We start from the raw sequence: 99963 nt of genomic DNA on the forward strand, positions 1-99963 counted from the left end.
CATCATTTTAGAAATGACTAAAGCCCAAAGCAGATATCTTATATTCGATCCTTTTCTGTTTTAATTTATAACCAAAGATAAAAACGTTTTAACACATTATTGTTACAACTACTTTTCCAATGAATGGAGTAAATCAGTTGAAAATCAAAGTATTGCTGTTAGATGATCATATGATGATGGTACAAGGTATTAAACAATTGCTAGAACACGACAGAGTCGTTGAAGTAGTTAGCACTTTATCAAATCCTGCAGAGATATATGATGAAATCGACTACCATTGTCCCAATATTCTAATTATTGATATTAGGATGAAATCTTTTAATGGAATCTCCTTGACAAGAAACATTAAGAAAACATTTCCGGAGTTAAAAATTGTAATATTATCCGGTTATGAGTATGATGAATATATATATGCAGCATACAATGCTGGAGCTGCTGCTTATGTAAGGAAAGAAAATTCAATTAATGAACTAATAACTGCAGTCAAACAAACTTTTGCAGGAAACCATGTATTTCCTCAACATGCTGTAAACCTTTCTGTTGATCGCCTTACTCATAAGGAACTGGAGGTACTGAAGTTGATAGCAGAGGATAAAACAAATATGGAAATCAGTTCTGCATTAAAGTTAAGTAAAAGAACTGTAGAACGTCATATTTCTTCTATTATTCAAAAAATGGACGCCAACTCAAGAGTTGGAGCAGTTGTGAACGGAATTAAACGAGGGCTGCTACATGTATAACTTAAGGATTAAAAAATAGCAACTTTCTTAAATGAGAGGAGTAAAGATATTTATTATCTTTACTCCTTCTTCTTAGTAACAGTTAATGAACTGCATCCTTAGAATAAAGCACTGCCACACACTCCACATGATTCGTATGGGGAAACATATCCACAGGCTGCACTTCGAGCATCTGATACCCGCCATCCTCAAGCACCCGCAGGTCTCTTGCAAGCGTACCTGGGTTGCAGGACACGTACACCACCCGCTTCGGTTTCATGTCGATGATTGTGCGCAACAGCGCTTCGTCACAGCCTTTTCTTGGCGGATCGACGACTAGTGTATCTGCCGTGATGCCTTCTTCGTACCACTTTGGAATGACGGTTTCTGCTTCTCCGACTGCGAATTCTGCGTTTTTGATGCCATTCAGCTCAGCATTGCGTTTCGCATCCTCGATGGCTTCCGGCACGATTTCGACGCCGTACACTTTTTTCGCCTGCTTCGCCAAGAAGAGAGAAATTGTTCCGATGCCGCAGTAGGCGTCGATGACGGTTTCTTCCCCTTGCAGCTCCGCGTACTCAAGCGCTTTGTCGTAGAGTACTTTTGTCTGTTCCGGGTTAACCTGATAGAACGATCTGGCGGAGATGGCGAATTTGACGTCTCCGATGAGGTCGTAGATGTATTCTTCGCCCCAGATGACGTTGGTTTCGTCCCCAAAGATCACGTTTGTTTTATTTGGGTTGATGTTTTGCACGATTGATTTGACGTGCGGGAATTGCGCCGTAATGTCTTCGATGATCTTCGCTTTGTGCGGGAAGTCGTTTGTTCTTGTGATGAAGACGATCATCATTTCGCCCGTAACGACGCCGTATCTGACCATGATATGGCGGAGCCAGCCTTTGTGGCGTTCTTCGTTGTAGGCTTTGACACCGTAGTTTGCGCAGATATCTTTGACGGCTTGGACGGCTTCGTCATTTTTGGATTGCTGAATCAGGCAGGCGCTCATGTCGATGATGTCATGGCTTCTTTGCTGATAAAATCCGGCGACGAGTCCGCCTTCTCTTTCTCCTACCGGCACCTGCGCTTTGTTTCTGTAGTTCCACGGGTCTTCCATGCCGAGCGTCGGGTGCACGGTGACTTTAGAGAGATCCAGCTTGCCGATCCGTTCTAAGACGTCTTTGACTTGTTTCTGTTTAAACAAGAGCTGGCCTTCTTCATAGGTCATGTGCTGGAGCTGGCAGCCGCCGCATTGCTTGTAGATCGGGCACGGGGCATCCGTTCTGTGCGGGCTTTCTTCCTTCAGCTCGATTAAGCGGCCGAAAGCGAAGCCTTTTTTGACGCGTGTCACTTTGATTTGCGCTTTTTCCTCAGGCAGGGCGTTCGGCACGAAGATCGGGAAGCCCTCAACCTTTGCGACGCCCGCTCCTTCGTGCGTTAAATCCTCAAATGTCACGTCATAGTATTCATTTTTTTCTACCGGGGGTTTCATTTTCATCTATAATCACCTCTAGTTTTAAGCGAAAGAAAACTCGGCCAAAAGCCTTGTTTCAGCGTGCTGGCAAACCTTCAAATTCAGGCCTTCAAAGGTTTCCGATCACGCTGAAAAGATGACAAAATCCTAAAACGAATACTGTTTTAGGATTTTGTCCGCGTATTAATCATCCAGCTGTTCCGCTTTCTCCTTCGGCATGATGACGTGAATATGCCGGTACAGATTCACGAATTCTCCCGGCAGCATGCCGCCGTATTCGCCGTCCAGGTTCAGCTGCATCTTTTCTGATACATTGACTTTTACACGGTTCGCTTTTGTGTAAATAATGTGCTGATCGTTAATATGATCGCCTCTGAGCGCCATGCTCGCGACTCTGATAAACTCCGCGAGATTGGCTTTTTTCAAAATAATTAAATCAAACATGCCGTCATTCAGGCTGGAATCAGGGGCCAGCTTCTCGAATCCGCCGACCGAGTTGGTCAGCGTCACTAAAAACAGCATAATTTCGCCTTGAAACAGCTTGCCGTCATATTCAATCTCGACTTCTGTCGGTCGAAGTGAAGGCAGCATTTCCATTCCCTTTAAATAATAAGCAAGCTGGCCGAGCATCGTTTTCAGTTTGCTCGGCACATCATACGTCAGCTCCGTCAGACGGCCTCCGCCGGCGATGTTGATGAAGTACTGACCATTCACCTGACCGATGTCGATCGGGCGGGCTGCGCCGTTAATGACGGTATCAGCGGCATTCAGTATACTCTCTCTCGGAATGCCCAGCGCTCTGGCGAAGTCATTTGTCGTGCCGACCGGAATGATGCCGAGTGTCGGGCGGTTGTCTAACGGCGCAAGGCCGTTGACGACTTCATTAATCGTTCCGTCTCCGCCGGCTGCGATAATCAGGTCAAACTCCCGCAAAGCGGCTTCTGTTGCGGCGTGAGTGGCATCCCCCGCGCATGTGGTGGCATGGGTGGAGGTTTCATAACCGGCTTGTTCAAATTTTTGCAGGACCTGGGCAAGATTTTTCTTAAAAAGCTCCCGTCCTGAAGTCGGATTGTATATTATGCGTGCACGTTTCATTATCTCATCATCCTACTTAAGAGTATCCGATCCATTATTAACACTAACAACCTTTAATTATACTATGACTTGAGAAAATCGCAACAATATGTACAGGAATTGCCAGAAGAAAAAAGGCCCCGGCCCCTTTTAAGGAGCCAAGGCCCGCTGTCTTACTCTTCTTCTGTTCCTGGTTTTTTCTTACGGAATTTCGCCAATACTTCATATACGATCGGCACAATCAGAAGGGTAAGCAGAGTCGAACTGATTAAACCGCCGATAACGGTGACACCGAGTCCTTTAGAAATGACCTGACTTCCGCCTTCGAAGCCCAATGCCAATGGAAGCAGGGCGCCGATTGTCGCGATCGCCGTCATCAGAATCGGACGCAATCTCGTAGAGCCGGCTTCAAGGAGCGCTTCTCTCGTCGATAAGCCTTCCGCTTCTTTATGGATGACGCGGTCAATTAAGACAATCGCATTTGTAACGACGATTCCGATCAGCATCAGCATACCGATCATGGCGTTCAGACTGATCGTCTCTCCGGATACATACAGTCCGGCTAATGCGCCGATGATTGTAAACGGCAGCGAGAACAGAATCGCAAACGGCGCTAATGCTCCGCCGAACGTAATCACAAGCACGAGGTATACGATGGCGATTGCGGCAAGCATCGCTAAACCGAGTTTCGTAAAGGAATCAGCAATATCGGCTGATACACCGCCGGTATCAATAGATACATTGTCCGGCTTATCCAGTTTGTCTACTTTCTTTTGAACGGCTGATGACACCTTCGTGATGTTGTCAGAAGTGACGGTTGCCGTTACGTCAGCGTACACTTTGCCGTCGCGTCTGGAAATGGTATCAGATGTCGTGCCGTTTTTCACTTTCGCCACATCGCCGATTTTTACTTCTTGGCCTGCAGGCGATGTGATGGTTTTATCCTCTAATTCTTTTACACTCTTATACTGGTCTTTTTCTGTTTTGATGTTTACGTCAAGCTCTTTGCCGTCTTTTTTCACCGTTGTCAAAGGAGACTGTGACGTTTGCGGCATCAAGGCTTGGGAGATTTGCGAAGCCGTCAGGCCCAGCTTGCTGAGCTTCTCCTGGTCAGCGGTAAACGTGTACTCATCATATGTGCTGGAAAGGCCTGAGTTGACGTCTTTCAGATCCTTCTGCTTTTTCATGATGCCTTCGATGTCTTTGACCGTGCCTTTAATATCAGACTCTGAATCTCCGTACACATAGTACGTTAATTCGTTGTTGTTGCCTGACGAGCTGAAATTTTGTGATTTCCATTCGCCGCGGCTGGATGTTTTTTTGACTTCTTTTAAGACATTGTCTTTTTCTTTGTCAAAATCAGGCGTGTCATCCTCGTATTTCACATAGAACAACGCCCCGTTTGAGCTTCCGCCGAGCGGGCTTTGCGAGCCTAATGAATACTGGACGGTATCGACATGTTTGCGTTTAAGCAGCATGTCTTCCGCTTTTTGCGCAGCTTTTTCAGCTTCGCTTTTCGTTTCACCCGGTTCAGGCGTGTATGTGAGCTGCATTGTTTTGTCCGCTTGCGCAGGCAGGTAGCTCGCGCCGATCAGAGGTACGAGGAACAAACTGCCGGCAAGCATCAGAACCGCGATAATAGATGTAATCCATTTATGGCTTAATGACCAATTCAGCACTTTTTTATAGAAATTGGCCAATCTGCCCGGCTTATGCTCTTTCGCTTTAACAGGCGCGCCTGTGAGCGATTTTTTGAATAAACTGTGCGCAAGCATCGGCACCAGTGTGATGGAAATCAACAATGATGCGGCAAGCGCGAAAACGATTGTTAAGGCAAACGGCATAAACAGTTCGCCGATCTGTCCGCCGACCATGGCAAGCGGCAGGAATACGGCAATGGTTACGATCGTTGATGACATGATCGGTTTAAACATTTCTTTTGTCGCTTCACGCACCAATTGCTTCCCGCGTAAAGGCTCATCTTTCAGCCTCATGCGGCGGTAAATGTTTTCGATAACGACAATGGAATCATCGACTACCCGTCCGATGGCGACCGTCATCGCGCCGAGTGTCATAATGTTCAATGTGACATCGAGCTGATTCAGCACCAGAAGCGCAATCAGCAGTGACAGCGGGATGGAAACGATAGAAATCATCGTTGATTTAATATCTCTTAAGAATAAGAGAATAATCACTACCGCAAAAATCGCGCCGAAAATCGCTTTGCTTAACATCGTCTCCACTGACTCTGTAATCGGCTTTGCCATATCAAGAGTCGAGCTGTACTTGAACCCTTTGTGGTCTTTTTTGTATTGATTCAGTTCATCTTTAATCGCATCGGCCACTTCCACCGTGTTGGCGTCATTGGCCTTTACGATATTAATTCCGATGCTGTCCTTTCCGTTCGTGCGGGAAATGGATTCTGCTTTTTTCACATCTTTAATGTCGGCAATGTCAGAAAGCTTGACTGTCGGCACCCCTGCTGATGCGCTTTGCTGTGCCTGCTGCGCAGCCTGAGCGTCCGCCGCGGATGCCGCACCAGCTCCGCCCGCTTGACCTTGAGCGGCAGAAGAAGATGTGACCGGAATTCTCATATCTTTCAGATCTTTAATTGACGTAATATTTCCGTTAACGACAACTGATTTTTCTTTGTTGCCGAACGTGTACAATCCAAGCGGCGTATTGACGTCAGAGCCTTGGATCACTTTTTTGACGGTATCTTCATCAAGTCCGTACTCTTTCATTTTTTTGTCTTTGAAAGAGAATTCCACCTGCTCTTCCTGCTGTCCGGAAACTTGCACGGACGCAACGCCTTGGATGCCTTTGAGCTTAGGAACGAGAGTGTTTTCCACATTTTTGGTCAGATCTTCAAGCGAGCTTTTGCCGCTTGTCACACTGAGCGTCAAAATCGGGAAAGAGTTGAGGCTGTAACGGGAAATGTCAGGTTTTTTCGCGTCGTCAGGAAGGCTGACACTGTCCAGCGCTTCAGCGACTTCAGTTTTCGCCTTGTCCATATCCTTGTTGTAATCATATTCAATCATAACCGATGAGACGTTTTCAGAGGATGTGGACGATACGACGCTCACTCCTTCTAAATTCTGCACCGCCTGCTCAATTGGTTTCGTCACGTCATCCGCAACTTGACTCGGAGCAGCTCCGGGATAAGTCGTATTTACTGAGAGGTAAGGCATGTTGACGTCCGGTATGGATTCCTGTTTCATATTCAGACCGGCATACAGCCCTGCTACAGTAACGATAATCGTCATCAGCCAAACTGCGAATTTGTTCTTCAGTACAAAGTTAATAATGTGGTTCATCATGTCCTCCGTTATTTTTTATTGACTGACTGGTCATTCTATATAATACTAAACGGTATAACTCAACATCGTCAACCAATAAGGCAGTAAATTTTTCTAAATTTTTCAAGGATTAAGGGGAAGCACGTCATGAACGAAAAAAAAGAGAAAATCATAAAAACAGGCATCCATTTATTTGCTAAAAAAGGATTTTCTTCAACAACGATTCAGGAAATCGCCGGCGAGTGCGGAATTTCAAAAGGCGCCTTCTATCTCCATTTCAAATCAAAAGAAGACCTTTTGCTGTCCGCATGTGAGTATTACATCGGCATGTCTATGGAAGAAATAAAGAAGATCAAAACAGAACATCTGCATAAACCGCCTAAGGACGTATTCCAAAAACAAATCGCATATCAATTCCAGGAATTTATGGAGCATAAGGACTTTATCATTCTCTTGCTGAGCGAAAAGGTCATCCCAGAAAATCAAAAGGTAAAACAATACTTTCATGAGGCGAATATTCAATTTAACATGCTGTACCGGGATGCTTTGCTGTCCGTTTACGGAGATGCCGTTATACCGTTTTTAGCGGACGCATCCGTTATGGCCCAAGGGATTGTGAGTTCTTATATCCATTTCTTGATTTTCAATGAAAATACAGCATTCCGGACGGAAAACGTGGCCCCCTTTCTGATCGCCAGGATAGATGATCTGATTACCGGACTGATAAAAGACAATCCCGATCCGCTTTTGCCTGAGGATATTTTCACTCAGCCCGCGGCGGACAGAAAGAGACTGCTCGCGGATATTCAAATGGCAAAAGCTCAGCAGGGGCTGCCTGAGGACGTTCTCGTTTCGCTGGAAGTCATTGAAGAGGAAAGCGCAAAGGAAGAGCCGCGCAAACCGATTATTAAAGGAATGCTGTCCAATTTGGCAGGCAGCGGAAATAAACAGATTGAAACGCTGCGTGCTTCCATTGAAACCTATTTCAGCTTATAAAAAAAGAGACCGGCGCATACCGGTCTCCGTGTCAGCAGCGCCCTTACAGGCGGCTGCTTTTTTTATCGTTTTTTGATTTCTTCAAGTAAAATTTTGTTGACCATCGGCGGGTTGGCCTGTCCTTTTGAGGCTTTCATAATCTGCCCGACAAGGAAGCCGATCGCGCGGTCTTTTCCGTTTTTGAAGTCTTCAATTGACTGCGGGTTGCTGTCAAGCGCATCTGTCACCAGCTTCAGAAGCACGCTTTCGTCAGAAATCTGCACGAGGCCTTTTTCTTTGACGATTTTTTCAGCGTCTCCGCCTTTTTCAATTAATTCTTTGAAGACTTTCTTCGCGATTTTAGACGAAATGGTCCCTTTTTCAATCAGCTTAATCATGCCGGCAAGGCCCTCAGGAGTCAGTGCGACATCCTCAAGCTCTTTTTGTTCGGCGTTCAGGTAAGCTGACACTTCACCCATCAGCCAGTTGGATGCCTGCTTGGCTTCTGCGCCTTTATTGACCGTTTCTTCGAAGAAATCAGCCATTTCTTTCGTCAGCGTCAGAACCATTGCGTCATAAGCCGGCAGGCCGAGCTCTTCGATATAACGTTTGCGGCGCTCATCCGGAAGCTCAGGAATGGTTGCTCTTACGCGTTCTTTCCATTCGTCATCAATGTAGAGCTCAACAAGGTCAGGCTCTGGGAAATAGCGATAGTCATCCGAACCTTCTTTGATACGCATCAAAATGGTTTTTTTCGTCGCTTCATCGTAGCGGCGCGTCTCCTGCTGAATGACGCCTCCTGACAGAAGCACCTGCTCCTGGCGTTTTTCTTCATGCTCAAGGCCTTTTTGCACGAATGCGAAGGAGTTCAGGTTTTTCAGCTCCGTTTTTGTGCCGAATTTCTCCTGGCCGATCGGACGGAGGGAAATGTTGGCGTCACAGCGCAGTGAACCTTCTTCCATTTTACAGTCAGACACGCCTGTGTATTGGATAATTGATTTCAGCTTTTCGAGATATGCGTAAGCTTCCTCCGGTGTGCGGATATCCGGCTCAGATACAATCTCGACAAGCGGCGTGCCCTGGCGGTTGAAGTCAACGAGGGAATAGCCGTCGCCCGTATGCGTCAGTTTTCCCGCATCTTCTTCAAGGTGAAGACGGGTAATACCGATTTTTTTCGTTTTTCCGCCGACTTCGATTTCGATCCAGCCGTTTTCGCCGATCGGCTTGTCAAATTGAGAAATTTGATATGCCTTCGGGTTGTCCGGGTAGAAATAGTTTTTCCGGTCAAACTTCGTATCCGTTGCGATTTCGCAGTTCAAAGCCATTGCGGCTTTCATCGCGAATTCGACCGCTTCTTTGTTTAAAACGGGCAGCACGCCGGGATACCCAAGGTCAATGACGCTCGTTTGGGTATTCGCTTCCGCTCCGAATGGCGTCGGTGAGCTTGAGAAAATTTTAGATTTTGTTTTTAATTCCACATGGACTTCAAGTCCGATTACCGTTTCAAAGTTCACTTCATTTCACCCCTTACAGTTCAGGTTTCGCTTTATGATGATCTGTTGCCTGCTCAAAAGCATGAGCGACACGGTATACAGTGCCTTCATCGAAGTGCTTTCCGATGATTTGCAGTCCGAGCGGCAGTCCGTCCGCAAATCCGCACGGCACGCTGATTCCCGGCACACCCGCGAGGTTGACAGGAATCGTTAAAATATCGTTGGCGTACATTGTGAGCGGATCGCTGGTTTTTTCGCCGATTTTGAAAGCTGGTGTCGGCGTTGTCGGTCCGACGATGACATCGTATTTCTCAAAGACGTCTTCAAAATCTTTTTTAATGAGCGTGCGCACTTTTTGCGCTTTTTTGTAATACGCGTCATAGTAGCCTGAGCTGAGCGCGAAGGTGCCGAGCATGATGCGGCGCTTCACTTCGTTGCCGAAGCCTTCTGAGCGTGTCTGTTTATAAAGGTCGATCAGGTTGTCCGCATTGTCTGAGCGGTATCCGTAGCGGATGCCGTCAAAGCGCGCAAGGTTCGCAGACGCTTCGGAAGATGACAGCAGATAATACGTCGCAAGCGCGTATTTGCTGTGCGGCAGAGATACTTCTTCCCATGTCGCTCCAAGGTCTTCAAGCACTTTTAAAGCGGCTAAAACCGATTCTTTCGCTTCTTTGCCGACGCCTTCCCCGAGGTATTCTTTCGGCACGGCGATTTTTAAGCCTTTAATGTCGCCCGTTAATGAAGAAAGAAAGTCCGGCACTTCGACATTGGCGCTCGTAGAGTCCATTTTGTCCGCGCCTGAAATCGCCTGAAGCAGGAATGCGTTATCTTCTACGTTTCTTGTGATCGGTCCGATCTGGTCTAATGAAGACGCAAAAGCGACCAAACCGTAACGCGACACGCGTCCGTATGTAGGCTTTAATCCGACGACGCCGCAGAAAGAAGCCGGCTGACGGATGGAGCCGCCCGTATCAGATCCGAGTGAAAACGGCACTTCGCCGGCTGCAACCGCAGCTGCGGAACCGCCGCTTGATCCGCCGGGAACCGTATCAAGATTCCAAGGGTTTTTCGTCGCTTTGTACGCGGAGTTTTCAGTAGAAGAACCCATCGCGAACTCGTCCATATTCAGCTTTCCGATCGTGACGGCTTCAGCGGCCTGAAGGCGCTCCACTACCGTCGCATCGTAAATCGGATCGAAGTTTTCGAGGATTTTGCTTGAGCATGTTGTGCGAAGCCCTTTTGTCACGATGTTGTCTTTGACGCCGATCGGCATTCCGAAAAGAAGACCGTGTTCAGACCGGCCGTCAACCGCTTCGTCAAGCTCTTTCGCGTAAGCGCGGGCTCTTTCTTCATCAAGCTGTAAAAATGCCTGCACCTTATCATCCACGGATGCGATCCGTTTGTAAGATTCATCAACAAGATCGGAAATCTTGATTTCTTTTTTATGTATCATTTGTTTCAGTTCTGTGATTTTGTGATCAAATAATGACATACTGTCTCCCTCCTTTAATCCAGAATAGATGGCACACGGACATAGCCGTCTTTATGATCGGGAGCATTCTTCATGACATCCTCGACCGGAAGGCCTTTACCCGCTTCATCTTCTCTCATTACGTTTTTCATTTTCAGTACGTGTGTTGTCGGTTCCACGTTATCCGTGTCCACTTCATTAAGCTCCTCGGCAAACGAGATGATGCTGTCAAGCTGTTCTGTGAACATTTCAGCTTCTTCATCCGTAATGGCAAGTCTCGCCAAATGAGCGACATGTTTTACTTCTTCTATAGAAATTCGTGACATAAGATCCACCTCCGCATAATTCTCCGTTTCGTCATATAATACAGATCATATCAAAAACGAGCCCTCTAAAGCAACAAAACGCCGCCTCCTGAGGCATGATGAAACCCTCTCTATTTTATCCTAAATCGGAGAGAAAGAGAAACGAATTATATGTCAGAAAATTTTTACTTTTATAATTTATTGGTAGCGTTTTCATCTTTAAGCTGTTCTATGTTGCCGGGGATTTTTTCCTTGAATGGGCCAGGTTTCGAGAGTTGATTGATCGGGGATACTTTGTTAGGTTTAGTAACCATAGCCTGCACAAAATCATGCACTCGGCATGTCATGATGACTAAAAGGCTTGCCGCCGGCGCAAAAGTCCGGCACTACTAATCTGCAGAGGTGATGCAACATTTACTTAAAAGAAGAGAGGGTCCAGAAACGTGAGTATTGAATTAATTATATCTCTTGGCATTTACTTTGCTGCCATGCTGTTAATCGGCTGGTACGCATTCAGAAAGACAACGAATATTAATGATTACATGCTGGGCGGAAGAGGACTCGGCCCGTTCGTAACGGCGCTGTCCGCAGGTGCGGCGGACATGAGCGCATGGATGCTGATGGGGGTTCCCGGCGCAATGTTCGCAACGGGATTATCGACCTTATGGCTGGCGCTCGGTTTGACGATCGGCGCATATTCAAATTATCTGCTGCTTGCTCCGAGGCTGCGCGCCTATACGGAAGTTGCGGATGATGCGATTACGATTCCCGATTTCTTCGATAAACGGTTCCGCCATTCGTCATCATTGCTGAAAATTGTTTCCGCCGTGATTATTATGATCTTTTTCACACTGTACACATCGTCCGGAATGGTATCCGGAGGCAGGTTATTTGAATCGGCATTCGGCGCCGACTACAAATTCGGTTTGTTTTTAACGGCCGGTGTTGTTGTGCTTTACACGCTGTTTGGCGGTTTCCTTGCTGTCAGTCTGACTGACTTCGTACAGGGAGCGATCATGTTTGCGGCATTAGTGCTTGTGCCGATCGTTGCTTTTACCCAGCTCGGGAGCGTTTCAACGACGATTGATTCGATCAACGCCGTTAACCCGAAACTATTGGATATCTTTAAAGGCGCGAGCGTCATTAGCATTATTTCTTACTTGGCATGGGGACTCGGCTATTACGGCCAGCCTCATATCATCGTACGATTTATGGCGATTAAAGAAGTGAAAGATTTAAAACCCGCCCGCAGAATCGGGATGAGCTGGATGGTTATTTCAGTTGTCGGTTCACTGCTTACCGGGATTATCGGGGTTGCGTATTCTCATCACTTCGGGGTCTCCGTAAAAGATCCGGAAACGATTTTCATTATTTTTTCTAAAATCTTGTTCCATCCGCTGATTACGGGCTTCCTGCTGTCTGCAATTTTAGCGGCGATTATGAGTTCCATCTCCTCACAGCTTCTCGTAACGGCAAGCGCCATTACGGAAGATTTATACCGCGCCTTTTTCAGACGGGAAGCGAGCGATAAAGAATTGGTCATGACCGGACGCCTGTCAGTATTAATCGTGGCCGTAATCGCCATCCTGCTTTCCATGAATCCGAACAGCACCATTCTTGATCTGGTCGGATATGCGTGGGCAGGCTTCGGTTCGGCCATCGGTCCGGCGCTCCTTCTCAGTCTGTACTGGAAACGGATGAATGAATGGGGAGCGCTTGCGGCGATGATTACCGGAGCTGCGGCCGTTCTAATCTGGATTACGACGGGGCTTGCCGCTTCAACCGGCATATACGAAATCATTCCGGGGTTCTTCCTCAGTCTGATTGCCGGTATTGCCGTCAGTCTGCTGACCAAAAAACCGGCCGATGCTTCTTATCAGCTGTTCAGCCGGATGGAAGCTCTTTTGAAAAAGAAGAAATAGACAAAAAGCCGTCAGATTTTATCCCTGACGGCTTTTTTCTTCCGCACTTGTCCTGCTATAAATACTGTGAGAAAATCATATCAATTTACTATAAGAAAAACTGCGGAGGTGCTGTGCAAATTGAGCTGGCCTATCGATCCGGACATTTTATTAAAACTGGGCATTGCCACGCTGATCGGGATGATCATCGGTCTTGAGCGCGAGCTGAAAAATAAACCGCTCGGACTGAAAACCTGTATCGTCATCGCCGTCAGCTCCTGTATGCTGACGATCGTCAGCATTAATGCGGCCTATCATTTTCCGAAATATTACCGTATTATGATGGATCCGCTCCGTCTCCCCGCCCAAATCATTTCCGGCGTCGGCTTTATCGGTGCGGGCGTGATTCTGCGTAAAAGCAATGACGTCATTTCCGGCCTGACGACATCGGCTATCATCTGGGGTGCAGCCGGACTGGGTCTGGCCACAGGCGCCGGCTTTTATAAGGAGGCGTTCGCAAGCCTCTTGTTTATCCTGATCAGCGTCGAGTTTCTTCCGTGGCTGATCAGAAAAGTCGGCCCCAACCGCTTGAAAGAGAAAGATATCCGCGTGAGGATGTCTCTTTCCGACAAAGACAAAATGACCGAGATTTTAAAGGAAATGAAAAGCAAACAGCTCCGCATTCACTCCGTCCGGATAGATGATCTGCATGAAAAAGAATTTCCGATTATGGAAGTGAAAATCAGCGTTCATAAAAACCGCTACACAACGGACGTGTATTATGATATTAAAGAAATTCAGGGTGTCGTCGGAGTGAAATGCGATACGTTATAAAAAAACGCCGGACTGATGTCAGCCGGCGTTTTTCTATTTATACGAATGCAGAAAAATGATATTCAGTAATCGGTGTTTCGTTTTCAATATCGCGTCTGAAGCCTTTCAGCATCTCAAGCTCTTCATCTCCGAGTGAGTCTAGGTCAAACGCCTGATGCAATAATCCGTAAATCAGCATATGGCGCAGCCGGAGGAAATCCGGGATTTTTTCAAGCCAGGCGGGATCAAGGTCATTTTCTTCCCTGTAGCCTTTCATAAAGTGTGTCATGAATTCACCCGTGAACGCGGCCTTGTCTTCATACGGGATGACCGGATACCACAACATGTTGTACAGCAAAATACTGATATCATTCACAAACCAATTGTAGCCGATATCATCAAAATCAAAGGCAGTAATTTTTCCGTTGTCCCAGTTGAAATTGCCATGGTGCAAATCGGCGTGCACCAAACCGTAGCTTTCCGGGTTCTTCGGCAATTTCCGCAGTTCCTCCATTAAAGCATCCGCCCGCTCGAATACGAGATGCTGATCTGCGGGCACGTATTTTCTCAGCTTCAGCTGCTCCTCTTCGTCCCATTCCTGCCTTTTATATTTCGGGTCGCTCAGACGGTAGCTTTTCGTCAGCCGATGCATGTTCCCCGTATACTTGCCAAGCTCATAAAACAGAGTTCCGTTCCAGTCTGATTCTTCTACTTTATGGCCCGGCGCTTTTTCATAGACTCTTAATAAAAACGCTCCGCCTTTTCCATCCGGCACTTTTTCGACATCTCTGCCATTTAATGAAGGAATCGGTTTTGCTGCTGAAAGCCCTCCCTTTGTGAGATGATGAAGCCATTCCATTTCTCCCAGAATATATTCCGGTGTTCTGCGGATCGTATGCGTAATTTTTAAAATATAAGGTTCGTTATCTTTCACAATTTCATATACGTAGTTCTCTGCGTCTGCGATAAATTGAAATTTGGTAAAGCCGTATATTTCACCGGCTTTAGCGAGCACCTTATCTTCCTCAAAAACCGCTTTAATATCTTTATGCATGCTGATTCACCCTCTTCATATCTTTTGGCAGTGATATGTGTACTCAGCATAAGTCATTCATCAACATCCCGCCCTTCTTTTTGTTCCTAACAGATTAGTAACATCCGCCTATAAACAAAAAAGTTTTTCCTGTTAATCCTTATTTATACAAATATCTTAACATACGTCACTGCTCTCACCAACGATATATACAAGAAAAACCCTTGCTCATAAAGAAATGAACAAGGGCATCTTAATTAATCGTAAATATGGACGGTCGGTTCTTTGTCACCCGCATTTCGGACGATCAGCGCTTCCTGGCCGTCTGACGAGGTGATATTGATTTCAACATCGACTGAGCCTTTTGAATAATAATCCATGAGCTCACCCGTTAAGTATTGGGTAAAGGCGATGACTTCGCTTTTACCGTAAAATTGCATTGGGATTTCTATTTTCATTTTTCTCATTTCATCATTTTCGTACATCGCCGTTCCGACTACTCCGGTGTAGTTCGGGAAGTAGCTGTCGATCGCGTTTTTGAAGCGTTTAAACACTTCGGAATCGTCAGGGTATTTCTTTGCCGTGTCTGTATCCGCCGGATAGAACACGTATTTTTCTTTGACATCATCCCAGTTTGAAATGGTGGATGAGCCGGCTTTGACTTCTGTTTTTGCAATGTAATTTCCCGGTACGATTGATGTTTTCGGCGCTTGTTTATAAAGGGCGACGGTAATCGGCACATTTTTCAGGTTATCCATTTTCCGGAGACGGTTAACGACTTCCTGGGCGATTTCTTCCCCGTGGCTGCGGATCGTTTTGTCGCTGAGCTCTACTTCCTGCTGCGGATCACCGGTTTTTTCGCGGTAATAGTAAACAGAGTTGAGAGCGAGACCGATCATGACACCGCCAAGCTGGATGGAGTTTTTATCTTTTCTTACTAAGTAATCTTGTTCAAGCATAGACGCTAAGTAAATCGGGCTGTTTTCGTTTTTCTCTTTTGCCGATCCCGAACTTGGCAGCACCGGGTTTAATCCGAGATTCTGGAAATTGGCGTCTGCCTTTTTCGCCTTTTTCAGATCACTGCCTTCTTTTTTGCGGTCAAGCCAGCTGAGTACCGTATCCTCATCTAAATACTGGCCTTCCTGGTACAAATAATCATCTGTCGGGAACGTGTCTTGGGCGAGCCGCATCAGCCCCGTCTCGAATTCATCGATGTCCAGCCTCGTATTCAGCCGGTCCGCGGTCAGGCCGCGCGCTTTTCCGGCCTTAAACGGAAGCACCATCTTATAGTAGGAATCAGAGATATTATATTTCGGTATGATCGCTTTTTCAGAAGACTTTGCGGTTTTCTGCGTGATCTCTTCCTCTTTTTTTCCTCCGAAACTCGGCGAACAGGCTGACAGCATCAATACTGCCGCGGTCGCCGTCGCCGCCAATGCCAACATCTTTTTCAATAGAAAACACTCCTCTTATTTCTTTAGCTCTCCCAATAGCTGTGCTTCATTCCATACTTCAATGTTTAATTCCTGCGCTTTTTCCAGCTTGCTTCCGGCCGCTTCTCCGGCGATCACCAAGTCTGTTTTTTTGCTGACAGATCCCGTCAGCTTTCCGCCGAGCGCTTCGATCTGCGCTTTGGCTTCATTTCTGGACAGCTCTTCAAGCTTTCCGGTTAATACGATGGTTTTTCCGGCAAAATAAGAGTCGCTGTCCTCCGCTTTTACTTTTTTCGGGCCTTTATAGAGTGTGTTCACACCGAGCTCTTCCAGTTCATTCAAAAGCTCAAGCATTTCTTCTTTTCGGAAGTAGGTGATGACGGCATCAGCCATCTTTTCACCGATTTCGTCTACTGCAAGCAGCTCTTCCTCTGTGGCTTGTTTCAGATTTTCCAGGCTTTCAAAATGCATGGCCAGTGTTTTGGCCGCTTTTGAGCCGATAAAACGGATGCCGAGACCGAACAGCAGCCGTTCCAGCGAATTCTCTTTCGACTTTTGGATGGAGCTGATCAAATTGTCAGTTGATTTTTCCCCCATCCGCTCAAGCCGGATGACCTGTTCTTTCGTCAGCTTATACAAATCAGCGACATTACGGACGAGATGTTCACGGAAAAGCTGTGTGATGACACGTTCTCCGAGTCCGTCAATATTCATCGCGTTGCGTGAGACAAAGTGAATCAGGCCTTCTCTGATCTGCGCCGGGCATTCCGGGTTGATACAGCGCAGCGCGACCTCTCCTTCAATGCGGACAAGTTCGCTTCCGCACTCAGGGCAGCTGGTCGGCATATTGAATTCTTTTTCTTCTCCGGTCCGCTGTTCAACTAAGACATTGACGACCTCAGGGATGATATCGCCCGCTTTTTTGACGACCACTTTATCGAGAATGCGGATATCCTTCTCTTTAATTAAATCTTCGTTATGAAGGGATGCTCTTGAGACCGTCGTCCCCGCTACTTTTACCGGTTCCAGGACGGCAGTCGGCGTAATGACGCCCGTTCTTCCGACATTCAGTTCGATATCGAGCAGTTTTGTCACGACTTCTTCTGCCGGGAATTTATAAGCAATCGCCCAGCGCGGGCTTTTTGCCGTATACCCGAGCTCTTCCTGCTGATCGAGCGAATCCACCTTGATGACGATTCCGTCAATTTCATACGGGAGATCGGCCCGCTTCGCCTGCAGCTCTTCGATCATTTCAATCACTTCATCTATCGTGGCGCATTTTTTCCGTTCCTGGTTTGTTTTAAAACCGAGCTCATCCAGAAAATCCAGGCCTTGACTCTGTGTTTCCACACCCATTTCGTCAAGCTCCGCTATACTGTAGACGAAAATGTCAAGATTTCGTTTCGCTGCAATTTTCGGATCGAGCTGTCTGAGTGAGCCCGCAGCCGCGTTCCGGGGATTGGCGAACGGCTCCTCTTCATGTTTCAGCCTTTCCTCATTGAGCGCTTCAAATGACTGTTTCGGCATGTACGCCTCTCCGCGCACTTCTATGGAAAGATTCCGTTTCATTTTCAGCGGAATGTTGCGGATCGTTTTTAAGTTTTCCGTGATATCTTCGCCCGTCGTTCCGTCTCCTCTTGTCGCGCCTCTGACGAAATAGCCGTCTTCATAACGGAGAGAAACAGCAAGACCGTCTATTTTCAGCTCCACATTGTAAGCGACGCCGTCGCCGACAGCCTGACGGACGCGGCGGTCAAAATCGCGAAGATCGTCATCGTTAAATGCGTTGCCGAGACTGAGCATCGGCGTGCCGTGCTGCACCTTTTGAAACGACTCAAGCACCGCTCCTCCGACCCGCTGTGTGGGCGAATCAGGCGTTCTGAGCTCCGGGTGCTCTTCTTCTATGGCCATCAGCTCCTGCATCAGTCTGTCGTACTCGGAATCCGGCACGCTCGGTTCATCTAAGGTGTAATATTCATAACTGTACTGATCGATGGTGCGGCGCAATTCTTCTGCCCGGTGTTTCGCTGTTTCTTTGTCCATCATGTTCTTCCTTTCTCTTCAGGTTACTGCTTTTCAATCGGGGCAAAGGCGGCCAGCAGACGTTTCACGCCGACTGGGCTCGGGAATGCGATATCAAGCTCCGTGCTTTCGCCTTCTCCTTTTACGCTGACAACCGTTCCGGTGCCCCATTTTTTATGGCCCGCTTTATCTCCGACCGCCCAGCTGAGCGAGTCGCCGCCTGTTTTGTTCGCGTAGGAAACAGGACGGGATACGGGCCCGCGTTTCGGCTGCATTTTTCTTCCCGGCTGCATGCGCGGGGTTTTCTTCTCATTTAGGTTCTCCAATAAATCGTCAGGTATTTCCCTGATAAAGCGGGATTCCGGATTCATATTGGTACGCCCGAACAAGGTGCGCATTTTGGCATTCGTTAAGTACAGTTCTTCTTCCGCCCTCGTAATGCCTACATATGCGAGCCTGCGCTCTTCTTCCATCTCGGCTTCTTCCATCAGGGAGCGGCTGTGCGGGAATACGCCTTCCTCCATGCCCATTAAGAACACGACAGGAAATTCAAGCCCCTTAGCGGCGTGCAGCGTCATTAACGTGACGGCATCCTTTCCGCCCGTTTCCTCTTCCTTCTGGTCGAGCTGGTCAATATCCGCAATCAGCGCCAGATCGGTCAGAAACGCGACGAGAGACTTGTCTTCGCTTTTTTGTTCGAAGTTTTTCGTGACAGAAAGAAACTCGTCGATATTTTCAAGACGGCTCTGGGCCTCAATAGACTTTTCAGCCTTCAGCATTTCTCTGTATTCCGTTTTATCGAGAATTTCTTCCGTGAGTTCCGTAATGGACAGGTAATCCTGCATATTCGTCAGATTTTCAATCATCACACCAAAGCCGTCAAGCGCGTTTGCCGCTTTCGCGCTGACGCCGATGAAATCAATCTGTTTGATCGCCTGGAACATTGACATGCCGTTCATCGCCGCGTATGAAGCGATTTTTTCAAGCGAAGTGGCGCCGACGCCCCGTTTCGGCACATTGACGATCCGTGTAAAACTGATGTCATCGTCCGGGTTTGACACAAGGCGCAGATACGCGAGAATGTCTTTAATTTCTTTTCTGTCGTAGAACTTGGTTCCGCCGACGATATTGTAGTTCAGACCGGCTTTTAAAAGGGTTTCCTCGATAACGCGCGACTGGGCGTTTGTCCGGTATAAAATCGCGATATCGGAAAGCTTCCGCCGGCCTGAGCTGTTCAGCTCATAAATTTTGCCCGCGACGAATTGGCCTTCGCCGAATTCATTGTCGCCGCTGTAATAAGCAAGCTTGACGCCTTCGTCATTCTCCGTCCACAGGTTTTTCGGCTTGCGGTTTGAGTTGTTTTTGATCACTTCGTTGGCCGCCTGCAGAATCCGCTTTGTCGAGCGGTAGTTTTGTTCGAGCAGAATCACGTTTGCGCTCGGATAATCTTTTTCAAAGGAAAGGATATTCGCGATATCCGCCCCGCGCCATCTGTAAATGGACTGGTCGGAATCACCGACGACGCAGATATTTTCAAGACGGGCCGCAAGCTGCTTAACGAGCAGGTATTGCGCTCTGTTCGTATCCTGATACTCGTCTACGTGAATGTACTGGAATTTGCGCTGATAAAACTCAAGCACTTCCGGCACACGCTCGAAAAGCTTGATCGTCGTCATGATTAAATCATCAAAATCGAGCGATTGGTTTTTCAGCAGTTTTTTCTGATAATCGGTATACACGTCACTCGTGACCTGATCGTAGTAGCCGCCGGCCGTTTTTGCGAATTCCTCAGGTTCGATCAGCTCGTTTTTTGCGCTGCTGATCGAGCCTAAAATACTTCTCGGATCAAACTTTTTCGGGTCGATATTCCGCTCTTTCAGAATCCCTTTAATAACGGAAAGCTGATCAGCCGTATCAAGAATGGAGAAGTTTCGGTTGATGCCGATTCTGTCAATGTCCCTGCGCAGAATCCGCACGCACATGCTGTGGAAGGTGGATATCCAGATTTCATCCGCGCCGGGGCCGAGAATGCTCTCCACCCGCTCCTTCATTTCTCTGGCGGCTTTATTTGTAAATGTAATCGCCAGAATGTTCCACGGCGCCACGTGTTTTTCCGCCATTAAGTACGCGATTCTGTGCGTCAGCACCCGTGTTTTTCCGCTTCCCGCACCTGCCATCAGAAGCAGCGGACCGTCCGTCGTCTTGACCGCTTCCTGCTGAACGGGATTTAATCCGCTTAATAATTGATTGCTAATGTAATTCATATCCGTTCACCGCCTATCAAACATATGTTCTATCATAAATCAAATTCGTCCGCTTGGCTACTTTGTCTTTACAGCCGCCACCGTTTTGAGCGCCTGATCAAAATCTTCATATACGGCATTTCCCACAACGATGACATCGGCATGACGGCCGAACCGTTCCGCCGTTTCCGCGTCTTTAATGCCGCCGCCGTAAAACAGGACGGACTTGTCCAGCACAGCCTTCGTTTTCTCCACTGTTTCTATGTTCGCCAGCATCCCGCTGTATTCCAGATAAAAAATCGGGAGATGAAGCAAATTCTCCGCGACCCGCGCATAGGCGAGAATATCTTCTGTTTCTATATGTGTATCCGCCTCCGTCAAAGCGGCCGCCTTACAATCAGGGTTGACGATGCAATAGCCCTCCGTCACGATTTCCTCCATTGACATGAGCTCGCCGTATTCTTTCATCGCCTGGTGGTGCATGCCGACAATCCAGTCCGCATTTTTGCTGTTAAGCACACTCGGAATGAAATAAAGATCAAACCCAGGCACAATGGAATCAATCGTTGACACCTCAAGTACGCACGGCACTAAAAACCGCCGCACCTTTGACATCAGCCTCAGCACATTGTCCTCGGTGACATTGTCGCTTCCTCCGATCACAATGGCGTCAGTCCCTGATTCACAAAGCCGTTCCAGCTGTTCATCCGGTAAATCTTTATTCGGATCGAGTTTAAAAACGTGCTTCCACTCGTTAACATCGTACATGCGTTTTCGTTCCTCCATTCGTTTCTTGCCATTTAAACATTATAACAAATTCATTTGGCCCGGAAAAACGGAAAAAGACGTCATTCACCTGATTCACAAAAAAAGATTGCGCTCCGCCTGCTGGGATACGCCTATGTTTCAAAAAAGACAAAATGTGGAATGTCAAAGAGAAAAAAGGCAAGGAGTCTGATTTCAATGGAACAAGCCATTATCATACTGATTTGTATATTAATTTTGATTATTTTGGTTCCCGCCGCATTGTTTCTTTGGATATACATAAGAGACGAAAAGCAGGAAGAGCATTCAGTGCTGCGCAATTATCCCGTAGCGGGAAAGCTGCGTTATATATTTGAAAAAATCGGGCCTGAGCTGCGGCAGTATTTGTTCAGCAATGATAACGAAGAACAGCCGTTTTCCCGGAGAGAATATGAACAGACAGTCATGTCGGGAAAGTATAAAAGCAGAATGATGGGCTTCGGATCGGAACGGGATTTCGACCAGCCGGGCTATTATATCCGTAACGCCCTCTTCCCGAAACAAAGGGAGGAACTGCGCACAGATCAGACGCCGAAGATCGAGACGATGGTATACAAGATTGACAAAGACAATCTGCTGAAGCGCAGCGAGCACCGTGAAAAAGCGAAAGCAGACCCTTATTACCTGCATCCGGACGATGTGCAAGTAATCGGCCGTGACACATGTAAGAAGCCGTTTTATGTAAAAGGATTAATCGGACAATCAGCGATGAGCTACGGCTCACTTGGCGACCGGGCAATTACCGCCCTGTCAAAAGGGCTGCACCAAGCCGGAGGCACATGGATGAATACAGGCGAAGGCGGCCTGTCAGAGTATCACCTGAAAGGCGGCGCGGATATTATCTGCCAAATCGGCCCGGGGCTGTTCGGCGTCCGCACCGAAGAAGGAGAATTTTCCTGGGAAGAATTTAAGAAAAAAAGCCGTCTCGAGCAGATTAAAGCCTTTGAATTAAAGCTTGCGCAAGGGGCGAAAGCAAGAGGCGGGCATATTGACGGCTCAAAGGTGACCGAAGAAATTGCCGCCATCAGGAATGTGCAGCCCGGACAATCCATTGACAGTCCCAACCGCTTCAACGAATTTTCAAATGTACCGGACATGCTTGATTTCATTGAGAAATTAAGGACTGTAGGTGAAAAACCGGTCGGCATTAAAATTGTCCCCGGCAGCCGCAAAGACCTTGAAGATCTTATTTCCTGCATGAGTTCATCAGGCAAACATCCCGACTTTATTACGATTGACGGCAGTGAAGGGGGAACCGGGGCTTCTTTCCATGAGCTGGCGGATTCCGTCGGCCTGCCGATTCTGACCGGCCTCCCCCTTGTTGACAGCCTTTTGAAGACATACGGTATAAGGGATAAGCTGAAAATTTTCGCATCCGGAAAGCTGCTCACTCCGGATAAGATTGCCGTCGCCCTCGCGCTAGGCGCGGATTTTGTCAATATTGCCCGGGGAATGATGTTTTCAGTCGGCTGTATCCGTGCTCAAGTATGCCACACCAATCATTGTCCTGTCGGAGTGGCGACAACCGATCCAAAACTTCAGCGCGCGCTCAGTATCGAAGACAAACAGCACCGCGTCTGCAACTACGTGCTTTCCCTGCGTGAAGGGCTGTTTCACCTTGCCGCGGCGGCGGGCCTCAGCTCGCCGATTCATTTCTCAGCTGAACACATCGTATACCGGGAGAAAGACGGAAGCCTGAGAGAACTTCCCGGCCTTATGGATCAGCACGCATAAAAAAACCGCCTGCCGTCACCGGCAGGTCGGTTTTTTACGTTGCTGAGGAAGATTCCCCTTTGTTTACACGGTCAAGCGCCATTTCATAGGCGTCATTTCCGTAATTTAAGCAGCGCTTCACTCGGGAAATCGTCGCTGTAGAAGCACCCGTTTCGCTTTCAATTTTGTGATACGTATTTCCTTCGCGGAGCATTCTTGCCACTTCCAAACGCTGCGCCAGCGATTGAATTTCATTAATCGTACAAAGATCGTCAAAGAAACGATAGCATTCCTCCAGATCTTTCAGCGATAAAATAGATAAAAATAACTGGTCCAGTTCTTTTCCGCGTAATTTATCGATTTGCATCGTCAAACACCTTCTCCTTTACTAATGGAAGCTGCATCGAGATCAGGAACGATATTAATCCATGTCTTTCCCGGCACAAACGGAAGAATCTCACCGCCTTTAACGGGCAGAATACGGCCGTCTTTGTATTCCCAGTCTGACTCAATAACATCGCCGTGCTGAAGCAGGAGGCCTTTCCCTCCTGATTGAATATCGATGGCCCGCCTTCCATCTTTGTCTGTCATACGATGGCCGGCTTCAACAATAAAAATGTTGCGCATGGCTAAAGGCTTTCCGGTCTCCCGGTCTGTCGCTTTCACACCATCAGAGCTTCTTGTATAAGTATCAGCTTTTTTATCATAATCGTATTCGACAAGATTTGTAACGTTTTGTGTTCCATAATCTATCCGAATATTGTAGGTTTCGTTTCCGGGTTTTGCATCTGATGTCTGAAATGGAAGCGGTTTTGTTTTTCCGTTCAGCTTGTATCCTTTTTGTTCCGCCGCCTTTCTGATATTGTCATAAGACGTGTAGGAATTGTGTGGCGGCTTGCTGAAATCGGCCCGCCAAAACAGGCTTCCGTCAAAATCCAAACCGTTTATATAATCGTAAGCACCGGACTCCAGCTGCTTTTTAGCGCCGGGACTCCAGCCATGATGGATAAATATGCTGTTAAACCCGCTGCTGAGGGTGACAAAGTATTCCCTCGCGCTCCGCACAGGCCCGACCGTTTCCGGCATCTCACTCTGAAAAATCGCGAGAAACCGCGTAATCCTGCCTTCCGCGAGCGCTTCGATGACAACATCCGCCTTTGACAGCCCGGATTGGGGCCTCGCCTTCGGATGATTGTTCACTATAACTGCAATCGGACGGCGTTCTGCAAGCTTCCGCTCAGTTTTTAACCCCGTTAAAGGAGCTTCCGCCTCTTTCGGCTTCACCTGATCGGCATCATTCTGCCGGCAGGCGGCAAGCAGCAAAAACGCAAAACAAAGCATACAAACGGTTTTCCATCTTTTCATATGTCGGCTCCCTGCTTTTATATTTTAACGCATTATCGATGGAAAGAGTACAGTTTTTTTCATCACGTCGAATATTCCTCTCGGCGTAATGCGAATATAAGGCAGGTGTGTGCTCTGCAAAAAGAGCAGCGTATAGATCGGATCGCAGAATCGGTAGCCCCGCTCCTCCAGCAAAGTCCTCAGCTTTTGCTCTTTTTCAAGCACGTCTTCAAAACTCTCCGCAGATGCAGAACCGTTTAAGGCAAGGGGAATTTCATGAAGAATCTTCCCGTTTTCGGCAAGCACGATTCCGCCGCCGATTTCTTTCATCCGTGAGAAAGCAAGCAGGATATCTTCCTTATTTTTTCCCGCAGCGATAATATCTCCGGTTGTCGTGTAAGAACTGACAAAGCCCTGCACCCGCTCGGCAAAACCTTTCAGCATTGTATTGACCCGCCATTTTCCATGCTTATCGAGAAGCGTGAGGTAACTTTCATCATGATCAAAAGAAAGCTGGTCAACAGAATTATCAATCGCAATCATATACGGCTCCATAATGACCGCGTTGCGCATTTTCACACCCATCGGCATTGAAAACTGTAAATCATCCATCGTCATATCATATGAAAGCTCAAGAGGGACAAGACCGCCTCTTTTCCAATCCATTTTTGTAAACGCCTTCATATTTCGGCCGTCTTCTTTCAGCAGGATGCCTTTGGAGATCACCGTGACCGGGTCCGGATTCATCGGGTCGTCGAGAATGTTCAATGAGGCAAGCCGTCCCGGACCGACCACACCGAGAAAGTCATCCATCTGATAATACTTCGCGATATTAAAAGACGCCATATTGTAGGCGTCAATCGCCGGAACCCCTTCCTCCAAAGCGATTTTGATCAATTCATTCGTCATGCCGCCTTTATAAAAATGCGGCGCCGCCCCATCCGTCGTGTAAAAGAAATGATCATAATGCCGGAAGCCTTTTTGATGGAGATCCTGCAATATCGTTCTCAAATCAGGGCGGATGGATGAATGTCTGAGTGAAACATAGTAGCCCAATTCAAGCCGTCTCATCACCTCGTCACCATTCATGGCCTCGTGGTCGGAATCAGCTCCGAATAATTTCATCTTCGTCAATGTTTTCTCAGAAGCGCCGGGAAAATGCCCTTCAATCCGCTTGCGCAGTTTTTTCGTCGCCTGCATGCAATGAAGCATTAAGTCATCGCCGTCCATCAGGCGCGGCCACCCGGTCAATTCTCCGCCTTGAATGACATCCGGGTGCTCAATCCATTGTTTGCGGACATCATAAGAAAGCAGCTGATCCTCATTCAGCACTTCTGTCTGCAGGTCGTATCTGGACCACCAGAAATATTGCACCGGCTGTTTTTTCAGTTCCTCTAATATAGTAAGCGCTTTCTTTTTACCGCTGTTCAAAAGAAAAAACAAGTTATCATTAACAAACGTCGTTGTTCCGAATTGAGACACATATTCGGCGAGCGTTTGGGGATTATATATTTGAAAAGGATGTGTATGCGGTTCAATGTAACCTGGCACAATGTATTTTCCTTCACAATTTATGGTATGAATGTGCTCTGCTGCATCAGGAATCTCATCACCAACATATACAATTCGGTCTCCGTAAATCCAGACGTTCTTTTTCAGCCATTGTTTTAAAAAAGGATTTAATACGAGAGCATCCCGTAAAAGCAGCGTTGGAAGCAGCTTTGAGTCTACAACATCCGCCTGTGATCTGATGTCTTTATTTTTCCAGTTAAAGGTACGTTCGGACATTCACATACTCTCCTTCGCTTATATTAGACCCATCGTATCACATCCGCACAATTATCGCACGGCCGAAACGTTACAAATTATTGAAGATGAATGAAAAAACTTTTTCTAAGGGAGCTGAAATGATGAAACCGAATATCAGTTTATTGAACGCCGTTATGCGCATCACTTGCGGCCTCACCATTTTATCTGCTGCGTCAGCGAAATATACGAGGAAACCTTGGTGCAAGATGCATCTCTTCTGTATGATGATGGGCGCGATGAAAGCGGCGTCCGGCATCCTCCGCTTCTGTCCGGTGACATATATGTTCCAGGCCGGAATGAATCAGGATGACAGCCATCAGCAAGAAAAATAACAAGCCGCAACGGCTTGTTATTCCGAGAAGAATCATCTCTCACAGTAAATCGACAACCTTAGTCGTCCTTTCAGAAGAAAACCCGCGTCTTATATGACGCGGGTTTCCCTGTTTATCGCTGTGAAGCTTTCAGCGCACGGGCGCCGATGTCGCTTCTGTAAAACAGTCCGGGTTTTGTCAGCCCTGAAACGGCGCTGTACACTTTATCCCTCGCCGCTTCAAATGTTTCAGCAAATGCCGTGACATTGGCGACCCGGCCGCCGTTTGTGACAAATTGGCCGCCGGCTTTTTTCGTTCCGGCATGAAAAACGGCAATCCCGTCTTGAGCGGCCGTCAAACCGCCGATCGGTGTGCCTTTCGCATAGCTTTCAGGATAGCCCTCAGAAGCCAGCACAACGCTGACGGCGGCCGTATCCTTCCATCTTAGGTCAACATCTTTCTCATGCAGCAGATCCAAAAGCACCTGAATAAGGTCTGATTCCATTCTCGGCACGACGACCTGTGTTTCCGGATCTCCGAAGCGCGCGTTGAATTCAATGACTTTTGATCCGTTTTCCGTCAGAATCAGCCCCGCGTACAGCACGCCCGTGAAGGAGCGTCCCTCCTTCACCATTGCTTTTGCCGCCGGCTTCACAATCGTTTCGACGGCGCTTTTGACGATATCATCGGAAATGTGCGGCACCGGTGAATAGGCGCCCATTCCGCCCGTGTTCGGCCCTTTGTCTCCGTCGAAGGCGCGCTTATGGTCTTGGGCGATCACCATCGGATAGACGGTCTCCCCCTTCACAAACGCCATTAAGGAAAATTCTTCGCCGGCGAGGAACTCTTCAATGACAACAGATGCGCTCGCCTCCCCGAATTTCTCATCCTCAAGAAAATCGTGCAGGCATTCGATCGCTTCTTCTTCCGTCATCGCGACCGTTACACCTTTTCCGGCCGCAAGCCCGTCGGCTTTAATGACGATCGGCGCGCCTTTTTGCCGCACATAAGCTTTCGCCTCTTCAAATGAAGTAAATGTCTCATACTCCGCCGTCGGAATGCTGTATTTTTTCATTAAATCCTTGGCAAACTGTTTGCTTCCCTCAATGATTGCCGCTTTTTCGGACGGTCCGAAAACAAGCAGTCCGGCTTTTTCAAACTCATCCGCTACCCCTTCGATCAGAGGAACTTCGGGGCCGATAATCGTCAGGCCGACATGATGTTCTTTTGCAAAGGCGATGAGTGCGGCATGATCGCTTTCTTCGATGCTGACCAGCGTCGCGCAATCCGCCATACCGTCATTCCCGGGCGCGGCGTACACCGTGTCAACAAGCGGGCTTTGCGCCGCTTTCCAAGCCAGTGTGTGCTCTCTGCCGCCTTTACCGATAATCAATACATTCACGCTTCGTTCCTCCCTTAATGTTTGAAATGTCTGATGCCGGTGAATACCATGGCGATGCCGTATTCATCCGCTTTTTTAATTGACTCTTCGTCGCGGACCGATCCGCCGGGCTGGATAATTGCCGTAACGCCCGCTTTTGCGGCTTCTTCGACTGTATCCGGCATCGGGAAAAACGCGTCTGATCCGAGCGCGCTGCCTTTTGCTTTTTCTCCGGCCTGCTCAATGGCGATTTTGGCTGAACCGACGCGATTCATCTGTCCTGCGCCCACACCGACCGTCATATGGTCTTTTGCAAGAACGATTGCGTTGGATTTCACGTGTTTAACGACTTTCCAGGCGAGCTTCAGATCTTCCCACTCCTGCTCGTTCGGCTCTCTTTTTGTCGGAATGCTGATGTCGGCGTCATCAAATCCGTGCACGTCTAAATCTTGAATCAAAAGGCCGCCCTGTACGGAAGTCAGCTGTTTTTCTTTCTTTCCTGATGCATTCACATCAAGCGTGAGCAGACGAAGATTTTTCTTCGCCGTCAGCACGTTCAGCGCTTCTTCACTGAAAGAAGGGGCGATAATGATTTCTAAAAAGATGCCGTGAAGAGCTTCAGCCGTTGCCTGATCAACTTCACGGTTCAGCGCGATGATGCCGCCGAAAATGGACGTTTTATCAGCTTCATACGCTTTATTGAATGCTTCCTCAATTGAAGCTCCCGTACCGACTCCGCACGGGTTCATATGTTTAACAGCAACAGCCGCGGGTTCTGCAAACTCCCGGACGATTTGAACGGCCGCATCCGCGTCCTTAATATTATTGTAAGAAAGCTCTTTGCCGTGAAGCTGTTTTGCCGCCGCGATGGAACCGGAGACAGGCAGTGCGCTTTGATAGAAAACAGCCTCTTGGTGAGGGTTTTCGCCGTAGCGGAGCGATTGTTTTTTTTCAAATGTAACGGTGAATTGCTCTGGGTCTTTCTCACCGGCCTCGCGTGTTAAGTAATCAGCGATTAATGCGTCGTATGCCGCGGTGTGGCGGAATACTTTGGCCGCAAGCTCGCGTTTTCTTTTAAGCGAAACGCCGCCGTGTTCTTTGATCTCATTGAGCACGGAGCTGTAATCGGCCGGATCTGTGATGACCGTCACATCCTGATGGTTTTTCGATGCGGCGCGCAGCATGCCGGGGCCTCCGATATCAATGTTTTCTATCGCTTCATCATATGTTACGTCTTCTTTTGAAATCGTTTCTTTAAACGGATAAAGGTTGACGACCACAAGATCAATGGGGGCAATGCCGTGCTCATTGATCTGCGCCATATGCTCTTCATTGTCTCTTACGGCAAGCAGTCCGCCGTGAATATTAGGATGGAGCGTTTTTAACCGTCCGTCCATGATTTCAGGAAATCCGGTCACTTCCGAAATGCCGATGACATCCACACCGTTTTCCTGGAGAAGTTTTTTTGTTCCTCCGGTCGAAATGACTTCGACGCCGAGCTCTGTCAGTTCCTTTACGAAAGGTACGAGATTTGTTTTATCAGAAACACTGATTAGTGCGCGTTTGATTGTCATGCCTTTTCACCTCTGTTATTTAGTCCCAGCAGCTGTTTCACAACGCTCGGATACCATTTGTGCTCAAGCTCGTGTATCCTAAGTTCTATATCTTCAAGCGTATCGTTTGCCTGTATCTCGAATGCTTTTTGCGCGATAATCGGTCCGGTGTCCATGCCTTCGTCGACGTAATGAACGGTAATGCCGGCCACTTTCACACCGGCCCGATACGCCTGTCCGACAGCGTCGATTCCCGGAAATGCCGGAAGAAGCGAAGGATGTATATTAACAATGCGGCCTCCGTAAGCTTCAAGGAGCGTATTTCCGATCAGTCTCATATAGCCGGCGAGAACGATTAGTTCCGCTCCGTGCAGACGAAGCTGTTCAAGAATGGCCTGTTCAAAGGCGGCCTTGTTTGCAAAAGCTGACGGCTCAAAGGCGAATGACGGGATATGTAAAGCCTCCGCCCTTTCCGCAGCCTTTGCCTGGGGCTTATCCGTCACGAGAAGGGAGAGCTCCGCGTCCCACTTCTCTTCTCTCATACGTTTGGCAATGGCCTCAAAGTTCGATCCGTTTCCTGAAGCAAATACCGCAAATTTCTTCATGAAAGAGCCGCACCGCCGAAAGAAATGCCTTCGCCGCGTTTGACCCGTCCGATTAAATAAGCCTTTTCGCCTTGGGCTTCAAGCGTTTCGATAACGTCTGTCAGGTCCTCTTCTTTAACGGCAAGGACAAAACCGATGCCCATGTTAAAGACATTGAACATGTCTTCTTCTTTCAGCTTGCCGTGCTCCTGTAAAAACGGAAAAATCGGCGGGATCGGCCATGATCCGTGATCAATTTCCGCGCTCAATCCGTCCGGCAGCATCCGCGGGATGTTCTCGATGAATCCTCCGCCTGTCACATGCGCCATGCCGTCCACCTTACCGCTTTTCACCGCCTCAAGCACCGGTTTCACATATATTCTCGTCGGTTCCAGCAATTCTTCTCCGAGAGGCCGCGCAAACGGTTCATAGACAGTATCCAAATCAAGTCCGCCATCATCAAGAAGCACTTTTCTCACAAGGGAAAACCCGTTGCTGTGAAGGCCGCTTGAAGTAAGTCCGATTAAGAGATGCCCTTCTTCGATATGTTCTCCGGTGACGATTTCGTCTTTTTCCGCGACACCGACTGAAAATCCGGCAATATCGTATTCATCAGCTGTATACAGCCCCGGCATTTCCGCCGTCTCACCGCCGATAAGCGCTGATCCTGACTGTTCGCAGCCGTCTGCCACACCTTGAACGATCTGCTCAATTTTCACCGGATCGGCCTTGCCGACTGCCAAATAATCAAGGAAAAACAACGGCTCCGCTCCTTGGGCGAGCACATCGTTTACACACATCGCAACCGCATCGACGCCGATCGTGTCATGCTTATCCATTGAAAATGCGAGTTTCAGCTTGGTGCCGACACCGTCTGTTCCTGAAATTAAAACAGGCTTTTGATACGGGAGCTCTGACAGATCAAACATTCCGCCAAAACCGCCCAAGCTTCCCATAACGCCGAGCCTTTTCGTGCGCTCCACGTGTTTTTTCATTCGTTTGACGGCTTCATATCCGGCTTCGATGTCGACTCCGGCATTTTTATAAGCATCAGACATCCCTATCACTCCTTGTCAATTCGTTTCTCCTTAAAGGCAGAAAGAGAAAGGCAGCCTGAACTCGCGCTGCCTTTATATCATTTTCAAACTTTATTTTGTCAGCACCGCTTCTTTTACGTGAGGAAGCACTGTATCCTGATAAATTTCCGTCGGATATTTGCCTGTAAAACAAGCGAGGCATTGTCCGCAATTGGTGTCTTCAAATTTTCGGCCGACTCCTTTTAACAATCCGTCTACACTTAAGAAAGAGAGCGTGTCGGCACCGATGATCTGGCGGATTTCTTCCACGGAATGGGAGGAAGCGATCAGCTCCTCATGGGTTGATGTGTCAATGCCGTAGAAGCACGGATGGGCGATCGGCGGTGAACTGATCTTGACGTGCACCTCTGTTGCTCCCGCTTCTCTGAGCATTGTAACAATCCGGCGGCTTGTCGTTCCGCGCACGATAGAATCATCAACCATGACGACCCGTTTTCCTTCAACAACACCGCGTACGGCCGACAGCTTCATTCTCACGCCTTGCTCACGGAGAGCCTGTGACGGCTGGATAAACGTTCTGCCGACATAACGGTTTTTAATGAGACCGAGTTCGTACGGAATGCCCGTTGCCTCGGCATAGCCAATGGCGGCAGAAATACTGGAATCAGGCACGCCTGTGACGACATCCGCTTCAACCGCGGACTCCTGGGCAAGCATTTTCCCGAGGTTTTTCCGGGCGCTGTGCACGTTAATGCCATCGATATTGCTGTCAGGTCTTGAGAAATAAATGTACTCCATGCTGCAGATGGAACGATTGATATTCATGGAGAAACGCTCTGATTTCATGCCTTCATCATTGATGATCAGCATTTCGCCCGGCTCTACCTCGCGAAGGTATGTCGCGCCGACCACATCGAATGCGCATGTTTCTGATGCCACGACGTAAGCGTCGCCGAGCATGCCGAGCGAGAGCGGTCTGAGTCCGTTCGGGTCAAGCGCTGCAATCATCTCTGTTTCTGTCATGATTAAAAAGGCGTAAGCGCCTTTCAGCATGGACAGCGAATTTTTGATCTGATCCTTCAGTGAAAAGTGGCCGCTGCGTTTAATCAGATGAGCCAGCACTTCCGTATCGGAGGAAGTCTGAAAGATGCTCCCTTGGTTTTCAAGCTGCTGCTTCAGCTGAGTGGCGTTGACAAGGTTTCCGTTATGGGCAAGCGCCAGGCTGCCGTTGTTTTGCGAATGGAACAGGAGCGGCTGGACATTTTCATATCCGCCTCCGCCGGCCGTCGCATAGCGGACGTGGCCGATCGCGCCTTTTCCCTTCACTTTGCTCAGTTCGCCGTTTTGAAAAACCTCGGTAATAAGCCCCTGCCCTTTATGCGCCGTCAGTTTTTCGCCGTCGGTCGCCACGATGCCGGCGCCTTCCTGTCCTCTGTGCTGCAGACTGTGCAGACCGTAATACGTAATCTGCGGAGCCTCTTCGTGACCCCAGATGCCAAACACACCGCATTCTTCATTCAGGCCTTTGATTTCAGCAAGCATGGAATAGCTCCTTTCCACGCGCGCTCAAGTTCTTTCGTTTGCGCGTGAACCAATTGTTGTCCTTCTTGACTTCGGATCGTCAGCTGTCCGTCTCCTGTCACTTCACCGATATGAACGGCATCTGCCGCAGCCGCTTCAAACGCCGCCTTGTTTTCTTTCTTCACGGAAACGACAAAGCGGGATTGAGACTCAGAGAATAATAACGCCGCTTCCCCTTCTACAGTCACGTTCGCGCCAAGGTGTTCCGTCGTCATGACGATTTCTGCTATCGCCACGCCCAAGCCGCCTTCTGACACGTCATGCGCGGATTCGATCAGACCTTGTTTAATGGCGTTAAGAAGTGATGTTTGGCGGGCTTTTTCAACGTCCAGATCAATTTCAGGCGCTCGGCCATAGATTTTTCCTTCGGTCATTTTCTGAAGTTCACTGCCTGCATACTCAGGCTTCGTTTCACCGATGACGTAAATCAAGTCTCCGGCCGCTTTGACATGCTGTGTCGTAATATGTGCTGTATCTTCAATTAAGCCGACCATGCCGATAACAGGCGTCGGATAGATGGCCGTTCCGTTCGATTCATTATAAAGTGATACGTTACCGCCGATGACCGGAGTGCTGAGCACATTGCACGCCTCGCTGATCCCGTCGGCCGCTTTTTCGATCTGCCAGAAGATTTCCGGTTTCTCCGGATTTCCGAAGTTAAGGTTGTCTGTGACCGCAAGCGGTTCTGCACCTGAGCAAATGATGTTGCGCGCCGCTTCGGCAACAGCGATTTTCCCGCCTTCTTCCGGATCAAGATATAAATAGCGGGCGTTGCAATCCGTCGTCATCGCCAGCGCTTTTTTTGTGCCGCGGATTCTGAGCACTCCCGCATCAGATCCCGGAGCGACAACCGTGTTTGTGCGCACCATGTAGTCATATTGATCGTACACCCACTCTTTGCTGGCGATTGTCGGCTGCTGCAGCAGGGCAAAAAGCGTCTCTGTCGCATCTTTCACTTCAGGCGCGGGAACTTCCGTTTCCTGAAACTCGCGGTAGTACGCGGGTTCCGCTGACGGCTTGTGGTATACAGGTGCTTCTTCCGCCAGTGCGTCGACCGGAAGTTCGCATACAACCTCTCCGTTATGGCGGAGGCGGAGCATTTTATCATCCGTGACATGACCCACGGAAACCGCTTCAAGATCATATTTATTAAAAATATCGACAATTTCCTGTTCACGTCCGCGTTCAATGACGAGAAGCATGCGTTCCTGAGACTCGGAAAGCATCATTTCGTAAGCGGTCATACCCGTTTCCCGCTGCGGAATGAGATCAAGGTTCATTTCAATGCCGGAGCCGGCTTTGCTTGCCATTTCCGCACTTGAACTTGTCAGGCCGGCCGCCCCCATATCCTGAATGCCGACTAACGCGTCGCACTGAATGACTTCAAGGCAGGCTTCCAAGAGAAGTTTTTCCATGAAAGGATCGCCGACCTGCACCGCGGAACGTTTTTCTTCAGACGAATCAGACATTTCTTCTGATGCGAAAGTAGCGCCGTGGATGCCGTCGCGCCCCGTCTTAGCGCCGACGTACATGACCGTGTTGCCGACACCTTTCGCCTGGCCTTTTTTAATATCCTTATGATCGATTAAGCCGACGCACATTGCATTGACAAGCGGGTTGCCCTCATAGCTTGCGTCAAACTGCACTTCTCCGCCGACGGTCGGGATGCCGATACAGTTTCCGTATCCCGCGATTCCCGCCACTACTTCTTCAAACAAGTACTTCACTCGAGGTGAAGTGAGTTCACCAAATCGAAGAGAGTTTAATACAGCTATCGGACGGGCGCCCATTGAGAAAACGTCACGGATGATGCCGCCCACTCCCGTCGCAGCACCTTGGTATGGCTCAAGTGCTGACGGGTGGTTATGCGATTCAATTTTGAACACGACCGCCTGATTATCACCGATGTCAACGATTCCCGCGCCTTCTCCGGGACCCTGCAGCACGCGTTCGCCGCTAGTCGGGAATTTGCGTAAAACCGGTTTTGAGTTTTTATAGCTGCAGTGCTCTGACCACATCACGGAAAAAATCCCGATTTCCGTATAGTTCGGCAATCTTCCGATAATCGATTCAATGAGTGCGAACTCGTCATCACTGACACCCATTTGCTGATAGAGTTTCTCTTCTTTTATTTGTTCTTTACTTGGTTCAAGCAGTAGCGACATGAGTTTCCCTCCAATTTTTCACAATAGACTGGAACAATGCAAGACCGTCTGCGCTGCCGAGCAGTTCATCGACCGCACGCTCCGGGTGAGGCATCATGCCTAATACGTTGCCTTTCTCATTCACGACGCCGGCAATGCCGCTTACGCTTCCGTTAATATCGCTGCCGTATGTGAAAGCGATTTGATTGTTTTCTTTTAATCTTTCAAGCGTTTCGTCATCACAGTAGAAATTGCCTTCGCCGTGGGCAACCGGGATCGTAATCGATTGTCCCTCTTTATAAGAAGATGTGAACATTGTTTCGCCGTTCTGCACGATTAATTCAACCGGGCGGCAGATGAATTTTAAATCTTTGTTGCGTCTCATGGCGCCGGGCAGAAGTCCGAGCTCCTGCAAAATCTGGAATCCGTTGCAGACGCCGAGAACCGGTTTGCCTTCAGCAGCCGCTTTTTTCACCGCCGGCATGATGTTTGCGAATCTGGCGATGGCGCCGCATCTCAGGTAATCGCCGTAAGAGAAGCCGCCGGGGATGAGCACGCCGTCAAATCCGTCAAGGCTTGTTTCCTCGTGCCAGACATACTCGACTTCTTCGCCGAGTTCGTCCTTCACGGCGTGGAACATATCAATATCACAGTTGGAGCCGGGTAACACAATCACCGCAAATTTCACTGTGCGACAACCTCCTCAACTTCATATCGGTAGTCTTCAATGACTGTATTGGCTAGGAGCTTCTCACACATTTCTTTCACGAGCCCGTCAAGATCACGGTCAGATTTTTCGATCTTCAGCTCCATGTATTTTCCGATTCGCACATCCTGCACTTCATTGTAGGTCATGCTGTGCAATGCATGCTGCACCGCGCTTCCTTGAGGATCGAGCACACTTTCTTTTAAGCTGACATAAACTTTCACTTTATACATTATGAAATGCCTCCCAGTCTTTTGAAAATCTCTTCATATCCGTCGGTTAAGCTTCCCAGGTTCTGTCTGAACAAATCTTTATCAAGCTTTTCGTTCGTGTCTTTATCCCACAGACGGCACGTGTCAGGAGAGATTTCATCTGCTAAAAGCACCCGTCCCTCTGCGTCTAAGCCGAATTCCAGTTTAAAATCTATTAATCTGACACCGCAGTCTTCAAAAATATGCTGAAGTTCTGGATTCACTTGATTTGTAATTGATTTGATCGTTTCGACCTGCTCCGGAACCGCAGCTTTTAAGAGCCAGATATGATCTTCGGTAATGAGCGGATCACCGAGTGCGTCGTCTTTATAGTAAAATTCGATAATCGGCTGCGGAAGCTTAGTTCCTTCAGGGATGCCGAGGCGTTTCGACATGCTTCCGGCGGCAAAGTTTCTGACCACGACTTCAATCGGAATAATGCTTACCTTTTTGATAAGCTGCTCTGATTCTGAAAGGCGCTCTACAAAGTGATTGTCAATTCCTTTAGCATGCAGATGTTTGAAAATCAGGCTTGAAATTTCATTGTTCAGACGGCCCTTTCCGCTGATCTCCGCTTTTTTCTCACCGTTAAAGGCTGTTGCGGAATCCTTGTAGACCACGCGGAGAATCTGTTCGTCTTCTGTTTGATAAATTCGTTTCGCTTTTCCTTCATAAAGAAGATTATTGTTCTTAATATTCACGGAAGGCCTCCTAACCCGAATGTTGGGAATATTCAATCTACAGCGGCTGAAGAAGCCGCCTCCGGCTGGCTTCTTCTATAAACCTAAACGCTCAAAGATCAAGTCGACGTTTTTCAGATGATAATTGTAGTCAAAGCAATCGGCAATCTGTTCCGGTGTAAGACGGGAGGTGATTTTTTCCTCCGCTTCGACAAGCTGGCGGAACGGCACTTGTTTTTCCCACGCTTCCATCGCTTTCGGCTGAACCGTGTCATATGCTTCTTCACGAGGCAGACCCGTGTCGATTAAAGCGAGCAGCACGCGCTGAGAATAGATTAAACCGAGTGTGCGGTCCATGTTGCGTTTCATATTTTCCGGGAATACCGTTAAGTTTTTGACGATATTGCTGAAACGGTTCAGCATGTAATTCAGCGCGATTGTCGCGTCAGGAAGAATGATGCGTTCAGCTGATGAATGAGAAATGTCACGCTCATGCCATAACGGAACATTTTCGTATGCCGTCAGCATGTACCCGCGGATCACGCGCGCCATGCCCGTCATATTTTCCGACCCGATCGGATTCCGTTTATGAGGCATAGCCGATGAACCTTTTTGTCCTTTTGCAAAAAACTCTTCCACTTCACGTGTTTCACTCTTTTGAAGACCGCGGATTTCCACAGCGAATTTCTCAATGCTCGTCGCGATCAAAGCCAGTGCCGCCATATAATCCGCATGACGGTCCCGCTGCAATGTCTGAGTGGAAATCGGCGCCGCTTTCAGGCCGAGTTTTTCACAGACATACTGCTCTACGAACGGATCAATATTTGCATACGTGCCGACCGCGCCGGAAAGCTTCCCGACTTCAATCCCTTCTTTTGCCTGCTTGAAACGTTCAAGGTTGCGTTTCATTTCTTCGTGCCAAAGCGCGAGCTTCAGACCGAATGTCGTCGGTTCCGCGTGTACGCCGTGCGTGCGGCCCATCATGACCGTGTATTTATGTTCTTTCGCTTTTTCTTTTATAATGTCAACAAATCTCTCAATGTCCTTGAGCAAAATCTCATTCGCCTGTTTTAATAGATAGGAAAGAGCGGTATCCACGACATCTGTTGACGTCAGGCCGTAGTGAACCCATTTTCTTTCTTCGCCTAATGATTCTGAAACCGCGCGGGTGAATGCCACGACGTCGTGGCGCGTATCCTGCTCGATTTCCAAAATGCGGTTAATGTCGAAAGACGCGTTTTCGCGCATGACTTTAACATCTTCTTTCGGAATGACGCCAAGCTCAGCCCAGGCTTCACAGGCTAAAATCTCGACTTCCAGCCATGCCTGGTATCTGTTTTCGTCCGTCCAGATCGCGGACATTTCAGGTCTTGAATAACGTTCGATCATTATGCTCGTCCTCCGTCTCTTTTCATCCATATGTTTGTGATGTCCTGAATCCATTTTTCATCAGGCTCCCGCAAAAACGTTATATGCCCCATTTTGCGGCCTTTTTTAATTTCATGTTTTCCGTACAAATACAGTTTGGCTTCTTTTAAAAGCTCCGTATGCTCCTCCGCCAGCTTCACTTCATCACCGAGAAGATTCACCATCATTCCCGGTTTGAGCAGATCGGTTCGGCCGAGAGGAAGTCCGCAGACCGCTCTGATGTGCTGTTCGAACTGGCTCGTTTCACAAAGGTCGAGTGTATAATGCCCCGAATTGTGAGGACGCGGCGCCAGTTCATTGATCAAAAGGTCTCCGTCTTCTGTGACGAACATTTCTACCGCAAGCGGCCCGACAAGCTCCAATTTCTCCGCGAGCTGAACGGCAAGCGCCTCTGCCCGCTTTTGAACCGTTTCCTCCGCTCTCGCGGGCACGATGCTTTGGAACAGAATATTATTTTTGTGGATATTTTCAGCAGCCGGAAAGGTTGAAATCTCTCCGTGCACCGATCTTGTCACGATAACGGAAAGCTCCATCCGGAATGACACCCAGCTTTCCAGTATGCACGTGCCGTTTTCTAGCAGCGCGGCCGCTTCATCTGTCTGTCCTTCTTCCTTAATGACAAATTGGCCTTTGCCGTCATATCCGCCGCGGCATGTTTTCAGCACTGCCGGAAGCCCCAATGACTGAACGGCTTCCTCAAGCTCCCGTCTGCTGTTTACGATCCGATAAGGGGCGACCTGACATCCGGCTGACTGGATCGCCTTTTTTTCCGTTTCCCTGTTTTGGGTGATAAGCAGCAGCTCGCTTCCTTGGGGAAGGTATGCATGTTCTTTGAGCCAGTTGAGCGCCTCGTAATCGATATTTTCAAATTCGTACGTAATGATATCGCTGACTCCGGCCAATTTTTGAATCGCTTCACGGTCATTATACTGGGCGGTAATCTCAATATCGGCGATCTGTCCGCATGGCGAGTCTTTCACGGGATCGACGACTGCGACTTTATAGCCCATCTGTTTTGCGGCGACAGCCATCATTTTTCCGAGCTGTCCGCCTCCGATAATGCCGATGACAGCGCCGGGAAAAATCGTTTTTTTATCACACAAGCTGATCACTGCTTTCCAGCACCGTTTGTTTTGTCGCATTTCTTCTCGCCTCTAGTTTATCCGCAATATCACCGTCAAATGCCGACAAAATTTGCGCGGCTAACAGACCCGCGTTCACTGCGCCCGCTTTCCCGATCGCCGTCGTCGCGACCGGCACGCCGCCGGGCATCTGTACGATAGACAGAAGAGAATCAAGCCCGTTAAGCGATTTCGTCTGAACCGGTACGCCGATTACCGGCAGCGTCGTTTTGGCCGCCGTCATTCCCGGCAGATGCGCCGCTCCCCCGGCTCCGGCAATAATGACTTTTAAACCCCTGTCTCTTGCGCTTTCTGCATATTCAAACATCAAATCAGGCGTCCGATGCGCGGATACTACCTGTTTTTCATAAGGAATGTGAAGTTCGTCAAGTATGTCGCATGCATGTTTCATTGTCTCCCAATCGGAGGTGCTTCCCATGATGATTCCTGCTAGCGGCTGCATTCTGTTCCCACCTTCTCATGCTTTGTTTTTCAGAAAAAAAAGCCCGGCTTATATTGCAACTATGAGGAAGCAATACAAACCGGGCATGGCGCGCGTATCGTCAGTCGTTCGCTTCTGCGATATCCATGTCAGCTGTTTATCACTTTCCTGCATAGTCCGGCCGTTTACGGCAGCCGGGTAGAAACTTATGGGCCATATTCCCAAGATTATATGAGGTCGTGTTTTGATTTCATGTTTATCTTAACAACGGACTTGGATAATGTCAACGACATTATCGAACGATATAAAAATTCTTTCTTTTAATGTTCGTGTTTAGATCAATTTCCCTTCAAATACGATTTTTTTCCCGCAAGGAACAACTTGAATTGATCCATTTTCTTTCTTTTCTGTAAAGATCGGCTCTTCCATCCGCCGGACGGGCATATAGCCCTCTTCCTTCATTAAAGTAAGAATGGTGTCGATCGTTTCATGTTCCGTTACTTCAAACCGTTTCTTCTTTGGCTTTGTCATTCCTTAATTCTCCTCTTCTTCACTGCTTTCACCCAGAATCCGCCGTGGATCGCTTTCGGCTCAAAAGCGATGATAAACGCTTTTTCATCGAGCGTTTTAATCGTATCATACAGCTGAAGCTCATATTTGCGCGGCGTCAGAATCTGCATGGCGGTCCGGTCCCCTTCAAGGCCGCCCGCGACCCAGCTTGTGACTCCGTATCCTTTTTCCCGAAGCTGTTTCGGCAGGTCCAGATCAAGCTCTTTCGTAATGACGTTGACTGTTATGTAGCCGAGCGCCAGTTTTTCTTCAATTTTCATTCCCACTATGACGCCGAGGCCGTAGCCGAGCGCGTAGGCAATGACGTTTTGAATCTGATTCAGATTGCCGAGCACGAGACTCAAGCCGGTCACATACACAAGGATTTCAACCGTACTGATGCCTGCTGCGAAATAGCGCTGCCCCTTTAATGTAAGGATCATCCTGATCGTAAAGAAAGAGACATATATAATATTAATGATGAGAATAATGAGAACCATACCTATACTGTTGGATAAAATCGTCTGCATCATTGATTCCCCCTCCTCTGACTTTGAAAAGCCAATCTTTCAATTAAGGATAGTTTACCCTCTTTTGATCATTTTCAAAAGAAAAAAAAGCCCGCCCCACGGCAGACTTTCAAACTCTTTTCAGTGAAGCTCAGCTTTCTTCAATCGTTTGACCGCTTCATATTCCTTTTCAAGCTCGCTCAGCGTGTATCCGGACAGTTCCTGAACGTGGTTTTGGTATAACCCTGAGCGGATCAGCTCGGTCCTCAGATGCTGTTTTTTCCGATTAATGGCTTCTCGCAACAACGGGGCCATCCTCATCATCCTTTCCGAATCATAAAGATTAATGCCGCTTTCCAATTTCTGTTGCTCCCATCATATATCGGACGGCTTTTCAAAACAACACGCTTTATTAGAAATATTTGTAAACATTGTGAAAGACAAATTTCGACTTATAAAGGGATCAGCGAGGCAGTAAAGTACTCTGAAATAAGCGGCCATGTCACAGCCGTAAAGACGAGCATGATGATGACCGCCGCAGAAATACAGTACATCACGTCGACGGCAGGATTCTCAGCCGATTTGTACAGAATCTGCACAAACTGCACCATCGCCGATGCAGCCAGAAATAAGGTCAGCGCCGTAAACACCACGGTGATAACCGGCAGATTCAATATCGCGAAAATCATCCACACGATAGAGCAGACGACAGCCGGAACAAGAAGTGAACCGACTCCCGCGGCCGCATCCCGCATCGTAATTTTCTGTTTCAGCAGATAGCGTGATACAAGCCAGACCGCGCCGGCCGCAGCTGCAAAAAAGACGAGCGAATACACGAGAACGACGGTAAAGCCGTCAAAAAACGTGTGATGCCGTTCCCCGTATCCGAGCGGTCTCTGCTGGCTCGCCCTCAGCTGAAACCAATTTCCGATTGAGAAAAAAATACTGAATACAAGCATTGAAATAAGAGCATATTTAAAGCGGGAAAAGCCGTCTTCTCCAACGACCTTCACCGGTGATGTCAAAATGCGCAATGCGAAACGGCAATAACGTTTGACCGCGGCCCATACAGAAGCGAGTTTTTCCGTAAAAGCCGGAGCCGGGCGCCGTTCCTTTTCTTTCTTCTTTTGCTTTTGATAACGTCCCGCTTTTCTGGACATTCTCGAGAGCGGTTCTTCATCAGTTCCCTGATGCTGTTTTTCTTCTTCCAACGTTTCTTTTCTTTCTTCCGTCATGTCAGCAACTCCTATCAAAAAAATACGGCGGAATTTGTTAAACAAGAAAATAAAACACTTATATAAGGTACCGAAGCGTCCTTCATCAGTCAAGCGGTTTTCTTCACCCGGACACCTACATGACGTTTTATATTATGTATTGGTTTTACGAAATAGGACAAAAACAAAAAACCGGCTGTCCTCAGCCGGTTTTTCCGTTATTTCAAGAAGATGAAATACAGGATAAAGATGACGAACAGCCCGTACATAATCGGGTGGACGCTTTTTCCTTTTCCTTTGCAGATCATTGTAATCGGGTAGAAAATAAAACCGATCGCAATCCCCGTCGCAATGCTGTACGTCAGCGGCATCATAATCATCGTTAAAAATGCCGGCACAGCCACCTCAAATTTATCCCAGGCGATCTTACCGAGCGGCGCCACCATCAGCGCGCCGACGATAATTAAAGCCGGAGCCGTCACATTCGTGGTGACAACTGACAGAAGCGGCGAGAAAAACATCGCCAGCAAAAAGAGGATGCCCGTGACAACAGCAGCGAACCCGGAGCGCGCTCCCGCCGCAACGCCTGAGCTTGATTCAACATAAGAAGTCGTTGTAGACGTACCAAGCACGGCTCCGATAACGATTGAAGTTGAATCTGCCAAAAGCGCTCTTCCCGCGCGCGGAAGTTTGTTTTCCTTCATCAGTCCTGCCTGTGTCGCTACAGCTACCAGCGTACCTGCCGTATCGAAAAATCCGACGAACAGGAAAGTTAAAATGACAATCAGCATTTGTACGGAAAAGATATCCGGAAGGTGCATCCACGCCTGTCCGAAAGTCGGCGCAAGACTCGGCACGCTGCCGACAATGTGTGTCGGAACCGGAATCAGCCCGCAGATCATACCGGCAACCGCCGTCAGAAGCATTCCGATAAATACGCCGCCGTTTACGCGAAGCACCATCAGAATGACCGTCACAATAACACCGAAAACCGTCAGCAGCACAGGCCCGCTGTGAATATTGCCGATAGATACCAAAGTCGATGAGTTCGCTTCAATAATGCCCGAACCCTGCAAACCGACAAATGTAATGAATAAACCGATACCCGCGCCGACCGCCAATTTCAGCTCAGGCGGAATCGCATTAATGATTTTTTCCCGCAATCCCGTCAGCGAAAGCGCTACGAAGATAATTCCGGAAATCAAGACACCGGAAAGCGCAGCCTGCCATGAAATCCCCATGCCGAGGACGACAGAGAAAGCAAAAAACGCGTTTAATCCCATACCCGGCGCAATCGCGATCGGATACTTTGCAATGAGCCCCATTAAAATACACCCGGCCGCAGATGCAAGAGCTGTAGCGGTGAACACCGCGCCCTGATCAATTTTTAATGCTTCCGGAAATCCTTTCACACCGTTTAAAGACAATGTCAGCGGATTGACGAACAGAATGTACGCCATTGACAAAAAGGTCGTTAAACCGCCGATGATTTCATTACGATAGCTTGTCCCCAGCTCATCAAACTGAAAAAATTGCTTCAAGCCAATTGCCTCCTTCATTCTCTCCCATTTATTCTGCCCGTTATCCGCCAAATAAAAAACGCCCCAAATACATTTGGGACGCTTGACTACATACGTTCAGTCTGAATAAATAAGAATGGATTATTTATATCAAACGATTGAGATTGATCCGTAGTCAAGCCATTTACGGTAGCTTGGTAGAAACTTGCGGGCCATATCCCCGCCATTATACGATATCTGAATATTTGATTTCTGAGTCTATTGTATCAATTCAATTTTGAAAACTCAATAAAAAAAACGAACAATCTTGTTTAAAAAAATTAGTTTATTCGTCAATTGACCAATAATGGAAGACGGCAAAAGCCGCCTTCCTGACATCATTTTCCATCCGCAGTCCGCACCGGCACCGAGAATGTAATCTTGCCGTCACCTGCTAAAATGTTCATGGCCGTTTGATTGACATACAAAGCGTATGATTCGAATGAGAAATCGCGCAATGAATAGTCTTTATCGGATGAATCATCTAATTCAAAAACGGATTCCATTTTACCCGTTTTAAGGTTCGTGACTTTCGCCTTATTCCCTTTCAGATAATAGCCTTTTTCATACTCATGAAGCGATGGCCAGGTTTTCATTTTTTTCGTATTGCCGAGACCGATTGATTCACCAGTATTCATCAGCTGATCTTCATCCGCCTTGCTTAGATTAATTCCACTGAATTGATAATCGACAATTACCCGTCTGCCTTGCTGTTTAATCTTTTTGATGGTGATACCGACATGATGATGTTTCGTTTCATAGCTGGCGGGCAGTTTTGTTTTCAGAGGGACGATTTCTCCAGGCTCTGATTCTGATTTTACATCACCCGTGATGAAAAGTGTTTTCGCTTTCGGGTCTATCGGTTTGCTGAATTGAGTTTGGCCGCGTACTCTTTTCCCTCCGCCGGGAAGGTTCTTTCTGCTGCCAAGTTCAATATTCGACATCGTCATTTCATAATGGTTTTCAGCATCATCCGATGCCTCGTAAATCGAGATGGCATCATTTTTAGCAACATCGTGAAAGTCGACTGAATACAGGAGAGCCGATCCCATCGTTCCGTTTTCCGCTCGGATATCGAAAAAGCGGTATAGTCCGTGATTTACATTCACAGCTTTCGTTCCTTCAAGAGAAACGGACTTTTGTTTTTTGACCGGAAGTGTAAAGCGCCAGTTTCCGGGGATATCCTTGATTTTTGTAATGACAAGCGGAAGCTTATCACCGTCTTTCAGCTTTGAGCCGTCCGTGAACAAGCGAAACTGGCCCCCGTACTGCCCGTCTTTCATTTTTTTCATGTCCTGACTGTCATAATCCTCAGATAATATATTCCGGGTATCTTTATAATCAACTTGAAAAGGAATACTCTCCTCATCAGATTTCAAATTGTCAACGATAAAATTATAAACGAGCTGTCCGCTGTCATAATATACACTTTTTACTGTCACCGTGATTCCGCGCGATTCCGCTTTCTCGTTCAGTTTTGTCACCAAATTGCTTTTAAACAGCGCAGAACCTGCCTTATCCTGAAATACCCTGTAAATCTGCCCGGCAACAGGGATGTTTCCCATAGCCGTATTAACGGAGGGCATGAACAAGCCTGAGGACAGATACAGAATAAACAAAGCAGCAGCAACCGCGAGGCCGTTTATCACTTTTCGTCCCCATCTCCGTCTGACGGCGCCTTCTTTTCCGGCACGGACAGCGGCGCTATGTATCACGTTTTTCAATTCAGCTTTCGGCACGTCAATGTCCTGATACAATTGCTTCATTTGATGCTTTTCCATATTTGTTTATCCTCCTTTTCCAGCTCCTGCTTCAATGCTTTTCTCGCCCTGTGGAGATGCGTTTTTACAGTGCCTTCCGCCATACCGGTCTGTTCAGCGATCATGGCAATCGAGAAATCTTGAAAATAATAAAGCTGAATGGTCAGCTGTATATGTTCGTCAAGCGTTTCCAAGGCATTCCGAAGATCTATGTATTCTTCAATGTTCTTATTCTCCGCGCGTGTATCATGTTGCGGCTCAAACGGGATGACGTCTCCGTTCTTTTTCCTCATTGCAAAAATCGTATTAAGCAAAATCCGGATCAGCCACGTTTTAAAATATTTCGGCTCCTTCAGCTGCGCGATATGAAGAAAAGCCTTGTAAGCCGTTTCCTGTACTGCATCCAGCGTATCTTCTTTGTGATGCAAATAGAGATAAGCTGTTTTATATAAAGTATCCTGATGGGTTGTGATCAGTTTTTCAAAGGCTGAGGCATCACCTTTTTTCGCCTTTTTGATCAATCGTTCTTCCTTCACCTTATCCACCTCCTATGCTGTTAGATATGAATCAGGGCAAAACGGTTTCAAAAAGATGAAAAAAAACGCCTCTTTTTTAAAAAGAGGCGTTTTTTATCTTCATTTATTCCCACTCAATGTTCTCTAAACAGTATAAGAGTTCTTTGATTAAAGCATATCTTGATTTCTGTTATTTGTAAATCGTTTGCACTCTTTTACAATGATACTTTTTATTTGTGGACTTTGTAGGAAATCTTAAATATGTAATCAAAACGAAAAAAACCTTAACGACTACTTTTTTAGGCTAAAGATAATTTAGATACTCATCATTCCATTCAACCATTTGAAATTGACTCTGACCGATTAAAAATGATTTCCCGTAGATCATGCTAAGTCTCATAGAAACTTGATTTCTAATCATAAATGTTAAAAGAAATTTAAAAAATTTGATGATATAATTTAAAAGTAGAGAAATCTACCTTTAAATTATAGACAAAGTGGGGTGTTTTTTTGCAATTAGATCAATTTAATAGAGATTCGCTATATAGTAAAGCATTGGAGTATTGGTATGAAGAATGGAAATCTTTAATATCACAAGTGAAAAATGGGACAATAGGAATTGATATAGTTAATATTCGTCTTGTGTTATTGGATGTGATTAATGAATATGAACTAAATAAATTTGAGAGTGACAACAATCGTAAAGTTTATATAAAATTAATCGAAAATCTTATTAGTGAAAGACATATGAAATTATATAGAGATGAATTACTCATTTTAAAAGGGAAATTGGAAAGGAAAGATAGTCAGGCAGTTTATGTTATTGCTAAGGAACTTTCTAAAAAAATTTCTAAAGCAAATTTTGCACAAATATTATTTGACGAATTATTAGAAATTATCGAAAAGAAATTATTCTTAAAAAAAGATAGAACTAAAATTAAAAATTTAACTAAGGATATCATTATAGACTTAGTAACTTCAGGGAAAAGTGTGAAGGATATCGAAAACTTACTCAGTGACGTATTCCAAACATATAATGTACATGGAGAAGATATCTTTATTCTTTTCAAATATACTCCTGCTGGCTTGTCTCCTGAACAAGCCAAAGTATATATTGATAATTTAAGTGTAAAAGATAGATTAGAGATATTTAGAAAAAATTTAATAGCAAAGAAAAGTGACTATCTTTTTATATTTCCTGTATGGGGAATGATTGCACCTCCTCTTAAAGATGAAAACGATACAATATTTGGTTTTTATGTATATGATCCAGTCCGAGAAAAAAAAACTCCAGATGCCGAATTGTTTGACGAAACGTTTAACACAAAAAAACAAGAAGAAGTTGTTGAAGATACATATAAATTTGATAGTAGATGTAATGTACTAGTTAAAGTACAGGCTATTTCTAATAATGTGGCGAAAAAAATTGCAGAAGAAAAGTATTTAATTTTTTTAAGGTTAGCAAATTTGAAGTTTGCTAGCAAGTTTAAAGAGTTTTTTTGGGATGGACAGTATATAGGAAAAAATCTTGATAGCGAATCTAGTTTTGGTACTGCATTTAGCTTAGGTAGAGATGACAGAGTTTTTAGAAGAAAACTCAGCAAAGATAATCCAGTTTATTTTAGTAATGAAAAGTTTAAACAAATGAAAGATTATTCTAAGGTAATTGATGCCCTTGAAAAAAGGAATATGTTCATTGAATTAAATTCTATTATTAATGTAATTGAATTGATGTCTAATTCTATTTGGGAAACCGAGAACAATAAGCTGTTGAATTATTGGATTTGCATTGAAAGTTTAGCAAACATTTCAAAGGCATATAATGAATCTAAATTTACTTTTATTAAAGAAGCAATATCAAATATGTATTTTCTTTGGGAACAATTTAGACCAATTCATAATCTCTTTTTATTAACTGTAAAGTATACTGAACACTCATTTAGAAATGATGATTCCATCAATATACCGGAGGAATTTGCCCATGATGTTGGCATTTACCAAGCGCGGTCTGAGGACTCAGTAGTTTCACTGGTTAAATTTCACAAACGGATGAAGGATTTATTGTCTTATACCACAAAAGAAAGCTTTTTAGATAGTATTGAAGATACTCTTGATTTTTATCAAAATAATAAAAAGGCTTTACAGATGCTCCGAAACAAAAAAGATGAAGTTAAGTTAACAATTGATTATATATATAAGTCTAGAAATCAAATTGTTCATAATGGTTATGTAGCAAAAAACCTTATACCTTACTTAGTAAATTTTGCAGAGAGTTATGCAGAGTCATTATTCCAGAGAATTATAGACGTATATCTTGAAGATGAATTTGATCTTCAGAACTATTTTATCAAAGAACAATATGAAGGTGTTTTATTGGAAAAGAAGCTTTCAAGTGGAGACTTTTATAAAATTGGTTTAGAAGAATAAATTTATTTTTTGAAAAAACAAGAGCTTAGAACCCTTATAAACCAAGGATTCTAAGCTTCTTTTGACTATTCCCACTCAATCGTTGCAGGCGGCTTGCTCGTAATGTCATACACGACGCGGTTGATGTGTTTCACTTCGTTGACGATCCGTGTTGAAATCACTTCAAGCACATCCCAAGGGATACGCGCCCAGTCAGATGTCATGCCGTCGATTGATGTCACGGCACGGATACCGATTGTGTAATCATACGTTCTCGCATCTCCCATGACGCCGACGCTGCGGATGTCAGGAAGAACCGTGAAGTACTGCCAGATGTCGCGCTCTAGGCCGTGGTTTGCCACTTCTTCACGCAGAATCGCGTCTGATTCACGAACGATTTCAAGTTTTTCTTCCGTTACTTCGCCAAGTACGCGGATGCCAAGACCAGGGCCAGGGAACGGCTGACGCCATACGATATCATCCGGAAGGCCGAGCTCTGTGCCAAGCGCGCGCACTTCATCTTTGAAGAGCGTGTTTAACGGCTCGATCAGTTCAAACTGCATATCTTCAGGAAGTCCGCCGACATTGTGGTGAGATTTGATCGTTTGCGCCGTTGCAGTACCGCTCTCGATAATATCCGTGTAAAGCGTTCCTTGCGCAAGGTAATCGATGCCTTTAAGCTTGTCCGCTTCATCATCAAACACGTAAATGAATTCGTTGCCGATAATTTTGCGTTTTTGCTCAGGATCAGAAACACCTTTCAGCTTGTTTAAGAATCTGTCTTTCGCATCAACTTTAATGACATTCATATTAAAGCCTTCGCTGAACGTTTTCATGACGCCTTCCGCTTCGCCTTTACGAAGCAGGCCGTGATCGACGAAAATACAAGTCAGCTGGTCGCCGATCGCTTTATGAATCAAAGCAGCCACAACAGAGGAATCAACACCGCCGCTTAGCGCGCAAAGAACCTGCTTGTCACCGACTGTTTCGCGGATTTTTTGCATTTCGATTTCGATAAAGTTTTCCATTGACCATTTGCCTTCACAATCGCAAACGCCGAATACAAAGTTTTTCAGAAGATCATTGCCGTATTCAGAGTGGCGCACTTCCGGGTGGAACTGAACGCCGTACCAATTCTTGTCCGCTTTGCTCATCGCTGAATTCGGACAGTGATGGCTTGTTGCGTCAACAGTGAAGCCTTCAGGAACTTCTACAACCAAATCGCCGTGGCTCATCCACACAACCTGTTCTTCCGGAAGATCTTTGAACAAGTCAGGAGTTCCTTGAATCTGAATGTTCGCTTTTCCGTATTCGCGCTGGCTTGCCGCCTCGACTTTTCCTCCGAGATAATGAGTCATCAGCTGCATGCCGTAGCAGATGCCTAATACAGGAATATCGAGTTCAAAGATTTTTTCGTCACAGCGGAAAGATCCTTCATCATATACACTGTTCGGTCCGCCTGAAAGGATAATTCCTTTTGGATTCATTTCTTTGATTTCCTCAGCTGTCAACGTATGGGGATGCAGCTCGCTATATACGCCAAATTCACGGATCCGGCGGGTAATCAGCTGGTTATACTGACTGCCGAAATCAAGAACAAGAATCATTTCATTCACTAACTTCGTCATGGTTGTCACCTAATCTCCTCTAAGTTTTTGACACAGAAAAAACGGAGGACAAACGTTCAGCCCTCTGTCGCGCAAGACTTGTCCGGAAGCCCGGCTTTTTAACGCTCCCGGGCTCCCATTTAACATTCATTTATTCTAACAACAGGACGATATGCGGTCAAGACTATCTTGTTTTAATTATATTTTCCCACAACTGTCCTGATTCATTCCAAAGCTCCGCGGCATTATCCCTGCGGTATAAGGCCCGCTCATAGCGCAGCGTCAGCTCGGACATGTCGTTTGTATCGTATGCCTCGTCAATCCTCGCGGCAAAATCGCGCAGCGTTTCTCCGTCTCCTCTGCTGAATCCTTTTCGTTTCAGCTGGCGGAGCAGCGCGGCATATGCGTCGAAAAAGACGTCTTCATCCGTGCGCCGCTTCAGTCTGGCTGCTGCAGCGTACGGAATCCAGCGCGCGCGGAGCAGCCAGGCGAGCACCGCCGCGGCTGAAATCACGATGATGACGGCTGCATACGGCCACAGCTGTGCCGCGGTTTTGTTGCGGATCACAGGATGCGGTGCCGCACTGTGCTCCCGCTTTTTCGGTGCTTCTTCTTTTTCAGGCTTTGTTTCCTGACGCTGCTTGTCAGACGGTGTATCCGAATTCCCCGCTGAGCCCCCGCTGTCTTTTCCCGCTGCTTGATTCTGCTCTGACGTAAACTCCGTCGGATTGGTGAAGCCTTTCGTCGGCTCAAACGTCACCCAGCCCTGATCGGGAAAATACACTTCAACCCACGAATGGGCGTTGTTGTTTGTGACTTCATAAATCTGGCCGTTATGGTCGCCTGCGCCTTTATACTCGCCGGATGTATAACCCTTCACCCAGCGGGCGGGAATACCCGCAGATCGGAGCAGCACGGCCATAGCCGATGAAAAGTTATCACAATAACCTCTTTTCGTTTCAAACAGAAATTGATCCACATAATCCTGATTGTGCTCCGGAATGGCGACATCCTGCGTATCATACGAAAATGCGGAAGATCCCAGATAGTCCTCGACGGCCTTCGCTTTGTCAAACATATTATGATGATCCCGCGTCAGCCTGTCCGCAAGCTGTCTCACTCTTTCCGGAACGCTGTCCGGAAGCTGTAAATACCGATCATTGAATTGGTTCTGCTCACGGTAGCGTTTCACTTTCACTTTTCTGAGATCATTCAGCTTAAAGACGGGCGCGTGAAAAGTCACCGTGTACCGTCCCATATTGCGGATGTTGCCCACTTGTTCACTGATCGGCGTGATTTGCTCGGTGTTTCCGTTCATTTCAAGCTGAATCGAGTGCTTCGGTTTAATATTGGAGAGGCCGATCGGATACATGACGTGATTATAAAGATAACTTTCATCAATGGACACCTGTGCCGTATAGCGTCTCGTCTGCACACTCCGGTCAAACCATATGTCTTCCACATTGCCGCCGTTCAGTTTATAGGACATGCCCTGGTCGGTCTCCACCCAGCCTTTTCCCGTATATGTATCTTTCGTTTCCACCCGGAAGTACGACCGCTCTTTTCCCTTCCATGTAAAAACCGGCGTATCGTCCTGCTGAAAAGGGCCGCCCAATGTTTCATCATGATTGCCGTAGCCGATTTTGCTTTCAGCGGCGGGCACTTCTTTGTGATGTGTTATTTTTTTCAGAAACGGCACGGGGTCCGGCCAATTCGGATCTGATTTCGGAGCCGCCAGACCGAACACGACGGAAGCGCAGATAAACAGCGCCAGCGGCAGAAACCATTTGAAAATCAATCTTTTTTTAAATGCTATGTGTTCTGTCAGGCGGATGCGCTCCATATACAAAAGCCCCATCATCAAAAAGCCGATAAAGACGATCCGGATGACGGCGTATGCGGCATCATAAGGAGTAAATGTATCAAGTACGGTAATATACGCCACCGTCATGATAAAAAAGAATAAGATTTTCCGCTGATAGATCACCCAATAATGCAGCAAATACACAAGCAGCCATAAAAGCACAAAAAACAGCAGTGTGCGGAATGACGGGTTCATATCATTCCATCTTCCGGTTCCGATGTGCCGGACATTCAGCATCACGTCCCGCAAAAAAGAAGCAAGCCATTCCGGCTGAAAAACCGATCCTTTATAAAACAGCATGTGAATACTGATCAACGTAAACAGAATGCAGGACGGCACGGTGACGTACCACCTCATCCGGAAGAATGACAGCAGAAATGCCAAACCGATAAAGACGATGAAAAAACCGGTATGCTTTGTATCCGTAAAATTGTGCAGCGGCCTGAGCCATTCCCACAACAATAAAAAAGCGAGAAAATAAAACAGCAGCAGACTCAGCCTGCTTCCCTGGTTCTCGTCATGCGGCATGGCGCGCCACCTCTCTTTCTAAACAACATGGGACACCCGTTTGTCCCTGATCATTTGCACCTTGATATTCTTTTGAGCGAAGATGAGAGCGAGATTCCGTTCTTTTTCCGAAAGCACGGCATTCGTTTCTTTCGCCAAAAACACCGTCATGTCAGTGCGGACGGACTCAGCCTGTTTGAGGAGATCTTCTGTAAGACTGCCCGTCACGACGGCAATAAAAGCTTTGCGGACGCGCGGAACCGCCAGCTCTTTTCCTAAGCGACCCCCTGCACCAGCTTCTTCCGATTCAGAAGCTGATGCCAGGTAACGCAGCACATTTCTGAAATGCTCTTCTCCCTCCCGGACGGGAAAAACAGTCCGGTCGCTCCCTAATGAAATAAATCCTGCGGGAGAGCCCTTCACAAGCGCCGTGTAAAGCAGGGATGCTGAGGCTGACACCGCGGCTTCAAATGAAGGAGACGGCCTGCAGTCCAAAAGGAAAATCATATCCGTGCTCTGCAGCGGGTCAAATTCCTTCGTCATCAGTTCATTGCGCCGCGCGGACGTTTTCCAGTCGAGAGCGGAAAACCGGTCGCCCGGCTGATAATTTCTGACGCCCGCGGCTATTGCGGAGCGGTGAACCTGAAACGGCGTGCCGGCACCCGCACCCTCTTCGCCTGATACAGCCTGCTGCTTATCATGAACAGACCCGTACGCCGGGAATACTAAGACCGTATCCGTTACGGAAAATGAAGCCGTCTTGTCCAAGAGCCCGAGAACATCTCCCGTCCGCACTCTTATCGTATGGAAATGATGCTCCCCGCGCGGCGCCTGCGGCAGCTCATATTGTAACGTCAGCTTCTTTTGAAACCACGGAAACACGAGCTGTTTCGCACTGCGCCTCTCGCCAAGCGTTTCCGGCATCACGTCTTCAATGACCATATATGTCAGCGGGAACGGCAGGCGCCTCGTCAGCCTGATGGTGACAGACAGTCTGTCACCAGAAGTTAACCGGGCGGAAGAAATCTCACGCGCCGCCTGAAACGCCCGCAGCGGATACACGGCGACCAGCCCGGCGTAAACGATAAACGGCAAAAACGCATAAAATAAAAACCAGCTCACAAATCCGCCCTGAAACATGGCATAAGAAAAGACCGCCGCCGTCAGCACGGCCAAAATAAGCAGCTTCCAGCCGTATAACAGCCAATGCACTTTCTTTCTCATTAGCGGACCGACATCCTTTGAACCGGAACTTTTTCCGTTTGCATGATGTCTTCGATAACCGCTTCCGGTGTGACATCATTAAATTTCGCATCGGCAGTCAAGATCATTCTGTGCGGCAGCGTATACGGAGCCAAATACTGGACGTCATCAGGAATGACGTAATCGCGGTCATGAAGCAGCGCGTACGCCTGCGCGGCTTTCATTAATGAGATCGAACCGCGCGGACTTACGCCCAAATGTACGGACGGATGCCGGCGGGTATGCTGAGTGATGCCGACGATATACGCTTTAATTCCATCATCTACCCGCACCTGCTCCAGTTGTTGCTGGAGGGTGATGAACTGTTCTTTAGAAATGACGGGCTCGATTGTTTCGAGCGGATTGCGCCCTTCCTGCAAAGACAGAACCCGAAGCTCCTCCTCGGCAGTCGGATAGCCCATGCGCAGCTTAAATAAAAACCGGTCAAGCTGCGCTTCAGGAAGCGGATACGTTCCTTCATATTCAACCGGGTTTTGTGTCGCCATGACGAAAAACGGCTCGGCCAGCCGCATTGTCTTTCCGTCAATCGTGACATTTCCCTCTTCCATCGCCTCAAGCAAAGAAGACTGCGTTTTCGGCGAGGTTCTGTTAATTTCATCGGCCAGCACGATGTTCCCCATAATCGGTCCGGGGCGGTACTCAAATTCCATCGTTTTCGTATTATAAATAGAGACACCCGTCACATCTGACGGCAGAAGATCCGGCGTGAATTGAATCCTCTTAAAGTCAGCTCCGATCAGCTTGGCCAAAGCGCGGACCATCATCGTTTTTCCGACTCCCGGCACGTCTTCCAGCAGTACATGCCCTTTTGCGAGAATGGCGGCCAGGCTGAGTATGGCGATGTCCCGTTTTCCTATGATGATGTTTTCAATATGCTCAACGGCTTTCTCCAGCAGCGGATGCAGCTCTTCTTTATAAGCCATTCTTCTCCTCCTAGTCATCTCTCAAATTTCAATTATTGTAACCTAACTTTACCACAAAATATAATTAGTATAAAAAAACGTTTCAGCGAATTGTGTTCAGTCCGAAAAGACAAAAAAGCTCCCTTTAGAAAGGAAGCTTTATTTCAGCTGAAGAGGCTCCATATGAACGTGTGAATGGTTGATGGCGTGTTCCTCTTTCATCCTGCGTTCTACCTCATTTGCGATATCATGGCTCTCTTTAATATTCAGATCAGACGGCACTTCAATGACGACATCAATATAAACGCAGCTGCCAAGATATCCCGCTTTAATATCTTTTAAACGGCTGACGCCAAGATGTTTCGATCGTCTGTTTATAAGCTGAAATGTCCGTTACATCGAAGCCATCTGTCAAAGAGTGGGAGGATTCTTTTCAAAATAAGGAGACCGATCACACACCGTGACTGTATCAATCCAAGCAAGGTGAATTTGCAACTCACTGGTTAAGTTCACCTTAGGATTACATCGTTTCCAATGTTAATGGTTTTATGTATTCATATGCAGGCTGATAAAATTGATCAAAAAAACTTTTTCCATCCATTTTGGATTTACGAAATAGATAAGATTCATAGGTTAAAGCTATAGGAAACACTAAGCTGTTTTCTATAACTAATTCTTCTACTTTTCTATACATGTTATTTCTCTTATTAATATTAATTTCTTTTTTCGCATCTTTGAGGAGACCTCTAATATGAATAAGAGTTTCAGTATTCGCACGATAGATTTCTTTATCACTGCTGAAAAATAAAGATAAATCTTCCGGATCATTATAGTTAAAACTTGAGGAACTGACTAATATATGCTGCTGAGTATCTAAAAGGCTTTCATTTAAGGAAGAAAGTTCTGTTTTAACTACGTCGAAGCCTTTGGCACTCAATAATTGATATAGCTTGTTCTGCATTTCACGCAGATGAGAATGTTCACTATAGTTATTGTAAACAATGATACTTAATTGAGGAATATACCCCCATTTCAAAAGATAATTTTCCTTAGCAGCTTGAAAATTAAAATTTGTTAATTCTTCCTCATTATCAGGCATATCTAATATAGTTTCAGGTAAAAAACTATGAGCAGGCGAATATATTGATCTCTCTGATTTCGGTATGCTGGATAATAGATCTTCTTTGTTTATTGCTAAGTTAATTAAACATCTTAATTCCTTCCACATTTTATCTTCATCATGTAACACAAAATATTCTAGAGCTATTGTGACGCTTATAGGGCTTTTCAAAATTTCAAACTCGTTTTCTGTTTGGTTTTCTGCTTCGGATAATAAATCAACTTGACTTACGTCTGTATATACCACAAACTGTAATTTGTCAAAAGAATCGATTCTTTCCTCAAAGTAATCCTCATTCTTTTTTAAAGTCAAAACCTTAGAGTCTTCACTTAGGCTTTCATAGCAGTAAGCTCCTACTCCTATAGGGCTGTCTTTCCACACCCAGAGATCATTTTCTAAAAACTCTTCTCGCGGAACAATACTTAAGGCACTTCGAGTAAAGTATTTTAAAAAAAGCAAATTTAGATGTTTCAATTTTATTTTTAGTCTGTAATCATCAAAAACCTCTATGCCGGAACACATATTCGGAACATATCTATTTGTCTGACTAACCTCTTCATAACCTTCTATATCGGATAGTAATTCTGAAAAGGTGGATCTTGCCCCCTTCATCATTCCTCTGCATAAAGAAAACTCAATATCTCGCGCTAAAGCCTTTCTGCCATTGTGAAAGTAAATATCTTTTCTAAGTACAAGGAGGTATTCATTATCACAATCATTAATTTCCCATTGTTCAATAATGTTAGGCAATAAATGCCCTTCTTTGGACATCTTAAATAATGGAGGAAAAAGAGCTCTGCATATTTCATAATCACATGAATAAATATTAAAAGGAGAGATATTTTTAGAAATAGCCGAAACCCCCACTTTCAAGGTACTATTCATTCTTCCCACTCTCCAAGCCCTCTTTTATATATCTTTCTACTAGTCTTCTCGCTAGTATCTGAGAAGAATCATATATCTTGAGTTTAGTATGATTCGTACAAAAAAATAAATCAGTACAAGCACAAACTACTTCATTTATCCCTTCTGTTAAAAGAATATCTTCTATCGTTTTCCATTCATCCGTTACTTTTGAACAAACTCCTAATGTTTTAGTTTTTAAAATTAATTCATCAACTCTTTTTTGATACTCATCGTTCCAAAATACATTTTTACCTTTTAACTTTAGTTTTTCTTGATATAAATTGCTTTCCACAGTCCCTCTTGTAGCAAGTAAGCCGACTGCACTTCCTTCATTTTCTAATTCGTTTACTGTTTCATCAATTATATTTAATATAGGTATATGTGTCATTTGGCACAATTCTTTATAATATGAATGAACCACGTTACAAGGTATTGCTATAATCGAACAATTAGAATTGTTTAGTGAGTCAATTCCGACTTTTAATGCCTTTAACATCTCGCTGTCATCAATCGCTTTTTTAGGATGAAAAGGTGTTGGCAGCGAATATATTATCATGTGGGGAAAATCATCATCGAACTTTGCTCCATATAAATTTTCACAGCAGTCCAGAACAGATTCTAAAAATGGACCTGTTGATCTTGGTCCCATCCCTGCAAGAATTCCAATTTTATAAACCTCACTATTATTCATTCTGGTTCTCTCCTTGTTAATATCTTAGAGGTTAACAATTAAAATAAACCATACACTTAGTTAAACGATAAAATTTATTCTAAGTGTATGATTTAAGAAATTTATATTAAGCTAACTGCATAAAACGACTATCATTTACTTTAGTTTAAGTTCATATTTTAGAGGTATGCAAACATGACTGCCAGGGCTTCTGCTAAAACTAGATCGGCCTAGATCATTCACTGTAAACATTCTTTGAAGCCAACGATCATTCCCATCGTATTGTGGGGTAAAGGATGAGCGAGCGTGCGCTGCTAATCTGTTGTCGATAATAATAAGGTCCCCAGGACAGAGAGGTACTTTTATAGAAACCTTACTTAATGCTTCTTTTAATAATTCCAATGCCCATTTTGCTTCTTCAGTTATTCCTTCCATTAAGGAACAATGTATAACCATTTCTGGTGCTTGAATGCTGCCTGAAAGCACGGGTATGATCTTTGATAAGTCATCCGAATTAAATGAAGCAGGCGGGCTTAATTTATACAGAGGCTCCCTTAATGTTAATACTACTGAACTTGGCAGTAATTCTAAAGCATTAACTATAGAAGCAGTTTCTGTTTGTGCTTCGTTTTTATGGTCTGATCGTAAGCAATATAAAGCAAGGTGATCAGGTCTGTATGGATGTATAGCGTCTTCAGTATGATAAGTAAAAAAGACTTTCGATCCAGAGTTTTCCAAACCGCTTTCTTTCCCCTTAATCGGACAAATATCATGAATGAGCTGTCCATTTTTTTCATCGGCATACCCAATCGGCTCACCCATATACAGCATGAATAGCACTAGACATAATTCACTAACAAAGGAGATCTTATCCAAAGAAGGATTGCCATCATCAGGAGTCTGAGGTAAAATATCGTCTGTAGGCAAGTTTTTAAATAAAATCGTTCCTTCTCTGTTAGAATTTCGCTTAAAATTAATTAGAGCACTCTTTACTCTGTCTGGAAGATTATGCGAAACAAATTGTAATCTATTTAGGTCAGAATTATTAATAGCATTTGGATTGAAGTTAATATCCTTTATTAAGTTCTCAATTAGTTCTTTTTCAGCCTGTGATATTTCTAAAACTACACCTTCACTCATACCTAGAGACGAACTTTTTCCTTCGGTAAGCAAGGTTGACAATTTAATCTTCCCCTTCCAAAACTCAAGTTAATGAATCTTATAAAATTATTTTTTATTATAATATTACTGTTTTACAAAGCTTTTATATTCATACTGATGTTCTTTGATAGCATTCATTACATCTTTATAAACTTGATTTGTTTCCCCTTTAAAGATGTATCTGGCCGGAATCTTCAAATATCCGCCGCTTCCATCCAGTACGTCTCCTTTACTCCGTAAATACTCTTCTACTAAAGTTGACAATTTCCCTTTAAATGAAGTGTTTTTTTCCATTAAACAAGGCAGTTCTGCTGGAAAAGGAATTAAGAGATAGCCTGAAGATACTCCTTCATCCAGCCGCACATCTGAAACTTCTTCCCCTAATTCAACTTTTAACTGATCAGTTACAGCATCTCTGCCAATCAATAGGCTTACACATCTTGGTATATCTGCTCCTCCCATACGGGCTCCAATTTCCATAAAAATAGGTTCGGGCTTGTCACTTTTCTCATCTACAATTAATTCAAGATGGAACATCGTATTGTTTATTCCCAAGGCATTAACGGTCTTTTGGGTAAAGTCGATGAGCCCCTCATATAGCATAGTCTCATTCTTATCTACAGAAACCGCTCCCAATGGACTTTGTTGAAAGAATTTTATTGGTGGATTGATATACCGAAACGGAATACAAAATTTTAATTGATTATCCTTTACTAATCCATCAACGTGAAATACTGTTCCCTCACAATATTCCTCGCATTCCAAGTCCTTAAATTCTATGTGTGGCAATATTTCTTCATACTCCTCTTGATTATGAAGAATATGAACTCCTTTACTAGCAGCCATTCTCCTAGGCTTTATGACAATAGGAAAGCCTGCTTGGTTAATAAATTGTTCTAACTCCTCTACACTGTCACATTTACTAAATTTAGGAGTTCTTAAGCCGGATTGGCTGACAATCTCTTTCATCTTTACCTTATCTCTGGCATTTAGAGCCTGTTCAAAAGATAGACCCTCTAATCCCTTTTCATCTCTTAATTTCCCTGAATTCAATATATCCCATTCACTCAGAGCTATTAACCGATCTATACTTCCTCCTTTTTTTTCAATCTTTTCAAATGCTGTACGAATGTTATCCAAAGAGTTAATATCCTCAACAAGCTCTATGATAGAATTTTCTAAAATATTTTGAGATAAACCTTTATTGCCTTCAGCGTCAACAATATAACTTACTTTATATTCGTTATGATTCATTATCTTTTCATAATCAGGTTTTTCAGAATCCCATCCTACTGACCAACGATTAATAATACATATGTGTTTAGTCATAATACTTGTCCCCTTTATTTTCATATTATAATTCTAAAACATCTTTTTGGGCAGCATGACGTTTATTATAAAAATAATAAGTAAATATTGTGGAGTTGACTACAATCCAAAAAATCGAAACTCCTAATATTACTTCTTGAGGTCCTGTAATTTTAGTAAAGGTAGAAGTTATTAATCCAGCAAGGGGCAGGCTTAGACGATTAAAGAAAACAATAGTTCCCATACTCTTACCTAATTGATGTTTCGGTATTAACTTAACTCGTTCTGTTCTTAGAAATACATTAAAAATCCCTATTCCACAAACCAAAAGGGCGTAGCCGATAACATAAATGTAAAATTGATTGGCTATTCCCAAAATGACGCCGGATAATGTTAATAACACAATAGATGCTATGCCTATATTATTAATACTCTTACTTTTTTTCAAAAATACAGGAATTAACAAAACCACTATAGATCCCGTGATCCCGCCAAACATCGCCAAAAATGAATACTCTCTAGATGTTGCACCAAGAACCCCTTGGGCTACAGCTGGATTTAAAGCCATTACAGTCCCCATCACAAGATTAATAAGCATTGTTGCCAGTACCAACAGCCGAAGAAAGAAATTTTTAGCTATAAACTTAAACCCATCCCCAATTGTTCCTAGAACTCGTTTAATGGACTTCGTTTCCCTAACAACCAGATTTTTAGCCTTATTGGGAAGACCCAGTACTCCGAAACCTGTCACTGCAAATGCAATACCAGTAATAATAAGAAAATCCATCTCTTTTATAAATAGAACCAATATACTTGCCAAAGCCGGTCCTATCACTTGAGAACTAAGCTCCAATCCTTGGATTAACGATTGGATGCGGGGAATATCGTTATTATCAAAGTTCCTCCCGATAGTTGTTTCTAATGTGACAAAGTTTAATGAGTTTAAAATAGCGAACAAAGATGCAGCAACTGAAAGTATAATAAATGTTTGGCTTGGCATATAGATTAATAATAAGAAGCCTGATATGGAAACCAATGCTCGCAGGCTATCGCCAATAATATAAAGTTTCTTTTCTTTATAAGTATCTACAAGCACTCCTATGAAGGGGAGTAATAATACTGCCGGCAACCACTCTATAAGAAATGCTAATCCTGATTTGGACGCTTCTCCGGTGTATTGAAAAATTAATAAAGGGATAGCAAATAGCAGAAGTTGTTCGGATACTGTTGATACAAATCTGCACCCAAGGAACCAAATCAATTTAGATGTATAGATACTATTAGACTTTTTCAAGATAGTCTAAAGGCTCCTTTAATTCCATATTATAGTACACAGGTTTTATCCATCCGTTATGTAGAGTTTTTACTCTTATAGAATCTACATCTTTAATTACGTCTTCCCTTAGTCCAGAGAGCATTCCAAGCCAACTCCAATTACTGCTTCCCATAGCGGAAACGATGTCCCCTAAATTTTGGGCCTGTGTATGCTTAGATTTCATATTTTCTGCATACTTAATTTCAAGTACTCTATCTTGATTAGGAATTCCGTATGCTATCCCTAAGCTCTCCTTACATTCTTCTCCCCAAAAGGCCGCAGGAATGATCTCTTTTTCATTTAGGACTAACTCCATTGATTGTCGGTAAATACTATGCGGTTCAATTCCGTATGAACAAGCTATAATCTCAGTAATATTTGCTCCGCCAGGCCTTCCAAAGTTACAATCTATTAGTTTAACTTGATTTTCTGAAACAATAAATTCAGTATGGAAAAATCCTCTGCTATACCCGCTCCTCTCCACTAGAGTTTGAACAATCTTGCACAATTCTTTCTGAGCTATAGAATGATAAGGGAATATGAATACCGATTCTGCATTTTCCGTCTTCCTTCTGCCAGTTACTCCAATTGGAATTACTTTACTCTCTAAAACGTATCCCTCTAAGCTTACAAGTTCTCCGTCTATTATTTCTTGAACGACATATTCGTCAGGGTGCAGATGCTTAGGTAAGGTTTTATCAAATAATTTTTCTATATTCTCGATATCATTTTCATCCTCTAATACACTTATACCTTTAGCCCCAGCTGCAAAGGATGGTTTTAGTATCAATCCATTCTGTGAAGCTGATAACATTTTTTTTATCTCTGAATAAGGAATCGCCCCTGTAGTGAAAGAAAGTGATAGCGGCGTAAATTCTGGGATAATGTCATTGACATAAGCCTTATCCTTAAGTAATTCAATTTTTGGATCAATTCCCTTTATATCTAAAGCGCTGCATAATTTAGTGCAAATTTCTAATTTACTATCTAAAAAAGAGATAACTCCTGCAATGTCCTCTTTTGGAAAAGTTTTTATAATTTCATACAGTTCTTCAAAAGAATTAGTATTACAATTAATAAACTTATAAGATGTAAGTTGAGAGAGTGCGTCTCCTTCCTGACTGTTTAAGTTTGTCAAGAACAGAACATTCAGATTCATTTCCTTTGCCGCTTTTACAATATACTCTGGCCCAATAACAGAAGAATCAATAACAAATAAGGTTTTCACGTTTTTCTAATTCTCCCTTCTATACGACTCAAAAGAAAGAAAAGGGTCAGAATTTAATTCCTTACCCTCTCCCCTATTAGAAGTTATTATTTTTGAATAGGACGTGTAATCGTCGTGTTTGGACCTGCATCATGATATTGAATGAAATCTAAAATACTTTCTGCGCCAGAGATAAACTTTAACAATCTCTCCAGTCCAATTCCAAATCCAGCTGTTTGTACTTGTGATTTATCTTTCCATTGAGCATATTCCGGATGATAAGAATTGCCGAGAGTTTTTGATTGGTTAATAATCTCCTCTCCGCTAGTTGGACGGATACCCCCGGTAGTCAGTTCACCGTAGCCAAAAGGTAACATTAAATCGTAAGTTTGAAAAACACCTTTTGGACTTTCGTGATAAATTGAATCTCTAACTCCTGCTGGATAGTTATAAATCCAAAAAGGTGTGTCGAATTGGTTAGAGAGAAGTGCGTCTTCTTCAGAAGTAAGATCCCCTTCTGAATCTTTAGATCGTCCTACTCTTTCTAAGGCTTCTTCAAATGTTATTCTAGGATATGAGCCTTTTACCAAGCTCTCTGTGTTGCGTTTTGCTAAAGGAGTTAACGTCAAATTATCATTATTATCAATTAAAGATAAAATCTTATTGCCTGCTTCATAGAGAATCTTCTCCCCTAAATCGAAAACATCTTCCATTCTCTCAGTTCTCCATTCAATTTCAAATTGAAAGAAGGAATAAATATGTTTTGCAGACAGCTCTTCCCCTTCCATCAATAATCGAAGGCATGGGGCAAGGCAATAAACCTTAGGTAAATATTCCGTTGCCATCTGTTTTTCTACAACATGACTAACACTCATATAGTAATACTGTTCACCTGCCACCTCAACTTTTGAGTTAGAGGAGGAGTCATGATCCCCATTTTCTCTAATGTCAGGTAAAGTTTTATCCCCTAGTACGATTACTGAATGCTTGGCACCTGGCTCATATCTTCTAGAAAAGGGAGTTGGAACAATTTCGTCAAACTTAAATAAATCCATTGAATTTCTCAGCGACTTTAAAAGAGTTGAAGTCCATGCATAAGTTTCATTATAAGCAAGTTGTCTAGTGTCTAAATTTTCAATTTCAACCTTCATTTGTTACACCTTCCTATTCTGAATATTAGTAAATAGATATAAATAATCTTTTAATTTAATTACAAAAATAAGAATAAATTGTATATTTGTAATTAAATACATTTACAGAAAACAGATTATTATAACGAAATGATTCTGTCAATTGAAAATATATGAAATAGTACAAATTATCTGTTCTCTCCTGTAATTCCGATAACGTGCTGATACTGACGAATGCCTCGACATTTATTATCAACAGCTGCAAGGAGCACCTGGCTCTTCACTTTTTTGACCGGCCTAATATTGTACTGGCAGGCCTGCTGTCGTCCAAGCTTTTGGCATCTCTTGTTTAGCAGAAAAAATAAATTCCAACAGCACTTGCAGTCCGACAACTATCATAATAAAAGATTCGATAAGCGATGCGATCGTTTCCGCCCGAAAGCAGCCGTGAATGGATGATCTACTTCAGGAGGTTTTTGAGAGATGGCAGGACGATTATTACAGCCACCGAAACAATAATGTCAGTTATTATTAAACCTCTGCAGTAAGTGCTTCTGAGTGAAAAACATAACCGATGATCAGCTTCATTAAAGATAGAACACCATTGTCCCGGATTCTCCCTTTTTCAGTTCATCATTTCTCTTCATATTAAAAAACTCCTCTCTACTCGCATTTTCCTATTAATGAGATACATCACTGAACCACAGTGGGTCTATAGAAACACCTTGCGTCATTTTCTGTGTACGGATGAGAAAAGAAGTCACATTTTCTAACATCATTAACAAATGTCTCATGCATTTATGATAGAATAATATTTGTCGGAATATTCAGCATAAAACAACCCAAAAGGAGGCAAAGAATGAATCAGCCTAATTCTTTATCGAAGGGATTAAAAACCCGGCATATGACCATGATTTCAATTGCCGGCGTGATCGGCGCCGGATTATTTGTCGGAAGCGGATCCGTCATTCATTCCACCGGACCCGGAGCGATTGTCTCCTACGCATTAGCAGGACTATTAGTGATTTTTATTATGAGGATGCTGGGGGAAATGTCCTCCGTCAACCCGACAAGCGGTTCGTTTTCACAGTACGCGCATGACGCCATCGGACCGTGGGCCGGTTATACCATCGGATGGCTGTATTGGTTTTTCTGGGTCATCGTCATTGCCATTGAAGCCATTGCGGGCGCCGGAATCATACAGTACTGGTTCCCCGGGATTCCGTTATGGCTGACGAGTCTGCTTCTGACCGTGCTATTAACACTGACGAATATTTATTCAGTTAAATCGTTCGGTGAATTTGAATACTGGCTTTCCTTAGTGAAGGTAGCGACGATCGTTGTCTTCTTAATCGCGGGATTTGCTTTCATTTTCGGAATCGTCCCCGGCAGCAAACCGGTCGGGCTGGAAAATCTGACGGGCAGCGGCGGATTTCTCCCTAATGGCCCAAGTTCCGTTCTGCTCGGAATCGTCGTCGTCATTTTTTCTTTTATGGGATCTGAAATCGTCGCAATCGCAGCGGGAGAAACGTCAAACCCGGTCGAATCCGTCACAAAGGCGACCCGCTCAGTCGTCTGGAGGATCATTATTTTTTACGTCGGTTCCATTACGGTTGTGGTCACGCTGCTTCCGTGGAATTCAGCCAATATTTTGGAAAGCCCCTTCGTTGCCGTTTTGGGGCATATCGGGGTTCCCGCAGCCGCTCAGATCATGAATTTCATCGTCCTGACAGCCGTTCTGTCCTGCCTGAACTCCGGGCTTTATACGACGTCACGGATGCTGTATTCACTGGCGGCGCGAAATGAAGCGCCGCGGCGTTTTATGAAACTGAGTAAAAGAGGCGTACCGGTCCAAGCCATTATCGCCGGCACCTTTTTCTCCTATATTGCCGTTGTCATGAACTACTTTTCTCCCGACTCCGTATTCTTATTTCTGGTCAATGCATCAGGGGCGATCGCACTGCTCGTCTATCTCGTCATCGCCGCCTCACATCTGAGAATGAGAAAGAAAATCGAACGGACAAACCCTGAATCTCTTAAAATCAAAATGTGGTTTTATCCGTACTTAACCTACCTGACGATTATCGCCATTTGCGCCATCTTGTTATCTATGCTGTTTATCAGTTCAATGCGGTCTGAATTTCTGCTGACAGGATTTATTACACTGCTGGTGCTTGCCTCATATGTATTCCGCAAAAAACAAAAACCGAAAGAGAGCGCTTCCGCAAACCGGGTTGCGCAATAACAGAAACACCCGTCCTCAAAAAAGGGCGGGTGTTTTTTTAACCAACTTGTTCCAGGCAGCATTATCTATAGTACAGGAATTCAATAAATGATAAGGACAGGATGAATAATGGCACTTGAAAAATTTGCAGATGAACTGCCGATTATCGAAACACTGAAGCCGCAGAAGAAATCAGACGGCAGCACGTATTATGAAGTCACGATGAAGGAATGCTTTCACAAGCTGCACCGCGATCTCCCGCCAACCCGGCTGTGGGGGTATAACGGTTTGTTTCCGGGCCCGACGATCGACGTCAACCAAGGTGAAAGCATTTATGTTAAATGGATGAATGACTTGCCGGATAAGCACTTTCTGCCCGTAGACCATACCATTCACCATTCAGAAAGCGGCCATCAGGAACCTGATGTCAGAACCGTCGTCCATTTACACGGAGGAGAAACGCCGCCTGACAGCGACGGCTATCCGGAAGCCTGGTTCACACGGGATTTTAAGGAAACGGGTCCTTATTTTGAAAAAGAGGTATACCATTATCCAAACAAACAGCGCGGGGCGCTCTTATGGTATCACGACCATGCCATGGCGGCCACGAGGCTCAATGTGTACGCCGGACTTGCCGGGATGTATATCATCCGTGAGCGAAAAGAAAAGCAGCTGAAGCTTCCCGCCGGAGAGTATGACGTACCGCTTATGATTTTGGACCGCACGTTAAATGACGACGCTTCCTTGTCTTATCCGAGCGGGCCGGATAACCCTTCCGAAACGCTGCCCACCCCTTCAATCGTCCCGTTTCTTTGCGGAAATACCATTCTCGTCAACGGAAAAGCATGGCCGTATATGGAAGTCGAACCCCGGACATACCGTTTCCGCATCCTTAACGCCTCAAATATGAGATCATTTACTCTCTCGCTCAATAACGGCGGCCGGTTTATCCAAATCGGTTCTGACGGCGGACTGCTCCCCCGCTCTGTCAGAACACAGACCATCAGCTTAGCCCCGGCAGAGCGGTATGATGTGCTGATTGATTTCTCCGCTTTTGACGGAGAACATATCATTCTGACGAACGGCACCGGCTGCGGGGGCGACGTCGATCCGGATACAGACGCCAATGTCATGCAGTTCCGCGTCACAAAACCGCTGAAGGGAGAAGACACAAGCCGGAAGCCTAAATATCTTTCAGCCATGCCTGATATGACCTCAAAACGAATACACAATATCAGGACGCTTAAACTCACAAATACGCAGGACAAATACGGCCGGCCGGTTTTGACGCTTAATAACAAGCGCTGGCATGATCCTGTGACAGAAGCGCCGAAGCTCGGCACAACGGAAATCTGGTCGATTATCAATCCGATGGGGGGAACCCATCCGATACACCTGCACCTTGTTTCCTTCCAGGTTCTTGACCGGCGTCCTTTTGACTTAGAACGTTATAACAAATTCGGCGACATTGTGTATACGGGCCCCGCCGTCCCTCCTCCTCCAAGTGAAAAAGGCTGGAAAGACACCGTGCAGGCGCACTCGGGAGAAGTCATCAGAATCGCGGCGACATTCGCTCCTTACAGCGGACGCTACGTATGGCACTGTCATATTTTAGAGCATGAAGATTACGACATGATGAGACCGATGGACGTCACGGATAAGCAGTAAACAAGAATCACCCCTTTTCTCCGGAAGGGGCTTTTTTTATTTATCAAAAAGAAAAAATAAGAAGGCGCTTATTTGCATATACTGTAATAACAGGAAGACGATGCACCCTCATTGGAAATATGGATAGAAAAAGGAATTAGGAGATTAGGGAAAAGTATGAGACAATGAAGGAGTGCACGAAAATTCATAAGGGAAGAAGTGACTTTATGTCTTACTACAACAAACGTAATCAGGAACCGCTGCCTAAAGAAGATGTCAGTACGTGGGAATGCACGAAAGAGGACTGTATCGGCTGGAGCAGAAAGAATTTTGCCGGCACCGGCAGTGATACCCCGACTTGCCCCCTTTGCGGCAGTAAAATGATCGACGGCGTCCGTTCGTTGGTGAATCTCCAAAACAACAATCAAACGGCATCAAGTTAGACCTCCCTTTTACGAGTCTCAACATAGAGAAGGCCTCCATGTCCCATGAGAGGCCTTTGCGTTATCATGTCCTTTTATGATGCAAAGGAGCAATGAACATGAAAAACGATCAGCAGCAAAAAGACCTGAAGGAAATGGCGAAACGGAAGAAAAAGAACCTTGCCGCACAGTCATTCATCGAAACACTCCATTTTGCCGTTCCGCTTCTCCGTTTTTTCAAATGGCTCGCCTCAGCCGCAGCCAGCTTTGTTTATTAAAAAACACCCAGCTGGCGCTGAGTGTTTTTTCATTATTGGATAACGGAAAAGCTGTTGATAATGCCGCTGTCATTTTCCCAGACTTTTTCACATTTTTTCGTATCCAAATGATAAGCATAAATGGTCCGGACCTTCGCGTTCCGCCCCGTTTCATCCTTCAAGCGTTTAGCGCCTTTGGCTTCCGCCATGAAATAAATGATGCTGCCGTCTTTAGAAAACTGCGGCTGGGCATCTATCAGCGGAGCGAAATCCTTCCCGTTTGTAATAATCGTTTCATCTTTTTTCGTTTTGACATTCATCAGACGGATGGACGCTTTTTGTTCCGTCCCTTTTTGTGTATAAGATGTAAAGACAAGTTTTTTTCCGTCCGGTGACATCGCCACGTCGCTGATAAACTGTTCAAGATTGGTCAGATCCTGAAGGTTTTTGCCCGCCCCTGCTGCAAACCGGATATTCGTCGGTTCAGGGTCAATCCCCTTCTCATTTGCCTCATCCGTTTTTTTATAATCCTCTTTAACGGAATAATGCAGAAGCGCAAAATCGTTTTGGCTGCGGTTATAAAAGAAGCTGCTCACACTGTCGTCTTTCTCATCCGCCGCCGGATACAGATTTTGATAACGCTTCGTTTTCAAATCAAAAGATGCGAGACGGAAAATATCTTCATCCGCTTTACCGAGACGGAAATAAATGTGCGTCAGGTCCTTTGATAAAAACAGACTGTCAGCGCTCGCCGATCCTTTATAAAGCACTGTCTTCTTTTTCGTCTTCAGATCAAGCTTATACAGACGCATTTCATTTTGATCATTATTACCGACAAAATAGAGCGCCTGGTGGGCGTCATCCAGCGCAAACGCCGGATATGCCGAAAGCTTTTCCTCGTACAGCATGCGGCTGTCTTCGTAATATTTCGTCATCAGATCTTTGTCTGTAAGCGAAACAAGCAGCTTGTCATGCCCGCCGGAAACAACGGCTTTTCCGCTGCTGCCGCTTTTTCCGTTGATCAGCAGAACGGCTCCGATGACCGCCGCCGCCAAAACAGCAGCTGCGAGGATCCAAATCCATCGTTTCTTCTTCATTATCAATCTCTCCGTCAATCAGAAAAAGCAAGAATCAGTCTCCTTGCTTTTTAAGATGGTCTATTTTAATAGCTGTAATGTCCGGATACTCTTCCTTTGCTTAACGGATATCCGAGCGCTTTGAACGCTTTCGGGCTGACATCCAATACGGCATTCGGCAGACGGCCTACATCATTTTTGTATACTGTGATAACCTTTTTCGGTTTTGATTTCGCATAAGCTCTGATTTTCGTTCCATTTCTCGGAACGTCAAATCCTAATTTTGTCGCGCAATCCCAGTGTCCCAGTTTTTTACCGGACGATCCTTTTTTACCGACTCCATTATACCATGTAATATTTCCGTTCACTTTTTTAGCACTTGCATCAGAAGAGAAACTGATCGCTCCCAGCGTGCTTCCTGCTAAAATCAATAAGGCTAAGAATAACTTCTTCAAGCTTTCATCCTCCTGATTCTTTATTCTAGGCAAAATTATACACCAAGAAGACGTTTATAATATTTCAATCACTTTACATGTTCATTACAACGTGACGGAGACACGCACTCAATTGATAACACAAACTTCTGTTCTATATAATTCCATGGTAAATTATACTACAAAATTTAATACATTAGCGTTATAATATTCATAGAGTATTTCTGCATTCAATATGGACTTTTTATAAGGCCTATTGATAATTGCGTCATATGATATAGTTTGAGAAATCAGGCTTCAGGAAGCATTTCTTCCTTTTAACCGTGGTTCATATTGATCATGTACCTATACTCGTTTCTATCAGACTAGGAGTGATAATCAATGAAAGCGGCAAGATGGCACAATCAAAAAGACATTCGAATCGAAAACATTGATGAACCTAAAGCAGAACCGGGAAAAGTCAAAATTAAAGTCAAATGGTGCGGGATTTGCGGAAGCGACCTTCATGAATATCTGGGAGGTCCGATCTTTATTCCGGTCGGCAAACCCCATCCGTTAACAAACGAAATGGCGCCCGTCACGATGGGGCACGAATTCTCAGGAGAAGTCGTGGAAGTAGGAGAAGGCGTCAAAAATTACAGCGTCGGCGACCGTGTCGTCGTAGAACCGATTTTTGCCACACACGGACATCAGGGAGCCTATAACCTTGATGAACAAATGGGATTCTTAGGCTTAGCCGGAGGCGGCGGCGGATTTTCTGAATATGTGTCCGTTGACGAAGAATTGCTGTTTAAGCTTCCTGAAGAGCTTTCTTACGAACAGGGCGCGCTTGTTGAGCCGTCAGCGGTAGCGCTTTACGCCGTCCGCCAAAGCAAATTAAAAGCGGGCGACAAGGCAGCCGTTTTTGGCTGCGGACCGATCGGGCTGCTTGTGATTGAAGCCCTGAAAGCTGCCGGCGCAACGGATATTTACGCGGTCGAACTTTCACCGGAACGCCAGGAAAAAGCGAAAGAACTCGGCGCTATCATCATTGATCCGTCAAAAACGGATGATGTCGTTGAAGAAATCGCTAAACGCACAAACGGCGGCGTTGACGTTTCTTATGAAGTGACAGGCGTTCCTGTCGTTCTCCGCCAAGCGATCCAGTCAACAAACATTGCCGGTGAAACGGTTATCGTCAGCATCTGGGAAAAAGGAGCGGAAATCCATCCGAACGACATCGTCATCAAAGAACGGACCGTAAAAGGAATTATCGGATACCGTGATATCTTCCCTTCCGTTCTCGCACTGATGAAAGAAGGCTACTTCTCAGCAGATAAGCTCGTCACGAAAAAAATCGTGCTCGACGATTTGATTGAAGAAGGCTTCGGCGCTTTAATCAAAGAGAAAAACCAAGTGAAAATCTTAGTCAAACCGAACTAAGCTGTTCGGCAAAAAACCATACACATCCGAAAAAGAGCCGTTCAGGCTCTTTTTTTGTCTCTTCCTCTTCCCTTCCTTTTCCTTTTAAAAATGATCCGCTCTGCGCAAACTATTTTTTACCCTGTCCCGTCTATCCTTAGGCAGCAGCCTATGATACGTATTTTTTAAAAAGGAGCCCTTTGAAGCAATGAAGAACGAAACAGCCAAAGCGTCGCTTGTGACGTGCATAACTGAGCGCAAAGAAGACTTTTACCGGCTTGCGTACAGTTATGTAAAGAACAAGGATGACGCGTTAGATATTGTTCAGGAATCAATTCAAAAAGCGTTGACATCGGTCGAATCCGTCAAAAACCCCGATGTAATCAAAAGCTGGTTTTATAAAATTTTAGTGCGCACGGCCATTGATTTTCTCCGCAAACAGAAAAAGCTAAAAGTAATGGACGATGAAACGATCGAGTTTTTAAGCCGCGGAAAGGAAGATCACTACAAAGACACAGACCTTCACGAAGCGCTTGATGACCTGCCGCATCCATATAAAACCATTATCATTCTGCGTTTCTTTGAAGACCTGAAATTAGAAGAAATCGCAGACATCACGGGGGAAAACATCAATACCGTTAAAACACGCCTTTACAGGGGGCTGAAGCTTATGCGCATTCAGCTGACGAAGGAGGATCTTTCTTAATGGAAAAGAGATTAGAGCAATTAAGGGAAGAGTACAAAAGTGTGCCCATTCCTAAGGAATTGGACAGCATTGTCGAAAAAGCCCTTCAGCCAAAACCGAAGAAAAAACGAATCGTGATGTGGCCGACATCTGCGGCAGTCGCTGCGGCCGTTTTATTTACCGCCGTTGTCAATATCAATCCGGATGCCGCACAGGCCATGTCCAAAATCCCCGTCATCGGCAAAGTCGTCCAAGCCATCACGTTCGTGGAGATGAAAGAAGAAAAGAACCAATCAAGCATTGATGTGAAAACACCCGCTCTATCCGGCCTTTCGAATCATAAACTTGAAGACAGCATCAACCGGCATTATATGAAAGAAAGCAAAGAGCTGTATCAGGAATTTATGAAGGCGACCTCAAAAAGCAAAAAAGGCCACCTCAGCATCTACAGCGATTATGAAACCGTGACTGATACAGCGGATCTGATCTCAGTCCGCCGTGATATCGAAAAAACACAAGCTTCCGCTTATACGCAAAGCCGATACATCACGATTGATAAAAAAAATGAGGCCGTGCTTACGTTAAAGAGTTTATTCAAAGATGACCGTTATATCAAAGTCATCAGCCAAAATATTAAAGAACAAATGAAAAAACAGATGAAAGAAGACCCGAATAAAATATACTGGGTCGAAGATGATGATATGGCGGAGCCTTTCAAATCCATCCGCGCTGACCAAAACTTTTATATTACAGATCAGCACAAACTTGTCATCTCATTTGATGAATATGAAGCGGCACCCGGATATATGGGCGTTACAGAGTTTACAATACCGACCTCTGTCATCTCAAAACTGCTTGTCGGAGACCGCTACATCCGGTAAAAGAAAAAAATCCATGATATCCGCAGATCATGGATTTTTTCTTTTTCCCGCAACAGCCATTGCGCAAGGGAACCCTTTCATATAACAGACGCCGGACAGGGGCAGAAAAGTTTAAGAGAATCAGAACATTTCATTCATTTTTTCTGAAACAAAATCCCCTTCCGAATGCGTCTATTTAACGGAACAAATGGAAGACTGTACAGAAATCTGCCATAGCCAACCGCAAAACAGCGAGAATTTCCGCACACATTATTGGAGGAATACCATGTCAGACAAGTCACTGCACCACCGCTATATTCCCGGACTGGATGGACTTCGCGCCTTTGCCGTCCTCGCCGTGATCGCCTATCACCTGAATTTTAATTGGGCCGACGGCGGTTTCATTGGTGTTGATATCTTTTTTGTTTTATCGGGATATTTAATTACATCCATTATATTGCCTGTCCAAGGCAATGACATTACCCTTGATTTGCGTGATTTTTGGGTGCGCCGGATCAGACGGCTTCTGCCGGCGGCTTATCTCATGATTATCACGACAGTCATTTGGGTCGTACTGTTTAACAGCGAGCTCCTGCATACCGTACGAGGAGATGCGGTCTCCTCACTTTTTTACATAAGCAATTGGTGGTTTATCTTTCATAAACTTTCTTATTTCGACAGCTTCGGCTCCCCTTCGCCATTAAAAAACCTGTGGTCGCTGGCGATTGAAGAACAGTTTTATATCTTATGGCCCTTTTTGCTGCTTGCGGGAATGTACATATGTAAAACACGGGCCCGGCTTGCAGCTGCAGTCATGTTCCTCGCCTTATGCTCAGCAGTCGTAATGAGTATGATGTATGTGCCCGGCGGAGATCCGAGCCGCGTTTATTACGGGACGGACACCCGTTCATTTGAATTGCTGATCGGCTGCGCTTTAGCTTTAGTGTGGCCGATGAAACGATTATCTTCCAAACGGCTGCCGAGCAGCATGAAACATCTGCTGCACGGGGCAGAGCTTGCCGCCTTTGCCGCACTGGTGCTTTGCGTATTTTACACGGATGAATATGAACCCTTCCTGTACAAAGGCGGCATGCTTTTGATCAGCATCGCCGCAGCGGTTCTTGTCGCATGTATATGCCATCCGAGCAGCTTTATAGGATATGTCCTTTCATGGAAGCCGCTTCGCTGGATCGGAACGAGATCATACGGAATCTATCTTTGGCATTACCCGGTTATCGTGCTGAGCACCCCGGTGCAGGAAATCGGAAATCCGGTTTATTGGCATTGTGCCGTCAGAATCGGCGTCACTTTCATTTTGGCCGAGCTTTCTTATCATTTCATTGAGAAGCCGATCCGCTCTGCAGGCTTCCGGCCTTTTTTACGCCGCGTGTTTCTGAACCGCTTTTTGGAATGGAAGACGTCCTCTGTCATCAGCAGAATGTCGCTCGGCCTCATTCTTGCCGCCATTCTCGTATTTGCGGGCGGGCTGTCAGGGATAGCCGAAGAGAAAAAACAGCCGCAATGGACGTACGCGCAAAGCGAGCAGCAAGAAACAGCTGCCTCTTCGCACAAAACGGCCGATCACGATCAACCTGCTAAAGAAGAGGACAGCAAGAAAAAACACGGCGGCGAAAAAACGGATACCGCATCAGACAACAACAAGAAAAAACCAACAGGCAAATCAGATACGAAGAAGACGAAAGACAAAAAGGAACAGTCATCTCAAAAAACGGCTGACCCAAAACAAGCACAGCCTCAGCAAGACGTGCTGGCCATCGGTGACTCGGTGATGCTGGACATTGCGTCATACCTGCGGCAGTCCCTTCCTCATGTCACCATCGACGGAAAGGTAGGAAGACAAGTCTCTCAAGCACTCCGGCTCACTTCGGAATATGCGTCATTTAATCAGCCGAATAAAGCGGTCATCATCGAGTTAGGGACGAACGGCTATTTCACAAACAGCCAAATTGAATCACTGATCAGCTCCTTCTCAAAAGCCGATATCTATCTTGTCAACACGCGTGTACCGCGGCAGTGGGAAAGCAAAGTAAACGAATCATTGCGCCAGCAGGCCGAGTCACGCAAAAATGTGACCCTTGTCGATTGGCACGCAAAAGCATTGCAGCACCCTGAATACTTCACACCGGACGGCGTCCATCTCATACCTGAGGGATCAAAAGCGCTGACATCCCTCATCGTCCAAACAATGAAATCATGACAAAAAAAGAGGCCAAAAAAGGCCTCTTTTTCGTATATGTCAGGCAAGCTTCTGTCCGCAATTCGGGCAAAAATTCGCGCCTTCCGTTTTCGTTCCGCAGTTCGGACAAAATTTCGGCTTAGCCGCCCCTTCTGAGCCGTTTGCCTGCGCCGTCCCCTGATTTTGCTGACTTTGATTCTGCTGCGGCTGGTTCTGCTGATTTTGATTCATTTGGTTCATCATTTGATTGGCCATATTCATTCCCATCATCATGCCCGCCATGTCGGAGGCAGCACCGCTTCCGCTCATTTTGCCGGATGACATTCCGTCCGTCATGGAAATCTGCTGATAGCGGTTCACATCGCCCACCATACCGTAAGAAGCGTTTTTCGTAATCATATCCTGCACTTCCTGCGGATAGTTAAAGCTCATAATATTGAAGCCCGTAATCGACATCCCGTCTCCGATCAGCTGCATATCAAGGTCTTCTTGAATCCCTTTTCCGATTTCAAATGAATTCGACTGCAGATTGAACATGTCTTTTCCTTCTTTTGTGATCCATTTCATCAAAAGCTGATCGAGAATAGACGTAATCCGGATTTTAATGTCATCCACTAAATAGCTGTCCTTGACACCCGCAATCTTATCAATCAATCCGATGTAGTCAATGACCTTGAAGTTAAATGTGCCGTTTGCTCGGATCGGCATACCGCCCGGCATTCCCGCCGCCGGAATGTTAATGGCGTTTTTCGTGCCCCACTTCACGGTGAACTCCTTCGTATTCACAAACAGCACTTCAGCCCGCATGCCGCTGTTAAAGCCAAACTTAAATCCTTTTAATGTCGATAGAAACGGAATGATTTCTGATTCGATATCATAATCGCCGTCATCACGGAAAATCCCTTCAATCTTCCCATTATATAAAAAGATGGCATCCTGTCCCGGCCGGATGATCAGACGGCTGCCTTTTTTAATTTCACGGTTGTTCCATTTATAGAAAACCATGTCGTCTCTGAATTCTTCCCATTCCACCACATTTGCTAACTGATTTCTGAAAAAGCCCATGTATGTTCAAATCCTTTACGTTAAATTTAAAAGCTTCCCTTGCTTCCGCTGTAAGACGTGCCGCCCCTCGTGACTCCGCCGTCATTGTCATTATCTTTGTCAGGCTTTCTTTCCCTTGTCACGTCCGTTCGGATATATGTGTCGTGCTGGTCCAGCACTTCAGACGTATCGTGATCCATATACGTGCTTCCGTTGACGGTGACCCTGCCGCCGGAATTGTACACCATCACGGTGACGGCGATACCGGCTGCGGCTGCGGCGATAATCAGCTGAAACCACCATGTGAGCAGCAGATTGTCAGACTTGCTGTCCGGGCTTTTCCCCATATCTTTATAAGACATTTTAATGTAGGTCTGAAATGCCTTTTCATAATGACCTGCGGAAATGTCTGACGAAATCGTATTCCTGATCGTATTCAGCCGGCTGCTGTTCAAATACGTCTCCGCCTTTTTATACCCGGAGATAAACACTTCCCGGTCCTTCATATCAATGGTTAATATCGCCGTGCTTCCGCTAAAATGACTGTCATAAAAATCACCGGCATACTGCTCGATGTCCTTACCGCCCGTTCCGTTTGCGGTAAGAATGATAAAATCGGTATGGCGCTTTGCCCCGAGCTTCCCCGCCAATTCCTCAAGTTTCTTCGTTTCATCCTTCGTTAATAAATGAGCATTGTCATAAACATATTGCTTCTGTTCTGCAGCAGACGCTGTTGTATGTAAAGAAAAAGACAGCATCAGAAAAAGGACGAAGCACAAGAGACACGCTTTTTTTATTGATCCTCTCATCAAAAACCGCCTCCTATCATAAGTGAGACGAGTCTTAATGCTAAAAACGCACCGGCGGTTATGCCGCCGAACCACGCAGCCACTTTTCCGGCACTGATCGGCGGTTTGCCGACAACCTTGCCCGTCTGCCCGTTCATCGCAAAAATGTGCTCAGTCCGCTCATAATCGTAGCTGATCATCCAGACCGGAAGCAGCACGTAAAAGCTGCTGATCTTATCCGTCTGAATCTGTTCATCCGTTATGTCAGCCGTCGTATAGCCGGAGAAGGTGGATCTGATATAAGAATCAATATAATGGCTGATTTTATCCTTCGCCCGCGGAAAGAGATCGTCATCGGTATAATTGTACTTTTCCGCTATATAGCCAGCTAAATAAGCCGTATTAAACTCCTTCAGCTCACTGTAAGCGTAAGGCTCCAATTTGTCCATTAATTCATCATTCATTTTTTCTGAAGCGTCGACCGGAATTTTGAGATAATCGAGATTGATATCACGATACGCGTTGTAATATTCGGTCTCCGTCACCCGGTATTCTCCATCATCATAATGATGCACTCTCGTACAAACGGCATTGACCTGAACCTTGCTGTTTAAGTCAAACATCCAAAACGGCACGTACATACCGGTTATACTCTTCACCCGATCGGCAGTCATAAATCCCCTCGGTGTCAGCCGGCCGTTTCGGCACCACTTTTTAAAAGCGCTCATGGCCTCTTCTTTACTGATCGTAAAAGGAATCACCATGGAAGGCGCGAGGTTTCCTGATAATCGGTCGGCGAGAACGGCGGCTCCTCCGCAAAATCCGCACGTCGTGGCAGTCGTTTCCGCCTCAGTCATCAGAACCGCGCCGCAGTTCTCACAGCGGTACTCGTTCGCCTCATTTTCGGAAAATCTCGTCGTAATATACTCCTTTGGCAGGCTTTCAATCTGATCCTGCCGCCCGCAGCTGTGACATGTCAGCATGCCGGATGAACTGTCAAAGACCATATCATCTCCGCAGTTCGGACATTTATAAGAAATGATCATTCTGTTTCTCTCACTTTCTCTTTATATCGGACAAAGCTGCAGCCCGCTTTCTATTGATCTTTACTGAAAAGCATTTTCTGCTTGAGCGCCGCCAGTTCATCATCAACACTGCTTTGATTGCTGTCATATTTAGCCGTCAGCTCGTCAATATCGTCTTTCGGAGACGCGTTCAGCTCAGCCATCGCATTGGCATGATCAAGCGCCCGGTTGACCTTGTCTTCCATTCTGCCGAAAGCGGTCATCGATTGGCCGGCATTTGACACAGAGGACCCCAGTTTATTCATTCTTTCCTGTGTTTTCGCCACAGACCACTTCGCTTTGATGGCATTTCGCCGCGACTCAAGCTCACCGATATCAGCAACAAGCTTGTCATGCATTTTGCGCATTTGAGACGCGTTGGAAGAAGCGAGCTGATAAGCCGTTTGAAGCTCAGTCAGTCTTGATTCAACAGCCGCTTTCCTTTCCAAAAATGTCCGCGCATCGGTTTCATTGCCTGCCTGTAAAGCTTTCATCGCGTAGCTTTCCATCTTTTCGGCATCGGCCTGACATTCCGTCAACGCTCTTTTCGCCCGCTGTTCCTCAGCCATGACAGAAGCCGTCTCCGCCTTCACTCTTCCTAAATCACTGTTCAGATTCCGCAAATATTGATCAACCATTTTCTCAGGGTTTTCAGCTTTATCCAGCAACGCATTGATATTACTTGACATAATGTCTTTAAATCTTCCTAAAATACTCATTTTTCATTTTCCTCCTAAAGTTAAATAGTAACAAGTTCACAGTTATATATACTGATTTTTTTCGAAAAAAGTTTCATTTTCTCATGAATTTATGTATTTTTATATGAAAATAGTCTTATTAAACCCATTTTTGCCGGCGGATATTCTTCATAACCAGATACAGTGAAAACAAAAAATAAATAAACAGCCCGATCATCAATCCGCTCACTAACGGATAATGCTTAGCAGAATACACAAAGAAATCCAGCTGTGATATCTGCTCGGGCCTTGTAATTGTATCCGTCCCATTCAGCAGCTTTGAAAATTTAGCCGTATAATTCCAATCAAACAAATCAGTAACAAGCTCACTCCCCTGATACCAATTCACAGCAGCGAGACAGAAAAAACAAAAAACAGAAAACGCGCATTGCACAATAAGAAAAATATGTTTCATGAATATTCCTCCGCAGTCCAATATTTAAAGACCGTCACCCTGTACATGACGGCAGCAGCAGAAACTTGGTTTTACTCGGGATCTGATAAAAACGTTATTGTATGTACTTCACAATGGTTCAATTTACTGGATATCTCTATAGAGTATACCGTATATCGAAAAGGGTTTCAGTCCTAAATAAAAAGGATGCTTCCCGGAAGTCCGATGACTTTCAAGAAACACCCTCCATATTTTAAAGTGATACTTCAACCTCTTTTAAGCTCGGCAAAGCATCGATCGCACCGATTTTGGTGCACACGAGCGCCCCTGCCTTATTGGCAAATGAGACAATATCACGCAGCTTCGCAAAATCAGCGGCTGCCGTCTGAATCTCATCAATGCGTGCCAGCTGATACAGCGCCGCGCCGACAAACGCATCTCCCGCTCCCGTTGAATCTATTGATGTCACCTGAATACTCGGAATGATGTCAAGGTCCTTTCCATTTGAAAGAAGGGTTCCGCTTTTTCCGAGTGTCACCGCCACAATGCCGGCCCCGATCTCGTGAAGGATCGCAACACCTTCTTTATGATCCTTCGCACCGCTGATGATCTCAAGCTCCTCATCACTGACTTTCACAAAATCACTTACGGCAATTGCTTTTTTTGCGGTGTTTATAAACTCTGAAACTCTTCCCTTCCATAAATCCTCACGGTAGTTAGGATCGAAGGAAACAAACTGTCCATTGTCTTTCGCAATCGACATCAGCCGTAAATAGGCTGAGCAAAACGGATCTGATAACAGTGCCGTCGCTGAGCCGAAATGAAGGATTTTCGCATCGTTTACCTTTTCCTGATCAATATCCTCAAGCGTAAACAAAGCGTCCGCTCCTCTGTTAAACACAAAGTCGCGCTCCCCATTTTGTTTTAATGAAACAAACGCCAGCGTTGTAGGCGCTTTCTCATCCATGACGAGCATAGAGGTATCGACGTGTAGGGCGTCTAATGTCTGCTTCAGAAAATACCCGAACGGATCCTTGCCTGTTTTTCCGCTGAAAGCCGCGTCTCCACCCAATTTGGCAATCGCTGCCGACACATTCGCCGGTGCCCCGCCGGCACTTTTTAAGAAATTGCGACCTTCCGTCAAATCGACATCCACATCGGTACAAAAGAAATCAATTAATAATTCTCCAATACAAATAACAGATTGGCTTCCCACATTATCACACTCATTTATCAATTCTCGATTATAGTTTCAGTATAGTGCTTTCTGTCATAAATACAACCGTTTACATTGAATATTTTAAATTTTACATATACTCATCTTGCAGCTCTTTGCTCCAGATCAGACATCATCTGCTGATATTTTTTTTCAGTTAAAGGATAAAAAGAAATAAGAATAATGGACAGCAGAATGAACAATCCCGGAATGAGCGCATTCATATTTTTAATCGCATTCAATGACGATGCCGCCTGTTCGGTATTCGCGGCATATCCCGCGATTCCGAGATAAACGGCCGAAAATGACCCGGCTAACGCAACTCCGAGCTTATTGATAAAACTCATGCTCGATATCACCACGCCATCTGCCCGGACCCCGGTTTTCCATTCCGCATAATCGACACAATCGGCAACCATTCCCCAAGCAAGGGTATTCAAAGGCGTCGTGAAAAATCCAGAAACAAAAAGCCAAAAGAAAATAAGCGGAATCGAGGAATACGATGTAAACTGAAGGCCCACATAAGAAATCAGCGATAACGCCGCCGTGATGATCATGACCTGCTTCCGGCCCCGCTTCTCAGCAAAGAAAGGAATAAACAGATTGCTGATCAGCGCCGCTCCGAAAAACAATACGGTTCCTAAAAACACAAATTCCTTATGGCTGACGTTATACGTAAAATAGTACACCATCGTGCTGAGCTTAATGTTAAACCCAATCGCAAATGCTAAAAATGAAGAGACCAAAATAAGCAAAGGCTTATTTCTGAACAAAACAGATAACGTTTTTTTCATTCCTTGTTTTTTTCTTTTTTCAGGCTGAATCCGCTCCCGCACTGTAAAGAAACTGAACAGATTCAACGCGATGCTCACCGCCGCATAAATAAGCGCCGTCATCTGGAAACCAAATGCCTGGTCTTTCCCGCCGATGGCGTCCGCAAGCGGTGCCGCACAGGAAATCGATAACAGAATTCCGATATAAACCAAAATCATCCGTGTCGTCGTCAGAACCGTCCGTTCCTCCACGGAATTCGTCATCCGCCCCGTTAAGCTGTTGACCGGGATCGTCTGCATGCTAAAGGACATCCCAAGCAGAATATAGGTGATGTACGCGTATACCATGTTTCCTGTCTCGCCGAAATGAGGGGTCGTGAAGCATAAGAACGTAAATAGCGCAAAAGGAAATGCCACCCACAGCAGATACGGCCTTGCCTTTCCCCATCTAGTATTCGTCTTGTCTAAAATCACGCCCATAATCGGGTCAAAAATAGCGTCGAGCACCCTTACGATCAGAAACAAAGCTGCAATAACGGCAGGCTTAATGCCGCCGACGTCTGTATAGTAGAATAATAAGTATGCGTTTACAAACTGAAAGATCACATTGTACGACATATCGCCGAACCCGTATCCGATCCGTTCCATCCAGGACAGGCCGCGATGTTTTGTCTTTATTGCCGCTGCTTTTTCTGTTTCAATCATCATATCCCACCCCAAGAATCCGTTTTCATTTTTTGATAAGCAAGAGGGAGAATACAAAGATCCTCCCCGTTCACTCAGCGATTTGGATATACCATCACTTTTAAGCATTCATTTTTGTATTGAAAGGCGCGTTCCATCGCCTCTTGCGTCTTCTCAAGCGGATATTGGTCCGTTACAAGGTGCTTCGTGTCCACAATGCCGGAAGCGAGAAATTCAATTCCCTTCGGATACGTATTGGCATAACGGAAGATTCCGTATATATCAATCTCGTTATCTGCAATAAACGGCACATTGAGCGGAATCTCGTTCTGAGAAGGCAAACCGACAATCGCCAGTTTTCCGCCCCGGCGCACGGAAGCCAGTGCGGATTGCAATGCCGCCGGATTCCCCGCTGTTTCCCAGGCAGCATCAACTCCTCTTCCATTTGTGATCGTTTTGATTTCTTCACCGGCATCCTGTTCCCGGACATTGATGACATGCGTCGCTCCCATTTTCTTCGCGGCTTCTAACCGCAGCGGCTCCAAGTCGGTCACAATGATTGTGCCTGCCCCGTATGCTTTCGCTGCCGCAACAGCCATTAATCCAACAGGCCCCATTCCCATAATCGCAACCGTTGATCCGGGCTGAAGCTTCGTTCTCGCGGCCGCATGAATGCCGACAGAAAACGGTTCTATCAAAGCCGCATCTTCATAGGATAGTGAATCCGGAATCGAGAAAACAAAGTCCTGACGCATTTTGATATATTGGACAAACGCGCCGTCTACCGGCGGCGTCGCCAAAAACTGTACATCCGGACAAAGGTTATAACGCCCCTCCTTGCACGCCTCACAGCGTCCGCATGTGACACCCGGTTCGACAGCGACACGGTCTCCTATGTTAAATTGATCGACAGACGATCCGACGGCGGCAATTTCTCCCGCGCATTCATGACCGAGGATAAATGGTTTTTCCACTACATAATTGCCGATTCTGCCATTTGTATAGTAATGCAGATCAGATCCGCAAATTCCGACAGCCATCACCTTTATCAATACTTCATCCTGATTGATCTCAGGCACGGGCAATGTTTCGATTTTGATTTCTCTCGTGTTATGCATAACCGCCGCTTTCATGTTTTGAGGCACTGTGTGAGTCATTTGGCAAAATCCTTTCTCTGCTCTGAAATGTAAGTGCATACATTTTTGTTTTCTCTGTTACTGCCTCCATTTTATCTGCTTTTCAAGACGTGCAAAAGCCTTTCCTGCTGTATAAAAAGACAGCGGCACTGTACTTTTTATTTTTTCATATACAAAAAACACTGAATTGATAAAATAGTACTAATAGGAGGTGCAGGCTAATGGCTGAACTTGAAAACCGGACACAATTTGCAGAACTGCTGGCGCCTGCCGTCAAATCACTGAAACTTCATCCTGATTACAAAATCAAAAGGACAAAGAACGTAAAAGCAGGACAGTCTTATATAGACAAAATTGCACTCCGATTAGGCGTATCCTCTAACACGATCAAAAGCTGGATCGGACAGATGGGCGCAAACTACATTCCCGGACGAATTGACGACGGAAAGCTGTTCGGCATGATCTGGATTATTATAGAAAAGACCGACATGGATCCTGAATGGCTGACCGGCCTTCTGGAAAACACCACGATCCCCGTCATCAAACCCGCATTGCCCGTTTGGACGGCGTCTTGTCTAAAAAAAGCAAAAATACGCCGTAAAGACGGATCATTCGGAGCGCCGACTGATGAAGATGTTGAAAAAGCAGTGAAGCGGCTGTTTCATGACAGACCAAGCCATGAAACGAATGCGCTTACAGAACAGTCCGTCACGCATAACTTACCGTCACGCCGGACCGGAAACTTTATCGGCCGCGGCTTTGATATAGAAGCGATCCGCCAATGGATGCTTTCTCCGTCACCGGTCTGTTTGATCACAGGCTGGGCCGGCATGGGAAAAACAACGATCGCTCTTGAAGCAGCCTGCCTTTGTGCCGGAGGTTCTTCAAATTGGCCGGCATTCAACAGCATCATCTGGATCAGCGCTGACTGGAAAGGATTAAGCTTCAGCGATTTTTTAAACACGATTGCCTACCAGCTCGGACGCACCGAACAAATCGACAAATCCATCAACGAAAAAAGGTTCGTCGTCCGCAATGCATTAGCCGCTCATTCAAATGAAAAACCCGTGCTGCTGATCGTTGACGGCATTGATACAGCGGAACGTGACATTCACGAATTTATCATCGGCCTTCCGCAAGGCGTAAAAGTCCTCCTTACGGCACGGGAAAACGTAAAACAGACATACCGGGACGGCCTCGGAGAACTGGCGGCCATCCAGCTGAGCGGTCTTGAACAAACGGATGCCCTTGATTTTTTCCATCAAGAAGTGCACCGCTGTCTGCAAACATGCAATCTCCCGCATAAACGGGAAAAGCTGGAGCAGCTGTTGCAGCTATCGTCTGACCTTAAGAATGAATTCGTCTCGGCAGCCGCCGGCAACCCGAAGGCCATGGCACTCAGCATTGCATATATGTCAGACGACGACATCCCCGCTCCCCAGCTCATTCAAGAGCTTAAACAAGCGGGTTACTCATTATTGGAATTGTTTGAGGTTCTCTTTGGCCGCACATGGGACAGATGTCATGAAGACACACGGAAACTATGGCAGACGCTTTGCTTTTTCTCTAAGCCCCCTGACGAAAAAAGCTTGGCTCAAGCGGCCGGATTAGACGCCCGCCGTTTTCATTACGCGATTGAGCAAATGCGGTCATATGCTTTAATACAGCCGGAACGAAGCGAAGGAAGAATTCAATACGCAGCCCATCAAACCGTTGTCGCTTACGGAGAACAGCACTTATCCGAAAATCATGATTTTGCAAAAGAAGCCCGATGCCGCTGGGCGCATTATTATATGGATTATGCGGAAACCCATATAAAACGGGAACAGCCGAATTCCATCTATTGGAGCTATCTGCTGGGACGGAATTTAGAGCTAATGAAAAAGGAATGGCCGAATATCTTGAAGGTCATCGAATGGTCGAGCGAAACCGGACAACATGAAATCCTGATTAAACTCATCATCCGTATCAGCCATTTTCTAAGCAGAATCAGCCTGCCCCTGCGAATCGAATACGGATTAAAAGCCGCCGATGCCGCCCATCAATCAGGAGAACACACACGGGAAGCCTACTTCAGGATCGACACGGCAGGCTGGGCGCTGATGGAAGTCAACGATTCAGACGGAGCTCTCAGGCAAATAGAAGCCGGCCTGAAGATACTCGAACAATCAGGCGCGCCGGATCACGATGACTTAAAAGTATGGGGAACTGCCCTGCAATCGAGGCTGCTGTTAAAAACCGGAGAACCGGACAAAGCGGCAGCAATGCTGGACGGCATCAAAGATCAGCCCGTCTCGCCCATTATCCGGCACAGGGTTCTTCTGGTCCGCGGCGACCTGAGTTTCGCCCGCTCTCACTATGAAGAAGCCATCACATTATACGAAGCGGCAAACACAACCAGCGCCGCATACGGCGGCGAAAAAACGATAGAAGCCTATTTTAACCTGGGCATGGCTTACGTCAAGTGTGATCAACTCGAAAAAGCGGAAAAAGCCTTTAAACAGATGCTCTATGACAAACACAACGCCAATCAAGTTGAATTGATCTACTATCATTACGGAATGGCACAACTGTTGTACCGAAAAGGAGAGAAAACGAAAGCAATAGAATCGAATCAGAAAGCCATTCGTCTGATTGATTCGTGGGAGCCTGGGATTGGGATTCGGGGTGAGGTGGAGCAAATGGATATTCTCATTTAAAAGACAACTACATTACGGCTAGCGGTACGAGCTTTGAAAAACACTCATGACCTTGTTGTTTTTAAAGATAAAAAGGTATCTTAATCAATACAGTAAATTGATTAAGATACCTTGATTGAAAAATTAATATTTCACAGAAAACAAATTTCTAAAGTTAAACTTTTTAACAACAAGAGGTTAATACTTATACAGCCGTATTAATGCTGTACTGTAATATAATGTTTTAGTTCACCTGACCAATATCTTCCTCCCCAATCCTGTCCAACTTGCACATCATACTTACCTGCAGGAAGATTTTTCGTTGAAAAACTCACACGAAAATTACGTGAACCAATACTATGCGAAATATCTTTTCTGGCAAATACTTTACCTTTATTATTTAATATAATTACTGAAAAGCCATTCTCTAAATCCCTAGCCAAAGTACCCGTAACCACAATGGAAGTGGCACTTTTCGTATATGTATTAGCATCTGTTTTAAATTTGATTGTACCTTTCGAATCCATAGCTAAGGCTTCTGACCCGCCTGCGAAAATGGCAACACCCAAAAGCACTGCTGTAAACAGGGTCATTACTAACTTTTTCATCTTTAGAATTCCTCTTTTCTTTTTAATATTTTAAATCCACAATTATAATAACATATTTCCCTAAAAAAAACAGAGGTTTTTCCATATCTTTCTTCTAAGAAGTGAATAAGTATGATAGAAATTTATTAATAATAATGCAAATTTAAGGTTCTTGTGAAATGAAGCTTAAAATTTGAAGTATCAGATCTATAAAACCTTTGCCAAGGTGCCCTTCCAAGCGCCCAATGAATATGGGGTAGAAAACACAATGTGAATAACAGCATGATAAGTGACACTATCCCTAAATATTTCCTCATGTTTTCCCCTTTCTCTTTCCTTCCATACTATTAAACAAGACTATTCTAATACCCTTGAACTGCATTTAAAATTGGCTTAGTGTTATTATTTAATAAAGATCTGTGCAATGAAAACTCTTTCTGTCCGATATACCCTTAAGTATTCCTAATCAACATTATGCTGGTGAGTTCAAATATTTCTTAATTCAAACTCTAGTTCTTCTGCTCTTTTTCAAGATCCAAACAAGTAATGCAATAAAAATGATGTTAATTATAAACGCAGAAATAACATAAGTTTCATCTGAAACGCCAATATACTTCCCTTTCGATTCTAAGAGATTCCTTACTTGCTTACTCCATAAAGAACCATTCAGCGAACTATCGTCTGCTCCAAATGTAATTTGTGCTGTTTCCTTATTGCTGTTTGTAATATTAACACCATAAAATACTGTATACCTATTGTTATAAAAGATAGGCATATAAGAATAGTCAGAAACTAAAGGCTTTACCTTTTTGGCAGGTAATGCTACGTACAAAATCGCAGAATAATTACCTACCCCAGTTTCAAATTGCTCTGCTTTAATAAGCTTCGTGTTTGAAGGTAGATCAATATTATAAAAATGCTCAAAAATTTGAATATCTTCTTCCGAAAAATCTGTTAATTGGTAGTAATGCGGATCAATAATACATTTATGAAAATACCATCCATTAAACAATAAAAAACAGGCACTTATTAAAATTACTAATACTCCCTTATATATAATCTTTAACTGTATCACAATGATATGCGCCCCCATAGCATGCCTTATAACGCTTTTGCCTTGAAAATAAATGATAAAAATAAAAAAGGGGCCTCTCACAAGTTCATTAAACTTGTGAGGAGGCCTTAATATAGTGTTACACCTGACAAACCCTCATAAACCAAGGGGAACATTTGTATATATACTTTAAAAAAAGTACATACTAAAATTATAACATTTATGTATTGGAGGAAATGATAATAATGGGATATTATGTTGATTTTAAAACCGGTACAGTAAAAGATTCTGGTACTGATGCTACTGTAACTCTTGTCATACAGGACGAACAAAATAAACCACATCGTTTTGAAATTTCTGATACCAATGGTAACTGTTTTGAATCAGGGAGTTATACTAGTTTTTCACTTCACCCTGCCAATGATTTAGGTAACATTAATACAATTAACGTTTCACATGATAATACTGGAACGAATCCCGGCTGGTATCTAGAATTTGTTATCATTCGAAAAGATGGTGAATATTGGTCATTCCCTTATTCAGGTTGGATTTCTCAAAATACATCTCTTTCCATTTCACTCGAAAAATTCCCATTACCTTTATCCTCTAATACTATAATTAAAGAAATACCAAAACCAAAAGAGGAAGGACTTTCATAATAATGGGACTATATTATGTTGATTTTAGAACTAGTACAGTAAAAGATTCTGGTACTGATGCTCCCATAACTCTTATCATACATGATGAACAACATAAACCACATTGGTTTAAACTTTTTGATCCCAAAGGTAACTATTTTGAATCAGGAAGTTTTACAAGTTTTGAAATTGAAACTATTAATGATTTAGGTTCAATTCCTTTGATTAAAATTTGGCATGATCAAACAGGAACCAATCCTTATTGGAATTTAGAATTTGTTAGCATTCGAACAGATTCTAGTTTTTGGTTATTTCCGCATTATGATTGGCTTGAAAAATCAACTACAATAACACCAATATCATGTGGAATTAAGACATCTGGTGATATTAAAGAATTTCCAATTACCTAAAATTAATAATAATTTAATAAGTACACTTATTTTAAATATCCTTTTTATATTTCTAGATCTTGTACCTGACGCTTGGATTGTTTTCCTAATCCCACCGACATATTGGAAGAACGACATCTACCTTATCTGCTCAACATTCTTATCGATCCCAATTCAAGACATTTTCATCCAAGGGTCCAGGTATCAAAACGCGAAAAATTCACTCTAAGATTTTGTTTAGAAGATCTTGAGTTTCTGAACACCTTGTCGCTAAAGGATATAAACGTTTCCCTCCTATTTAGATGTCCAATAACTCATCTACTTCTAAATATAACCGCCAAAATTTAAACGATGAGAGCTTTTTTTAATCTTAAATATCTTCAGACCATAACTTCATGTGGATGACCCCAACGCGTTTCAGTTGAATTTGTCTACATATTCCTGAGTTTTTCATAACAGAATCAGTTCCCCTATTGTCACACATTTGAAACACCATTTCAAAATTTAAGGTAAAAATATGGTGTCCTTAGATCTTTTCAACTTGGGCAAATTGCAGAAAATGCTCAAAAAAGCCACTGAGTTTGCAGACTCATTGGGGCTTTTTGGATATTATCTAAACTTAAATAAATATATAAGTTTAAATGTCATTTTGTCATGAAAACCTATAAAACGTGATCATAATTAACTTTTTAATATATGACAAAACTTTGACATGATCGTCATATCGATTCATCTAAAAATATACATTTATTTAACGAATAATCATTTAATGTGAAAAAGTTATATTTTATTCCAATCACTTTTTCGCAATGAAATCCCTCTTCTGTATGCATATACCAAAAGTTGTCCTTGTTTCTCTTAAGCCTGGGATTTGTCGTAGAATATGATTGGTTTCAGGAGAATTTTTTAGACATAATGCTTTTGTTTAATAGATATTTGCGCCAGATTTCTAATGAGCATACTTTCTCTCTTAAAGATGAAACAGCGAGTGTTAATATCAGGATTCAGGTTTTATCTTTGCAGACAACATTGGTTATCCGATAGTGATGAAACTAGTAGCGATCCGACTCCAAAGGTTACTTAGAAAGCTTGAGATTAATAAGCATATTACTCCTCATAGCTTCCGACACATGCACACCTCTCTTCTTTTAGAAGCCGGAGCCGGCTTGAGAGAGACTCAAGAACGACTTGGGTCATTCAGACATTAATACAACCATGAATATCTATGCTCACATGACCAAAAATATAGAAGAAAAGACCTCTCATAAGTTCAGTGAACTTACAAAAGGCCTTCTCTAATGAGTGATATTCAGTTATAAAAATAACCGAAGTTAACAAAAATTTAGCAAATCATGTTTCAAAACCTCATAAACCCTCTACGATCAAGGGTTATAGGCGATGATTACATCATGCCGCCCATACCGCCCATGCCGCCCATGTCAGGCATTCCTGCACCGCCGGCATTTTCTTCCGGTTTGTCAGCGACAACGGCTTCAGTTGTCAGGAGCATTGCTGCTACAGACGCAGCGTTTTGCAGAGCAGAACGCGTCACTTTTGTCGGGTCAACGATTCCTTTTTCGATCATGTTTACCCATTCGCCGGTTGCAGCGTTGAAGCCTACGCCGATTTTTTCGTTTTTCAGGCGCTCAACGATGACAGATCCTTCAAGACCAGCGTTGTGCGCGATTTGACGGATCGGCTCTTCAAGCGCGCGAAGCACGATGTTGATACCTGTTTGCGCATCGCCTTCAGCTTCAACTGCAGCGACTTTGTTGTATACGTTGACAAGCGCTGTACCACCGCCGGATACGATACCTTCTTCAACAGCTGCGCGAGTTGAGTTGAGGGCGTCTTCGATGCGAAGTTTGCGCTCTTTCAGCTCAGTTTCAGTCGCAGCGCCGACTTTGATGACAGCTACGCCGCCGGCAAGTTTCGCAAGACGCTCTTGTAATTTTTCTCTGTCGAATTCAGAAGTTGTTTCTTCCACTTGAGCGCGGATTTGATTGACGCGTGCAGCGATTTTTTCAGTGTCGCCTGCGCCTTCTACGATTGTTGTGTTTTCTTTCGTTACCACAACTTTAGAAGCGCGTCCCAATTGTCCGATTTCAGTAGATTTCAGGTCAAGACCTAAATCTTCTGTGATCACTTCTCCGCCTGTAAGAACGGAAATGTCTTCAAGCATTGCTTTACGGCGGTCACCGAAGCCAGGAGCTTTAACGGCAACAGCGTTGAATGTGCCGCGAAGTTTGTTGACAACGAGTGTAGCAAGAGCTTCACCTTCAACATCTTCAGCGATCAGAAGCAATGGTTTGCCTTGCTGTACAACTTGCTCAAGCACAGGAAGGATTTCTTGGATGTTTGTGATTTTTTTGTCTGTGATTAAGATGTAAGGATTATCAAGAACCGCTTCCATCTTATCAGAGTCAGTCACCATGTAAGGAGATGCATATCCGCGGTCGAATTGCATACCTTCCACAACTTCAAGCTCAGTTGTGAAGCCTTTAGACTCTTCGATTGTGATGACGCCGTCGTTTCCTACGCGCTCCATTGCTTCAGCGATAAGGCTTCCGACTTCCTCATCAGCAGCAGAGATCGCAGCAACCTGAGCGATAGACTCTTTGCCTTCGATCGGCTTAGAAATTTCTTTTAAGTTTTCGATTGCAACAGTTACAGCTTGTTCCATACCTTTACGTACGCCGACAGGGTTAGCTCCCGCAGTTACGTTTTTCAGGCCTTCACGGATCATAGCCTGCGCAAGAACTGTTGCAGTTGTTGTACCGTCACCGGCAACGTCGTTTGTTTTGCTGGCTACTTCAGCTACAAGCTTCGCACCCATGTTTTCAAACGCGTCTTCAAGTTCAATTTCTTTTGCGATTGTCACACCGTCATTTGTAATTAACGGAGAACCGAATTTTTTCTCCAGAACCACGTTGCGTCCTTTTGGCCCTAAAGTTACTTTTACAGCGTCAGCAAGCGCATCGACACCGCGAAGCATAGCGCGGCGTGCTTCTTCACTAAACTTAATATCTTTTGCCATGTTAACGAAACCTCCTCGAATTTTTAAAAGTATTTATTTGCTTAGCCGATAACAGCTAAAATGTCGCTTTCACGTAAGATTAAGTATTCAGTACCTTCGTATTTCACTTCAGTACCGGCGTATTTTGAGAAGATAATGCGGTCGCCCTCTTTTACTTCTAAAGCAACGCGCTCTCCGCTTTCCAACACGCGACCTGAACCGGCTGCCACGATTTTGCCTTCTTGCGGCTTTTCTTTTGCAGAATCCGGTAATACGATTCCGCTGGCAGTTTTTTCTTCAGATTCTACGAGTTCAATGACAACGCGATCACCTAATGGCTTTAACAATGTAATAACCTCCTCAATAGTATGAATATGTAATTTTAGCACTCAGCTCTAAAGAGTGCTAACACAATTATTATAATAAAGAATCTCACTTCCAATTTCAAGTCATAAGAATAAAAAATTTTCACGCTTACATCATTCTCTCTTACAGCGATTTTCTCCTTTTTTCACGTCTGGTTCACTTGTGTTACAATAAGAACAAATAAGTTGATTTTATAGGATAAAGGAGTACATATCATTTGAGAAAACAGTATTGGTATATCATTTTGACATACGTTATCATGCAGCTTTCCGCATTGATCGGCATTCCTTTAATGTACAAATTCGGCTATGCGGGCGGGCATCCTACGAATGCGAATCTCACCATGGCTCAGGGGATTTATTCCGTCGTAAGCTTTTTTATCTGCCTGATTATCGTTCTCTTAATTTTGAGAACCGCGCCGAAGCAGACATTAAGAAACGGGAAGAAAGCATCCGCCGGCATGTCCGTTCTCTGGGCGGTCGCGGGAATATGGCTCGCTTTATTTTCTCAGGGTATCGCCGGAATGATTGAGCAGTATGTCTTTCACGTGAACAGCGGTTCTGAAAACACGAAAGCCATTCTCAACATTATTAAAGCCATGCCGCTCATGATTATCGTTTCTTCTATCGTCGGGCCGATTCTTGAAGAAATCATTTTCCGGAAGATCATCTTCGGTGTATTATATGAAAAAACGAATTTCTTTTTCGCCGGACTGATCAGTTCCGTCATTTTCGGCATTGTGCATCAGGACCTCACACACCTGCTGCTATATACGGCTATGGGCTTTACCTTTGCGTTCTTGTATGTGCAGACGAAACGGATTATTGTGCCGATATTCGCCCATGTCATGATGAATACCATTGTCGTGGTCATGCAGCTCGGCCCCGCCCAAAAATATATTGAACAGCATAGTGAACAAATGCAATTAATTATTGGAGGATTGTTTGTATGAGGAACCCAATGACTTGGGGCTTGATTTATTTCGCAGTCGGCTGTATCTTTACGTATTTGGCCGCAAGCTCGCCGGGAAGCATGTGGTCTTTTTATTCCATACTGCTGATGGTTTTCGCCGCTTATAATATCAGCATCTCGTTTAAAATGTTCGCTTTCTCATTTAAAGTGAAGAAAAATCAAAAATAAAAGAAAAGCCATTTCTCATCATCGAGAAATGGCTTTTTTATGCTGATACGTCCTGGTCGGATTCACTGCTGCCGGTCTGCCTTTTCCGGTACGCCGCTTTTGAGATCAGGATACTGATCTCATATAAAATGCAAAGCGGAATCGTAATCATCAAGTGAGACAGCAGCTCAGGCGGCGCAATCATCGCGGCGATCACGAGCAGCACAAAATACGCGTACTTCCTGATCTTCGATAAAAACATCGGTGTGACAACCCCGAGCCTCGTTAAAAACATGATCAGCACCGGCATCTGAAACAGCAGCCCGAACGGAATCGTCAGCTGCAGCAGAAAATGAAAGTACTCGCTGATTCCGATCACTTGGTTGACATCGAGGTCATTCGAGACCCGCTTCATAAAATCAACGACCAGCGGAAATAAAATATAATAAGAAAATGACACACCGCCGACAAACAGCACGATCGAAATCGGAATATAGCTGAGTGTTACTTTGCGCTCCTTTTCATACAGCCCCGGGCTGACAAACGCCCAAATCTGATAGAGAATAATCGGCGAAGTCAAAATGATGCCGATAATAAACGCGAACTGCAAAAAGATAAACAGCGGATCCGTCAGGTTAAAAGCATTAAGGGTGAGCTCTTTTACTTCATCGGCTTTTTGAAGATACACAATGATAGGTTTTGCCAGAAAAAAGCCGGCAATAAAGAAAACCGTAAAGGATAACGCCACAATCAGCAATCGTTTCCGAAGTTCGGCAATATGCTCCACAAGCGTCATTTGATTCACTCTCATACGCGTCATCCTATCTTACTGTTCTTCTTTCTTTTTTTCCTCTTCTTCACCGGCTAATCCCTTAGTGGCGTTCTTAAATTCACGAAGCGTGTCCCCCGCGGCTTTTCCTAACTCGGGAAGCTTCTTCGGACCGAAAATAATCACCGCCACCACACCGATAACAGCCAGGCTTCCAGGACCGATCATGTGCAGCTCCTCCTTTCGTTATTCAATTTCTTCCAAAACAGAATAATGCTTTAAGAAATAAACCAATGATTGAAGCTCTACAGCTAAATCTATATGATGAATTCGAATGTGATCCGGCACATTCAAACGGGCCGGCGTAAAGTTAAGGATTCCCTTGATTCCGAGCGACACGAGCCGATCGGTGATTGACTGCGCGGCAACCGCCGGAACGGTAAGAATCGCCACGGGTTCATCCTTAATGTGAAGTTCTAAATCATTAAGATCATAGACAGGCACACCGCCTACCTCAGTTCCTATTTTACTCTGATTCACATCAAAAGCCATAGATATTTTTGTGTTATTATTTTTTGTGAAATTATAGTGAAGAAACGCCGTCCCTAAATTCCCGACACCGATCAAAATGACGTTCGTCGTTTCATCCTGATCCAATGTTTTTCTGAAAAATGACAGCAGGTAATCCACATTATAGCCGTATCCTTTTTTGCCGAGCGCCCCGAAATAGGAAAAATCCCGGCGGATCGTGGCCGAATCGACTTTTACCGCATCGCTCAGTTCAGCAGATGAAACGCGCTGCTTTCCTGACGCGTGTAAATTCTTTAAAAAGCGGTAATAAAGCGGCAGCCGTTTTGCTGTCGCCTGCGGAATTTTTGATTGATCCTTGTTCATGATTGGTCCTCCACTTTATACTCAGATGCATCTCTTTTAAAATCACCGTTTTTGCCTCCCGTTTTTGCCATGAGGCAGGTCGGGCCGATGACCATTCCTTTATCCAGCGCCTTGCACATGTCATAAACGGTCAAAGCACAGACTGAAGCGGAAGTTAGCGCTTCCATTTCCACACCTGTACTCCCTTTCGTTTTTACGCTTGCCTGTATATGAAGAACGGCTTCGGAATCCTTTTCCTCCCAGCCGAATGAAATGTCGACGCTGCTTAAAGAAAGCGGGTGGCACATCGGGATAATCGCTGAGGTCTGCTTTGCAGCCATGATTCCGGCCACCTGTGCGACAGCCAGTACGTCTCCTTTTCCGATCTCGCGGTTTTTGATTCTGCTGTACACGTCATGCTTCATGTGTACGCTGGATATCGCAGCGGCAGTACGGACTGTTGAAGATTTATCGCTTATATCCACCATGCGGGCACGGCCTTCTTCATTAAAATGAGAAAATCCATTCATATTTAAACTCTCCTTACTTCTGATCATACACTATTTTCTCCCTGATGTCTTATCCTATAATGTTCCAATTCTGATGTATTGTTTGCTGACAGCAGGTTGATAAGCTACACTTAACTTATTATAACAGAGGTGAAATAATATGATGATCTTACAAATTAATCAGCTGTCCAAATCTTTTGGCGCTGATCCTATTTTAAACAATATAAAGCTTGAAGTCAGATCTCGGGATCGCATCGCCATTGTAGGCAGAAACGGAGCCGGCAAATCAACTCTCCTTAAAATTATCGCAGGTCACCTTTCATATGAAAAGGGTGAATTAATCAAACCGAAAGAATTAACGATGGGATATCTTGCCCAGCACACAGGCTTAGAATCTCAGCTTACCATAAAAGAAGAACTGCTGAGTGTTTTTGATTTCCTGAAAGCAATGGAAAAAGAAATGCGTTCTATTGAAGAAAAGATGGCCACAGCCGCCCCCGCGGAGCTTGAGACGCTGATGAAAACCTATGACAGGCTTCAGCAGGACTTCAAGGATAAGGGCGGCTATCAGTATGAAGCAGACGTCCGTTCTATCCTTCACGGCCTCGGTTTCGGGAAATTTGACGATTCCGTGAAAGTGCAAAGCCTGAGCGGCGGCCAGAAAACAAGGCTTGCTCTCGGCAAGCTTTTGCTGACCCAGCCTGATCTGCTTATTTTGGATGAACCGACGAACCATCTCGACATCGACACGCTTACATGGCTTGAGCATTATTTACAGGGATATTCAGGCGCCATCCTGATTGTCTCCCACGACAGATATTTCCTTGATAAAGTCGTCAGCCAAGTGTACGAGGTCTCACGGACAGAAAGCAAAAAATACCTCGGCAACTACAGCGCCTATTTAGAACAAAAAGCTGAGCAGTATGAGAAAGACCTGAAGCTGTATGAAAAACAGCAGGACGAAATCGCCAAGCTCCAAGATTTTGTCGACCGCAATCTGGCCAGAGCATCAACAACGAAAAGAGCCCAGAGCAGACGAAAGCAGCTTGAACGGATGGACGTCATGGCAAAGCCGCTTGGTGATGAAAAATCAGCCGCCTTCCGCTTTGACATTACAAAACAGAGCGGAAACGACGTCCTTCGCGTACAGGATGTTACCATCAGCTATGACGGCCAGCCGCCGCTTTTGAAAAACCTGACCTTCGGCATTACAAGAGGGGAAAGCGCCGCCCTCGTCGGACCGAACGGGATCGGCAAGTCAACCCTGCTGAAAGCCATTACGAATACGCTCAGTCCGAAATCCGGGTCGATCACGTACGGTTCCAATGTCACAATCGGCTATTATGATCAGGAGCAGGCCGAACTGACCTCATCTAAACGCGTCTTGGACGAGCTGTGGGATGAATATCCGGACATGCCGGAAAAAGAGATCAGGACATGCCTCGGCAACTTTCTGTTCAGCGGAGACGATGTCCTGAAACCTGTCCGTTCTCTAAGCGGCGGTGAGAAAGCAAGAGTCGCGCTTGCCAAGCTGATGCTGCAAAAAGCAAACTTTCTCATCCTTGATGAACCGACAAACCACCTTGATCTGGACAGTAAAGAAGTGCTGGAAAACGCCCTGATCGACTACCCCGGGACACTGTTATTTGTATCGCATGACCGCTACTTTATTAACAGGATCGCCACAAGGGTGCTGGAGCTGTCTCCGGATCATGCAGAAGAATATTTGGGTGACTATGACTATTACACCGAGAAAAAAGCCCAGCAGCTGGAATTGGAAGAAATGAAACGGCAGGAAAAAGAGCAAGCACAGCCTGCCGGCAAGGTCAAACAGGACACGAAAAGAACATACGAGGAAGAAAAAGAATGGAAAAAGAAAGAACGTCAGCGCCTGAGACGAATTGAAGAAATCGAAGCAGCCGTCTCATCCGCCGAAGAGAAAATCAGCGCCAATGAGGAGCTGCTGTGCGACCCTGACGTGTATCAGGATCACGAAAAGGTACAGACCATTCACTCAGAGAACGAAGCTCTGAATCAAGAGCTGGAACGATTATTAGCGGAGTGGGAAGAACTCTCCTCAGAAGAATAGAAAAAGTCAAGCACCTCTTTAAGGGGTGCTTTTTTATCCACAGCTTTTCTCCTTGCCTGCTATTTAAGTAAGCGCTTTATACACACTATCCACAAAATTTTCTGACTTTATCCACTTTACTAACAACTTATAGACCCTTATCCAGCCTGGATTTCTGAATATATTCACAATCCTGTGGATATGTTAGAATTATCTGTTAATAAATTAAAAAAAGCCTCACGTTTTACAACGTGAGACGATCAAAAGATGTTAATTCCAAGCCGGGCTGTCCATTCATATCATATGAACCCCGGATTCCCTTTTCAAAAGCAACGGTTCCGGCAGCCGCAATCATCGCTGCATTGTCCGTGCATAAAGAAAGCGGCGGGATAACAAGCTCAGGATCTCCCGGATGGCTGAATTCCTGCTGCAGAGCGGCTCTCAGCCCTTTGTTGGCGGCTACGCCTCCCGCAAGCAGCACTTGTTTAACCCCGTATTCTTTCGCGGCCTTAGAGGTTTTTGCCGTCAGTACATCAATGACACTCTGCTGAAAGCTCGCGGCAAGATCCTCAGGAGGAATCACCTCATTTTTTTGCGAGGCGTTATGGAGTGTGTTAATCACGGCTGATTTCAGCCCGCTGAAGCTGAAATTATAAGATCCCTCATCCAGCCACGCACGCGGAAGCGGAATAGAATCCGTTCCCACAGCAGCCAGCTTATCAATCTGCGGCCCTCCCGGATAAGGAAGCCCCATCGTTCTCGCCACTTTGTCGTAAGCTTCGCCTGCGGCATCGTCCAGCGTTTCTCCGATAACCTCGAATGAACCGTGCTCTTCCATATAAACCAATTCCGTATGTCCGCCCGACACAACCAAAGCAAGCGCCGGGAACTGAAGCTCCCCTACCAGTCTGTTTGCATAAATATGGCCCGCAATGTGATGGACGCCGACTAACGGTATTTGATGGGCAAAGCTTAACGCCTTTGCCGCATTGACTCCGATTAACAGGGCTCCGACAAGCCCGGGTCCTTCCGTTACGGCAATCGCATCGAGATCGTCAAAGCTCATCTCCGCTTTTAAAAGAGCTTCCTCAATCACTAGGGTAATCTGCTCCACATGATGTCTGGACGCAATTTCAGGCACGACCCCGCCGAACCGTTTATGGCTTTCAATTTGAGAAGCGACTACGTTAGAAACGATTTCTTTACCGTTTTTTACGACTGAAGCCGCTGTTTCATCACAGCTTGTTTCAATTCCTAATACATAAATATCTTGTTTTTCACTCATGTAATGTCACCCACATTAATAACGCATCTTCCCCGTTATCTGTATAGTATTGTTTTCTGATTCCTCCGGCCTGAAGACCGAATTTTTTATATAAGGATTGGGCGGGATGATTCGAGACCCTGACTTCGAGAGAGAGCCTCCTTGCCTTTTTTTCTCTGCACAATTCTACCGCAGCACGAAACAGCGCTTCTCCCAATGATTGGCCCCGGTATTCCGGCTTAATGGCTATGTTCGTAATCTGTGCGTCATCTATAATAATCCAGATTCCGCAATACCCCGCCAGACAGCCGTCCTTTTCAATGACAAGGTAGTGCGCATACGGATTTTCCAAAAGCTCATGATAAAATGAATCCTTCGTCCACGGAGAAGTGAAGGATGCTGTTTCAATTTCATAAATTTGATCAATATCTTCCGGCCGCATGCTTCGAATCGCCGTTTTCGTTTTCATCCCCATCACCCTATTTTTGAGATTCCATCCATTTCGCTTCAGCCTCTGCCAGACGCAAATAATCCGGAACAAGGCTGTGGACATCCGCTTCTTCTTTTTCCAAGCCTAACAACGCCAGCTCTGACGGCCGCGGATTATGCTGTGCAGCCGTTCCTATCACTGCTTGAGATGTCATTTCATGCAGAATGGTTTCTTCATGAATGGCTGTATCGTGTCCTAAAAATAAAACCGGTGACGCTTTTTCTTTCAGCATGCCGAGCCAATCCGTCAAAAGCACATTCTGATCAGGAAGAACGGATTGTAATCGGCCGTCCTGATATTCATAAAGTCCCGTATACACCTGTCCGCGCCTGGCATCAAATAACGGGCAGATCAGACCTTGAAAATGCCGTCCGTTCGCCGCCAGCACCTCAAGGCTCGACACAGCGGAAATCGGAAGCTTCAGCGACCAAGCCAAAGTCTTCGCCAGCGTCACACCGATTCTGACACCAGTGTACGATCCCGGTCCTTTCGCCACCGCTATTTTCGTGAGGTCCTGCGGTTTTAGGCCGCAATCCTCCAGCAATGAATTGACAGCAGGCATCGCCCGCACGGAATGATTCTTTTTTAAATATGTAATATACTCCGCCATCACCGTTTTCTCACGAACGAGCGCGGCACCCAGCGTGTAATTTGACGTATCAATTGCCAGTATTGTCATGTTTATTAATCTCCTCACAAAGCGTTTCATACCGTGTTCCGCAAGCCGTAAAGGTAATGTCCCTTTCCTCATCACCGGCTCTCTTGATGACGATCTGCAGCCGTTCAGCGGGCAGCTGATCCTGAATTAAATGAGCCCATTCAATTAAACAGACGCCTTGTCCTTCAAAATATTCTTCAAGGCCCAAGTCTTCGCTTTCATCCTCCATGCGATACACATCCATATGATATAGAGGAAGCGAACCATCATGGTATTCTTTTATAATTGTAAAGGTCGGGCTGTTTACCACTCTTGTGATCCCCAGTCCTTCGGCAAACCCTTTTGTAAAAGTCGTTTTTCCCGCTCCCAAGTCGCCTTCCAGTGTCAGAATGTCTCCCGGCTTTGCCAATGAAGCGGCAAGCTTGGCTACGGCTTTCGTTTCTTCAGGGTTTTTCGTTCTCCATTGTAATGTCTTCAAAGTGAGTCACCCGTCTTATTTAAAATGATTGTATCCTTTTTTCTCAAGGACGATTTGTCTCTGATCATTGGCTGTCAAAAGAACACTTGCTTCCTTCCGTTCAGACACCGCTCCGATCTTCGCAATCGGAATGCCTGATTGGGTGCAGTAATCAAGCAAAGAGTTCCACTCCTGCTGAGAGACCGTTCCAGCCAATTCATAATCTTCTCCGCCGAATAACACCCATCTTTTCCACTGAGGATCTGCCTCAGGCAAATCCGGATGCACCGGCAGAAGCTGTTCTTCAATTTCTATCGTAACTGAGCTTGACTCAGCTATTTCATGCAGTTCACTGGCCAATCCGTCACTGATATCATTCAGAGCCGCACGTTGAAGCTGAGAGCAGAAGCGGCCGACCTGAACCCTCGGCACGGGCCGTTTATGTTTTTCGATAAAATAATCACCCGTATGAAAAGCAGAAGGAGGCGTTTCTCCTAATAAAAGAGACAGCCCCGCTGCGGACGAGCCGATTTCTCCCGTAACAAACACAACATCCCCGGGTCTTGCCGAACTTCGCAGACAAGCTCGATTCTTTTCGACTTCTCCGATGACCGTAACGGTAATAACGGCTTGACCGGCAGCGGAAACGGTATCTCCCCCGATCAAATCCATCCGGTATAGTTTCGCCAGTTCCGCCATCCCTTCATACATTGCCTGGACATCAGCTTTCTGCCAGCAGGAGGGAACGGCAAGAGACACCAGATAAAACTTCGGAATGCCTCCCATCGCCGCCACATCACTAATGTTAACAGCGAGCGCCTTATAACCGATATCTTGAGGAGAGGAGTACTCTGATTTAAAATGGACACCCTCCACCATCGTGTCTAAACAGACAATTTGCTGCATATGAGATGACGCTGTATAAACCGCACCATCATCACCGATCCCAACATCGACGGAAGGATGATAATGCGAATGCGGAGTAATACTGTGAATCAAATCAAACTCGTCCATGTTTCTCCCGTCTCCCTTTCTGACGCTCTTGTGAAATACAGCTCTTTCTAGTGTATCGGATTATGTTTCAATATCCAAGACTTTAACGGTATAAAAGAAAGCTTGGTTAGAAACCAAGCTGAAAGTATTAAAAGAAAACACAAAAAAAACGAAAACATGATCGTTTCGTTTACAATGAAAATGGCGGTCCGGACGGGACTCGAACCCGCGACCTCCTGCGTGACAGGCAGGCATTCTAACCAACTGAACTACCGGACCATTTTTATTTTTTGGTTGCGGGGGCAGGATTTGAACCTGCGACCTTCGGGTTATGAGCCCGACGAGCTACCGAACTGCTCCACCCCGCGATGATAAAATTTTAG

At 45.2% G+C, this 99963-nt stretch carries 89 protein-coding genes, 2 tRNA genes, 2 pseudogenes and 2 riboswitches; of the genes and pseudogenes, 22 read left to right on the forward strand and 71 right to left on the reverse strand.

What is annotated here, in order from left to right:
- Window positions 1-137 precede the first annotated feature (137 nt).
- Window positions 138-740, forward strand: coding sequence for a response regulator transcription factor (locus tag ICW23_RS16865; protein ID WP_016936992.1), 603 nt, complete (start codon window positions 138-140; stop codon window positions 738-740).
- An 82-nt stretch (window positions 741-822) separates the two neighbouring features.
- Here the strand turns inward: ICW23_RS16865 and rlmD are convergent, their stop codons facing one another.
- The 3 genes from rlmD to ICW23_RS16880 all read right to left on the reverse strand — a co-directional run bounded on the left by rlmD (window position 823) and on the right by ICW23_RS16880 (window position 6581).
- Entirely contained in the window at window positions 823-2214 is a 1392-nt protein-coding gene (gene rlmD, locus ICW23_RS16870) for a 23S rRNA (uracil(1939)-C(5))-methyltransferase RlmD (protein WP_188154829.1), read from the reverse strand.
- A gap of 159 nt (window positions 2215-2373) precedes the next feature.
- On the reverse strand, window positions 2374-3285 hold the full coding sequence (locus tag ICW23_RS16875; RefSeq protein WP_188154830.1) for a diacylglycerol kinase: 912 nt from the start codon (window positions 3283-3285) through the stop codon (window positions 2374-2376).
- A gap of 152 nt (window positions 3286-3437) precedes the next feature.
- A complete protein-coding gene (locus tag ICW23_RS16880; protein ID WP_188154831.1) occupies window positions 3438-6581 on the reverse strand; it encodes an efflux RND transporter permease subunit in 3144 nt (1047 codons plus the stop codon).
- A gap of 129 nt (window positions 6582-6710) precedes the next feature.
- On the opposite strand from ICW23_RS16880, the gene ICW23_RS16885 reads away from it, so the two are divergent.
- Entirely contained in the window at window positions 6711-7559 is an 849-nt protein-coding gene (locus ICW23_RS16885) for a TetR/AcrR family transcriptional regulator (protein ID WP_016936996.1), read from the forward strand.
- Between the two features lie 62 nt (window positions 7560-7621).
- On the opposite strand, the gene gatB is transcribed toward ICW23_RS16885, so the two are convergent.
- The 3 genes from gatB to gatC are packed head-to-tail and all read right to left on the reverse strand — an operon-like array spanning window position 7622 to window position 10828.
- Window positions 7622-9052, reverse strand: a complete 1431-nt coding sequence (gene gatB, locus ICW23_RS16890; protein WP_016936997.1) for an Asp-tRNA(Asn)/Glu-tRNA(Gln) amidotransferase subunit GatB — start codon at window positions 9050-9052, stop codon at window positions 7622-7624.
- A 13-nt stretch (window positions 9053-9065) separates the two neighbouring features.
- A complete protein-coding gene (gene gatA / locus ICW23_RS16895; protein WP_188154832.1) occupies window positions 9066-10523 on the reverse strand; it encodes an Asp-tRNA(Asn)/Glu-tRNA(Gln) amidotransferase subunit GatA in 1458 nt (485 codons plus the stop codon).
- Window positions 10524-10537: 14 nt separating this feature from the next.
- Window positions 10538-10828, reverse strand: a complete 291-nt coding sequence (gatC, locus tag ICW23_RS16900) for an Asp-tRNA(Asn)/Glu-tRNA(Gln) amidotransferase subunit GatC (protein ID WP_003155732.1) — start codon at window positions 10826-10828, stop codon at window positions 10538-10540.
- A 422-nt stretch (window positions 10829-11250) separates the two neighbouring features.
- On the opposite strand from gatC, the gene putP reads away from it, so the two are divergent.
- A complete protein-coding gene (gene putP / locus ICW23_RS16905) occupies window positions 11251-12729 on the forward strand; it encodes a sodium/proline symporter PutP (RefSeq protein WP_049628034.1) in 1479 nt (492 codons plus the stop codon).
- Window positions 12730-12849: 120 nt separating this feature from the next.
- Window positions 12850-13542 (forward strand): MgtC/SapB family protein, encoded by a 693-nt coding sequence (locus tag ICW23_RS16910; RefSeq protein ID WP_016937000.1) that lies wholly within the window; start codon window positions 12850-12852, stop codon window positions 13540-13542.
- Between the two features lie 37 nt (window positions 13543-13579).
- On the opposite strand, the gene ICW23_RS16915 is transcribed toward ICW23_RS16910, so the two are convergent.
- The 5 genes from ICW23_RS16915 to pcrB all read right to left on the reverse strand — a co-directional run bounded on the left by ICW23_RS16915 (window position 13580) and on the right by pcrB (window position 21020).
- Window positions 13580-14575, reverse strand: a complete 996-nt coding sequence (locus ICW23_RS16915) for a phosphotransferase enzyme family protein (protein ID WP_188154833.1) — start codon at window positions 14573-14575, stop codon at window positions 13580-13582.
- Window positions 14576-14811: 236 nt separating this feature from the next.
- Window positions 14812-16008 (reverse strand): CamS family sex pheromone protein, encoded by a 1197-nt coding sequence (locus ICW23_RS16920; RefSeq protein ID WP_016937002.1) that lies wholly within the window; start codon window positions 16006-16008, stop codon window positions 14812-14814.
- A 15-nt stretch (window positions 16009-16023) separates the two neighbouring features.
- On the reverse strand, window positions 16024-18030 hold the full coding sequence (gene ligA / locus ICW23_RS16925; RefSeq protein ID WP_016937003.1) for an NAD-dependent DNA ligase LigA: 2007 nt from the start codon (window positions 18028-18030) through the stop codon (window positions 16024-16026).
- A gap of 23 nt (window positions 18031-18053) precedes the next feature.
- The gene (pcrA, locus tag ICW23_RS16930) at window positions 18054-20273 is read right to left on the reverse strand and encodes a DNA helicase PcrA (protein WP_188154834.1); all 2220 of its coding nucleotides are present in this window, start codon (window positions 20271-20273) and stop codon (window positions 18054-18056) included.
- A 57-nt stretch (window positions 20274-20330) separates the two neighbouring features.
- Complete coding sequence (gene pcrB, locus ICW23_RS16935) at window positions 20331-21020, reverse strand: heptaprenylglyceryl phosphate synthase (protein WP_095241970.1); 690 nt, start codon at window positions 21018-21020, stop codon at window positions 20331-20333.
- Window positions 21021-21215: 195 nt separating this feature from the next.
- On the opposite strand from pcrB, the gene ICW23_RS16940 reads away from it, so the two are divergent.
- Window positions 21216-22790, forward strand: a complete 1575-nt coding sequence (locus ICW23_RS16940) for an FMN-binding glutamate synthase family protein (RefSeq protein WP_095241968.1) — start codon at window positions 21216-21218, stop codon at window positions 22788-22790.
- A 34-nt stretch (window positions 22791-22824) separates the two neighbouring features.
- On the opposite strand, the gene ICW23_RS16945 is transcribed toward ICW23_RS16940, so the two are convergent.
- The 3 genes from ICW23_RS16945 to ICW23_RS16955 are packed head-to-tail and all read right to left on the reverse strand — an operon-like array spanning window position 22825 to window position 25901.
- A complete protein-coding gene (locus ICW23_RS16945) occupies window positions 22825-23136 on the reverse strand; it encodes a YerC/YecD family TrpR-related protein (protein WP_003155745.1) in 312 nt (103 codons plus the stop codon).
- A 2-nt stretch (window positions 23137-23138) separates the two neighbouring features.
- Complete coding sequence (locus ICW23_RS16950) at window positions 23139-24134, reverse strand: DUF3048 domain-containing protein (protein WP_095241966.1); 996 nt, start codon at window positions 24132-24134, stop codon at window positions 23139-23141.
- Between the two features lie 24 nt (window positions 24135-24158).
- Window positions 24159-25901, reverse strand: a complete 1743-nt coding sequence (locus ICW23_RS16955; RefSeq protein WP_095241964.1) for an adenine deaminase — start codon at window positions 25899-25901, stop codon at window positions 24159-24161.
- A gap of 122 nt (window positions 25902-26023) precedes the next feature.
- Between ICW23_RS16955 and ICW23_RS16960 the strand changes: the two genes are divergently transcribed.
- Window positions 26024-26254, forward strand: a complete 231-nt coding sequence (locus ICW23_RS16960) for a YgaP family membrane protein (RefSeq protein WP_003155749.1) — start codon at window positions 26024-26026, stop codon at window positions 26252-26254.
- Between the two features lie 112 nt (window positions 26255-26366).
- Here the strand turns inward: ICW23_RS16960 and purD are convergent, their stop codons facing one another.
- The 19 genes from purD to ICW23_RS17055 all read right to left on the reverse strand — a co-directional run bounded on the left by purD (window position 26367) and on the right by ICW23_RS17055 (window position 45268).
- The gene (gene purD, locus ICW23_RS16965) at window positions 26367-27635 is read right to left on the reverse strand and encodes a phosphoribosylamine--glycine ligase (protein WP_188154835.1); all 1269 of its coding nucleotides are present in this window, start codon (window positions 27633-27635) and stop codon (window positions 26367-26369) included.
- A gap of 14 nt (window positions 27636-27649) precedes the next feature.
- Window positions 27650-29188: a bifunctional phosphoribosylaminoimidazolecarboxamide formyltransferase/IMP cyclohydrolase gene (gene purH / locus ICW23_RS16970; RefSeq protein ID WP_045926636.1), complete on the reverse strand. Its 1539-nt coding sequence runs from the start codon at window positions 29186-29188 to the stop codon at window positions 27650-27652.
- Window positions 29185-29772: a phosphoribosylglycinamide formyltransferase gene (gene purN, locus ICW23_RS16975; RefSeq protein ID WP_188154836.1), complete on the reverse strand. Its 588-nt coding sequence runs from the start codon at window positions 29770-29772 to the stop codon at window positions 29185-29187. Before purN ends, purH begins: the two co-directional genes overlap by 4 nt.
- On the reverse strand, window positions 29769-30809 hold the full coding sequence (gene purM / locus ICW23_RS16980; RefSeq protein WP_047476378.1) for a phosphoribosylformylglycinamidine cyclo-ligase: 1041 nt from the start codon (window positions 30807-30809) through the stop codon (window positions 29769-29771). Before purM ends, purN begins: the two co-directional genes overlap by 4 nt.
- A 90-nt stretch (window positions 30810-30899) precedes the next feature.
- A complete protein-coding gene (gene purF / locus ICW23_RS16985) occupies window positions 30900-32330 on the reverse strand; it encodes an amidophosphoribosyltransferase (protein ID WP_016937013.1) in 1431 nt (476 codons plus the stop codon).
- A complete protein-coding gene (gene purL, locus ICW23_RS16990) occupies window positions 32306-34534 on the reverse strand; it encodes a phosphoribosylformylglycinamidine synthase subunit PurL (protein WP_188154837.1) in 2229 nt (742 codons plus the stop codon). The genes purF and purL overlap by 25 nt, the downstream gene beginning before the upstream one ends.
- On the reverse strand, window positions 34518-35201 hold the full coding sequence (gene purQ / locus ICW23_RS16995) for a phosphoribosylformylglycinamidine synthase subunit PurQ (protein ID WP_016937015.1): 684 nt from the start codon (window positions 35199-35201) through the stop codon (window positions 34518-34520). The genes purL and purQ overlap by 17 nt, the downstream gene beginning before the upstream one ends.
- Window positions 35198-35452 carry a phosphoribosylformylglycinamidine synthase subunit PurS gene (gene purS, locus ICW23_RS17000; RefSeq protein WP_188154838.1) on the reverse strand — a complete coding sequence of 85 codons (255 nt, stop codon included), beginning with the start codon at window positions 35450-35452 and terminating at the stop codon, window positions 35198-35200. The genes purQ and purS overlap by 4 nt, the downstream gene beginning before the upstream one ends.
- Complete coding sequence (purC, locus tag ICW23_RS17005; RefSeq protein ID WP_045926634.1) at window positions 35452-36171, reverse strand: phosphoribosylaminoimidazolesuccinocarboxamide synthase; 720 nt, start codon at window positions 36169-36171, stop codon at window positions 35452-35454. The genes purS and purC overlap by 1 nt, the downstream gene beginning before the upstream one ends.
- A gap of 75 nt (window positions 36172-36246) precedes the next feature.
- Window positions 36247-37539, reverse strand: coding sequence for an adenylosuccinate lyase (gene purB, locus ICW23_RS17010; RefSeq protein WP_007408896.1), 1293 nt, complete (start codon window positions 37537-37539; stop codon window positions 36247-36249).
- Window positions 37539-38720 (reverse strand): 5-(carboxyamino)imidazole ribonucleotide synthase, encoded by a 1182-nt coding sequence (gene purK / locus ICW23_RS17015; RefSeq protein ID WP_064778048.1) that lies wholly within the window; start codon window positions 38718-38720, stop codon window positions 37539-37541. The genes purB and purK overlap by 1 nt, the downstream gene beginning before the upstream one ends.
- Window positions 38674-39162: a 5-(carboxyamino)imidazole ribonucleotide mutase gene (gene purE, locus ICW23_RS17020; RefSeq protein ID WP_003155768.1), complete on the reverse strand. Its 489-nt coding sequence runs from the start codon at window positions 39160-39162 to the stop codon at window positions 38674-38676. Before purE ends, purK begins: the two co-directional genes overlap by 47 nt.
- A gap of 132 nt (window positions 39163-39294) precedes the next feature.
- A riboswitch (purine riboswitch) is annotated at window positions 39295-39396 on the reverse strand.
- Window positions 39397-39474: 78 nt separating this feature from the next.
- Window positions 39475-39672 carry an NETI motif-containing protein gene (locus tag ICW23_RS17025; RefSeq protein ID WP_003155772.1) on the reverse strand — a complete coding sequence of 66 codons (198 nt, stop codon included), beginning with the start codon at window positions 39670-39672 and terminating at the stop codon, window positions 39475-39477.
- Window positions 39669-40223 carry a DUF2179 domain-containing protein gene (locus ICW23_RS17030; protein ID WP_016937019.1) on the reverse strand — a complete coding sequence of 185 codons (555 nt, stop codon included), beginning with the start codon at window positions 40221-40223 and terminating at the stop codon, window positions 39669-39671. Before ICW23_RS17030 ends, ICW23_RS17025 begins: the two co-directional genes overlap by 4 nt.
- A gap of 117 nt (window positions 40224-40340) precedes the next feature.
- A complete protein-coding gene (locus tag ICW23_RS17035; RefSeq protein ID WP_188154839.1) occupies window positions 40341-40514 on the reverse strand; it encodes a Fur-regulated basic protein FbpA in 174 nt (57 codons plus the stop codon).
- Window positions 40515-40651: 137 nt separating this feature from the next.
- On the reverse strand, window positions 40652-41434 hold the full coding sequence (locus ICW23_RS17040; RefSeq protein ID WP_045926631.1) for a hypothetical protein: 783 nt from the start codon (window positions 41432-41434) through the stop codon (window positions 40652-40654).
- A 197-nt stretch (window positions 41435-41631) separates the two neighbouring features.
- Window positions 41632-42954, reverse strand: a complete 1323-nt coding sequence (locus ICW23_RS17045) for an NCS2 family permease (protein ID WP_003155780.1) — start codon at window positions 42952-42954, stop codon at window positions 41632-41634.
- Window positions 42955-43085: 131 nt separating this feature from the next.
- A riboswitch (purine riboswitch) is annotated at window positions 43086-43187 on the reverse strand.
- Between the two features lie 123 nt (window positions 43188-43310).
- A complete protein-coding gene (locus ICW23_RS17050; RefSeq protein WP_188154840.1) occupies window positions 43311-44753 on the reverse strand; it encodes a DUF4179 domain-containing protein in 1443 nt (480 codons plus the stop codon).
- On the reverse strand, window positions 44735-45268 hold the full coding sequence (locus ICW23_RS17055; RefSeq protein ID WP_016937023.1) for a sigma-70 family RNA polymerase sigma factor: 534 nt from the start codon (window positions 45266-45268) through the stop codon (window positions 44735-44737). Before ICW23_RS17055 ends, ICW23_RS17050 begins: the two co-directional genes overlap by 19 nt.
- Window positions 45269-45757: 489 nt before the next feature.
- Between ICW23_RS17055 and ICW23_RS17060 the strand changes: the two genes are divergently transcribed.
- Window positions 45758-47674, forward strand: a complete 1917-nt coding sequence (locus ICW23_RS17060; RefSeq protein WP_188154841.1) for a hypothetical protein — start codon at window positions 45758-45760, stop codon at window positions 47672-47674.
- Window positions 47675-47739: 65 nt separating this feature from the next.
- On the opposite strand, the gene guaA is transcribed toward ICW23_RS17060, so the two are convergent.
- The 13 genes and pseudogenes from guaA to ICW23_RS17125 all read right to left on the reverse strand — a co-directional run.
- Window positions 47740-49281 (reverse strand): glutamine-hydrolyzing GMP synthase, encoded by a 1542-nt coding sequence (guaA, locus tag ICW23_RS17065; protein ID WP_007408887.1) that lies wholly within the window; start codon window positions 49279-49281, stop codon window positions 47740-47742.
- Between the two features lie 163 nt (window positions 49282-49444).
- Window positions 49445-51652 (reverse strand): DUF4129 domain-containing transglutaminase family protein, encoded by a 2208-nt coding sequence (locus ICW23_RS17070; protein ID WP_188154842.1) that lies wholly within the window; start codon window positions 51650-51652, stop codon window positions 49445-49447.
- A gap of 18 nt (window positions 51653-51670) precedes the next feature.
- Window positions 51671-52855 carry a DUF58 domain-containing protein gene (locus ICW23_RS17075; RefSeq protein WP_049628016.1) on the reverse strand — a complete coding sequence of 395 codons (1185 nt, stop codon included), beginning with the start codon at window positions 52853-52855 and terminating at the stop codon, window positions 51671-51673.
- Window positions 52855-53817: an AAA family ATPase gene (locus ICW23_RS17080; RefSeq protein WP_188154843.1), complete on the reverse strand. Its 963-nt coding sequence runs from the start codon at window positions 53815-53817 to the stop codon at window positions 52855-52857. Before ICW23_RS17080 ends, ICW23_RS17075 begins: the two co-directional genes overlap by 1 nt.
- Before the next feature lie 138 nt (window positions 53818-53955).
- Window positions 53956-54288, reverse strand: a pseudogene (locus tag ICW23_RS17085) (cation transporter dimerization domain-containing protein); the annotation flags it as partial.
- A gap of 28 nt (window positions 54289-54316) precedes the next feature.
- On the reverse strand, window positions 54317-55801 hold the full coding sequence (locus tag ICW23_RS17090; RefSeq protein ID WP_095241944.1) for an ABC transporter substrate-binding protein: 1485 nt from the start codon (window positions 55799-55801) through the stop codon (window positions 54317-54319).
- The gene (locus ICW23_RS17095; protein ID WP_016937033.1) at window positions 55794-56513 is read right to left on the reverse strand and encodes an aspartate/glutamate racemase family protein; all 720 of its coding nucleotides are present in this window, start codon (window positions 56511-56513) and stop codon (window positions 55794-55796) included. The genes ICW23_RS17090 and ICW23_RS17095 overlap by 8 nt, the downstream gene beginning before the upstream one ends.
- A gap of 135 nt (window positions 56514-56648) precedes the next feature.
- Complete coding sequence (locus tag ICW23_RS17100; RefSeq protein WP_049628012.1) at window positions 56649-57674, reverse strand: TauD/TfdA family dioxygenase; 1026 nt, start codon at window positions 57672-57674, stop codon at window positions 56649-56651.
- Between the two features lie 63 nt (window positions 57675-57737).
- The gene (locus ICW23_RS17105) at window positions 57738-58982 is read right to left on the reverse strand and encodes an ATP-grasp domain-containing protein (RefSeq protein ID WP_064778055.1); all 1245 of its coding nucleotides are present in this window, start codon (window positions 58980-58982) and stop codon (window positions 57738-57740) included.
- A 25-nt stretch (window positions 58983-59007) separates the two neighbouring features.
- A complete protein-coding gene (locus ICW23_RS17110; protein WP_016937036.1) occupies window positions 59008-60255 on the reverse strand; it encodes an MFS transporter in 1248 nt (415 codons plus the stop codon).
- On the reverse strand, window positions 60242-61504 hold the full coding sequence (locus ICW23_RS17115) for an ATP-grasp domain-containing protein (RefSeq protein ID WP_188154844.1): 1263 nt from the start codon (window positions 61502-61504) through the stop codon (window positions 60242-60244). The genes ICW23_RS17110 and ICW23_RS17115 overlap by 14 nt, the downstream gene beginning before the upstream one ends.
- Window positions 61505-61590: 86 nt before the next feature.
- The gene (locus tag ICW23_RS17120; RefSeq protein ID WP_016937038.1) at window positions 61591-62634 is read right to left on the reverse strand and encodes an amino acid--tRNA ligase-related protein; all 1044 of its coding nucleotides are present in this window, start codon (window positions 62632-62634) and stop codon (window positions 61591-61593) included.
- A gap of 196 nt (window positions 62635-62830) precedes the next feature.
- A pseudogene (locus ICW23_RS17125) lies at window positions 62831-63260 on the reverse strand (cation efflux transmembrane domain-containing protein); the annotation flags it as partial.
- A 212-nt stretch (window positions 63261-63472) separates the two neighbouring features.
- Between ICW23_RS17125 and gabP the strand changes: the two are divergent.
- The 4 genes from gabP to ICW23_RS17145 all read left to right on the forward strand — a co-directional run bounded on the left by gabP (window position 63473) and on the right by ICW23_RS17145 (window position 67184).
- Window positions 63473-64858, forward strand: a complete 1386-nt coding sequence (gene gabP / locus ICW23_RS17130; protein WP_188154845.1) for a GABA permease — start codon at window positions 63473-63475, stop codon at window positions 64856-64858.
- Window positions 64859-64966: 108 nt separating this feature from the next.
- On the forward strand, window positions 64967-66505 hold the full coding sequence (gene cotA, locus ICW23_RS17135) for an outer spore coat copper-dependent laccase CotA (RefSeq protein ID WP_188154846.1): 1539 nt from the start codon (window positions 64967-64969) through the stop codon (window positions 66503-66505).
- 206 nt (window positions 66506-66711) lie between these two features.
- Window positions 66712-66927, forward strand: a complete 216-nt coding sequence (locus ICW23_RS17140; RefSeq protein ID WP_029575254.1) for a cold-shock protein — start codon at window positions 66712-66714, stop codon at window positions 66925-66927.
- A 98-nt stretch (window positions 66928-67025) separates the two neighbouring features.
- Window positions 67026-67184, forward strand: a complete 159-nt coding sequence (locus ICW23_RS17145) for a hypothetical protein (RefSeq protein WP_016937042.1) — start codon at window positions 67026-67028, stop codon at window positions 67182-67184.
- A 32-nt stretch (window positions 67185-67216) separates the two neighbouring features.
- Here ICW23_RS17145 and ICW23_RS17150 read toward each other — a convergent pair whose 3' ends face one another.
- Window positions 67217-68260, reverse strand: coding sequence for a TolB family protein (locus tag ICW23_RS17150; protein ID WP_188154847.1), 1044 nt, complete (start codon window positions 68258-68260; stop codon window positions 67217-67219).
- Between the two features lie 65 nt (window positions 68261-68325).
- Entirely contained in the window at window positions 68326-68694 is a 369-nt protein-coding gene (locus ICW23_RS17155) for an RlpA-like double-psi beta-barrel domain-containing protein (RefSeq protein ID WP_016937044.1), read from the reverse strand.
- Between the two features lie 360 nt (window positions 68695-69054).
- Here ICW23_RS17155 and ICW23_RS17160 point away from each other — a divergent pair, with 360 nt between their 5' ends.
- The 4 genes from ICW23_RS17160 to ICW23_RS17175 all read left to right on the forward strand — a co-directional run bounded on the left by ICW23_RS17160 (window position 69055) and on the right by ICW23_RS17175 (window position 73837).
- Window positions 69055-70095, forward strand: coding sequence for a 2,3-butanediol dehydrogenase (locus tag ICW23_RS17160; RefSeq protein ID WP_007408876.1), 1041 nt, complete (start codon window positions 69055-69057; stop codon window positions 70093-70095).
- 187 nt (window positions 70096-70282) lie between these two features.
- Window positions 70283-70780 carry an RNA polymerase sigma factor SigV gene (locus ICW23_RS17165; RefSeq protein ID WP_045926857.1) on the forward strand — a complete coding sequence of 166 codons (498 nt, stop codon included), beginning with the start codon at window positions 70283-70285 and terminating at the stop codon, window positions 70778-70780.
- Window positions 70780-71640, forward strand: coding sequence for an anti-sigma-V factor RsiV (rsiV, locus tag ICW23_RS17170; RefSeq protein WP_016937047.1), 861 nt, complete (start codon window positions 70780-70782; stop codon window positions 71638-71640). Before ICW23_RS17165 ends, rsiV begins: the two co-directional genes overlap by 1 nt.
- A 265-nt stretch (window positions 71641-71905) precedes the next feature.
- The gene (locus ICW23_RS17175; RefSeq protein WP_188154848.1) at window positions 71906-73837 is read left to right on the forward strand and encodes an acyltransferase family protein; all 1932 of its coding nucleotides are present in this window, start codon (window positions 71906-71908) and stop codon (window positions 73835-73837) included.
- A gap of 39 nt (window positions 73838-73876) precedes the next feature.
- On the opposite strand, the gene ICW23_RS17180 is transcribed toward ICW23_RS17175, so the two are convergent.
- The 8 genes from ICW23_RS17180 to gutB all read right to left on the reverse strand — a co-directional run bounded on the left by ICW23_RS17180 (window position 73877) and on the right by gutB (window position 81673).
- Window positions 73877-74881 (reverse strand): SPFH domain-containing protein, encoded by a 1005-nt coding sequence (locus tag ICW23_RS17180; protein WP_016937049.1) that lies wholly within the window; start codon window positions 74879-74881, stop codon window positions 73877-73879.
- A gap of 26 nt (window positions 74882-74907) precedes the next feature.
- Window positions 74908-75669 (reverse strand): TPM domain-containing protein, encoded by a 762-nt coding sequence (locus ICW23_RS17185; RefSeq protein ID WP_188154849.1) that lies wholly within the window; start codon window positions 75667-75669, stop codon window positions 74908-74910.
- Window positions 75669-76694: a TFIIB-type zinc ribbon-containing protein gene (locus tag ICW23_RS17190; protein ID WP_188154850.1), complete on the reverse strand. Its 1026-nt coding sequence runs from the start codon at window positions 76692-76694 to the stop codon at window positions 75669-75671. The genes ICW23_RS17185 and ICW23_RS17190 overlap by 1 nt, the downstream gene beginning before the upstream one ends.
- A 50-nt stretch (window positions 76695-76744) precedes the next feature.
- A complete protein-coding gene (locus ICW23_RS17195; RefSeq protein ID WP_188154851.1) occupies window positions 76745-77431 on the reverse strand; it encodes a PspA/IM30 family protein in 687 nt (228 codons plus the stop codon).
- Between the two features lie 118 nt (window positions 77432-77549).
- A complete protein-coding gene (locus ICW23_RS17200) occupies window positions 77550-77864 on the reverse strand; it encodes a DUF4306 domain-containing protein (protein ID WP_188154852.1) in 315 nt (104 codons plus the stop codon).
- Between the two features lie 232 nt (window positions 77865-78096).
- Window positions 78097-79059: a carbohydrate kinase family protein gene (locus tag ICW23_RS17205; protein WP_188154853.1), complete on the reverse strand. Its 963-nt coding sequence runs from the start codon at window positions 79057-79059 to the stop codon at window positions 78097-78099.
- A gap of 101 nt (window positions 79060-79160) precedes the next feature.
- Window positions 79161-80537 carry an MFS transporter gene (locus ICW23_RS17210; protein WP_188154854.1) on the reverse strand — a complete coding sequence of 459 codons (1377 nt, stop codon included), beginning with the start codon at window positions 80535-80537 and terminating at the stop codon, window positions 79161-79163.
- Window positions 80538-80611: 74 nt separating this feature from the next.
- A complete protein-coding gene (gutB, locus tag ICW23_RS17215; protein ID WP_188154855.1) occupies window positions 80612-81673 on the reverse strand; it encodes a sorbitol dehydrogenase in 1062 nt (353 codons plus the stop codon).
- 200 nt (window positions 81674-81873) lie between these two features.
- On the opposite strand from gutB, the gene ICW23_RS17220 reads away from it, so the two are divergent.
- On the forward strand, window positions 81874-84351 hold the full coding sequence (locus tag ICW23_RS17220; protein WP_188154856.1) for a tetratricopeptide repeat protein: 2478 nt from the start codon (window positions 81874-81876) through the stop codon (window positions 84349-84351).
- Between the two features lie 197 nt (window positions 84352-84548).
- On the opposite strand, the gene ICW23_RS17225 is transcribed toward ICW23_RS17220, so the two are convergent.
- Window positions 84549-84938, reverse strand: coding sequence for a hypothetical protein (locus tag ICW23_RS17225; RefSeq protein WP_016937058.1), 390 nt, complete (start codon window positions 84936-84938; stop codon window positions 84549-84551).
- Window positions 84939-85419: 481 nt separating this feature from the next.
- Complete coding sequence (locus ICW23_RS17230) at window positions 85420-85992, reverse strand: hypothetical protein (RefSeq protein WP_016937059.1); 573 nt, start codon at window positions 85990-85992, stop codon at window positions 85420-85422.
- 224 nt (window positions 85993-86216) lie between these two features.
- On the opposite strand from ICW23_RS17230, the gene ICW23_RS17235 reads away from it, so the two are divergent.
- The 3 genes from ICW23_RS17235 to ICW23_RS19295 all read left to right on the forward strand — a co-directional run bounded on the left by ICW23_RS17235 (window position 86217) and on the right by ICW23_RS19295 (window position 88206).
- On the forward strand, window positions 86217-86630 hold the full coding sequence (locus ICW23_RS17235; RefSeq protein ID WP_016937060.1) for a PLAT/LH2 domain-containing protein: 414 nt from the start codon (window positions 86217-86219) through the stop codon (window positions 86628-86630).
- Between the two features lie 2 nt (window positions 86631-86632).
- Complete coding sequence (locus tag ICW23_RS17240; RefSeq protein WP_016937061.1) at window positions 86633-87019, forward strand: PLAT/LH2 domain-containing protein; 387 nt, start codon at window positions 86633-86635, stop codon at window positions 87017-87019.
- A 1025-nt stretch (window positions 87020-88044) separates the two neighbouring features.
- Window positions 88045-88206, forward strand: a complete 162-nt coding sequence (locus tag ICW23_RS19295; RefSeq protein ID WP_223152434.1) for a tyrosine-type recombinase/integrase — start codon at window positions 88045-88047, stop codon at window positions 88204-88206.
- Between the two features lie 194 nt (window positions 88207-88400).
- Here ICW23_RS19295 and groL read toward each other — a convergent pair whose 3' ends face one another.
- A complete protein-coding gene (gene groL / locus ICW23_RS17250) occupies window positions 88401-90035 on the reverse strand; it encodes a chaperonin GroEL (protein ID WP_003155941.1) in 1635 nt (544 codons plus the stop codon).
- Window positions 90036-90076: 41 nt separating this feature from the next.
- Window positions 90077-90361 (reverse strand): co-chaperone GroES, encoded by a 285-nt coding sequence (gene groES / locus ICW23_RS17255; protein ID WP_003155970.1) that lies wholly within the window; start codon window positions 90359-90361, stop codon window positions 90077-90079.
- Between the two features lie 236 nt (window positions 90362-90597).
- Between groES and ICW23_RS17260 the strand changes: the two genes are divergently transcribed.
- Together ICW23_RS17260 and ICW23_RS17265 are read left to right on the forward strand one after the other, a co-directional pair.
- A complete protein-coding gene (locus tag ICW23_RS17260; RefSeq protein WP_060963432.1) occupies window positions 90598-91332 on the forward strand; it encodes a CPBP family intramembrane glutamic endopeptidase in 735 nt (244 codons plus the stop codon).
- Window positions 91329-91520: a YdiK family protein gene (locus ICW23_RS17265; RefSeq protein ID WP_003155975.1), complete on the forward strand. Its 192-nt coding sequence runs from the start codon at window positions 91329-91331 to the stop codon at window positions 91518-91520. The genes ICW23_RS17260 and ICW23_RS17265 overlap by 4 nt, the downstream gene beginning before the upstream one ends.
- 37 nt (window positions 91521-91557) lie before the next feature.
- Here the strand turns inward: ICW23_RS17265 and tatC are convergent, their stop codons facing one another.
- Genes tatC through moaC form a run of 4 tightly spaced genes read right to left on the reverse strand, consistent with a single transcriptional unit; the run spans window position 91558 to window position 93671 of the window.
- Window positions 91558-92319, reverse strand: a complete 762-nt coding sequence (gene tatC / locus ICW23_RS17270; RefSeq protein WP_095241917.1) for a twin-arginine translocase subunit TatC — start codon at window positions 92317-92319, stop codon at window positions 91558-91560.
- Window positions 92320-92325: 6 nt separating this feature from the next.
- Window positions 92326-92496, reverse strand: coding sequence for a twin-arginine translocase TatA/TatE family subunit (locus ICW23_RS17275; RefSeq protein WP_003155981.1), 171 nt, complete (start codon window positions 92494-92496; stop codon window positions 92326-92328).
- An 18-nt stretch (window positions 92497-92514) separates the two neighbouring features.
- Window positions 92515-93162: a redox-sensing transcriptional repressor Rex gene (locus tag ICW23_RS17280; RefSeq protein ID WP_016937064.1), complete on the reverse strand. Its 648-nt coding sequence runs from the start codon at window positions 93160-93162 to the stop codon at window positions 92515-92517.
- Window positions 93159-93671, reverse strand: a complete 513-nt coding sequence (gene moaC / locus ICW23_RS17285) for a cyclic pyranopterin monophosphate synthase MoaC (RefSeq protein ID WP_099744433.1) — start codon at window positions 93669-93671, stop codon at window positions 93159-93161. Before moaC ends, ICW23_RS17280 begins: the two co-directional genes overlap by 4 nt.
- 139 nt (window positions 93672-93810) lie before the next feature.
- On the opposite strand from moaC, the gene ICW23_RS17290 reads away from it, so the two are divergent.
- On the forward strand, window positions 93811-95739 hold the full coding sequence (locus ICW23_RS17290; RefSeq protein WP_016937065.1) for an ABC-F family ATP-binding cassette domain-containing protein: 1929 nt from the start codon (window positions 93811-93813) through the stop codon (window positions 95737-95739).
- Between the two features lie 223 nt (window positions 95740-95962).
- Here the strand turns inward: ICW23_RS17290 and tsaD are convergent, their stop codons facing one another.
- The 7 genes from tsaD to ICW23_RS17325 form a co-directional block, all read right to left on the reverse strand.
- Complete coding sequence (gene tsaD / locus ICW23_RS17295; RefSeq protein WP_188154857.1) at window positions 95963-97003, reverse strand: tRNA (adenosine(37)-N6)-threonylcarbamoyltransferase complex transferase subunit TsaD; 1041 nt, start codon at window positions 97001-97003, stop codon at window positions 95963-95965.
- Window positions 96996-97451: a ribosomal protein S18-alanine N-acetyltransferase gene (gene rimI / locus ICW23_RS17300; protein ID WP_016937067.1), complete on the reverse strand. Its 456-nt coding sequence runs from the start codon at window positions 97449-97451 to the stop codon at window positions 96996-96998. The genes tsaD and rimI overlap by 8 nt, the downstream gene beginning before the upstream one ends.
- Window positions 97452-97461: 10 nt before the next feature.
- On the reverse strand, window positions 97462-98151 hold the full coding sequence (gene tsaB / locus ICW23_RS17305) for a tRNA (adenosine(37)-N6)-threonylcarbamoyltransferase complex dimerization subunit type 1 TsaB (protein WP_188154858.1): 690 nt from the start codon (window positions 98149-98151) through the stop codon (window positions 97462-97464).
- A complete protein-coding gene (tsaE, locus tag ICW23_RS17310; RefSeq protein WP_045926870.1) occupies window positions 98132-98608 on the reverse strand; it encodes a tRNA (adenosine(37)-N6)-threonylcarbamoyltransferase complex ATPase subunit type 1 TsaE in 477 nt (158 codons plus the stop codon). Before tsaE ends, tsaB begins: the two co-directional genes overlap by 20 nt.
- Before the next feature lie 15 nt (window positions 98609-98623).
- A complete protein-coding gene (gene thiL / locus ICW23_RS17315; protein WP_188154859.1) occupies window positions 98624-99601 on the reverse strand; it encodes a thiamine-phosphate kinase in 978 nt (325 codons plus the stop codon).
- Window positions 99602-99782: 181 nt separating this feature from the next.
- Window positions 99783-99859 (reverse strand) — tRNA-Asp (locus ICW23_RS17320).
- A 12-nt stretch (window positions 99860-99871) separates the two neighbouring features.
- Window positions 99872-99948, reverse strand: a tRNA-Met gene (locus tag ICW23_RS17325).
- Window positions 99949-99963 lie beyond the last annotated feature (15 nt).

Origin of the sequence: Bacillus sp. 1021 (genome assembly GCF_014534735.1) — a bacterium.
Taxonomy (GTDB): domain Bacteria; phylum Bacillota; class Bacilli; order Bacillales; family Bacillaceae; genus Bacillus; species Bacillus siamensis.

Bases quoted from the DNA above. Each gene is read 5' to 3' on its own strand.
- rlmD (WP_188154829.1), bottom strand. From the start codon at position 2,214: ATGAAAATGAAACCCCCGGTAGAAAAAAATGAATACTATGACGTGACA.
- ICW23_RS16875 (WP_188154830.1), bottom strand. From the start codon at position 3,285: ATGAAACGTGCACGCATAATATACAATCCGACTTCAGGACGGGAGCTT.
- ICW23_RS16880 (WP_188154831.1), bottom strand. From the start codon at position 6,581: ATGAACCACATTATTAACTTTGTACTGAAGAACAAATTCGCAGTTTGG.
- ICW23_RS16885 (WP_016936996.1), top strand. From the start codon at position 6,711: ATGAACGAAAAAAAAGAGAAAATCATAAAAACAGGCATCCATTTATTT.
- gatA (WP_188154832.1), bottom strand. From the start codon at position 10,523: ATGTCATTATTTGATCACAAAATCACAGAACTGAAACAAATGATACAT.
- gatC (WP_003155732.1), bottom strand. From the start codon at position 10,828: ATGTCACGAATTTCTATAGAAGAAGTAAAACATGTCGCTCATTTGGCG.
- ICW23_RS16915 (WP_188154833.1), bottom strand. From the start codon at position 14,575: ATGCATAAAGATATTAAAGCGGTTTTTGAGGAAGATAAGGTGCTCGCT.
- ligA (WP_016937003.1), bottom strand. From the start codon at position 18,030: ATGGACAAAGAAACAGCGAAACACCGGGCAGAAGAATTGCGCCGCACC.
- pcrA (WP_188154834.1), bottom strand. From the start codon at position 20,273: ATGAATTACATTAGCAATCAATTATTAAGCGGATTAAATCCCGTTCAG.
- pcrB (WP_095241970.1), bottom strand. From the start codon at position 21,020: ATGTACGATGTTAACGAGTGGAAGCACGTTTTTAAACTCGATCCGAAT.
- ICW23_RS16940 (WP_095241968.1), top strand. From the start codon at position 21,216: ATGGAACAAGCCATTATCATACTGATTTGTATATTAATTTTGATTATT.
- ICW23_RS16945 (WP_003155745.1), bottom strand. From the start codon at position 23,136: ATGCAAATCGATAAATTACGCGGAAAAGAACTGGACCAGTTATTTTTA.
- ICW23_RS16950 (WP_095241966.1), bottom strand. From the start codon at position 24,134: ATGAAAAGATGGAAAACCGTTTGTATGCTTTGTTTTGCGTTTTTGCTG.
- ICW23_RS16955 (WP_095241964.1), bottom strand. From the start codon at position 25,901: ATGTCCGAACGTACCTTTAACTGGAAAAATAAAGACATCAGATCACAG.
- ICW23_RS16960 (WP_003155749.1), top strand. From the start codon at position 26,024: ATGAAACCGAATATCAGTTTATTGAACGCCGTTATGCGCATCACTTGC.
- purH (WP_045926636.1), bottom strand. From the start codon at position 29,188: ATGACAATCAAACGCGCACTAATCAGTGTTTCTGATAAAACAAATCTC.
- purN (WP_188154836.1), bottom strand. From the start codon at position 29,772: ATGAAGAAATTTGCGGTATTTGCTTCAGGAAACGGATCGAACTTTGAG.
- purM (WP_047476378.1), bottom strand. From the start codon at position 30,809: ATGTCTGATGCTTATAAAAATGCCGGAGTCGACATCGAAGCCGGATAT.
- purF (WP_016937013.1), bottom strand. From the start codon at position 32,330: ATGCTTGCTGAAATCAAAGGCCTGAATGAAGAATGCGGTGTGTTTGGC.
- purL (WP_188154837.1), bottom strand. From the start codon at position 34,534: ATGTCGCTACTGCTTGAACCAAGTAAAGAACAAATAAAAGAAGAGAAA.
- purS (WP_188154838.1), bottom strand. From the start codon at position 35,452: ATGTATAAAGTGAAAGTTTATGTCAGCTTAAAAGAAAGTGTGCTCGAT.
- purB (WP_007408896.1), bottom strand. From the start codon at position 37,539: ATGATCGAACGTTATTCAAGACCTGAAATGTCCGCGATCTGGACGGAC.
- purK (WP_064778048.1), bottom strand. From the start codon at position 38,720: ATGCGACAAAACAAACGGTGCTGGAAAGCAGTGATCAGCTTGTGTGAT.
- purE (WP_003155768.1), bottom strand. From the start codon at position 39,162: ATGCAGCCGCTAGCAGGAATCATCATGGGAAGCACCTCCGATTGGGAG.
- ICW23_RS17025 (WP_003155772.1), bottom strand. From the start codon at position 39,672: ATGACAAAGCCAAAGAAGAAACGGTTTGAAGTAACGGAACATGAAACG.
- ICW23_RS17030 (WP_016937019.1), bottom strand. From the start codon at position 40,223: ATGATGCAGACGATTTTATCCAACAGTATAGGTATGGTTCTCATTATT.
- ICW23_RS17035 (WP_188154839.1), bottom strand. From the start codon at position 40,514: ATGGCCCCGTTGTTGCGAGAAGCCATTAATCGGAAAAAACAGCATCTG.
- ICW23_RS17040 (WP_045926631.1), bottom strand. From the start codon at position 41,434: ATGACGGAAGAAAGAAAAGAAACGTTGGAAGAAGAAAAACAGCATCAG.
- ICW23_RS17050 (WP_188154840.1), bottom strand. From the start codon at position 44,753: ATGGAAAAGCATCAAATGAAGCAATTGTATCAGGACATTGACGTGCCG.
- guaA (WP_007408887.1), bottom strand. From the start codon at position 49,281: ATGACGAAGTTAGTGAATGAAATGATTCTTGTTCTTGATTTCGGCAGT.
- ICW23_RS17070 (WP_188154842.1), bottom strand. From the start codon at position 51,652: ATGCCGCATGACGAGAACCAGGGAAGCAGGCTGAGTCTGCTGCTGTTT.
- ICW23_RS17075 (WP_049628016.1), bottom strand. From the start codon at position 52,855: ATGAGAAAGAAAGTGCATTGGCTGTTATACGGCTGGAAGCTGCTTATT.
- ICW23_RS17080 (WP_188154843.1), bottom strand. From the start codon at position 53,817: ATGGCTTATAAAGAAGAGCTGCATCCGCTGCTGGAGAAAGCCGTTGAG.
- ICW23_RS17090 (WP_095241944.1), bottom strand. From the start codon at position 55,801: ATGAATAGTACCTTGAAAGTGGGGGTTTCGGCTATTTCTAAAAATATC.
- ICW23_RS17095 (WP_016937033.1), bottom strand. From the start codon at position 56,513: ATGAATAATAGTGAGGTTTATAAAATTGGAATTCTTGCAGGGATGGGA.
- ICW23_RS17105 (WP_064778055.1), bottom strand. From the start codon at position 58,982: ATGACTAAACACATATGTATTATTAATCGTTGGTCAGTAGGATGGGAT.
- ICW23_RS17120 (WP_016937038.1), bottom strand. From the start codon at position 62,634: ATGAAGGTTGAAATTGAAAATTTAGACACTAGACAACTTGCTTATAAT.
- gabP (WP_188154845.1), top strand. From the start codon at position 63,473: ATGAATCAGCCTAATTCTTTATCGAAGGGATTAAAAACCCGGCATATG.
- cotA (WP_188154846.1), top strand. From the start codon at position 64,967: ATGGCACTTGAAAAATTTGCAGATGAACTGCCGATTATCGAAACACTG.
- ICW23_RS17140 (WP_029575254.1), top strand. From the start codon at position 66,712: ATGTCTTACTACAACAAACGTAATCAGGAACCGCTGCCTAAAGAAGAT.
- ICW23_RS17145 (WP_016937042.1), top strand. From the start codon at position 67,026: ATGAAAAACGATCAGCAGCAAAAAGACCTGAAGGAAATGGCGAAACGG.
- ICW23_RS17150 (WP_188154847.1), bottom strand. From the start codon at position 68,260: ATGAAGAAGAAACGATGGATTTGGATCCTCGCAGCTGCTGTTTTGGCG.
- ICW23_RS17160 (WP_007408876.1), top strand. From the start codon at position 69,055: ATGAAAGCGGCAAGATGGCACAATCAAAAAGACATTCGAATCGAAAAC.
- ICW23_RS17165 (WP_045926857.1), top strand. From the start codon at position 70,283: ATGAAGAACGAAACAGCCAAAGCGTCGCTTGTGACGTGCATAACTGAG.
- rsiV (WP_016937047.1), top strand. From the start codon at position 70,780: ATGGAAAAGAGATTAGAGCAATTAAGGGAAGAGTACAAAAGTGTGCCC.
- ICW23_RS17175 (WP_188154848.1), top strand. From the start codon at position 71,906: ATGTCAGACAAGTCACTGCACCACCGCTATATTCCCGGACTGGATGGA.
- ICW23_RS17180 (WP_016937049.1), bottom strand. From the start codon at position 74,881: ATGGGCTTTTTCAGAAATCAGTTAGCAAATGTGGTGGAATGGGAAGAA.
- ICW23_RS17185 (WP_188154849.1), bottom strand. From the start codon at position 75,669: ATGAGAGGATCAATAAAAAAAGCGTGTCTCTTGTGCTTCGTCCTTTTT.
- ICW23_RS17190 (WP_188154850.1), bottom strand. From the start codon at position 76,694: ATGATCATTTCTTATAAATGTCCGAACTGCGGAGATGATATGGTCTTT.
- ICW23_RS17195 (WP_188154851.1), bottom strand. From the start codon at position 77,431: ATGAGTATTTTAGGAAGATTTAAAGACATTATGTCAAGTAATATCAAT.
- ICW23_RS17200 (WP_188154852.1), bottom strand. From the start codon at position 77,864: ATGAAACATATTTTTCTTATTGTGCAATGCGCGTTTTCTGTTTTTTGT.
- ICW23_RS17210 (WP_188154854.1), bottom strand. From the start codon at position 80,537: ATGATTGAAACAGAAAAAGCAGCGGCAATAAAGACAAAACATCGCGGC.
- gutB (WP_188154855.1), bottom strand. From the start codon at position 81,673: ATGACTCACACAGTGCCTCAAAACATGAAAGCGGCGGTTATGCATAAC.
- ICW23_RS17220 (WP_188154856.1), top strand. From the start codon at position 81,874: ATGGCTGAACTTGAAAACCGGACACAATTTGCAGAACTGCTGGCGCCT.
- ICW23_RS17225 (WP_016937058.1), bottom strand. From the start codon at position 84,938: ATGAAAAAGTTAGTAATGACCCTGTTTACAGCAGTGCTTTTGGGTGTT.
- ICW23_RS17235 (WP_016937060.1), top strand. From the start codon at position 86,217: ATGGGATATTATGTTGATTTTAAAACCGGTACAGTAAAAGATTCTGGT.
- ICW23_RS17240 (WP_016937061.1), top strand. From the start codon at position 86,633: ATGGGACTATATTATGTTGATTTTAGAACTAGTACAGTAAAAGATTCT.
- ICW23_RS19295 (WP_223152434.1), top strand. From the start codon at position 88,045: ATGAAACTAGTAGCGATCCGACTCCAAAGGTTACTTAGAAAGCTTGAG.
- groL (WP_003155941.1), bottom strand. From the start codon at position 90,035: ATGGCAAAAGATATTAAGTTTAGTGAAGAAGCACGCCGCGCTATGCTT.
- ICW23_RS17265 (WP_003155975.1), top strand. From the start codon at position 91,329: ATGAGGAACCCAATGACTTGGGGCTTGATTTATTTCGCAGTCGGCTGT.
- tatC (WP_095241917.1), bottom strand. From the start codon at position 92,319: ATGACGCGTATGAGAGTGAATCAAATGACGCTTGTGGAGCATATTGCC.
- ICW23_RS17275 (WP_003155981.1), bottom strand. From the start codon at position 92,496: ATGATCGGTCCTGGAAGCCTGGCTGTTATCGGTGTGGTGGCGGTGATT.
- ICW23_RS17280 (WP_016937064.1), bottom strand. From the start codon at position 93,162: ATGAACAAGGATCAATCAAAAATTCCGCAGGCGACAGCAAAACGGCTG.
- moaC (WP_099744433.1), bottom strand. From the start codon at position 93,671: ATGAATGGATTTTCTCATTTTAATGAAGAAGGCCGTGCCCGCATGGTG.
- ICW23_RS17290 (WP_016937065.1), top strand. From the start codon at position 93,811: ATGATGATCTTACAAATTAATCAGCTGTCCAAATCTTTTGGCGCTGAT.
- tsaD (WP_188154857.1), bottom strand. From the start codon at position 97,003: ATGAGTGAAAAACAAGATATTTATGTATTAGGAATTGAAACAAGCTGT.
- rimI (WP_016937067.1), bottom strand. From the start codon at position 97,451: ATGAAAACGAAAACGGCGATTCGAAGCATGCGGCCGGAAGATATTGAT.
- tsaB (WP_188154858.1), bottom strand. From the start codon at position 98,151: ATGACAATACTGGCAATTGATACGTCAAATTACACGCTGGGTGCCGCG.
- thiL (WP_188154859.1), bottom strand. From the start codon at position 99,601: ATGGACGAGTTTGATTTGATTCACAGTATTACTCCGCATTCGCATTAT.